General features: G+C 66.7%; 114 protein-coding genes, 2 tRNA genes and 3 pseudogenes (1 of these 119 only partly in view). 53 read left to right on the top strand and 66 right to left on the bottom strand.

All coding sequences use genetic code 11. The annotated features are described in order from the left end of the window. The 3 genes from RPIT_RS13885 to RPIT_RS13875 form a co-directional block, all read right to left on the bottom strand. Positions 1-366, bottom strand: partial view of a glycosyltransferase family 2 protein gene (locus tag RPIT_RS13885; protein WP_162274584.1) — the 5' end (the start) only. 792 nt of this gene lie to the left of the window's left edge; only the first 366 of its 1158 coding nucleotides appear in the window; it begins with the start codon at positions 364-366; the stop codon falls past the left edge of the window. 543 nt (positions 367-909) lie between these two features. Further along, a complete protein-coding gene (locus tag RPIT_RS13880) occupies positions 910-1839 on the bottom strand; it encodes an integrase core domain-containing protein (RefSeq protein ID WP_226996274.1) in 930 nt (309 codons plus the stop codon). A gap of 17 nt (positions 1840-1856) precedes the next feature. Then, positions 1857-2174: a helix-turn-helix domain-containing protein gene (locus RPIT_RS13875; protein ID WP_157633339.1), complete on the bottom strand. Its 318-nt coding sequence runs from the start codon at positions 2172-2174 to the stop codon at positions 1857-1859. Between the two features lie 230 nt (positions 2175-2404). On the opposite strand from RPIT_RS13875, the gene RPIT_RS15110 reads away from it, so the two are divergent. After that, positions 2405-2707: a hypothetical protein gene (locus RPIT_RS15110; RefSeq protein ID WP_143028282.1), complete on the top strand. Its 303-nt coding sequence runs from the start codon at positions 2405-2407 to the stop codon at positions 2705-2707. A gap of 62 nt (positions 2708-2769) precedes the next feature. Here the strand turns inward: RPIT_RS15110 and RPIT_RS13865 are convergent, their stop codons facing one another. From RPIT_RS13865 to RPIT_RS13845, 6 genes are read right to left on the bottom strand one after another with little or no spacing between them, the layout of a single operon-like run. Then, on the bottom strand, positions 2770-3324 hold the full coding sequence (locus RPIT_RS13865; RefSeq protein ID WP_162274583.1) for an arsenate reductase/protein-tyrosine-phosphatase family protein: 555 nt from the start codon (positions 3322-3324) through the stop codon (positions 2770-2772). Continuing rightward, positions 3321-4259: an endonuclease/exonuclease/phosphatase family protein gene (locus RPIT_RS15270; RefSeq protein WP_162274582.1), complete on the bottom strand. Its 939-nt coding sequence runs from the start codon at positions 4257-4259 to the stop codon at positions 3321-3323. Before RPIT_RS15270 ends, RPIT_RS13865 begins: the two co-directional genes overlap by 4 nt. After that, positions 4238-4609 (bottom strand): PqqD family protein, encoded by a 372-nt coding sequence (locus tag RPIT_RS13860; RefSeq protein ID WP_077343981.1) that lies wholly within the window; start codon positions 4607-4609, stop codon positions 4238-4240. The genes RPIT_RS15270 and RPIT_RS13860 overlap by 22 nt, the downstream gene beginning before the upstream one ends. A gap of 22 nt (positions 4610-4631) precedes the next feature. After that, positions 4632-5522 (bottom strand): nucleotidyltransferase family protein, encoded by an 891-nt coding sequence (locus RPIT_RS13855; RefSeq protein WP_162274581.1) that lies wholly within the window; start codon positions 5520-5522, stop codon positions 4632-4634. Next, positions 5515-5787 carry a PqqD family protein gene (locus RPIT_RS13850; RefSeq protein WP_077343979.1) on the bottom strand — a complete coding sequence of 91 codons (273 nt, stop codon included), beginning with the start codon at positions 5785-5787 and terminating at the stop codon, positions 5515-5517. The genes RPIT_RS13855 and RPIT_RS13850 overlap by 8 nt, the downstream gene beginning before the upstream one ends. Continuing rightward, positions 5784-6563 carry an ATP-binding protein gene (locus RPIT_RS13845; RefSeq protein ID WP_077343978.1) on the bottom strand — a complete coding sequence of 260 codons (780 nt, stop codon included), beginning with the start codon at positions 6561-6563 and terminating at the stop codon, positions 5784-5786. Before RPIT_RS13845 ends, RPIT_RS13850 begins: the two co-directional genes overlap by 4 nt. Before the next feature lie 153 nt (positions 6564-6716). On the opposite strand from RPIT_RS13845, the gene RPIT_RS13840 reads away from it, so the two are divergent. The 6 genes and pseudogenes from RPIT_RS13840 (at position 6717) to RPIT_RS15105 (ending at position 10809) form a co-directional block, all read left to right on the top strand. Continuing rightward, positions 6717-7433 carry a hypothetical protein gene (locus tag RPIT_RS13840; protein ID WP_077343977.1) on the top strand — a complete coding sequence of 239 codons (717 nt, stop codon included), beginning with the start codon at positions 6717-6719 and terminating at the stop codon, positions 7431-7433. A 171-nt stretch (positions 7434-7604) separates the two neighbouring features. Then, positions 7605-9080 (top strand): tyrosine-protein kinase domain-containing protein, encoded by a 1476-nt coding sequence (locus RPIT_RS13835; RefSeq protein WP_077343976.1) that lies wholly within the window; start codon positions 7605-7607, stop codon positions 9078-9080. Between the two features lie 280 nt (positions 9081-9360). Then, positions 9361-9924 (top strand): annotated as a pseudogene (locus tag RPIT_RS13830) (sugar transferase). Beyond that, complete coding sequence (locus RPIT_RS15860; RefSeq protein ID WP_218121635.1) at positions 9921-10376, top strand: aldolase/citrate lyase family protein; 456 nt, start codon at positions 9921-9923, stop codon at positions 10374-10376. Before RPIT_RS13830 ends, RPIT_RS15860 begins: the two are co-directional and overlap by 4 nt. Then, a complete protein-coding gene (locus RPIT_RS15855) occupies positions 10325-10675 on the top strand; it encodes a hypothetical protein (protein ID WP_218121636.1) in 351 nt (116 codons plus the stop codon). Before RPIT_RS15860 ends, RPIT_RS15855 begins: the two co-directional genes overlap by 52 nt. Then, positions 10672-10809 (top strand): hypothetical protein, encoded by a 138-nt coding sequence (locus tag RPIT_RS15105; RefSeq protein WP_157633356.1) that lies wholly within the window; start codon positions 10672-10674, stop codon positions 10807-10809. The genes RPIT_RS15855 and RPIT_RS15105 overlap by 4 nt, the downstream gene beginning before the upstream one ends. Positions 10810-10936: 127 nt before the next feature. On the opposite strand, the pseudogene RPIT_RS13820 reads toward RPIT_RS15105, so the two are convergent. Further along, positions 10937-12299, bottom strand: a pseudogene (locus RPIT_RS13820) (IS1380 family transposase). 279 nt (positions 12300-12578) lie between these two features. Between RPIT_RS13820 and RPIT_RS13815 the strand changes: the two are divergent. The 3 genes from RPIT_RS13815 (at position 12579) to RPIT_RS13805 (ending at position 14613) form a co-directional block, all read left to right on the top strand. Then, positions 12579-13256 carry an NAD(P)-dependent oxidoreductase gene (locus tag RPIT_RS13815; RefSeq protein ID WP_162274580.1) on the top strand — a complete coding sequence of 226 codons (678 nt, stop codon included), beginning with the start codon at positions 12579-12581 and terminating at the stop codon, positions 13254-13256. A 136-nt stretch (positions 13257-13392) separates the two neighbouring features. Continuing rightward, complete coding sequence (locus RPIT_RS13810; RefSeq protein WP_077343974.1) at positions 13393-13746, top strand: glycosyltransferase family 2 protein; 354 nt, start codon at positions 13393-13395, stop codon at positions 13744-13746. A gap of 105 nt (positions 13747-13851) precedes the next feature. Further along, the gene (locus RPIT_RS13805; protein ID WP_077343973.1) at positions 13852-14613 is read left to right on the top strand and encodes a VapC50 family PIN domain-containing toxin; all 762 of its coding nucleotides are present in this window, start codon (positions 13852-13854) and stop codon (positions 14611-14613) included. 12 nt (positions 14614-14625) lie between these two features. Here the strand turns inward: RPIT_RS13805 and RPIT_RS13800 are convergent, their stop codons facing one another. Next, positions 14626-15570 carry an MFS transporter gene (locus RPIT_RS13800; protein WP_077343972.1) on the bottom strand — a complete coding sequence of 315 codons (945 nt, stop codon included), beginning with the start codon at positions 15568-15570 and terminating at the stop codon, positions 14626-14628. 329 nt (positions 15571-15899) lie between these two features. Between RPIT_RS13800 and RPIT_RS13795 the strand changes: the two genes are divergently transcribed. Next, a complete protein-coding gene (locus RPIT_RS13795) occupies positions 15900-16505 on the top strand; it encodes a GyrI-like domain-containing protein (RefSeq protein ID WP_077344346.1) in 606 nt (201 codons plus the stop codon). 12 nt (positions 16506-16517) lie between these two features. Here RPIT_RS13795 and RPIT_RS15100 read toward each other — a convergent pair whose 3' ends face one another. Continuing rightward, positions 16518-16643, bottom strand: a complete 126-nt coding sequence (locus RPIT_RS15100) for a hypothetical protein (protein ID WP_162274579.1) — start codon at positions 16641-16643, stop codon at positions 16518-16520. A gap of 97 nt (positions 16644-16740) precedes the next feature. Continuing rightward, positions 16741-17115 carry a cytidine/deoxycytidylate deaminase family protein gene (locus RPIT_RS13790; RefSeq protein ID WP_077343971.1) on the bottom strand — a complete coding sequence of 125 codons (375 nt, stop codon included), beginning with the start codon at positions 17113-17115 and terminating at the stop codon, positions 16741-16743. Positions 17116-17355: 240 nt separating this feature from the next. Between RPIT_RS13790 and RPIT_RS13785 the strand changes: the two genes are divergently transcribed. From RPIT_RS13785 to RPIT_RS13730, 12 genes are all read left to right on the top strand, one after another. Then, positions 17356-18099: a sugar transferase gene (locus tag RPIT_RS13785; protein WP_077343970.1), complete on the top strand. Its 744-nt coding sequence runs from the start codon at positions 17356-17358 to the stop codon at positions 18097-18099. Then, a complete protein-coding gene (locus RPIT_RS13780; protein WP_077343969.1) occupies positions 18086-19039 on the top strand; it encodes an aldo/keto reductase in 954 nt (317 codons plus the stop codon). The genes RPIT_RS13785 and RPIT_RS13780 overlap by 14 nt, the downstream gene beginning before the upstream one ends. Further along, entirely contained in the window at positions 19036-19881 is an 846-nt protein-coding gene (locus RPIT_RS13775) for a transketolase (protein ID WP_077343968.1), read from the top strand. Before RPIT_RS13780 ends, RPIT_RS13775 begins: the two co-directional genes overlap by 4 nt. After that, positions 19878-20801 (top strand): transketolase family protein, encoded by a 924-nt coding sequence (locus tag RPIT_RS13770; RefSeq protein ID WP_077343967.1) that lies wholly within the window; start codon positions 19878-19880, stop codon positions 20799-20801. Before RPIT_RS13775 ends, RPIT_RS13770 begins: the two co-directional genes overlap by 4 nt. A 1-nt stretch (position 20802) precedes the next feature. Beyond that, positions 20803-21897: a glycosyltransferase family 4 protein gene (locus RPIT_RS13765; protein ID WP_162274578.1), complete on the top strand. Its 1095-nt coding sequence runs from the start codon at positions 20803-20805 to the stop codon at positions 21895-21897. A gap of 11 nt (positions 21898-21908) precedes the next feature. After that, positions 21909-23015, top strand: a complete 1107-nt coding sequence (locus RPIT_RS13760; protein ID WP_162274577.1) for a glycosyltransferase family 2 protein — start codon at positions 21909-21911, stop codon at positions 23013-23015. 79 nt (positions 23016-23094) lie between these two features. Beyond that, positions 23095-23922 (top strand): glycosyltransferase family 2 protein, encoded by an 828-nt coding sequence (locus RPIT_RS13755; RefSeq protein WP_162274576.1) that lies wholly within the window; start codon positions 23095-23097, stop codon positions 23920-23922. Next, the gene (locus RPIT_RS13750; protein WP_077343963.1) at positions 23919-25004 is read left to right on the top strand and encodes an EpsG family protein; all 1086 of its coding nucleotides are present in this window, start codon (positions 23919-23921) and stop codon (positions 25002-25004) included. Before RPIT_RS13755 ends, RPIT_RS13750 begins: the two co-directional genes overlap by 4 nt. A gap of 253 nt (positions 25005-25257) precedes the next feature. Further along, entirely contained in the window at positions 25258-26013 is a 756-nt protein-coding gene (locus RPIT_RS13745) for a nitroreductase family protein (RefSeq protein WP_162274575.1), read from the top strand. After that, the gene (locus RPIT_RS13740) at positions 25988-28099 is read left to right on the top strand and encodes a glycosyltransferase family 2 protein (RefSeq protein ID WP_077343961.1); all 2112 of its coding nucleotides are present in this window, start codon (positions 25988-25990) and stop codon (positions 28097-28099) included. Before RPIT_RS13745 ends, RPIT_RS13740 begins: the two co-directional genes overlap by 26 nt. Next, positions 28083-29084 carry a glycosyltransferase family 2 protein gene (locus tag RPIT_RS13735; protein WP_162274574.1) on the top strand — a complete coding sequence of 334 codons (1002 nt, stop codon included), beginning with the start codon at positions 28083-28085 and terminating at the stop codon, positions 29082-29084. Before RPIT_RS13740 ends, RPIT_RS13735 begins: the two co-directional genes overlap by 17 nt. After that, a complete protein-coding gene (locus tag RPIT_RS13730; protein ID WP_077343959.1) occupies positions 29081-30193 on the top strand; it encodes a polysaccharide pyruvyl transferase family protein in 1113 nt (370 codons plus the stop codon). Before RPIT_RS13735 ends, RPIT_RS13730 begins: the two co-directional genes overlap by 4 nt. A 143-nt stretch (positions 30194-30336) precedes the next feature. Here the strand turns inward: RPIT_RS13730 and RPIT_RS13725 are convergent, their stop codons facing one another. From RPIT_RS13725 to RPIT_RS13710, 3 genes are all read right to left on the bottom strand, one after another. Continuing rightward, complete coding sequence (locus tag RPIT_RS13725; RefSeq protein ID WP_077343958.1) at positions 30337-31854, bottom strand: lipopolysaccharide biosynthesis protein; 1518 nt, start codon at positions 31852-31854, stop codon at positions 30337-30339. A 643-nt stretch (positions 31855-32497) separates the two neighbouring features. Beyond that, complete coding sequence (locus RPIT_RS13715; RefSeq protein ID WP_162274573.1) at positions 32498-33628, bottom strand: glycosyltransferase family 4 protein; 1131 nt, start codon at positions 33626-33628, stop codon at positions 32498-32500. A 31-nt stretch (positions 33629-33659) separates the two neighbouring features. Further along, positions 33660-34775 (bottom strand): glycosyltransferase family 4 protein, encoded by a 1116-nt coding sequence (locus tag RPIT_RS13710; RefSeq protein WP_226996421.1) that lies wholly within the window; start codon positions 34773-34775, stop codon positions 33660-33662. A gap of 262 nt (positions 34776-35037) precedes the next feature. On the opposite strand from RPIT_RS13710, the pseudogene RPIT_RS16200 reads away from it, so the two are divergent. Both RPIT_RS16200 and RPIT_RS15845 read left to right on the top strand, forming a co-directional pair. Further along, positions 35038-35442, top strand: a pseudogene (locus tag RPIT_RS16200) (glycosyltransferase); the annotation flags it as partial. A gap of 99 nt (positions 35443-35541) precedes the next feature. Then, positions 35542-36198 carry a glycosyltransferase gene (locus RPIT_RS15845; RefSeq protein ID WP_226996420.1) on the top strand — a complete coding sequence of 219 codons (657 nt, stop codon included), beginning with the start codon at positions 35542-35544 and terminating at the stop codon, positions 36196-36198. A 401-nt stretch (positions 36199-36599) separates the two neighbouring features. On the opposite strand, the gene RPIT_RS13700 is transcribed toward RPIT_RS15845, so the two are convergent. The 12 genes from RPIT_RS13700 to RPIT_RS13645 form a co-directional block, all read right to left on the bottom strand. Further along, positions 36600-37259: a GNAT family N-acetyltransferase gene (locus tag RPIT_RS13700; protein ID WP_226996273.1), complete on the bottom strand. Its 660-nt coding sequence runs from the start codon at positions 37257-37259 to the stop codon at positions 36600-36602. A 131-nt stretch (positions 37260-37390) separates the two neighbouring features. Continuing rightward, the gene (locus RPIT_RS13695; RefSeq protein ID WP_077343953.1) at positions 37391-38245 is read right to left on the bottom strand and encodes a polysaccharide deacetylase family protein; all 855 of its coding nucleotides are present in this window, start codon (positions 38243-38245) and stop codon (positions 37391-37393) included. Continuing rightward, positions 38238-39581: a hypothetical protein gene (locus RPIT_RS13690; RefSeq protein WP_077343952.1), complete on the bottom strand. Its 1344-nt coding sequence runs from the start codon at positions 39579-39581 to the stop codon at positions 38238-38240. Before RPIT_RS13690 ends, RPIT_RS13695 begins: the two co-directional genes overlap by 8 nt. A 6-nt stretch (positions 39582-39587) precedes the next feature. After that, positions 39588-41081 carry a polysaccharide biosynthesis tyrosine autokinase gene (locus RPIT_RS13685; RefSeq protein WP_077343951.1) on the bottom strand — a complete coding sequence of 498 codons (1494 nt, stop codon included), beginning with the start codon at positions 41079-41081 and terminating at the stop codon, positions 39588-39590. 39 nt (positions 41082-41120) lie between these two features. Further along, entirely contained in the window at positions 41121-42074 is a 954-nt protein-coding gene (locus RPIT_RS13680; protein ID WP_077343950.1) for an NAD-dependent epimerase/dehydratase family protein, read from the bottom strand. After that, positions 42071-43249, bottom strand: a complete 1179-nt coding sequence (locus RPIT_RS13675; RefSeq protein WP_077343949.1) for a glycosyltransferase family 4 protein — start codon at positions 43247-43249, stop codon at positions 42071-42073. The genes RPIT_RS13680 and RPIT_RS13675 overlap by 4 nt, the downstream gene beginning before the upstream one ends. After that, positions 43240-43884 carry an acetyltransferase gene (locus RPIT_RS13670; protein WP_077343948.1) on the bottom strand — a complete coding sequence of 215 codons (645 nt, stop codon included), beginning with the start codon at positions 43882-43884 and terminating at the stop codon, positions 43240-43242. Before RPIT_RS13670 ends, RPIT_RS13675 begins: the two co-directional genes overlap by 10 nt. Next, positions 43877-44515 (bottom strand): sugar transferase, encoded by a 639-nt coding sequence (locus RPIT_RS13665; protein ID WP_269466364.1) that lies wholly within the window; start codon positions 44513-44515, stop codon positions 43877-43879. Before RPIT_RS13665 ends, RPIT_RS13670 begins: the two co-directional genes overlap by 8 nt. Beyond that, the gene (locus RPIT_RS13660) at positions 44505-45656 is read right to left on the bottom strand and encodes a DegT/DnrJ/EryC1/StrS family aminotransferase (RefSeq protein ID WP_077343946.1); all 1152 of its coding nucleotides are present in this window, start codon (positions 45654-45656) and stop codon (positions 44505-44507) included. The genes RPIT_RS13665 and RPIT_RS13660 overlap by 11 nt, the downstream gene beginning before the upstream one ends. Before the next feature lie 158 nt (positions 45657-45814). Further along, complete coding sequence (locus tag RPIT_RS13655; protein WP_162274572.1) at positions 45815-46933, bottom strand: M23 family metallopeptidase; 1119 nt, start codon at positions 46931-46933, stop codon at positions 45815-45817. A 160-nt stretch (positions 46934-47093) separates the two neighbouring features. Further along, positions 47094-47996, bottom strand: a complete 903-nt coding sequence (locus RPIT_RS13650; protein WP_143028287.1) for a rhomboid family intramembrane serine protease — start codon at positions 47994-47996, stop codon at positions 47094-47096. Positions 47997-48005: 9 nt separating this feature from the next. Next, positions 48006-48203: a DUF6767 domain-containing protein gene (locus RPIT_RS13645; RefSeq protein WP_077343944.1), complete on the bottom strand. Its 198-nt coding sequence runs from the start codon at positions 48201-48203 to the stop codon at positions 48006-48008. A gap of 96 nt (positions 48204-48299) precedes the next feature. On the opposite strand from RPIT_RS13645, the gene RPIT_RS13640 reads away from it, so the two are divergent. Next, positions 48300-49532 carry a YibE/F family protein gene (locus RPIT_RS13640; RefSeq protein ID WP_093665066.1) on the top strand — a complete coding sequence of 411 codons (1233 nt, stop codon included), beginning with the start codon at positions 48300-48302 and terminating at the stop codon, positions 49530-49532. Positions 49533-50209: 677 nt separating this feature from the next. Here the strand turns inward: RPIT_RS13640 and RPIT_RS13635 are convergent. From RPIT_RS13635 to RPIT_RS13625, 3 genes are read right to left on the bottom strand one after another with little or no spacing between them, the layout of a single operon-like run. Beyond that, a complete protein-coding gene (locus RPIT_RS13635) occupies positions 50210-50770 on the bottom strand; it encodes a NifU family protein (protein WP_077343942.1) in 561 nt (186 codons plus the stop codon). Continuing rightward, complete coding sequence (gene feoB, locus RPIT_RS13630; RefSeq protein WP_077343941.1) at positions 50767-52695, bottom strand: ferrous iron transporter B; 1929 nt, start codon at positions 52693-52695, stop codon at positions 50767-50769. The genes RPIT_RS13635 and feoB overlap by 4 nt, the downstream gene beginning before the upstream one ends. Beyond that, complete coding sequence (locus tag RPIT_RS13625) at positions 52692-52982, bottom strand: FeoA family protein (RefSeq protein WP_077343940.1); 291 nt, start codon at positions 52980-52982, stop codon at positions 52692-52694. The genes feoB and RPIT_RS13625 overlap by 4 nt, the downstream gene beginning before the upstream one ends. 104 nt (positions 52983-53086) lie before the next feature. Here RPIT_RS13625 and RPIT_RS13620 point away from each other — a divergent pair, with 104 nt between their 5' ends. Both RPIT_RS13620 and RPIT_RS13615 read left to right on the top strand, forming a co-directional pair. Further along, the gene (locus RPIT_RS13620; protein ID WP_077343939.1) at positions 53087-53830 is read left to right on the top strand and encodes an SIR2 family NAD-dependent protein deacylase; all 744 of its coding nucleotides are present in this window, start codon (positions 53087-53089) and stop codon (positions 53828-53830) included. Next, positions 53827-54204, top strand: a complete 378-nt coding sequence (locus RPIT_RS13615) for an MGMT family protein (protein WP_226996272.1) — start codon at positions 53827-53829, stop codon at positions 54202-54204. Before RPIT_RS13620 ends, RPIT_RS13615 begins: the two co-directional genes overlap by 4 nt. A gap of 631 nt (positions 54205-54835) precedes the next feature. On the opposite strand, the gene lgt is transcribed toward RPIT_RS13615, so the two are convergent. Further along, on the bottom strand, positions 54836-55831 hold the full coding sequence (gene lgt / locus RPIT_RS13610; protein WP_077343938.1) for a prolipoprotein diacylglyceryl transferase: 996 nt from the start codon (positions 55829-55831) through the stop codon (positions 54836-54838). 73 nt (positions 55832-55904) lie between these two features. On the opposite strand from lgt, the gene RPIT_RS13605 reads away from it, so the two are divergent. Continuing rightward, entirely contained in the window at positions 55905-56201 is a 297-nt protein-coding gene (locus RPIT_RS13605) for a hypothetical protein (protein WP_077343937.1), read from the top strand. Positions 56202-56208: 7 nt separating this feature from the next. Here RPIT_RS13605 and nhaA read toward each other — a convergent pair whose 3' ends face one another. Next, positions 56209-57492 (bottom strand): Na+/H+ antiporter NhaA, encoded by a 1284-nt coding sequence (nhaA, locus tag RPIT_RS13600; protein ID WP_077343936.1) that lies wholly within the window; start codon positions 57490-57492, stop codon positions 56209-56211. Positions 57493-57686: 194 nt separating this feature from the next. Here nhaA and RPIT_RS13595 point away from each other — a divergent pair, with 194 nt between their 5' ends. The 3 genes from RPIT_RS13595 to RPIT_RS13585 all read left to right on the top strand — a co-directional run bounded on the left by RPIT_RS13595 (position 57687) and on the right by RPIT_RS13585 (position 60530). Beyond that, the gene (locus RPIT_RS13595) at positions 57687-58310 is read left to right on the top strand and encodes a phosphatase PAP2 family protein (protein ID WP_143028288.1); all 624 of its coding nucleotides are present in this window, start codon (positions 57687-57689) and stop codon (positions 58308-58310) included. Positions 58311-58348: 38 nt separating this feature from the next. Continuing rightward, positions 58349-59215 carry a 2-oxo acid dehydrogenase subunit E2 gene (locus RPIT_RS13590; protein WP_077343934.1) on the top strand — a complete coding sequence of 289 codons (867 nt, stop codon included), beginning with the start codon at positions 58349-58351 and terminating at the stop codon, positions 59213-59215. Positions 59216-59444: 229 nt separating this feature from the next. Then, positions 59445-60530 (top strand): Fic family protein, encoded by a 1086-nt coding sequence (locus tag RPIT_RS13585; protein ID WP_218121637.1) that lies wholly within the window; start codon positions 59445-59447, stop codon positions 60528-60530. Between the two features lie 91 nt (positions 60531-60621). On the opposite strand, the gene RPIT_RS13580 is transcribed toward RPIT_RS13585, so the two are convergent. From RPIT_RS13580 to RPIT_RS13555, 6 genes are all read right to left on the bottom strand, one after another. Further along, positions 60622-60695, bottom strand: a tRNA-Ile gene (locus tag RPIT_RS13580). Positions 60696-60771: 76 nt separating this feature from the next. After that, on the bottom strand, positions 60772-61689 hold the full coding sequence (locus tag RPIT_RS13575; RefSeq protein WP_077343933.1) for a DUF3566 domain-containing protein: 918 nt from the start codon (positions 61687-61689) through the stop codon (positions 60772-60774). Continuing rightward, the gene (gene gyrA, locus RPIT_RS13570; protein ID WP_077343932.1) at positions 61682-64300 is read right to left on the bottom strand and encodes a DNA gyrase subunit A; all 2619 of its coding nucleotides are present in this window, start codon (positions 64298-64300) and stop codon (positions 61682-61684) included. The genes RPIT_RS13575 and gyrA overlap by 8 nt, the downstream gene beginning before the upstream one ends. Before the next feature lie 152 nt (positions 64301-64452). Then, complete coding sequence (gyrB, locus tag RPIT_RS13565) at positions 64453-66510, bottom strand: DNA topoisomerase (ATP-hydrolyzing) subunit B (RefSeq protein ID WP_077343931.1); 2058 nt, start codon at positions 66508-66510, stop codon at positions 64453-64455. Positions 66511-66856: 346 nt separating this feature from the next. Then, positions 66857-68281, bottom strand: coding sequence for a M23 family metallopeptidase (locus tag RPIT_RS15980; RefSeq protein WP_143028291.1), 1425 nt, complete (start codon positions 68279-68281; stop codon positions 66857-66859). A 470-nt stretch (positions 68282-68751) separates the two neighbouring features. After that, a complete protein-coding gene (locus tag RPIT_RS13555; RefSeq protein ID WP_226996271.1) occupies positions 68752-69279 on the bottom strand; it encodes a DciA family protein in 528 nt (175 codons plus the stop codon). A gap of 73 nt (positions 69280-69352) precedes the next feature. Here RPIT_RS13555 and RPIT_RS13550 point away from each other — a divergent pair, with 73 nt between their 5' ends. Further along, the gene (locus RPIT_RS13550) at positions 69353-69811 is read left to right on the top strand and encodes a deoxycytidylate deaminase (RefSeq protein WP_077343929.1); all 459 of its coding nucleotides are present in this window, start codon (positions 69353-69355) and stop codon (positions 69809-69811) included. A gap of 24 nt (positions 69812-69835) precedes the next feature. Here RPIT_RS13550 and recF read toward each other — a convergent pair whose 3' ends face one another. The 5 genes from recF to RPIT_RS13525 all read right to left on the bottom strand — a co-directional run bounded on the left by recF (position 69836) and on the right by RPIT_RS13525 (position 76807). Continuing rightward, the gene (recF, locus tag RPIT_RS13545; protein ID WP_077343928.1) at positions 69836-70981 is read right to left on the bottom strand and encodes a DNA replication/repair protein RecF; all 1146 of its coding nucleotides are present in this window, start codon (positions 70979-70981) and stop codon (positions 69836-69838) included. After that, entirely contained in the window at positions 70982-71941 is a 960-nt protein-coding gene (gnd, locus tag RPIT_RS13540; RefSeq protein WP_077343927.1) for a phosphogluconate dehydrogenase (NAD(+)-dependent, decarboxylating), read from the bottom strand. Positions 71942-72020: 79 nt separating this feature from the next. After that, positions 72021-73181: a DNA polymerase III subunit beta gene (gene dnaN / locus RPIT_RS13535; RefSeq protein WP_077343926.1), complete on the bottom strand. Its 1161-nt coding sequence runs from the start codon at positions 73179-73181 to the stop codon at positions 72021-72023. A 116-nt stretch (positions 73182-73297) separates the two neighbouring features. Continuing rightward, positions 73298-75862, bottom strand: coding sequence for an ABC transporter permease (locus RPIT_RS13530; RefSeq protein WP_077343925.1), 2565 nt, complete (start codon positions 75860-75862; stop codon positions 73298-73300). Between the two features lie 9 nt (positions 75863-75871). Beyond that, positions 75872-76807, bottom strand: coding sequence for an ABC transporter ATP-binding protein (locus RPIT_RS13525; protein WP_077343924.1), 936 nt, complete (start codon positions 76805-76807; stop codon positions 75872-75874). Between the two features lie 704 nt (positions 76808-77511). Here RPIT_RS13525 and RPIT_RS13520 point away from each other — a divergent pair. Further along, complete coding sequence (locus RPIT_RS13520) at positions 77512-79137, top strand: FAD-dependent oxidoreductase (protein WP_093665072.1); 1626 nt, start codon at positions 77512-77514, stop codon at positions 79135-79137. A 67-nt stretch (positions 79138-79204) separates the two neighbouring features. Here RPIT_RS13520 and RPIT_RS13515 read toward each other — a convergent pair whose 3' ends face one another. From RPIT_RS13515 to dnaA, 3 genes are all read right to left on the bottom strand, one after another. After that, positions 79205-80134 carry a beta-1,6-N-acetylglucosaminyltransferase gene (locus RPIT_RS13515; RefSeq protein WP_162274571.1) on the bottom strand — a complete coding sequence of 310 codons (930 nt, stop codon included), beginning with the start codon at positions 80132-80134 and terminating at the stop codon, positions 79205-79207. A 31-nt stretch (positions 80135-80165) separates the two neighbouring features. After that, a complete protein-coding gene (locus RPIT_RS13510) occupies positions 80166-80426 on the bottom strand; it encodes a metal-sensitive transcriptional regulator (protein WP_077344341.1) in 261 nt (86 codons plus the stop codon). A gap of 74 nt (positions 80427-80500) precedes the next feature. Further along, positions 80501-81841, bottom strand: a complete 1341-nt coding sequence (gene dnaA / locus RPIT_RS13505; RefSeq protein WP_077344340.1) for a chromosomal replication initiator protein DnaA — start codon at positions 81839-81841, stop codon at positions 80501-80503. A gap of 371 nt (positions 81842-82212) precedes the next feature. On the opposite strand from dnaA, the gene rpmH reads away from it, so the two are divergent. The 9 genes from rpmH (at position 82213) to RPIT_RS13460 (ending at position 87701) form a co-directional block, all read left to right on the top strand. Next, the gene (gene rpmH / locus RPIT_RS13500) at positions 82213-82350 is read left to right on the top strand and encodes a 50S ribosomal protein L34 (RefSeq protein ID WP_077343921.1); all 138 of its coding nucleotides are present in this window, start codon (positions 82213-82215) and stop codon (positions 82348-82350) included. Between the two features lie 13 nt (positions 82351-82363). Further along, entirely contained in the window at positions 82364-82705 is a 342-nt protein-coding gene (rnpA, locus tag RPIT_RS13495; protein ID WP_077343920.1) for a ribonuclease P protein component, read from the top strand. Next, entirely contained in the window at positions 82705-82989 is a 285-nt protein-coding gene (yidD, locus tag RPIT_RS13490) for a membrane protein insertion efficiency factor YidD (RefSeq protein WP_077343919.1), read from the top strand. The genes rnpA and yidD overlap by 1 nt, the downstream gene beginning before the upstream one ends. A gap of 12 nt (positions 82990-83001) precedes the next feature. Next, entirely contained in the window at positions 83002-84126 is a 1125-nt protein-coding gene (gene yidC, locus RPIT_RS13485) for a membrane protein insertase YidC (RefSeq protein WP_077343918.1), read from the top strand. Positions 84127-84164: 38 nt separating this feature from the next. Beyond that, entirely contained in the window at positions 84165-84635 is a 471-nt protein-coding gene (locus tag RPIT_RS13480; RefSeq protein WP_077343917.1) for a Jag family protein, read from the top strand. Then, positions 84632-85252, top strand: a complete 621-nt coding sequence (gene rsmG, locus RPIT_RS13475; RefSeq protein ID WP_077343916.1) for a 16S rRNA (guanine(527)-N(7))-methyltransferase RsmG — start codon at positions 84632-84634, stop codon at positions 85250-85252. The genes RPIT_RS13480 and rsmG overlap by 4 nt, the downstream gene beginning before the upstream one ends. A gap of 172 nt (positions 85253-85424) precedes the next feature. After that, positions 85425-86387: a ParA family protein gene (locus RPIT_RS13470; RefSeq protein WP_077343915.1), complete on the top strand. Its 963-nt coding sequence runs from the start codon at positions 85425-85427 to the stop codon at positions 86385-86387. A 2-nt stretch (positions 86388-86389) separates the two neighbouring features. Beyond that, entirely contained in the window at positions 86390-87274 is an 885-nt protein-coding gene (locus RPIT_RS13465) for a ParB/RepB/Spo0J family partition protein (protein ID WP_077343914.1), read from the top strand. Positions 87275-87332: 58 nt separating this feature from the next. Further along, a complete protein-coding gene (locus RPIT_RS13460; protein WP_077343913.1) occupies positions 87333-87701 on the top strand; it encodes a DUF3817 domain-containing protein in 369 nt (122 codons plus the stop codon). 139 nt (positions 87702-87840) lie between these two features. Here the strand turns inward: RPIT_RS13460 and RPIT_RS13455 are convergent, their stop codons facing one another. The 9 genes from RPIT_RS13455 to RPIT_RS13415 form a co-directional block, all read right to left on the bottom strand. Next, positions 87841-88554, bottom strand: coding sequence for an SURF1 family protein (locus tag RPIT_RS13455; protein WP_077343912.1), 714 nt, complete (start codon positions 88552-88554; stop codon positions 87841-87843). 1 nt (position 88555) lies between these two features. Next, the gene (locus tag RPIT_RS13450) at positions 88556-89488 is read right to left on the bottom strand and encodes a D-alanine--D-alanine ligase family protein (RefSeq protein WP_077343911.1); all 933 of its coding nucleotides are present in this window, start codon (positions 89486-89488) and stop codon (positions 88556-88558) included. 13 nt (positions 89489-89501) lie between these two features. Then, entirely contained in the window at positions 89502-90815 is a 1314-nt protein-coding gene (locus tag RPIT_RS13445; protein WP_077343910.1) for an aminotransferase-like domain-containing protein, read from the bottom strand. A 90-nt stretch (positions 90816-90905) separates the two neighbouring features. Next, positions 90906-91490 carry a hypothetical protein gene (locus RPIT_RS13440; RefSeq protein ID WP_077343909.1) on the bottom strand — a complete coding sequence of 195 codons (585 nt, stop codon included), beginning with the start codon at positions 91488-91490 and terminating at the stop codon, positions 90906-90908. After that, complete coding sequence (trxA, locus tag RPIT_RS13435) at positions 91490-91807, bottom strand: thioredoxin (protein ID WP_077343908.1); 318 nt, start codon at positions 91805-91807, stop codon at positions 91490-91492. Before trxA ends, RPIT_RS13440 begins: the two co-directional genes overlap by 1 nt. An 89-nt stretch (positions 91808-91896) precedes the next feature. Then, positions 91897-92838 (bottom strand): thioredoxin-disulfide reductase, encoded by a 942-nt coding sequence (gene trxB, locus RPIT_RS13430; RefSeq protein ID WP_077343907.1) that lies wholly within the window; start codon positions 92836-92838, stop codon positions 91897-91899. 188 nt (positions 92839-93026) lie between these two features. After that, positions 93027-93242 carry an enoyl-CoA hydratase/isomerase family protein gene (locus RPIT_RS15265; RefSeq protein ID WP_162274570.1) on the bottom strand — a complete coding sequence of 72 codons (216 nt, stop codon included), beginning with the start codon at positions 93240-93242 and terminating at the stop codon, positions 93027-93029. Further along, positions 93227-93949, bottom strand: a complete 723-nt coding sequence (locus RPIT_RS13420) for an enoyl-CoA hydratase/isomerase family protein (protein WP_077343906.1) — start codon at positions 93947-93949, stop codon at positions 93227-93229. Before RPIT_RS13420 ends, RPIT_RS15265 begins: the two co-directional genes overlap by 16 nt. 57 nt (positions 93950-94006) lie before the next feature. Further along, on the bottom strand, positions 94007-94978 hold the full coding sequence (locus RPIT_RS13415; RefSeq protein WP_077343905.1) for a sugar-binding transcriptional regulator: 972 nt from the start codon (positions 94976-94978) through the stop codon (positions 94007-94009). A 124-nt stretch (positions 94979-95102) separates the two neighbouring features. On the opposite strand from RPIT_RS13415, the gene RPIT_RS13410 reads away from it, so the two are divergent. From RPIT_RS13410 to RPIT_RS13395, 4 genes are all read left to right on the top strand, one after another. After that, entirely contained in the window at positions 95103-96821 is a 1719-nt protein-coding gene (locus RPIT_RS13410; protein ID WP_077343904.1) for a glycerol-3-phosphate dehydrogenase/oxidase, read from the top strand. Between the two features lie 175 nt (positions 96822-96996). Then, entirely contained in the window at positions 96997-98112 is a 1116-nt protein-coding gene (locus tag RPIT_RS13405; protein WP_226996418.1) for a baeRF3 domain-containing protein, read from the top strand. A gap of 93 nt (positions 98113-98205) precedes the next feature. Beyond that, a tRNA-Ala gene (locus RPIT_RS13400) sits at positions 98206-98278 on the top strand. Positions 98279-98484: 206 nt separating this feature from the next. Further along, complete coding sequence (locus RPIT_RS13395) at positions 98485-99645, top strand: site-specific integrase (RefSeq protein ID WP_077343902.1); 1161 nt, start codon at positions 98485-98487, stop codon at positions 99643-99645. Between the two features lie 88 nt (positions 99646-99733). Here RPIT_RS13395 and RPIT_RS13390 read toward each other — a convergent pair whose 3' ends face one another. Continuing rightward, complete coding sequence (locus tag RPIT_RS13390; RefSeq protein ID WP_077343901.1) at positions 99734-101221, bottom strand: multicopper oxidase family protein; 1488 nt, start codon at positions 101219-101221, stop codon at positions 99734-99736. 181 nt (positions 101222-101402) lie between these two features. Here RPIT_RS13390 and RPIT_RS13385 point away from each other — a divergent pair, with 181 nt between their 5' ends. Further along, positions 101403-102596, top strand: a complete 1194-nt coding sequence (locus tag RPIT_RS13385) for a YVTN family beta-propeller repeat protein (protein ID WP_218121638.1) — start codon at positions 101403-101405, stop codon at positions 102594-102596. 101 nt (positions 102597-102697) lie between these two features. On the opposite strand, the gene RPIT_RS13380 is transcribed toward RPIT_RS13385, so the two are convergent. The 6 genes from RPIT_RS13380 to RPIT_RS13355 form a co-directional block, all read right to left on the bottom strand. Continuing rightward, the gene (locus RPIT_RS13380) at positions 102698-103129 is read right to left on the bottom strand and encodes a hypothetical protein (protein WP_028705558.1); all 432 of its coding nucleotides are present in this window, start codon (positions 103127-103129) and stop codon (positions 102698-102700) included. 9 nt (positions 103130-103138) lie between these two features. After that, complete coding sequence (locus tag RPIT_RS13375) at positions 103139-103351, bottom strand: hypothetical protein (protein WP_076061689.1); 213 nt, start codon at positions 103349-103351, stop codon at positions 103139-103141. Positions 103352-103465: 114 nt separating this feature from the next. Next, positions 103466-104143 (bottom strand): prolipoprotein diacylglyceryl transferase, encoded by a 678-nt coding sequence (locus tag RPIT_RS13370; protein ID WP_218121639.1) that lies wholly within the window; start codon positions 104141-104143, stop codon positions 103466-103468. Between the two features lie 117 nt (positions 104144-104260). Next, the gene (locus RPIT_RS13365; protein WP_162274569.1) at positions 104261-105163 is read right to left on the bottom strand and encodes an ATP-dependent DNA helicase; all 903 of its coding nucleotides are present in this window, start codon (positions 105161-105163) and stop codon (positions 104261-104263) included. 84 nt (positions 105164-105247) lie between these two features. Beyond that, positions 105248-105517 (bottom strand): type II toxin-antitoxin system RelE/ParE family toxin, encoded by a 270-nt coding sequence (locus tag RPIT_RS13360; protein WP_077343899.1) that lies wholly within the window; start codon positions 105515-105517, stop codon positions 105248-105250. A gap of 45 nt (positions 105518-105562) precedes the next feature. Beyond that, positions 105563-105775, bottom strand: a complete 213-nt coding sequence (locus tag RPIT_RS13355; protein ID WP_218121640.1) for a ribbon-helix-helix domain-containing protein — start codon at positions 105773-105775, stop codon at positions 105563-105565. 14 nt (positions 105776-105789) lie between these two features. Between RPIT_RS13355 and RPIT_RS13350 the strand changes: the two genes are divergently transcribed. From RPIT_RS13350 to RPIT_RS13335, 4 genes are all read left to right on the top strand, one after another. Then, complete coding sequence (locus RPIT_RS13350) at positions 105790-106038, top strand: hypothetical protein (RefSeq protein WP_077343897.1); 249 nt, start codon at positions 105790-105792, stop codon at positions 106036-106038. Between the two features lie 223 nt (positions 106039-106261). Next, entirely contained in the window at positions 106262-106729 is a 468-nt protein-coding gene (locus tag RPIT_RS13345; protein ID WP_077343896.1) for an SRPBCC family protein, read from the top strand. Positions 106730-106817: 88 nt separating this feature from the next. Next, on the top strand, positions 106818-107375 hold the full coding sequence (locus RPIT_RS13340) for a hypothetical protein (RefSeq protein ID WP_157633355.1): 558 nt from the start codon (positions 106818-106820) through the stop codon (positions 107373-107375). 89 nt (positions 107376-107464) lie between these two features. Next, on the top strand, positions 107465-108148 hold the full coding sequence (locus RPIT_RS13335; RefSeq protein ID WP_197971685.1) for a uridine kinase family protein: 684 nt from the start codon (positions 107465-107467) through the stop codon (positions 108146-108148). 96 nt (positions 108149-108244) lie between these two features. On the opposite strand, the gene RPIT_RS13330 is transcribed toward RPIT_RS13335, so the two are convergent. The 3 genes from RPIT_RS13330 to RPIT_RS15260 all read right to left on the bottom strand — a co-directional run bounded on the left by RPIT_RS13330 (position 108245) and on the right by RPIT_RS15260 (position 109641). Beyond that, positions 108245-108661, bottom strand: a complete 417-nt coding sequence (locus RPIT_RS13330; RefSeq protein WP_040282701.1) for a VOC family protein — start codon at positions 108659-108661, stop codon at positions 108245-108247. An 85-nt stretch (positions 108662-108746) separates the two neighbouring features. Beyond that, positions 108747-109307, bottom strand: coding sequence for a GNAT family N-acetyltransferase (locus RPIT_RS13325; RefSeq protein WP_162274568.1), 561 nt, complete (start codon positions 109305-109307; stop codon positions 108747-108749). Further along, positions 109297-109641, bottom strand: a complete 345-nt coding sequence (locus tag RPIT_RS15260) for a VOC family protein (protein WP_040282698.1) — start codon at positions 109639-109641, stop codon at positions 109297-109299. The genes RPIT_RS13325 and RPIT_RS15260 overlap by 11 nt, the downstream gene beginning before the upstream one ends. 1116 nt (positions 109642-110757) lie before the next feature. Between RPIT_RS15260 and RPIT_RS16000 the strand changes: the two genes are divergently transcribed. Next, positions 110758-111942, top strand: coding sequence for a Fic family protein (locus tag RPIT_RS16000; protein WP_077343893.1), 1185 nt, complete (start codon positions 110758-110760; stop codon positions 111940-111942). Positions 111943-112085: the final 143 nt, after the last annotated feature.

The following is a 112085-nucleotide window of genomic DNA, read 5'->3' as shown; positions in this document are numbered from 1 at the left end:
CATCTCTTCGTGGACGATGTCATCGCTGTCAACGAAGGCGAAATATGCCCCCCGCGCATGACGCAAGCCCAGATTCCGAGATGCGGAGACGCCCATCTGGGTCGTATTCGTGAAGATTCGGATTCTCTTGTCCACATCTGCGAACTTCTTGCAGATGATTGGGCTGGAATCCGTCGAATTATCGTCGACCAGGATGATTTCGAGTGTGTCTAGTGTTTGGGCAGTGAGGCTCTTCAATGTGTCCGACAGATACTTCTCTGCGTTATAAATCGGAACAATCACAGAGACATCCGGTCGTTCAATTGGCACCACACTCAGCTCTCTTCCTGCAGGCGTGTTGAGGTAGACAATCCCCAATTGTTCCAAAGCGTCGGACTGTAAGCTAGCAGTTGCATGAGTCCGGGTCAAATGACAGGCGACACTCACGTTATGTCCACGCGTAGTCAGGGGCCGGCGTCGCTTACCTCGATCATCCATGGCGGAGTGGGCGACGCGTGCGGTGGATGGGCCGGAGTGCCTTCTGGCTACGGGATACTTGGACTTGCGACTGTTCAAGACCCTGTAGTGGAAGGCGCTCCCTAGGTGAAGCGTACTTTGTGGTCCCCTGTCCGTCACGGTTGGGTGAGGCCAGCGGGTCATAGCAAGTCCGCTCGACAGGGCTAGCGCGGCGTGCCGTTAGTTCCTGAACGGTCGGGGTTCGGGATGATGGGCATTGAACCACCCCGGGTTTGGTGGAGGGTCTTGACCTCTACAGGAGAGTGGAGTCATGCCTGCACCAAGGAAGTACAACGACGAGTTGCGTGAGCGTGCGGTCCGCACTGTGCACGAGACGATCAAGGAGAACCCGGGGATCCCAGTCAAGCGGGCCTGCAACCAGGTGGGCGAGCAGTTGGGCATCCCTGTCCCGCGTCAAGTAGTTGGCAGGATTTCTTCTTGTTCAAAGGTGGGTGTTGTCGTGCTGGCGCGGCCGAGGTGGACCTCGAGGGGCCGGTTCCAGGCGATCGCTTCGTGGGGGCGCTGGGTGTTGTATTCGATGCGGTAGTCCTCGGCTCGTTCGACCAGGGTGAGCGCGTCGGCGATCTCGTCGAGGAACAAGCGTTCGTACTTCAATGTCCCGAACCCGCGTTCGCGTGAGCCGTTCTGCCCGGGGCTCTTGACCCTGGTCCGGACGTGTTGGAGTTCGGGGTGCGAGGTGATGAACAACTCGAAGTCCAACGACCTGAACGGGCCACCGTTGTCGGTGACGATAGTGACCACGGGCAGCACTTCCCCAGTGACCTCATCGATAGGGCAGGCCTCGGCCAACGGGTGTCCGAACAGGGCCTCGTAGTCAGCCAACGCGAGCTCGACCGCGGCGATCGCGTCGTGCTTGTTCCCGGTGGGTGAGACATGCCACGGGTGCTCATACTTCGAGTACCAATCCCGGCATCCTGCGATCCGCCACGTCCCACCCGAGGTGGTCTCGAACTCGGAGAAGTCCAACTGCCACACCTGGTTCGGGCCATCAGGGGTCTTCGCGAACGCGGCCCTCCGGTCAGCGGCGAGGTCACGGCGCTGCTTCTGGTATTCCGAGGCCAGTAGCAGGCCCTCGTCACGCAGCAGCCGCAGCACGGTCGCCTGAGAGACCTCGTGTCCGGCGTGACGGGTCAACGCCCAAATCTTGCGATGCCCCCACGCCGGCTTAGCCAGCGCATGACCCACCACCAGATCCCGCGCAGCCGTACGAGCCGGCTGGGGCCACGGCCCCTTCGGACGGCGATCCTGACGGGCCTTGGCCTGCCACCGGCGCCACGTGCGTTCGGGCATGTCGATCAGCTTCACGAACCTCGCGGTCGACATGCCCGCCTCCCTGCGGATCACCTCGAGGTCCTCGAAGGGCCCAACCTGCCCTCCGCCGACTTCTTCCACACCCGAATCTCGACAGCGGCCTCACCCAACGCCTGAGTCAGCTCAGTGACCTCCGCCTCCAACTGCTGCTCCCGGGTCGAGGGCCCAGACCTACCCGCCGCCAGCCCAGCCTTGCCCGCTTCGAGGAAGTCAGCCTTCCACCGACCGATCGACTGCTCACTGACCTTCTCCCGCCGAGCGGCCTCAGCGATCGTCATCTCTCCAGCCAAGATGCTCAACACAATCCTGGTCTTCTTCTCCACCGGAATCACTGGTGGTCTTCCCATGTCGGACTCTCCTTCAGGACCTACATAACAGCCCTGCCACTAAGTCTGACGCGCGACAATCACTCTCCAATCGTGTTAGAGGTGTCCACTTTTCAAGCGCCGAAACTGTCTACTTTTCGAGCGCCGTCGACACTCGCGGCCATCATCGAGGACTCGTTCCCACGCTCGAACGCCCAGCTCGCCACCGCCCTCGAGGGATCACCGATCCCCTCCCACTGATCGACGCCTACGTGCGCGAAACGCTGCGGCAGGCAGCCGAGGGAGCGCACCGACCGGCGGCAGCTTTCGCGGCTGCGCAGCTGCCGGACGAGTGCCGGGCGCGCCTGGACGAACTGCATCGAGATCAGATGGCGCCGTTCCTGCGGGCATTGCAGCAACTGGACGTGCCGGAGCCCGCGATCACAGCTCGCCTGGTGGCTGGGGTGATCGAGTCGGCGATGCGCCTGATGGAGTCGGGAGGCGACCCTGATGCGGTCACCCGCACGACCCTGGCCCTCGTCCGGGCCGCGGTGCAGCCGGCAAGCCACCTGTAGGCCTGCGCATGACGTTCCGCGCCGCAGCCATGAGCGCGCGAGGACGCGGAAGGCACTGAGCGCTAGGGCCTGTGGCGGGAGGCCAGGCTCAGCCGCGACAGCGCCTCCACAATCACGGCCAAGTTCGCGTCGATCTGGCGCGCTGCCACTGACGCTGCTTCGGGCCCCCGGCGATACGGGTCGGCCACCTCGTCTCCCTTCTGGACAGTCCGGTTTCGCCACAGGTGGTCCGCCACCCCCTCCAGGGAAACCTCAGGGGGCAGTTCGGCCAGCACCCGCGCCGCGTGCCCGATGACGAACGTCTTGTGGGCCAGTGCCGGCCACTCGTCGAGGATGTATCGACGATGCTGCGCCCCCATGGTGAGGATCAGATCTGCCTCCTGCGCCAGCGGGAGCGCCAGTTGTTGGGCCCGGTGGGCGGCCGCGTCGCCGATCCCCCGAAGCTCGGCCGCCATGGGCGGGTCCATCCCCTCGCCGACGAGGGCATGGGTGCCCGCCGACATGAACGCTATCTCCTCCGTGGCGGATGCCCGGGCCGCGGCCTCCGCGTACGCCGACCGGCAAATGTTGGCCGTGCAGACGAACAGCACCGTGTAAGGCCCGTGCCGCGCCGTCACGTGGGGCCAACCGTCAAGAGCAACGCCCGATGCGCCTGCCCTGGCACCGACGCCGTCCACGCCGACGACGCCACCAAGTCCGGGGTTACCAGCGCGTGATCCAATGCGACCAGTGGAGGGTATGCCCTGTCGTCGGGGAACGTCGGCAACCATCCCAACCCCGACTCGAGGACGGCGTTCCGCAGCGCCGTCTCCTTCCGCAACCGCCGCATGGGTTCATGCTCGGGCACAGCGTTGAAGTCGCCAATGGCCACCACAGACCGACCCGTGTGTGAGGGCATGTCCTCGATCAACCCGTCGAAGGCGTCCAGCCAGGGCCCCAGGCCATGGGTGGGTGTGGGAAAGTCGACGGCGACCAGCGCGAACTCGAACCCCGGCGCCCGCAACAGCGCGGTCGGATGCCGCTGCCCAGCTACCCACCCATCGAACGGCAGATGGGTTAACAGGACTGTGCCGCAGACGGGGTACGTGGGAAGGGGGACGAACTCCGCCGTGGGATAGCGTTCAGCCAGCTCACCGATGATGTCATCGCGGGATCTGGGGTCCAACCCGTTGATCACGGCAACGTCGGGGGCGGACTCCCGCAGAAGCCTCGCGAGATCCTCCGCGCCCGGGGAGTTGCAGCGCATGTTCATGGTCATCACCGTGATCGGCTCCTCCGGCGGCGTGGGGGCCCGAGCGGGCCAGTAGGGCCGGGCGATGAGAATGTGCGCCAGCAGGACGGCACCCGCCAACACAAGGGCCAGAGGCCGCGAACCGGTCACTGCCAGCAGCAGGAGCCCGATGATGGCGAGTGGCAGGCCGTAAGGTATCAACGATGCCGCGACGACGACCGTCTTGCTGAGTAGCTGCGAGCGAGGCAACAGGTGCAGCACGGCGAGCGCCCCAGCCGCGAGAAGCAGCAGCCACGCGATCAGTTGCACACTCCCCCGCATGGCGCCCCTCCTCCCAGCGTGGGCTGCATCGGTATCTGCTCTCCACGGTTTCGTGAGGGGCGATGGTCGCGGGTCAACAACCCTCGTGAGACCAGATCATCGAGGAACTGCGCGACGTCGTCGGCTATCTCCGAGGGCGGCATACCGACGAGTTCTGCGACACCGGGCAGCACGTCTCCGCCCTCGGCCGCGACCAACCAGATCAGGCGGGCGCTGCCTGCGAGAAGGACCGAATGGCCGTCCGGCATCCTGGTCAGGTAGAGCTCCTCGCCCATGTCCAAGGCGGCGCCATCGATCCATGCCACGTTGTCGGGGGCCCTGTAGGCCGCGTGGCTGCGCTCGCTCGTCATGGCCTGATTATGACGGCAGACATCATGGACGGTCTCGTCTAACCGGACGCCTGCGCACGACGAGGTCCCTTCCACGCCTCACGAGCTGGCCGTAGGCCGCCGCGACCTCCCGTAGCGTCGGCCTGCGCGCCAAGTCGGCGGTGAGGCGCTGGGGCGTCCGGACCACGACTCCGGCCGCGTACCAACCCAGGCGTAGCCGCACGAAGCGCAAATCGGCCGGGGCAGCCTTCAATTCCGCCGCGATCCTCCTGAACCCGGTCGTCGTGGTGCGGTTCTCCGCATACAACTGCCAGAGGGCGTACTCGGGCCGATCGCGGTACTGGTCGAGGTCGCCCGTCGCCGACGCGAGGGCCACCTCTGCCTGGAGCTCGCGTGCCAGGGCCAGCGTCTGGCCGCGCTCGGCGTCGGAGGCTGTCCGCCAGGCGGCCCGGATGTCGGCGGCGTTGGCCTGAAGGCTGCGCGCAGCGTGCAGGAGAAGGATGAGCCGCTGTCCAGTGACGCTGGGCACGACGCACGGCCTGCCGGCGACGTTCTGCTGGCCGCGTTCCCGCCACAGCACGTCGAAGGCCCGCTCCGCTGGCGCCTGGATCCCGGGGAACCGGACGTGGACGTCGAGCTGACCCAACTGCGGGTGGTACCAGTTGGTCGAGTGCCGGATCAGATCGGTGCTGTGCAGCCCGGTCACCTGGTGCCAGCCGTGTCGCCGCAGCCCGGACAGGAGGCGATGCAGGTGGGCCGGGCGGATGAGGACGTCCGCGTCGGCGCTGGATCGCCCCTCGGGCCGGAGTGCCGGGGCCACCGCGGGCCCCTTGATGTGCAGGACGTCTGCACTGGCCTCGTCCGCGATCGCCTGCACTGTGGCGTGCGCGAGGTGAACCCTCAGCGGGATGGGGAGAGTCGGCAGTTCAGCCATCGACGACCCCCAGCACCCCTGCCTCGACCAAATCGGCACAGAACTGGCGGACCGCGGCCACCGTGTCGCCATCCTCAGGTGGCCCGAACTGCTCACCGACGAGCGCGGCGATCGTCTCAGCCGAGCAGGGGCTCGCCGCAGCCGCGAAGATGGCCGTGCCGATCGGCGACAGCCGGACCAGCCGGTCGGGCGGGAGCAGGACGAGAGACTCGCCGCCCACCTCCAGGGCGTCGATGGGTGTCGATTGGGCGTACAGCGTGGTCATGGGGTCCCCTCGATGAGCTGCGACGCCAGCGGCACGAGATCTCCCGACTCGCGGTACGTCAGCCGCAGCAACGGCCCGGCGCGGTCTAGTAGGCCGGCGACGGCGTGCAGGGGACGCGGCAGCCGGTTGAGCGCGGACGTCTCAGGCACGAGCGCGGCGATCGCGTCCAGGGTGCCCAACTCATCCGTGGCCACTGAAGGCGGAGCACCCTCATTCCGGTTCAGCAACACGATCCTGGAGACGACCGGCTCCGGGTGCGAGGGCAAGAGCCCGAGGTCTTCCGGCGAGGTCTCGACCTTCCGCCACCCACCGCCGTGCGACACGGACAAGGGCTTGGGATACGGGCGGACCCCGCCAGTGGCGGGATCGATTCCCACGGTCTCGTCGGTCAGGTACGAGTACGTGCGTCCTAGGAGCCGCGCCAGTGTGGTCTTGCCGGTGCCGCTGGGGGCAACGAAGACGAGAGTCGATCCGGTGGCGGGATCGCTCACGGCACCCGCATGGAACATGAGCAGGCGGCCGGTCTGGGCGGCGATGAGACGGTGGGTGACATCCTGGCTGAGCCGCTGCAGCGCGGCGCGGATCGCCTCGTCATCGTCGGCCGGACTCTTGATCGAGAGGGCTCCGACGGATGGGGCGGTTCGCCGCGCCTGCTCGTCGACGACACAACGCGACCAGGCGTGGGTGAGGGCCTCCACGAACGTCACGGGGGTGAGCGCTGGCCACTCCACGTCCAGCACCGTATCGAGAGCCGCTAGCCGCAGGTGACAGGACATGGACCAAGGCTAGTTGGTGGACGCGCGACGCGACCTAGCGAAACGGTTGAACCGGGAACGGCCTCAAGCGCGAAGCCGGTGGTCAGTTCATGTTAGGCTACAGCCGACGTCAGCGCCGTTAAGGTGCCGCGCCCAACGAGAGGACCGCTTCCCATGGACGAAACGATCGAGACCGCCAAGGACTTCGGACGAATTCCCGTGGACCGCCGGACCATCGCTCGTGGCATCGGCTGGGGCGTCCCGGCTGTCATGGTCTTGGGCGCAACCCCGGCGTTCGCCGCCTCGGGCGACACTGTCACCTTTGGATCCGTCGTCGTGAACGATTCTCCCGAGGGGGCCCCGAGCAACTACTACATCAACGAGAGCAATTTGGCTTCGACGGTGACTGTGAGTGGTACTGCGACGCCTGGTGCGACCGTCACCATCTCGGCAACGGGTGGCTTTTCTGTTGGTGTTGTCGCCGCCGGTGGCTCGTGGTCTTACGAAATTCCCGCGGCCTCGCTCCCCCAGGGCACCATCGCGTGCACGGCGGCTGTGGCTGGGCCCCCGAAGGTCTCGGTCGCTGGTCCCAACACCGTCGTGAAGGACACGGTGGCCCCGACCATTGCCAGCACCACATATCAAGGGACCGGCAGTCCGAAGAAGCTGACGTTTTCCGGCGCGCTTGTCGAGACGACTGCTGTGTCGGGAACGGTCAGTATCACAACTGATGATGGTAAAACGTACAGCGACCAGAATGTGTCGTACACTGCCGCGCCATGGACGGTGACGTTTGAAGGGATCTCGAATAACGTCAATTACACGGTGACGGCGGTGTTGAGAGACGCCGCTGGCAACTCCGTCACGGTGGAGGAAACAGGGACGACGTAAGTAGACAGCGGCCGCCCCACCTTCGAATGGGCGCTGAGATAACCAGGACAGCTGGCCCCGGCCAAAGTGGTCGCCGTCACATAAGTCCGTACGAATGAACCACGTGCACGAGATCAGGCGTGCACGTGCGCTGCTCGCTGTAGTGAGCGCCGATCCGCAGGGGAGTTGCAAGTGGGACTGGAACAGATGTGGGGCTTGCTGCGCCGTGGATGGTTGGTGATCGTCGCGTCGCTGGCCGTGGGCCTGGCACTCGCCTTTGCCCTCTCCCTCACGCAACCGGTCCTCTACTCGGCGACGTCTGCGGGCTACGTGGTCGCCGGCAACTCGGCAACGGTAGGTGACGCCTTCGCGGGCAGCACCCTGGCAGCCGAGAAGGCCGGCACGTACCTCCCCCTGGTGCAGAGCCGCTCAGTGGCCAACCGGATCGCGGAGGAGTTGGCGCTCCCGTCAACGGGCCCGGTGGTCGGGAACCTGGAGGGCTCCGTCGACGGAGTGATCTTCCGCATCAGGGCCACCGCCGACTCCCCCGAGCTTGCCGCGTCGCTCGCCGATGCCGCCATCCGCGCGACCTCGGTGGAGGCCAACGCGCTGGAGACCCTGACCATCACCGGCGAGAGCTCCGGCCAGACCGTCGTGAGGATCGTCCCCGTCGAGCTGGCCCAGACGCCCACCACCCCCGTCTCCCCCAACTACGTCCGCAACCTGGCCCTGGGCGCCGCGCTGGGCCTGCTGCTCGGTCTGGGCATCGTGGTCGGTCGCCAGAGCTTCGACCGGCGGATCCGGCGCGCCCACGAGGCGGAAGAGGTGGCCGAGACCAGCTCGCTGGGGATCGTGCCCGCGGCCGCCGAGCTCGCCGGGGAGAGCGCCCTGGTCACCGGCAGCAGTGCCGCCGCCGAGGCCATCCGTCAGATCCGCACGAACCTCCGCTTCGTCAGCGTCGACAACCCCGCGAAGAGCATCGTCATCACCTCGTCCAACGAGGGCGAGGGCAAGTCCACGCTCGCGGCCAACATCGCGGCCATGTTCGCGGACGCCGGCGAACCCACCGTCCTGATCGACGCCGACCTCCGAAGGCCGGTTCAGGCGGAGCGCCTCGGGCTCGATGGCGCCGTCGGCCTCAGCCAGGTCCTCGCCGGCACCATCAAGCTGAGCGACGCCATGCAGGCCACCGACCACAAGCACCTGCAGGTCCTGCCGGCAGGGCGGATTCCGCCGAACCCGGCGGAGATGGTTGGCTCCAGCCGCATGAGGAGCCTCATCGAGCACCTCAGCAAGGCTCACATGGTCATCATCGACGCCCCGCCGCTCCTGCCGGTCACCGACGCTACCCTCCTGAGCGCCTCAGCCGACGGCGCCGTGGTGGTTGTGCAGTCCGGGACCACGCGACGCGAACAGCTGGAGGTCGCGGCCCACAAGCTGCGCCAGGTGGACGGGAACCTGCTGGGTGTCGTGCTCAACAAGGTGGCCAAGAAGGACCTCGGCGAGGCGACCTTCGGCTACGGCTACGGCAGCTACACGTCGAAGTACTACCGCACCGACGAGGCTCAGAAACCGCATCGTCGGGAGCGGGCACGTCGGGTGACGAAGCTCGTGGAGACCGACGATCAAGCCGCGGAGTTGGCCGAGCCGAGGCGTCCGGTTGCGTGATGGCGCTGGTGAGCGGATCCCGTCACGATTTTGCCTCGCCACGGCGCGAAGGTATCGTCGAGGCGAGATTGGGTTCACGGTTTGGGGGGAACTGGATGGATGGCTTTCGTGACCTGCGGTCCTCCGCTGGGCTGACGTCCTTCGCGGCTGGGTCGGGAATCAATTGACCGCCTCCCTCGGAGGGGACGCACTTGCGCCGAACCGCCCCGTCTTCCTGCTGCTGAAGCGCACCGCTGACGTTGTGCTCGCCTCAACCGCGCTGGTCGTGCTCTCCCCCGTCATGGGCCTGACAGCGCTGGCCATCGAAGCCGGATCGGCGGGGCCGGCCATCTTTTCCCAGGAGCGCCTCGGGCTGGGAGCCAGAGCGTTCCGGATGTACAAGTTCCGCACCATGAACGTGGGTGCCGAATCCGGCGGCGTCTACGAGGCGGCCGGTGATCAGCGCGTCACTCGTGTGGGTCGATTCCTTCGTCGCACGAGCCTGGACGAACTCCCCCAGCTGGTCAACATCGTGCGGGGAGACATGTCGATCGTCGGACCCCGGCCCACCTTGACCTACCACCCCTGGCCGTAGGACGAGTACACGCCGGAACAGCGCCGACGGTTCAGCGTCCGCCCAGGGGTCACCGGCTGGGCGCAGGTGAACGGTCCCAAGAGCCTGGACTGGCCACGTCGCATCCAGTACGACGTCGAGTACATCGACCGCATGTCGATCATGTTCGAACTCCGGATCCTCGCCAGAACGGTCGTGAAGGTCCTGTCCATGGGCGACAACGTCAACACCACACAGACGGCTGCGCCGCGGGTGGGTTCCACCGACACCACAGAGGAGGCGACGTCATGACAATGACGCTCATGTACATCACCAAAGATCCGGTTGTGGCCAAGATCGCCGAAGACGGCGGGGTCGACTGGGTATTCGTCGACTTGGAGATCCACGGGAAGATGGCGCGCCAGGGGCACCTGGACACCGTCATCTCGGATCACACGTTCGAGGACGTCCGGGCAGTGGCCGAGGTGTTGACCACGTCTCAGCTCCTGGTGCGGGTGAACCCCGTCCACGAGGGATCTGCGGAGGAGATCGACACGGTCATCGCCGCCGGGGCGCAGATCCTGATGCTGCCGTACTTCACCCACCGCGGCGAGGTCGCCGAGTTCATCAGCCTCATCAGCGGACGCGCCCAGGTGTGCCTCCTCCTGGAGACGCCGGGGGCGGTCGAGGCCTCGGCTACGGGATGCAGTTCATGTTTGAGCTCCTCACCGACGGCACCGTCGAGAGCCTCTGCCGTCGCCTGAGCCAGGCCGGCGTCCGCTATGGCTTCGGCGGGGTCGCGCGTCTCGGCAGGGGCGACCTCCCGGCGGAACGCATCGTGGCAGAACACGTCCGGCTCGGTTCGAGCATGGCGATCCTGTCGCGGGCCTTCTGCGACCTCCGCGAGCACGAAGCCACGCTGTCGGCCATGGACGCGGGCTTCTTCGAGGCCAACCGTCAGCAGGTCGTAGACGTGGTCGCGGAGATCGCGGCCCGCAAGGGCCCCCACCTCTCAGCGAAGGTGCGTCCCGTTCAGGCCATCAGCGCAGGTGTCCCTGCATGAGGCTCCTCGTCACGTCGGCCCTGACCAGGGACGAGCGTCACCTGGACGAGCTGCGCCGGCTCGGCCACGACGTTGTGTTCATGGCCGACGAGGCCGCCCCGCTCCCAGCCTCCCTCTTTCTTGAGGCGGCTTGAGACCTGTCAGCTGGGCTGTCGGAGCCCGATCTGAGGGCTGGGGCGGGTGAGGGCGTGGTTGTTGGCCGGCTGACGCTGCCGGTGGGCGGTTCTTCAGGTTTCCTCGGGTAGTGGCGGACGGTTGGGGTCAGGTCGGTGGTGGGATCGCGGCGATTCGGTCGAACGCGGCCACGAGGTCCTCGGCCCAGGGCCAGGTCTTGGGTAGTCGCAGCCGTCGCTGTCGGGCGCCGTGTACGAGTCGGGCCGGGACGTGCAGCAGTCTGTATCTGAATGCTTTCGGTTCGGCCTTGGCGAGGTCGCCGTCGAGGGCCAGGAGCTTGAGCCAGGCGACCAGATCGGCGGCGATCATGGCCAGGGTCAGCCAGGTCTGGTTGATGCTGAACTCGCGTGAGGGGAACCGTCCCAGGCCCGAGTCTTTGGCGTGACGGATCCGGTCCTCGACTCGGGCATGGGCCCGATGCCGGGCCTCGAGGAACTGGAGAGTCCCGCTGGCGGTGTTGGTGACGAACGTGGTAGCGCCACCCGTCGTGGGCTTCGAACAGCGACAGTTGGGCCCCCGGGTGGGGACGTTCACGGCGAAGGAACACCCTCATCCCCGCTGGCCAGCCATCGAGATTGAGCAGTCCGGTGATCTCGGCGACTTCCCCACCCTCTCGGACCTGACCATCGGCCTTCAGCGCCGGGGACCAGGACCCGTCGGGCACCTGCGTGATCGCATCGCGCACGTTCTCCCCGATCGTGAACCCCACGGTGTAGTCCAGGATTCGGCCTCTGACCTGGCCTTGCGCATGAAGCCAGTCCAGCAACAGATGCGAGGCTCCGGCCCCGTCGCAGCGGATCAACAGGTTCCGGCGAGACGGCATCGGGATCTGAGTGATCGCCTCCCCGAGGACCTGAATGTGGTCGGAGGCGGTGTTCGAGCCTGCCCGACCCGTCCGTAGCGAGGCGGCGAGGAACTCGCCCGTGTTGTCACACCACACACCGATCGGGTGATACCCGAACGTCCTCTTGAACGTCGGGGCGGCCAACTCCTTCTCCGAGTGGGTCACCACGATCGTGGCATCAACATCCAACACGATCGTCTCTCCGAGGTCGGTCCCGGCGACCTTCGAGGCCGGGACACCGCCGGCGGCTGTCAGCTGGGCCCAGACGTGGCGCCGGACACGGGCCCGGGCCGTGGCGATCTTCCTCCGCCTGGCGTCGATGACCTCATCCAACGCCCGCCACACCGTCGGAGCAGACGCGACCGGCCCCAAGATCTGCCGCTGGTGGCGCAAGACGTCGATGTCCGAGATCGCCTCCCCGCCATCAGCGAGCAGCACCGCGACATCGGTCAGTACCTGACCACGGTCATGCACCGAGGGAACGAACGAACGCCGTGCCATCGACACGGACAACGCCCCAGTCAGGCCGGTGTTCTCGGCCAGCATCCTCAGCCCGATGCTGCCGACGTGGGCGATCACCGCGCCACCATCGCCAGTCACTGACATACCGGCAGACCACGAAGTACGCTTCACCTACGGAGTGCCTTCCACTTCAGGGGTTTTGAACAGTCGCATGTCCAAGTATCTCGTAGTCAGAAGGCACTCCGGCCTATCTACAGCAGGCGTCGCTCACTCCACCATGAACGATCGAGGCCAGCGGGGGCCGCCGACGTCGAGGGCATCGTGTGCAATGGCCTGTTCCTCCATCACCACCACTCGGATTTTCCGCAGCTGCGCTTCGTTCACCTGACCAGCGCCGGCCTCGACCGCGCCCCGGTGCGGGAGTTGGAGGAGCGCGGGGTAGACCTGCGTAGCGCCACCGGCGTGTACAGCATTCCGGTGGCAGAATGGGTGGTCACCCAAGTGCTCCAGCTCTACAAGCGCAGCCGCGACTTCTGGCGCCACCAACAGGAGCACCGCTGGGTGAAGAATCGCGACTTGCCGGAACTCGCCGGGTCAACCGTGACGATCGTCGGCTTCGGCGACATCGGGCGCGAGGTGGCCAAGCGCCTCCGGGGATTCGATGTCCGCATCGTGGCGGTGAACTCCGAGGACAGGCCGTCATCGCTGGCCGACATGACGTTCGGCGCCGCCGACCTGGGCGCGGCCTTGAGAATTGCGGACGTGGTGATCCTGGCGCTGCCGTTGACACCGGGGACGAGGCACCTCATCGATGCCGCCGCCCTGCAGCTGATGAAGCCCGACGCCGTCCTGGTCGACGTGTCGCGCGGCGGCATCGTCGATCAAGAGGCGCTCCTCGCAGCGCTCGACGAAGGCCGGTTCCGCGGCGTCGCGCTCGACGTGTTCGAGATGTTCGCCTTGAGTCCATTGCCTTGGCAGGCTTCCGTCGCTGCAGGACCGGCCAACCTCGCCGCGACGTGCTACTGGCCCTGTTGTTGCTCACCATCGTCGTCAGCTACTTCATCTTCTCGCTGGGAGTGGGCACGTACGGGACGGCTATGAGGCACCGCGCCAAGTTCTTCCCGATCGAGATCATCCTCGTCTACCTCTCGGCCACGGCGGCACGGATTGGCAATCATTCACCCCGCAGACGTTCATACATCAGAGATACCAGCCGTGTCCTGGCGAAAGGTGCGCAATGAACACGCCCGCGATCAGCGTCATCGTGCCCGTCTACAACGTGGCTCCCTACCTAACTCAGTGCTTGGACAGCGTCTTGGCGCAAACCTTCGGGGACTTCGAACTGCTCCTTGTCGACGACGGATCGACCGATGGCTCCTCAGCCCTGTGTGATGCGTACGCGGCCCGCGACGACCGGGTGCGCGTGGTCCATCAACCCAATGCCGGCCTGTCAGCGGCCCGGAACGCAGGGTTGAAACTGGCGCTCGGGGAGTTCATCACGTTCCTCGACGGCGATGACTGGTTTGACGCGGCGACCCTGGCGGTCGCCCGCCAGACGGCCTTGGCTTCTGGAGCCGACGTTGTGCTGTGACCCTACGTTCGGGAGTACGAGCGCGTCTCTTTGCCCAAGAGGTTGTTTGAGTTCGATCACCGTCGCTTCGACGCTGAAGAGACTCGGCACTTGCTGTGTCGTCGCATGGTCGGTCTCCTGGGGGAGGAACTGGGCACCCCGGAGAACGCCGACGCCCTTGTGACGGCATGGGCCAAGCTGTTTCGCAGACAGGTGGTAGTGGGCAGTGGCGCTCGCTTCGTCGACTTGGCGTTGATCGGGACCTCGGAGGACGCGCTGTTCAACCTCCAGTTCCTTACACATGCTTTTAAGGCATGCTACGTTAACCGCTTCCTATATCATTACCGACGCGATAACGCAACGTCGGTGACCACGCGATACAAGCCAGAACTCCCACACCAATGGAGTCGCCTACCTGAAGTGATGAAGCAGCACATTGCGCACCACTCTCTCGGTCCCGACTTCGAACAAGCACTGCGGAACCGCGTATCCCTCAGCGTCCTTGGCCTGGGCTTGAACGCGCTCCAATCCGGCTTAGCGCCACAGCATGTCATTCGGGACATCCGTCTGGCGTCCATGATGACGAACGACCCGAAGGATAGGCACGTCTTGGCTGCCGCCGTCCGCGGTGGTGCCGAGGTGCTCGTCACCTTCAACACAAGGCACTCTTCGCTTGAGTCCGTTGAGCGGTTCGACCTCGAAGTCGTACACCTCGACGACTTCCTCCTCGATCAACTCGACCTCTACCACGCACCGACGCTCAGGGCGTTGGTCGAACTCGTCGAAGGGTACGAGTCGCCAGCGATGACGATCGACGACCTCCTGGTGGCACTGGCCCGTGCCGGTGTGCCGAAGTTCGTGGATGCCGCCCGGGCGAAGCTCTACTGACCACCGGGTGGCTCACCCGGAGGTGCGCCGTCGGCGACCGAGGCCCTTGGGCAGGTCGAGGAAGCGCGCCCAACCCGCGGTCCACGCGGCCCCGGCGACGGCGCACAGGCCGACCGCGGTCATCGCCACCGGGAGCGACGCGACCAGCAGCAGCCCGGAGATCACCAGCGGCCCGCCGAGCGCGCCGCCCTGGCTGTACATCGCCCAGATGCTGAGGAACCGCGCCCTGCCGGTGGCCGGTGAGAGGTCGGCGCCGATCGTCATGTTGATCCCGGCCCCGAGGCCGTTGCCGACGCTCATCACCACCACTGCGACCACGAAGCCCGCCGTCGTCGGCCAGAGCGGCGCCAGCAGGAAGCCCGCGCCGTAGATGAGGAGGCAGGCGATCAGGACAGGCGAGCGACCCAGCACATCCTTGAAGTAGCCGCCGGGGAACATCAGCACCAGCTCGACCGCCGCGCCCACATCGACCATCAGGGAGATCTGCGACTCCGTCCACCCCAGGTGCACCCCCGACAGCGCGATCAGGATGGGTTGGCCGACGCGCAGGACGGCGAGGGTCGTGATCGCGATCCCGGCGACGGTGACCGCGCCCCACCGCACTCGCGCCGTCAGCTCCTCCGGGGAACGGGCGGCCTTGTTGCGTTGGGTTTGGGCGTCGAAGCGGCTGTTCAGCGCGGGGATGAACAGCAGCACGGTCGCGAGCAGCGCCGTCACCACCGCGAACGCGAACACCGACCACAGCGGAAACCGCCAGAGCAGCAGCGCGCCGCAGAGGGGGCCCACCAGGTTGCCCGCCCGCATGGTGCCGCCGAGCGCCGTCATCGCCTTGCCCCGCATCGCTGCGGGCACGGCCTCCGCAACGACCGCCTGCCGCGCCAGGTTCCAGCCCACCGACGCCGGGGTCCGCAGCACGATCGACACCACGAACAGCGCGAGCGACCACCGCGACGGCACCGCCAGCGCGACGATCGTCAGCCAGCGCCGTCATCGCCGCGGCGGTGCCCGTGGCGACGGCCATGGCGCGTTTGTCGCCGATCCGGTCGATAAGCATCCCGACCGGCACCGTGACGGCGAGCGACACCGCACCCGTGATCGCGACGATGGCGCTCGCGAACGCGGAACTGGCCCCGAGTTGGAGGGCCGCCAGCACCATGACCGGCATGACGGCGCCCAGCCCCACCCCGTACAGGAACGACGGCACCAGCACCGGCCACAGAATGAGTCGCAGCAACCCGCCTCCAATCGACCCGCGCCACACTACCCCGCAGGCTAGCCTGCGAGGCATGACCGACTTCAAGCGCGAAATCGCCACCTACAAGGCACGCGAGGGTCGCTTCGACGTCGTCACCGTCGCGCCACTGCGGTTCCTGATGCTCGACGGCGAGGGCGACCCGAACACCGCCGTCGGCTACCGGGAGTCGCTGGAGACGCTGTACCCGGTGGCTTACAAGCTCAAGTTCTTCAGCAAGAAGGAGTTGGGCCGCGACTTCACCGTCATGCCGCTCGAGGGCCTCTGGTGGGCCGACGACCCGGCCGCGTTCACGTCGCGCCGCGACAAGTCGCTGTGGCGGTGGACGCTGCTGCTGATGATGCCCGACTGGATCTCAGCCGAGCACTTCGACGGCGCCCGCGCGGCCGTCGCGGCCAAGGCCCCGCGCGTCGACGCGTTGCGGCTCGAGACGTTCGACGAGGGTCGCTGCGTGCAGACCCTGCACGTCGGGCCGTACGACGACGAGGGCCCGGTGCTGGCGGAGATGCACGAGCGCGTCATCCCCGACGCCGGACTCGCGATGACGGGGAAGCACCACGAGATCTACCTCAGCGACGCCCGCCGCACCGCCCCGGCGAAGCTGCGCACCATCCTGCGGCAGCCGGTGCGCGAGGCCTGAGACGGCGTCGGCTCAGAGCCCGGCCGCGGTGGCCCCGTGCTCCGCCTGCTCGGGCGTGAGGCCCTCGAAGTCGAGCTGCTCGATCAGGCCCGACTTCGAGTAGGGCCCGAAGGTGAGGTGGGCGATCGCCTGCTCCACCGCCTGGGCCTTAGGCCGCAACTCAGTCGGGCTGACGTCGCCGGCCAGGGTGCACGTGACCGCAAGCTAGCACAGGGTGATACCGAGTGGGGTGGCGCTAACCAGCGGCGAGCCCGAGCTCGACCGTGAGCCCAGCGTCGCGGAGGATCTGAGCCCCCGACGGGAGGCCAGCGTCGGCGCGCGCCGTCTCGGTGTAGCTCCGCTCGTGGGTGACGAACAGCGTGTGCCCCTCGCCGTTCCAGTTGGCCGCGAGCAGCGCGTTGACCTCCGCGTGGATGAAGCCGCTGTGTCCCTGGTCGAGGCTTTCGCGCTCGTTGGGCTCCCCGGCGGCGCGGCCGTTGTAGCCGACGCCCACCACCCGGTTCCACCGGTCCAAGAGACACGCGCCCACCTGGACCTTTGGGTCGGCGCTGCGGGAGGCCCAGAGTCGCGCGGTGTCGAGGGCGAGGTCGTCGAAGCTGGGTAGGCTCATCTGCCGATCGTAAGTCCGGCCCGCTCCGCCCATGCGGCTCGCCCAGCGGGGGTGCATCCGCATCTGCAAAGATGCCCACCCAGTGGACCCAACACCGGGGCGCTTTGGTTGGTCCATAGGCCAACCGATATAATTCCGTATCGTGACCGTCCGGGGGGAAAACTCAATCCGTACGCCTCTGGGCATAGTAGCTCAGAGGCGTTTTTGGCTGGCCCATAGAGCGACGCGGCAGGTGGCGTGATGAGCGCCAGTGCCACGCCACAAGACGGCAACTCAGCGCCCGGCACGGCCAACTCCGCCGTGACAGCACGCCGCCTCCAGCGGCGGGTCTCGGGCGTGTACAACCGGTTCGGCAAGCGGTTCATCGACCTAGTCCTCGTGGTGCCGATGATCATCATCCTCGCTCCGGTGCTGCTGGCTATTGCCGCAGCGGTGTTCCTCACCTCCGGCTCCCCAGTGCTCTACCAGGGCGAGCGAGGCGGGCTGCACGGCAAGCCCTTTCGCATTCTCAAGTTCCGCACCATGGTCAGGAACGCTGATCAGGTTGGTGGCGGCACCACCGCCTTGGGGGATGCCCGCATCACCCGAGTCGGTGCTGTGTTGCGCAAGACGAAGCTTGACGAGTTCCCGCAGTTGTTCAACATCCTCCGTGGCGAGATGAGCTTCATCGGCCCACGGCCGGAACTCCTCCAGTACACGAGCCAGTACTCAGGCCTGGAGGAATACATCCTCGAGGTTCGTCCGGGCATCACGGACTTCAGTTCCCTCGAGTTCATGAATCTCGCTTCGGTAGTCGGCTCCGGGGACGCCGATGCCGTCTATGAGCGTGAGGTGCTCCCCCGAAAGAACCAGTTGCGGATCAAGTACGTCGCCCGCTTGTCCCCCGTCACCGATCTCCGACTGTTCGTGCACACCGTGCTCCGGGCTGTCCAGGGCGTTATGCGTCACGTCTTCCCAGGAGGAGGGTCTCATGGAGATCACTGAACTCGGCCGGAGCGGCCTGCAGGTGTCCCGCCTTGCATTCGGCGGCTGCCCCATGGGCGGGCACGGCTGGGGAGCGGTGTCGCGAGACGATGTCGGCAACGCCATCCAGGCAGCGCTCGCCCACGGGCTCAACTTCTTCGACACGGCAGACACCTACGGGCTTGGCGAGGGAGAACGAACCCTGGGCAAGGCGCTGAAGGGGCGACGCGACAGGGCGGTTATCGCCACCAAGTTCGGCGTCCGGGTTGAGGGTGGGCGCACGTTCTACGACAACAGCCCAGCGTGGATCACGAAGGCGCTAGAAGCAAGCCTGCGCCGGCTCCAAACCGACTACGTCGACCTGTACCAGATTCACTACCGCGACGGCGTGACACCGCTCGATGACGTCGTCGCCGCGCTGGTGGACCTGCAGCAGCAAGGCAAGGTCCGCCACATCGGCCTGTCCAACGTCGGCAGTTCCCATGCGTCTGAGCTGGCTCCCCACCGGGGCAGGTTCGTCAGCTTCCAGGACGAGTTCAGCCTCGCCAGCCGTTCGAACGAGCCCGACATCCAGTTGCTCGCGAGCGATTTCGGCCTCTCGCCACTCACTTGGGGAAGCCTCGGTCAGGGAATCCTCAGCGGCAAGTACGGCGCCAACAGCACCTTCGGCCCAGATGACCGACGCAGCAGGCCCATCTACGTCAACTTCCACGGTGAGAGGCTGCAGCGCAACCTGCGGATCGTGGAGGTTCTCCGGCAGCTCTCCCGCGACTTCGGCAAGAGCGTGCCCTCCGTTGCCATCCGGTGGATCCTCGATTCGCTCCCCGGGAGCGTCGCGATTGTGGGCATCAAGAACGTGCAGCAACTCAAGGCCAACCTCGAGGCCCTGAGTTGGAGCCTTCCCCTTGGCGCCCGTGCAGACCTTGATGCGGTCTCCGACTACGAAGGAGCCCTGGTGTGAACAGTCTGGAACTGGCCTGGCGCATCCGACGTCACGGCGTTGAAATGACCCATCTGTCCGGCGGCTCGCACATCGGTTCGATCCTGTCCGTAGCCGACATCGTGGCCGTGCTCTACGCCGGGATCGCCAACGTTCGGCCAGAAGACCCTGAATGGGAAGATCGCGACCGCGTCATCCTCAGCAAGGGCCATGCCGGGGCATCCATCTACGCGGCGCTCGCGGAGCGGGGCTTCTTCGACGTGGAGGAACTGCGCACCCACTACTCCGACGGCAGCCGACTCTCCGGCCACGTCTCCCATAAGGGGGTGCCCGGGGTGGACCTCTCAACCGGTTCGCTCGGTCACGGCCTTTCCGTGGGGGCCGGCATGGCATACGCCGCCAAGAAGGACGGGAAGGCGCACCGAGTATTCGTGATCCTCGGCGACGGGGAGTGCGACGAGGGCTCCGTATGGGAGGCGGCCATGGTGGCTAATCACTATGGGCTGGGCAATCTCGTTGCGATCATCGACCACAACCGCATGCAGAGCCTGGACTTCTGCGAGGACACCATCGCGCTGCACCCGTTCGGCGACAAGTGGCGCGCCTTCGGCTGGAACACCATCGAACTGGACGGGCACAACCATGAGGCGCTGACTGCGGCGCTCGAGGGCTGCCGCGGCTCCGACAAACCTACCGTCATCATCGCCGAGACCATCAAGGGCAAGGGGATCTCCTTCATGGAGCAGAACATCCTCTGGCACTACCGCTTCCCGCATGAGGGCGAGGAGTACGACGGCGCGGTGGCGGAGTTGAATGCCCAGCGGCCGCTGAACGGCGAGAGCGTCAAGGCGTCCGCGCGATGAGGGATCGCTTCGTCTCAACGCTGATGGGCTTGGCGGAGAAGGATCCCAACGTCCATCTCGTGACGGGCGACCTCGGGTTCGGGGTGCTCAAGCCGTTCTGGGAGCGCTTCCCGGATCAGTTCACCAACGCCGGGATCGCCGAGCAGAACATGACCAGTTTCGCCGCAGGCATGGCGCTGGAGGGCAGGACGGTGTTCACCTACTCGATCGGCAACTTTCCGACGCTGCGTGCGATCGAGCAGATCCGCAACGATTGCGCCTACCACGAGGCCAACGTGAAGATCGTCTGCGTGGGGGGCGGATTCACCTACGGCTCGCTGGGCATGAGCCACCACGCCACTGAGGATCTGGCGATCATGCGGGCACTCCCGAACGTCACCGTCATGGCCCCGTCGGACGCGGCCCAGGCCCAGCTCGCGACGGAGGCCATCTACGCCCAGCCGGGCACCTGCTACCTGCGGCTCGGGCGGGGCGGTGAGCCCAATCTGGGCACCCCAGCCGAGGAGTTCGAGATCGGAAAGGCCCTGCCCGTCTCCGACGGCGAAGGCGTCGCCTTGCTGTTCACGGGTGCCATCGGCGACGAGGTGATCGAGGCCAGGGACACGCTCGCCGCCGATGGCCATCAGGTGGCGGTGGTGTCGTTCCCGACGGTGAAGCCAATCGATGTTGAGGCCATCGTCAACCTCGCCCAACGGTTCGACACCCTCGTGACCGTCGAGGAACACAACGTGGTCGGTGGCCTAGGCGGATCGGTCGCGGAGGTGCTCGCCGAGTTGCCCAGCCCCCGCGCGCGCCTGGCACGCGTCGGCCTGGACGACCGCTACTCCAGCATCGTTGGCACCCAGAAGTATCTGCGAGATGCCTACGGGATGAGCGCGAGGGCAATCACCGAGCGGGTGCGTCAGGTACTGAATGGCTAGGGTGCTCGTCTTCGCGAACGACTACACCAGTGTCTTTCACTTCAGGCGCGAATTGCTGCGGCGCCTGGTCTCAGACGGGCATGCGGTGGAACTGGTTCTGCCCGTTGACGACAGGAACCAAGCATTCGCGGAGATCGGGTGCTCTGTCACCCAGCTACCACTCAGCCGCTTCGGCACGAACCCAATCGAAGAGTTGGGCACGCTGGTGCGCTTCATGAAGATTGTTCGGTCAGCCAGGCCTGACGTGCTGGTGACCTTCACTGCGAAGCCCAACATCTACGGCGGGATCGCGAGTCAGATCTGTCGCGTGCCACTCGTGAGCGCTGTAACGGGACTCGGAGCGACATTCCAGCAGCCGGGCTTCTTGCGCACCGGCATGACCCTTCTCTACCGCTTGGCGCTCCGCGGAGCCTCAAGAGTCATGTTCGAGAACTCGAGCAATAGGCAGCTCTTCCTCGACAGGCACGTCGTTGCGGAAGGGAACTCGACGGTTGTTTCAGGGGCAGGCGTCAATCTTGCGGAGAACCCGCTGGTGCCCTACCCCGAGAAGCAGGACGTGACGAGATTCATCGCCGTCGCGCGCGTCCGGCGCGACAAGGGTTATGACCAACTGTTTGAGGCAATCAAGCAAGTCTGCGCGCACCGCGATGACGTGGAGTTCCACATCGTGGGCTGGTATGAGGATGAGTCCTATCGACAGCGGCTCCTGGAAGTTGCCGCAGACTACCCCGTCATCGTTCATGGTGGGGTTTCGCAGGAGCAGGTGCGAGGACTGCTTGCACAAGCAGACTGCCTTATCCATCCTTCACATCACGAAGGCATGGCCAACGTAATCCTCGAGGCAAGCGCAGCTGGCCGTCCCTGTCTGGTGTCCGACATCCCAGGATGCCGCGAGGCAGTCGACAGTGAGGTTAGCGGCTTCCTGTTCCCGGCCAAGGACGCTCCGGCTCTGGCGGAGTGCGTGGAGCGATTCACGGGTCTACCCACGGAACAGCGGCGCCAGATGGGACTGGCCGCCCGCCAGAAGATGGAACTCGAGTTCGGTAGAGACGCCGTCGTGGACAGCTATGTCGCTGCCATCATGGAGGCGGCGTGACAAGTCCTGCGGTGAGTGTGATCGTGCCCGTGTACAACACGGCCAAGTATCTTGAACAGTCTGTTGGCAGCGTTCTACGCCAGTCGTTCCCTGACTTCGAGTTGCTCCTCATCGACGACGGGTCAACGGACGAGTCGCCGGTCATGTGCGATGCGTTCGCCCTACGCGACTCACGGGTGAAGGTGTTCCATCAGTCAAACTCGGGGGTCTCAGCTGCCCGGAACACGGGATTGGACCATGCGCGGGGTGAGTTCGTTGCTTTTCTCGATTCGGACGACTGGTTTGGCGAGGAGACCCTGGCATCCGCCGTATCAGCCGCTGAACTCCATCGCGTTGATGTGGTTCTTTGGCCCTACGTCCGAGAGTATGCCGGGCTCTCGCTTGAGCGGGACTTCTTCAATTTCACTCCGGGTCGCTTCAGCAAAGAAGACACCAGGGAGTTGGTGTGTCGACGAATAGCTGGCCTGCTTGACGAGGAGTTAGCGCACCCCGACAGCGCAGACGCCCTCGTCACTGTGTGGGGAAAACTGTATCGTCGGCAACTGATCACTAGCGTTGACGCACGGTTCACCGACCTTAGTGTGATCGGGACAGCCGAAGACGCCCTGTTCAACCTGCAGGTTCTTTCGCGGGCCTCAAGCGCCTACTACCTAGACAGCCACCTCTATCACTATCGTCGCGACAACGTGACGTCGCTGACCCAAAGCTATAAGCCCGGCCTGCCTGGACAATGGCGTGAGTTGCACCGGCGGATGCGGGATTTCATCTCCGACCACCAGCTTGGCCCATCCTTCACCCAGGCATTGGCAAACCGGATTTCGCTGAGCATCATCGGACTTGGCCTTAACGCACTGCGCTCTCGCAAGGGCCCGGTGCGCACAGTTCAAGCGGTTCGAAACCTGCTACTCGACGATGAGTATCGTGCCGCCGTTGCGGAACTGGACTTGCGTTGGTTCCCGATTTCGTGGCGCGTGTTCTTTGGAGCAGCCAAGGCGGGCAATGCGCTGGTTGTCTCAACCATGCTGGCTGGTGCGCAGGCCATCATCGACCACCGGAGCCGCACCCCCGGTTCGCGGCGCCTAGGCGACCTCTTCGGAAGACAACGGAGGACGGCCTGATGTGCACCGTTGAGGGGGCAACCTCCGCCCCTGCGCTGGAGGGAACTTGCGCATGACGACTCCCCGAGTATCCATCATCATGGCTGTTCTCAACGCTCAAACGACCCTTGAGGCAGCGCTAGCATCGATCGCGGCACAGACCTTCACCGACTGGGAGTTCGTGATCTGTGACGATGGGTCCAGCGACGAGACAGCAGAGATCCTGGCAAGCTTCCGCAGCACGCTGGGGGCGGAGCGGGTGACTGTCCTTACCAATCCGGTGAACCGGAAGTTGGCCTATTCACTGAACAGATGCCTCGACGCCGCCCGGGGCGAGTTCATAGCCCGCATGGATGGGGACGACCTCTCTGAGCCCGACCGCCTTGAGAAGCAGCTGGCTTACCTGGATGACCACGCTGATGTCGACCTTGTTGGCACCGCAATGCGTCGGTTCAACGGCGGGGGGTTGGGAGAGGTTGTCCAACCAGCTGCGGAGGCCCCCGACAGGTGGGTTCTCGCCAGGGCCTCAGGCGCTCCCTTCTTCCACGCAACGGTCCTGGCGCGGCGCGCCGTGTTCGATGCAGTAGGCAACTACACCGTGTCTTGGCGCACCGAGCGCTGCGAAGACCTGGACCTTTGGTACAAGTTCTTCGCCGCAGGGCTCAGGGGGAGGAATCTGAGTGAGCCCTTGTATCGAGTCCGGGAGGATGCGGCCGCGATTCGCCGACGACGTCCCTGGGGACGGCTTGGCAGCTTCGCGACGTCGTTCAAGGGCGCTTGGATGCTTGGATATCCACCCAGCGCCTACATCCGCGAACTCGCGAACCTCATGAAGATATTTGTCCCTTACCGGGTATTCGATCTCCACCGAGCGTGGACACAGTCCCGTGCGTCGCGGCACGATCGGCCGAATAGGGAGTCGCGATGACTCCGTACTGGGTGACTCTTGCGCTTCTTGCCTACCTCTTGGTCCTCACCTACCAGCTCGACCCAGCCGTAGATACGAAGCTGGCCAACGGGCTTTCGTTCTCGACGAGCACGCGCATCTGCCTGACTGCTGCTGCAGCTGTCTTGGTCTGTGTGGCTGGTCTGAGGTGGGGAATCGGCACGGACTACTTCGGTTACTACAAGGGCTACTCCCAAAGCGGCGCCGAGTTCATCACCGCCCTACAGGCGTTCGATGAGCCTGGAATCAAGGGCCTAGCTTGGGCAACATCCCAGATCAGCGACGATGCCGCTGTCTTCATGTTCGCCGCGAGTTCACTCACCCTGATCCCTATCCTCTGGACCACGGTGAAGCACACAAACGCGGTTGGGATGAGCCTGCTGCTGATCGTCTTCGTCGGCACCTGGCATGGCTCGTTCAACGGCGTTCGCCAGTTCCTTGCCTGTGCCGTGATTTTCGCAGGGCATCGGTTCATCGTCGATCGACGGTTGATACCGTACGCGCTGGTTGTCGTGGTCGCATCATCAATTCACATCAGCGCTCTAGCTATGGCGGTCCTGTACCTCGTACCCACAAAGCAACTCAGCAGACGCATGGTGGTTCTGTTGGCCGCTCTAGCGTTGGGTGCCCTGTACTCATCCGACTTCATGATCAGCCTCTTCGAGAGGGCTGATGAAGGCTTCGAAGTGACGGAGTACGTCACCCACTCGATCAACCCGCTGCGTGTCGCTGTGGCCGTAGCACCAGTCCTCCTCTATTGGTCACCCGGCGTCAGAACTCGCGCCGACGGACAGTGGTTCTATCGGAACATGGCGGTCGTTCACGCGGCTGTGGTACTCGCGGCGTCTTGGAGCGCCTACCTAACTCGGTTCAGCATCTACACCACCGCGTTCCTGCCATTGGTGCTGCCTAGACTGATCGATTTTCCGAATCGAAGGCTCACTGCACTCACGCGCGCCGCTGTCACATTGCTCTTCGCCGTCTACTGGTATACCGAGGTTTCTGGTTCCAGCGCACTCAATGACTTTCGTTTCATCTGGGAGCGTCAAGGAGCGGTGCAGTGACTCCGGAAGGTAGGCGTCGACCATTGATACATCTAGCATGCGGAGGAAAGCTCGGATGAGACTCCTTAGTCTGTTGCGGCAAGCTGTCGCGGGGCTGATCCCAATGCCCATACGCCACGAGGCGGTGGCGCTCCGGGAGACCTTGATTGACGGCTGGCGATACCAACGTGCTGCCGGCTCGAGCGACGCGTGGTCGCGTGCTGTCCACACTCCGGCAAGGCACGAGGCCCGTGTCACTATGGATTATCACCGAGTGGAGAAGGGACTCGCGCTTCCGGCTCCCAAGCGCCCATTCGGCAAGGAGCTGCGGGAGCGGATGTCCGCACTCCTTTCTCAGACACCCTCTGAAACCCGCGAGCGGCCTTACATCGGCTACGGTGAGCGCGCATTGGAGAGCTTGGACGAGTGGAACGAGCAGGGATCCATCAACGTCGAGGCCACGCCATTCCTCACGTCCGCGCCCGTGGCTCTGGACGAGGACGGCGCGCGCGTCTTCTTCGGCTCCCGCCACAGCGTCCGGAACTTCGACCCCGACAACGTGCCGACGGAGGGGGAACTCCGTTCGATCGTCGAGCTGGCCCGCAACACGCCCTCCGTTTGCAACAGGCAGGGGTTCCGAGTGCACATGTACCGCTCTCGTGAGGACATCGACGCGATCCTGAAGATCCAGAACGGCGCCACCGGCTTTGCCCACGTAGTGCCAGCCGTGGGCGTCGTCACCGCCCGGCGGGCACTCTTCGTCGGCCCCGATGAGCGCAATCAGCGCTGGGTGGACGGGGGACTTTTTGCGATGACGTTAGTGTGGGCGGCCCACGCCAGGGGCTTTGCCACGTGCATGCTCAACTGGTCGCTGCCAAGCGTAAGCAGCGCTCGCCTGCGGAAGGTGGCCGACATTCCCGAAGGGGAGGATATCGTCGTGGTCATCGCGTTCGGCCACGCGAAGGAAGGTGCGCGAGTCGCACGAAGCCAGAAGAGGAGCATCGATGACCTCGCTTGGTTCCACCCCTGAGCCCGACAATGAGGCGCAGGCAAGCAGCACCGCGCCGCTGGTCAGTATCATCACGCCCTGCTTCAACGGGGAACAGCACGTCTCCAAGCTGATCGAGTCGGTGTTGGCGCAGACCCACCCAAACATCGAGTTCATCCTCGTCAACGATGGCTCAACCGACGGGACGGATGACATCGTTCGCGCCTACGAGCCGCGACTCCGTCATCGCCTCTCCCGATTCGTCTACGTCCAGCAGGAGAACGCCGGGCTTGGTGGCGCCATCTACGCGGGGCTCCGACACGTGACCGGTGATTACGTCTGCTGGCCTGATGCGGACGACTATCTGGAGCCGACCTCGGTTGAGGAGAGGGTGGCCATCCTGGAGGCCCGTCCTGAGGTCGGTGTGGTCACATCTGACGCATGGATCCGGGACGCCCGCGACCCATCGAATGTCACTGGGAGGGTCTCAACCTCCTTCCCCACCAGCCATGAACCGTGGCAGTTCGAGCATTTGTTGCGTGCCGGGTCCATCTTCGCGCCCGGCTGCCACATGGCCCGGATGTCGATGTTTGACGAAACCCATCCTGGACGTGAGATCTACCCTGCCCGTCGTGGACAGAACTGGCAGATGCTGCTCCCGCTCTACCACAAGTACGAGCGCCACTATCTTGATCGCCCCCTCTACAACTACATGATCCTCCCCAACAGCATGTCCCGTGGGGACACATCACCTGAGGCCCAGATTCATCGGGCAGACGAGCACCGTGAGTTCAAGCTCCGCACGCTGGAAACGATCCCGATGAGTGACGCGGAGAAGATCAAGTGGGAACGGCTCATCGATGAGCTCAGAGAGCGGAAGGTGCTCGACATCGCCGCGAAGGCCGGCGATGGAACCTTGGCACGTGTTTCTCATCGGCGTCTAGGGGAGCTGGCCCATCCAAGAGGGAAGGACCGTTTGCGTCTCCGCGCCAAGCTTGTGCAGGCAATGGTGACGCGCCCCGTCTCGCCCGCGGGAACGCCTCAACACGTTGCGCCGCAGGGCAGCGTAGGTGTGCAGCCAATCGCGACGGTCTCGGCGCTCATCACCACGTACAACGGCGCGAGGTTCATTGAAGCGCAGCTAGAATCAATCGCGCAGCAGACGATGCCGGTCGCGCAAGTGCTCATCGCCGACGACGGCTCCACGGACGACACCGTTGACATCGTCGAGCGGTTCATCCGAGACAGGGGCCTCAGTGGTTGGTCGATTGTGCAGAACGAGCGCAACCTTGGCCCGGCCTCGAACGTCCTCACCCACCTCAAGGGCTTAAACGGCGACCTCGTGCTGCTCGCTGACCAGGATGACGTTTGGGAGCCGAACAAGGCGGCGACCCTGGCCGACTATCTTCAGCAAGACCCAGGGCTGAGTCTGGTGGTGTCCAGAACCAGTCTGATCGACTCCCGAGGGCTTCTTGTCGATGACGAGGGTCTGAGCCGTCGCGTAGGGGAGGTTGCTCTGCCTGGCAACTACGTTGGAGCCAGACGGCTCGACTTGATCGACTTCCTTGGATCGTCTCGGATCCCCCTCCATGCGATGGGCGTTCGGGGAGAACTCGTACGGACTATCGCCAGCATCACTCACTACCCGGCGCTGAGCAAGAGCCTAGGCGCTGACTGGTATATCGGGATCCTGAGTGCAATCTTCGGCCGGGCCGTATTGGTGCCGGAGCGGTTGGTGCGGCGGCGGGTCCACGATTCCAACATCTCCTTGGGTCGTCTCCGGAAGAAGAGCGCCTTGGCAAGCCCCAACAGCAAGCGAATCCTCATGCTGCGCGAGGCCCAGAAAGCTCACCTGTCCCTGCTACAGGAGCCCCAGGTGCAAGACTCCCTCGACCCAATCCAGGCCGAGCTCATCACCGACATGGCAGAGCACCTTCAACGAAGGATCAACTTCACCGAGAACCCGAGCCTTCTGCAGGGCGGGGCGCTCTTGCTCAGGATTGAGCAGTACAGGCGGGGTGCCGGGTCGCTTCTAGCCGGTGCACGCATGTGGGTAGCTGACGTCATGTATGCATACGACATCAACTGGCGGCTGCGGGGGAAGGGCACCGATGCCGGGGACGGTTAGTGTCATTGTCCCCGTATACAACGCGGAGGCCCACCTTCCCAAGTGCCTCGCGAGCCTGGCCGGGCAGACGTATCGTGATCTGGAGATCATCCTCGTCGATGACGGGTCCACGGATCGCAGTCTCCAGATGCTGGAGGCGTTCGCCGCTGAGGACACTCGGGCTCGGGTGGTGACCCAGAAGAACGCTGGCGTCTCGCGGGCCAGAAACGTCGGTTTGGCCTCGGCCCAGGGTGACTACGTCAGCTTCGTCGATTCGGACGACTGGCTGGAGCCCGAGACGTATGCGAGCGTTGTCGGGGCGTTCGACGGCAACGACATCGACTTCGTCTCTTTCCAGTACTTCGTAGATCAGGCCGCGGAGTCCGTGGCTTACGGAATCTCCGGGCGCTTCCATGGGCTGCACGGCACGGTGACTGGGCTGGAAGCCGTCCTTGAGACGACGAACCGTTTCGTCTGGACCAGAGTGTTCCGCCGGGAGTTGATCGGGCCGACCCGATTCAGAGAAGACCTGCACTGGGGTGAGGACACGGTCTTCGTCATAGAGGTGGCCCGGCGGGCGAGATGGTCGTTCCTCATCCCCGATCCGTACTACCACTACGTGCAATCGAAGGACAGCGCAACGCGCAGCAAGGTCAACCCAAAGCGGCTAACGGGCATCGAAATGACGCATGTCTTGCAGAGGATGGTCGAGGAAGCGGCACCTCACTTGGCTCCCTTCGTCGTGGCGACGCGGGCCAACATCTTCGCGACATTGGCGCAAGACGCTTACGCTCAACCGAGGCGAGACTGGACGCCAGAGATTCCTACGTTGATCAAGACAATCAGGACTGAGTCTTCGAAGATTGTCTTGGCGCGCGGGCTGGGTATGTCCACCCGGCTGAAGGCCGGGACCTTGGCCGTGAGTCCTATGCTTTTCGTTCGGCTGAACCAACTTCGGTTGGAACGTCTGAGCGGGCGCGCTAGGCAGGGAGTGAGGCAACCGTGAGCGCGGTAGGCATCGTGACCCTTGGGGGGTACACCAACTTCGGCAACCGACTGCAGAACTATGCGTTGCAGGAGGTACTTAAGTCTCTGGGTGTCGAACGTGTCGAGGCCATCGACGGGCTGCCGCGTGCGGAATCCCGTCTCGTCAGGGCCAAGCGCCTTGCGCTTACGCCGCCACAGGAACTGTTCGAGCGGGTTCGTCAGCGAGGCGCTGGCATCCGACCGGACACGTACTCGTCCCCGCCGGAGCGCCAAGCCGCCATCCGTGCATTCAGCGAAGAGTTCATCCAAGTGGCACCCGCGGGGTTTCAGGACATGAGCACTGAGGAGCTTGCTCTATACAGCCACTTCGTCGTGGGATCTGATCAGGTCTGGAATCCCGCCTACACGCATGCGAATCCGGAGTGGTTTCTCAGCTTCGCTCCGGAGGGCAGGCGCATCGCCTACGCCGCGAGTTTCGGGGTGCCTTCCATCCCGAAGTACGCAGCGGGCCGCTATCGGAATGGTCTGCGGGGTTTGACAACCGTGTCGGTCCGGGAGGAGCGCGCCTCCGAGCTCGTCCGTGAGCTGGCAGGGCTGGATGCACAGGTCGTACTGGATCCCACCATGGTGTTGGAGCCCAGCCGCTGGCACGAACTGGCACGGAGGCCGCATCGGTTGTCAGGTGGCGGATACGTGGCGAAGTTCATGCTTGCCGCTGGTGATGGAACGCCCGCATCCGGTGCTGATCTGAGTGGCGTCGAGGGATTCGCCCGCAGGAAGGACCTGGAGATCGTGGATCTGCACGATCCCATCGACCCCGAGTTGCTGGCGATGGGGCCGCTGGAGTTCATCGGCGCCATTCAGGGTTCGGAACTGGTCGTGACCGACTCATTCCACACCGCAGTTTTCGCTGTGCTTTTCCACCGCCCGTTTCTGTTGGTCGGCAGGGGCGGGATGAACTCTCGATTCGAGACGCTGCTAAGCCACACCGGGCTAACGGACCGATTCCTAGCCCAAGCTGACAACTTGGATGGAGCAACGGAGATCGATTGGTCCGCCGTGGATGACAGATTGGCGACGGCTCGCTCGAAGTCGCTGGGCTTCCTGAGAACCTCACTACAACTCTGATCTGGCGGGCGAGACACTGACGGTCAGCGAGCCGGTTGAGGGGCTCAACCGCAATAAGCGTCGCTAAGCCTCCTGTGCCCCGCTCTCTGGTCTGAGATTTCCTTCTGGGCCAGCGAATGGACGAGTTGGCACTGAACGCAGCCCTACCGCTTGCGCGGTGAGAGTCGACGAACAAGTTCGGTGAACTCCGGTCGCCGCCCGAAGACAAGCGCAAAGATCAGATTGATCCAGAGCCCGACGCAGAGGATCGCCAGCAGCATGGACCCCAAGGTAATGGGCCCAAGCCACGCGTCCACGGCAAGGGCAGAACTCACAGCGGCAACGACGAGCACCAGAAGGTACTTGGCCCCATCGATGAAGTACTCCCGCGCAGGACTACCAAAGACACGGGGGTAGACGATGAGCGGTCGCACGATGGTGGCCAAGAGGCCCTGCGCGAGGGTACCGATGAAGACCCCCACCAGGCCAACGGCTTGGACCAAGATGATCGAGAGTCCGAGGTTGACGATCGCCTGGATGAGCGGCAAGTACTTGTCCGCATCCCAGATACCAGCCGCTGACTTCACCGTGTTGACAGTGGCACGCTGGCCCAAGAGGTAGAAGTTAAGCAGAATCAGCAGAGCCACTTCCTGCGGAATTACCATGTCGGGCCCAAGCCACAAGGTGATGAGAGGCGTGATGAGGGCGTACATCCCAGCGGTCGCCATCCCGTAGATCCAGAAGGCCGCAAACCTATAGGTCTTGTAGTTGCGGTACACATCCTTTGGAGCTGCCGTCGCAATCGCATTCCCGAAACTCCCGATCGCAGCGTTCATGATCACGAGCAGGAGCATAGAAGCCGTGTTGATGATCAGGTTATAGTTCGCGATGAAGCCGAGCACCGTCACGTTCACGAAGGCAGCGATGATGATGCTATCGGTCTGGTTGACTGCCACGTCTCCGAGCTTGTGCCAGATGAGCGCCTTGACGTTCCGCTTGATCGGCTCGAGCTGCTCCTGACGCAAGGGTGCATCCGGTGGCTGCAGGTAATTTCGGTACCTGCGGCTCAGATACACGTTCAGGAAGAGTTGTTCCGCTGCTCGTGCGAGCACCATGACCACGAGATAGATCAGGAAGTCACCCCAGATGAGGAGGCTAACGATCTGTGCAACTTGCAGGACGACCGAAGCTACCGTGCGGATGTTCGTGACCAGATAGGTCCGTTGTTCGGCGGTAGCGAGGCCCGTCTTGTAGACCGCGAAGTAGCTCATCACGTTGGCGAGCAGGTACAAGGTGTAGTAGACGCGCAGATCACCCAAATCCCCAGCCTCGTTCGCGAGGTTCGGAATGAACGGAAGGAGCGCCAAGCCCACGATCGTCACTATCAGGGCGATGACCCGGTAGGCCTTCTTGTAGAAGTCGCTGAGGGCACGAACCAGAGGGGCGTCCCCTTCCGCCACGGGCTTGTAGAGGCTGTAACTCATCGCTGAACCAATCCCGAGCTCCGCGAAAGAGAGCACCCCAACGACGTTCAGCATCAGCGTGTTGACGCCTAGGTAAGCGGCGCCCAGTTCGGCAATGAAGATACTTCGGGAGACGAACCCGAGGACGACCGTGACAAGCGTTGAGATCAGCCCGAAGCCCGCGTTTCTCCGGGCGAAATCAAACCGCGTGAGGCTCAACGCGCCCCCCGAGCGAGAGCCGGCTCTGAGAGCAACTCCAGCAATCGGGCGGCGATTATGTTGGGAAGTTGGTCGGAGGTCATCTGAATGGGTGCCGGGTCAATCGCGGAGCTCAGTTCAGCTAGAGCACTTTGATAACCCGAGATGAGCCTCCGCAAGCTACCGGCGTCCCTATCCGCCAGGATTCCTTGGCGGAGTCGGATCCGCTCCACTGCTGTGTCTACGTCGATATCGATAACGACAACCGTGTCGCCGTGTGCGAGGTGCGGCAGTACGGAGAGCATCTCCCAGGGTCGGGACCGTGCCGCCTGTGCGAGGCACAGGGCGCTCAACGTACCCTCCTCAAGGATGAGACCGCCACCCTCGAGGTCTTCCATCATGCGATTCCGACGCGCGAGGTTGATCATCCAACTGAGCGCCAGGCCCCTACCCTCTCGACGCGCGCAATCCAGTGCAGCCCGCGCTAGCGCGGGCTGTGAAGCCGCTGACCACCATCTTTGAAGGGTGACCTCGCGGGGAGACAAGAGGCGCCCCTGGGGCGTCCGGTAGCCGTCAAGAGTGACGCTCGACTGTCCCGTGAGACGGGCCAACTCCCGGGCAATCGTGGACTTTCCTGCGCCGGGGGGGCCGACGAACTCGACGATCACGACGCCGATCCTCCACGTCCGGCCGAGCGCCTCCCGTGCGTTCCCACGAGGAATGGCCCGTAGCTTTGCCACATCGCATCCAGGCTGTAGCCGGACATCACGAACTCGCGCGCAGCTTTGCCGAGCGACTCGCGTCCCTTCGGATCGGCACACAGCGAAGCAACGACGTCGGCCAGGGGCTCTGGCGACTGGGGGGGCACGAGGATAGCCGCGTCGGATCCAGCGACGAGATCGGCGATGCCTGGCACATCCGACGCCACCACGGGCAGCCCGCAACTCATAGCCTGCAGCAACGCCGTGCTCATAGCCTCTCCGAGAGAAGCGTGGACGTAAATGTCGAGCCCCTGCAGAAACTCCACGAGCTCTGACTCGTTCAGCATCCCGCGGAACGTGACTCTATCTCGTAAGTCGAGGTCGCTCACCAGCGCCTCGAGATCGCCTCGGCTGGAACCGTCACCAGCTAGTTCTAGGTGAACGTCGAGACCCCTCTCCCGCAAGAGATGAATGGCGCGTATCAACGTTGCATGGTCCTTGATGGGGATGATGCGTGACTGCATTCCAATAAGTAGTGTTTCGGCCGGCCACGAAGGCATAGGCCGGGGGACGTAGTGGTCCGTATCGATACCGTTGCGGACGACGTCGATGGACACCCGACGAGAGACCCGGGGGAAGTGCCCTCTCAGTTTGCGTACGTAGTCCTCGTTCAGGACGAGCACGTTGTCGGCGGCCAACAGGGAGAGCGTGGTGGCGATGTTGTACCGGCGTCCTCGGAGATCCCAGGACTGGTGCTCCACGACGACGATTCGGGTGTGCCAGCGCAGCAGCTTCACGGCCAATGCGGCCCCGACAGATCCCGTGGAGTGCACGACGACCGTGTCTGGGCGCCGCGCCAGTATCCAGCGGAACAGGCGCCACTGGAATCCAAAGTCCGCTCCGCCGGACGTCCGCTCGTGCACGTACGTGATTCCGTCACGCTCGCACTTGGCGCGGTAGTCCGTTAACAACTCGCCCGTGCTGACAAAGGCAAGCTCGTGAAGGGCGGCTCCCCGACTGGCTTTGATGAGCGAGAACACCACCGACCCATGGCCCCCGAGGCCACCAAAGAGGATGTGGACGATCCTCGGCACGCGAGAGGGCTGCTGGCTATCAGGGGGGTTGCTAGGCACTGACCCACCCACGGCTGGTCAGCGCGTCTTCAACCGTTCGCAGCTGGTGCGCCCAAGTGCCCGTCTCCCGTACCAAAGCGTTCCCTGCGGCGCCCAGCGAGGATCGGAGCCCGGGGTCGTCCACCAGACGAAGGAGTGCCCGTGTGAGGGCCGGAGCGTCACCAGCCGGGACCAGCAAGGCATGGGTGCCGTCCGCGACGTACCGCGCCACTTGACCCGAGGCAGGGGCCACGACGGCGCGGCCGCATGCCAAGTACTCCTTGAGTTTGAGGGGTGAGTAGTGGAAGCTCCCCGTGCCTGGGTCAACGACACTGGCTACGTCCATAGCCGCGAGGTGGCTGGGTACCTGATCCTGAGGGACTGCGCCAGCGAACACGACCTGTCGGAGGCCGAAGCTGTCCACCAGTGCTTCAATGCGTGGGCGGTCTTGGCCGTCACCTACCAGCAGGAGTGATGTGTCCCTTCGCTCACGCTCCACAGCGGCGTAAGCCTCGACGAGCAGGTCGAGACCGTGAAACTTGTGAAACGTCCCGACCCAGCCGACTACGGTCCGACCCTCTAGACCGTACCGAGCCCGGACCTCCGCGCCGCTGACGTCCTCATTGAAGCGATCGAGGGCCACGGCCGTGGGGGTCACGATTACGCGCTCACGAGGCCCGCCGAGGCGAATGACCTCATTGGCCACTTCCTCGGTGACGCAGGCAATGAGATCGGCATCACGGAGCTGTGCGACTTCGCCGAATCGCTCCAGCAGTCTGCCCCAGCCTGGGCGCTTCACGCCCCATTGGCCTGACTCCCACACCGTGGGCGCGTCGACGAAGACGACCACTGGGCAACCGAACCGACGCTTCGCTACGAATCCGCTGTCGTGGAACGGTTCGTGATGGTGCCAGATCCATAGCGGACCCTCCGGCTCCCACGGACCTTCAAGGCCGGCTTCTCTGAACGAACGAGCGTGACGCCAGGACAGCACATCCTTGCGCAACGTCTTCAACGTCGTAGGGATGAGCCGCTTCCACCCCGCCGCGGGAGGAAGCGTCGCCCTTGGAGCGGAAGTCGCCAAAAGCCGAGCCTCACCGCCGTCAAGAATGCCGGACGGGGTGACCATCCAGGCTGCCCCATGTGCCTCTTGGGCCGCCTCTGCCCACCCGGCGGCCGTCAACCACACCGACACTGGGCCAGTCGCCGTGCGAGCATCCTTCGGCATGAGAACCAAGACCCCTCGACGCGGGCCGCGCTCAGCCTCTCTCTCGTGGATCTCAGCTTCCATCGACAACTCCCCCTCAGAAGGCTCCCTCAGCAATCTCCACAGCCTATCGCGGCACACGTTTGCAGATGCTTGTTGGGCGACCGTGGTCCATGATTAGTGCATGACTGATCAAGACGCGCCCCAAGTTCCTCCCCTCCGCGTCCTTTGGCTCATCAAAGGACTGGGCCCCGGCGGTGCCGAGCGTCTTCTCGTGTCGTTCGCGCGCCTGGTTGGCCGTGACTCTCTCTCCGTCGAAGTTGGTTACGTGCGTCCAGACAAGACGCAACTTGTAGCGGAACTTGCGTCTCTCGGCGTCACTTCGCGCCCCTTGAGTGGCGATGGGCACCACTGGATAGCAACCTTGCGGAAGCTGTTGGCGACTGGCGGGTTCGATGTAGTGCACGCTCACTCTCCCCTTCTCGCAGGTGTGGTGAGACTCCTCGTGCGAACTCTTCCGCAAAAGACTCGCCCGAAAGTAGCGACCACGGAGCATAACGAGTGGGAAAGCTACGCCCGACGGACCAGACTCTTGAACGCAGTCACTGCTCCTCTAGACAGTCATCGCTGGGCCGTGTCGCGCCGTGTACGTGCGTCGATGTGGCCATGGGTAGGTAAGGGCACGGAGGTGCTGATCCAGGGGATCGAATTCGATCGATTCGACGCGGCTGCAGATGCTCGACAGAGAATCCGACGCGAGCTGGGCATTCCTCATGATGCAGTCGTCGCGGTGTCTGTGGCCAACTTGCGTCGCCCCAAGGATTATCCAAATCTGCTTCGAGCCACGGGAGTAGCACGGCTGGAGATCCCGAACTTCACGGTGCTCGTTCTGGGCCAAGGGCCATTGAAGGAAGAGATCGAGGGACTGCACGCTGAACTGGGGCTCGGCGATAGCGTGCGATTCCTCGGCTTCAGGTCGGACGTCGCTGACATCCTCGCGGCGTCCGACATTTTCGTGATTGCCTCCGCCTACGAGGGGGGACCACTGTCTCTCATTGAAGCAATGCGCAGTGGTCTCCCGTCAGTTGCCACCGACGTCGGGTTTGTCTCTGACGTGATTGAACCGGGAGTCCACGGCTTGATCGTACCTACGCGAAACCACAGAGAGTTGGCGAAGGCTTTCGTGACCCTGTGCCGTGATGGAGATGCACGTGCTGCGATGGGGCGAGCAGCACGCTCGGTTAGTGGCCGCTTCGATATTCGCGAGACTGTCGAACGCCAGATGGAGGTTTACCGACAACTGGCCGGGAAGGCGAGCTCGCTGAACACCAGCCGGAATGATTGATCGCCAGCGGAGAAGGGACCCGGCGGCTGCCAGAAACGCCGACTTCACTCGAGCGCATTCTGGCCCTTCGGATCGCCCCTCAAAACAACTCCACGTCGGCCAGTGTCAGCGTCCACAAGCTCGGAGGGGCGGGGATGCTGCCAGTGGGCGCGTGGTGAGCAGAGGGCCCATTCCCGGAACGGGCACGGGGATCAGGCCAGCCGAGGGGCCGGTCCGCAGTCCGATGGCGTAGTCGGCCTTCGTGCGGTTCACCACGTCCCACACGAGCTTCGCACCTACGCGGGCATTTGGGACGAGTTGCTCTACTATCGCGGCCTCAACCGTGGAGCCTCGCCGCTTGAGACGGAAGATCACGCCCCCCTTTTCGGGGGCACGTTCGTCGGCCAGCAGAATCCGGTACTTCAGAGGCCCGAGGGCCGTGCGCCAGGCCAGGTACTCCGGCGTCCGGTCGGTGCGGAATCCACGCTTCGGAGCGTGAGCGAGCAGGGCGTTGGCCAGGTTGGGGTCAGCCAACTCGCTGCCGGCAATGCCCACGGTGGTGTCCTCGGACCACAGAGCGGCGGGAACGCGGGAGGACACCATCCTGACCATCGCCTTCGTCCCAGAGGGCAACACCCGATGGGAAGCCGCTTCACCTCGCTCCAGCCCATCTTCAGATAGCCGGGCCGGCTCTGGTCGTTGGGGGTGTTGAAGACAATGCCGTCACCCTCCATCGTCAGCTCGGCGACACCTCGGACGGTGAGGAGCCGGAAGATGCCGAGTCCCTGAAAGTCGGGGTGGGTGGCGGTGTCCACCGCACGCACGGCGGTGACCTTCTTGCCCTCGTCGTTGATAAAGCGCCACCTCAGCAGGGTGCGGTAGCCCACGATGCGCCCCTCGTGGAGTGCCACCCACGCAGGTGAGACACCGAACGGGTTCTGGCGGTGCTTCCACTCGAGGAAAGCGCGGTAGTGGGGATCTTCGTCCTTTTTCAACGCGGCCTGGAGCAGCGGGATGACCTCACCGTCGTCATCCGGCGTCGCCCGCCTGACCTCGAGGTCTGCGGCCTTGATGTGCGCCATCTGGCTCCCCCTTGCACTCGGTACACTTCGGCCATCCTAGGCGAGCTGACCTACGAGAAGTAACGCGTTACGCGCAACAGGGGCGGCAATTTCCTCGTGAGTCCGCCATGTCTGGACCGATGGGATCAGAATCAGTTGCCCACGCCTACAACGCGCCCCCATCGGCGGGACGCTCCCTTGGCGAGATCCACCGCGACGGCATACAGATATTCAGCGAGCAGCCCGCCGCGCAACTTGGCGGCAAAGAACGATTTGGGGTCCGTGCGTCGAACTGGGACCCGGCGTAGATCCATCCGGTTCGTTCCCGAGGTGTTTCGGCCAAGTTTGCCGGTTGATGCGCTGCGGAACCGCGCTCGCATGGACGCTTCCATTTCAGGCACGACGATTCCCCACGGATAGGTGAAGTGCCTCGGAGTGACCCCCAACTCCTGTTCGATCCGACGAGTGCAGAGGTCGAGCTCGTCCACTGTCAGCCCCTCGGGTCGGACGTGGTTATGAGTATGGTTCCCAACGGTGCACAGCCCCGAGGCCACCATCTCTCGAAGCTGGTCCCAGCTGAGGCCGCGGCCAGGCTCTCCCGTGGCGGTGGCGCCCTCCCACACCATGACCTCTCCCATGTAGGCGGTCGCCAGATAGATAGTGAAGGGTATCCTGCGGTCACGCAGCAGGGGCCAGGCGTTGTCGTAGACGTCGGCGAATCCGTCGTCAAAGGTGAGCACGAACGACGGGGTACGGTCGCCTACTTCCAGCCGATCCAGGGCCTCATCAAGCGACAGCACATCGTGATCTGCGAGTAGGTCCAGCTGCCGTGAGAAGTCGACGGGATCCAGGTCCAGTTCGTTGGTGGTGCCGCCGCCGACACGGTGGTAGATGAGCAGCGTGGCACCTTCGGCCGGGCGGTTTCCTCCCAGCAGCGCAAGGGCTCGCTTCAGCAGCCCGCGCACCCCCTGGCTGGCGCCGGCCGGTGACAAGATCTGGTCAGGCATTAGCCAGTTGCCTCTCTTCGCTATCGGTGAGCGCGTTGTGTGGCCGGCGTGGATCGGGCAGTGCGAGCAGGGCCAGGAAGAACGGGATCATGAGTGAGCGCTGCCGGGCGACGATGCCGAAGTTGGCGAAGCCGGCGAACGCCAGGATGAAGGCCAGCACGTACACGGCGGCGAACACCACCCACGCATTGCGCCGCAGTAGTCGAGGCACCTGGGCAAGGCGTCGCCAGCCGACGATGGCGAGGAGCAGCAATGCGATCCCCTCGAGGCTCTGGAGGGCGACGAGCCCGCTACTGGCCTCCCAGGGAAAGGGCCGGAACAACAGAGTGATGATGGCGGCCGGCAACCCCAGGGGCGAACTCAACGGCACGGGTACGAATGCCGACCCGCCCGTATCCGTCTGTCCGCTCGCCCAGTCGATCTCCCCCGTAACCTCCTCGGCCGTCAGATCCTCGATGCCCAGGACGTCGGCAGCCTGGGTGATCGCTAGCACGGATGCTGCGGCGACCAGCGCGAGACCGACGGTCTTGCCCAGGAATGATGTCGGTGTCCCACTCCCCCTCCGAAGCAGTAGTGCGACGAAAAGGGACGACAGCAGCAGCACCGTCAGGTGCGGACGGATGAGGGACGTGGCCACCAGACCGGCCGTCAGATAACCGAGGCCCGCGACGATCCGACGGTTGAAGAACTTCGCTGCTCCGAGTCCCGTCAGGCCAACCCCAAACAGGAGGAAGGCCTCTTTACCAATACTGGAGGGCCAGAACAGAAGGGATGGGAGTAGCAGCACCAGTATGGCGTACCGGCGGAAGTTCCCCTCCGGAACGGCGGCCTGGAAGGCCTTGAACAGCAGGACACAGCCCCAGAACGCCAGGGTGCCGAACACCAGGAAGCCGACGATGGGGCTGGGTCCGACGACGGTGTAGACGGCGGTGGTGATCAGCTCGGTGTTGTGGGTGCCGAACTTGCCGTCGCCGCTGACCTCGAATACGCCACGGCGCCACTCGAAGTACCAGCGGGCTGCATACAGGTTGTAGCGCGACGCGTCACCGACGCCGTCGTACAGGACGAAGATGGTGAAGTAGCGGGCGGCGATGCCGACGAGCTTGGCGGCGTAGCCGATGTAGACGAGCCGGACCACCCACCTGTCCGGCTCGTTGCGCATCGCGATGCTGATCAGCCACAGGTTCACGCCGATGATGAGCGGGGCCCAGATCAGCGCCCCCCATGTGTTGTAGGACGTGGTGTCCATGGCCCGGGTCAGCAGCACGGAGAAGACGACCAGGAGGATCAGCCCCGTGATCAGCCCTCCCAGCCCTCGGACCGTACGGATGTTCATGCGCGCCTACTTCGAGCGCTGCGCTTGCACGTCCTCGGCAGGCTCCACGAGGGATGCCTCGGGCTTCTCGTCAGCAACCGCGCGGGCGCCGCCGCGCTTCCCCTTTGCCTTGCCCTTGGTCTCGCCGTAGCCGTAGCCATAGCCCGATCCGTAGCCGATGTCGCCCTTCCGCAGTGGCGCGCCGACAATTACCGCGCCGACGACGGGGATGTTGAAGCGGGCGAGCATCTCCTTGGTCCGCTGCGCGGAGGCGGCGGAGAGTCGGCCGCTGCGCGCCACCAGCACCACGTCGTCGACGTGCGGGAGGATGTCGAACACCTCGGCTGCTTCAAGGAGCGGCGCGGAGTCGATGATCACCACGTCGGCACGCTTGCGCGCCGAGGCCACCAGCGGCCCCATCCGACTAGCCAGTGCCGTGGGGTGCGCCAGCCTGGTGCCGGCGGTGACCACCCGGACGCCGGGGATGTTGGTGGGACGAATGACAGAGTTCAGCGAGCCTTGGCCGTCCACCAGTAGATCCGAGACGCCCGCGCCCTGGGGCACGTCCAGCTTCTCGTGCACGTCCGGGCTGCGGAGGTCGGCGTCGATCACCAGCACCTGCTTTCCGGTCTCCGCGAAGCTGGCGGCGAGGTTGGCCGTGCTGGTGCTCTTGCCCTCTGCCACGTGGGCGGAGCTGACCAGCACCACGAGCGACTGGTGACCGCGCGCCGGAGCAGCCTCGGCCTGGCCGTGGGCCAGGGCCGCACGGACCGAGCGGTACCCGTCGGCGTACGGGCTGAGAGGCTGCGTGACCGTGAGGATCTCCTTGTTGCGACGCTGCGCCGCGGTGATCTTGGGCACGACGCCGACGATGGGCATGTCGAGTGCCTCGGCGATCTCCTCGCGCGTCCGGAGGCGCGAGTCCAAGCGCTCCAGCACCAGCGCGAGCGCGATGCCGAACAGCAGACCCAGGACGGCGGCGAGCAGGGTGCGGAACCAGCGATCCGGCGGGATGACGAAGTTGGCCGTGCTCTCGTTCGGGATGGGCGTGGCCTCCTGGAGGACGCTCAGCCGGGTGGTCTCGGCGCCGGGCGGGCTCGTCTCGAAGAAGGCGATCGTTTCGTTGGCGAAGGTGTTGACGACGTTGGCGGCGCGCTCGCCGTCGGAGGCGGTAGTGGTGATGGTGACCGAGGCCGATTCGCCCTGGGTCTCCACCGTGATCTGCTTCGCCAGCAGTGCGGGATCGCCCTCGTAGCCGAGGGCCGCGGCCGCGTTCCTGGGCACCTCGCCCGTCGTGATGAACAGCGCCACGCGGCCGAGCGACGCGTAGCCGGCACCTGCGTCAGGCGCGCCGACGGAGCCGACGAGAAGGGTGGACGTGGCCGTGTATGAGCCGATGCGGGGCGAGACGTCCCGCTCGGCGGGGGTGATGGCGAACACCACGCCGGCAGCAATCAGGACGCACAGCACGATGACCAGCCACCGGTGTCGGAGGATGCTCAGGAAATCTTTAAGGCTCATGCGACTCTCTTGCTCATTGCTGCGGCTGCCCGAGGCATTCTAACTTGCACCTGTATCAAGACCTATCCGCCCGCGGTACCACGCCAGAGTTGCGCTCAGCCCGTCGGCGAGCGGCAGCGGCGTCACGTCGGGGAACAGCTCGCGAAGGAGCAGCGAATCGGCCTGCGACGCCCTGACGTCGCCGACGCGGGGATCCGTGAACTCCTTCGCCACGGTCTCCCCCAGCTGCGCCTCGAGCTCCGAGATCAACTCGAGCAGCGTCGTGTTGGTGTTGAAGGCGAGGTTCACCGGGCCGGGGTGCGAGAGCCGGCGGCTCACGGCGGACATGATCACGCGGCAGACGTCCGCCACGAACGTGAAGTCCCGCGACTGCCGGCCGTCGCCGTGGATCTCGAGCGCCTGGCCGGACAGGGCGGCGTCGATGAACTTCGGCACGACGGCGGCGTACGCGTGCCCGGCGGCCTGGCCTGGGCCGTAGACGTTGAAGAAGCGGAACGGCAGCGTCTTCAGGCCATACGAGGCCTGGTAGGCGATCGCGTAGCCCTCCGTGGCCAGCTTGGAGACGGCGTAGGGGCTGAGCGGCCGGGTCCAGTCGTCCTCGTTCTTCGGCAGCGTCGGGTTGGAGCCGTAGACGGAGCTCGACGACGCCACGATCACCTGCTCCACCCCCGTGGCGCGGGCCGCCTCCAGCACGTTGAGCGTGCCGGTGGCGTTGGCGTCGTGCGAGGCGCGGGGGTTGGCCACGGAGCGCGGCACGCTCGGGATGGCCGCGAGGTGGACGATGGAGTCCACCCCGTCCGCCACCCGCTCGAGCGCGGCCATGTCCAGGATGCTGCCCTCGGTGAAGGCGACGTCCAGTCCCGTGAGGTTCTCCGCGTAGCCGGTGGACAGGTCGTCGAGGACCCGCACCTCCTCGAAGCTGCCCGCGGCCAGCATGGCGCGGGCCAGGTTGGAGCCGATGAATCCGGCGCCTCCGGTGACGAGAACCTTCACGTGATAACACCCTTCGTGTCGTGAGTCGTGTGGCCGGTGAGGATGTGCTCGATGCCCCGCCAGATCTGTTCCTGGCCGAAGTGCTCCAGCACCCTCTGGCGCCCGGCGGCGCCCATCGAGGCGGCGAGGTCCGGCTGGTCCGCCAGCGTGTTCAGCCTAGCCACGAGCGCGGCGTCGTCGCCAACGGGGATCAGGAACCCCGTCTCCCCGTCGACGACGGAGTCCACCGCGCCGGTGGCCGTCGTGGTCACCACCGGCAAACCGGCGGCGGCGGCCTCCAGCACCACGTTGGGGAATCCCTCACGCAGCGTGGGCAGGCACAGCGCGTCCATCGCGGCGAGGTGGCCCCAGACGTCGTCGGTCCACTCCACGTGCCGGAGCCGGCTGTCGGGCGACGCCAGGCCAGCACGAAGTTCCGGCGACTCCAGGGAGCCGATCATCAGGAACTTCACCCGCGGATCCAGCTCGGCGCTGCGGGAGGCCCGCGCGATGACGTCGGTGCCCTTGTCCGGGTTGATGCGGCCCACGAAGCCGACGACGAAATCCTCGTCGCTGAGCCCCAGCTCGGCGCGCAGGGCGTCGCGGTCCACCTGGCTGACCCGCGTCTGGACGGCCGCGGCGTCGACACCGTTGCTGCTGCCCTGCCCGATCAGACGCTTCTTGCCCGCGATGGGGAGCCGACGGCGCACCGCCTCCTCGGCGAGCGAGGCGCTGACGAACAGCACATCGGTGGCCGCGCGCATGGTGACCCACTCCATCAGCCACAGCACCCGGCTGAGCGGCCCGCTGGAGCCCTCGAGCCGCAGACCGCGGACGGTGTAGAGCCGCCTCGGGACCCGCGTGAGCCACGCCGCGATGCTGCCGAGCAGTGCCGCCTTGGGGGTGCCGACGTTGACCGCATCCGGCCGGAGCCGGCGAAGCGCCCTGACCCAGGCCACGAGCCCCGTCAGGTCGCTGAGGGGGGAGATGCCGCGGGCCATGGGGATGCCCAGCAGCTCGACCCCCTCGCGGGTCGCGGCGCGCTGGGCCTGGTCGTCGGGGGTGGAGATGAGGGTGACGTCCCAGCCCCGCTCCCGGAACCACGCGAGCTGGCCGCGCAGCAGCAGGTCGGCGCTCATGCCGACGGTGACCCCCACGACCAGCCGTTTGCGTCCGGGGACGGGCCTCACGCCCATGTGCCGGGCACCCCTTTGACGACGACGCCGCTCGGCACGTTCTTGGTCACCAGCGCGCCGGCGCCCACCGTCGTGTCGGCGCCCACGGTGAGCTGCTGGAGCACGGTGGCTGTCGCGCCGATCAGCACGCCGGGTTCGATGCCCACCTCGCCCGAGACGACGCCGCCCGGGTTGAGGGAGGAGAACTCCCCCAGCGTGCTGTCGTGGCCGATCGTGGCGTTGGGGTTGACGTGGACGTGGCGCTCGAGGCGCACGTTGGTGGAGACGACGGCGCCGGCGCAGATGACGACGCCCTCGGCGATGTCCGCCCGGCTGCCGACCGAGGCGTTGGGGTGGATCGCGGTGAAGGCGCGCCGGGAGCGGGCGTCGAGCTTCTCCACCAGCATCCGCCGCACGGGCGGCGACCCGATCCCCAGGAGGTACGCCTCGTCGGCATCCCGAGCCAGCCAGTCGTCGATGGTGCCGAGGTACTCGATCTGCCGCTGGCTCAGCCGGTGGAGGTTGAGCGGCGAGGGCTGGTCGTCGACGACGCCGACGATCTCGAGCGCCGCGCCGGCCGCCTGCATCGCCTCCAGCACGTCCAGGGCCTCCCGCCCGAAGCCGGAGGCACCAACGACGACGACGCGCTCAGTCATCGCGGCCCTCCCCCGCAGCGGTGCCCTGGAAGACGCTGACTGTGGCGTGGCCGTCGGCGGAGATGCCCTCCCTCTTCACGACCGCCGTGAGCGTCCTGAGCAGGATGCTGAGGTCGAGCGCGAGGCTGCGGTTGTCGACGTACTGGACGTCGAGCGCGAACTTGTCCTCCCACGCGACGCCGTTTCGGCCGCTCACCTGGGCCAGGCCGGTGATGCCGGGGCGCACCTCGTGGCGCCGGGCCTGCTCGGGGGTGTAGCGGGGCAGGTACTCGACGAGGAGGGGGCGGGGGCCCACCAGGCTCATGTCGCCCTTCAGCACGTTCCACAGGCTCGGCAGCTCGTCGAGGCTGGTGGCCCGCAGGAAACGGCCGAGGCCGGTCAGGCGCTCCTCGTCCGTCTGGTGCTCAGCGTCGGGGTGCCGCATGGAGCGGAACTTCGCCAGCTCGAAGATGACGCCGTCCTTGCCGGGCCGCTGCTGGCGGAACAGGACGGGGCGGCCGTGGACCTTCAGCACCACTGCGGCCAGGGCGAGTTGGAGGGGCGCGGTCACCACGAGGCCGGCCGCCGCGGCGGCGACGTCGATGGCGCGCTTGAGCGCGTCGTACCTGCGTCGTCCCGGCTCAGGCGACACGCCGCTGCTCCAGGAACGAGACCACCGCACCGGTGACGCGGTCGAGGTCATCGTCGGTCAGCACCGAGCCGCTGGGCAGCGTCAGGCCGGTGCGGAAGAGCTCGTCGGACGTGCCGTCGGTGAAGCTGCGGGCGTCGGCGAACACCGGCTGGGCGTGCATCGGCTTCCACAGGGGGCGCGACTCGATGTTGCCCTGCGCCAGTGCCTCCCAGAGATCGTTGGCGGTGAAGCCGCTGATCTCCGGGTCGACGGTGATCGCGGTCAGCCAGCAGTTGTCGCGGGTGCCCTCGGACGGCGCGTCCGGCTCGCCGAAGAGCGTGACCCCGGGGACGTCGGCGAAGAGGTCGCGGTAGCGGCCGCGGATCTCGCGGCGCCGCTCGATCATGGCGTCGAGGCGCGACAGCTGCGCGCGGCCCAGCGCCGCCAGGACGTTGGAGAGGCGGTAGTTGTAGCCGATGTCGGTGTGCTCGTAGTGCACCACCGGCTGGCGGGCTTGGGTGGCGAGGTAGCGCACGTGCTTGGCGATGGCCTCGTCGTCGGTCAGGAGCGCGCCGCCGCCGGAGGTGGTCATGATCTTGTTGCCGTTGAACGACAGGGCGGAGGCGACGCCGAACGCCGCCGCCGAGCGGCCGTCCCGCGTGGCCCCCATGGATTCGGCCGCGTCCGACAGGACGATGGCCCCGTGGCGCGCGGCGATCTCGCCGATCCGGGCGTGGTCGGCCACCTTGCCGATCATGTCCACCGGCACGACGGCCTTGACGCTTCGGCCCTCGGCGGCGAGGGTCGTCATCGCCTCCTCGAGCAGGTCCGGGTTCATGTTGCCGGTGTGGTCGCAGTCGACGAACACCGGCTCGGCGCCGGTGTAGACGACGGCGTTGGCGGTGGCGGCGAAGGTGAGCGAGGACGTGACGACGACGTCGCCGGTGCCGACGCCGAGCGTCAGGAGCCCGAGGTGCAGGGCGGCGGTGCCGGAGGACAGGGCGACGGCGAACCTACGGCCGGTGTACTCGGCCAGCTCGGCCTCGAACGCGTCGACCTCGGGGCCGAGCGGCGCGATCCAGCCGGACCGCACGGCGCGGACGACGGCGTCTTCTTCGAGTTGGGTGACATCCGGTGAGGAGAGGAACAGCTTGCCGGTCACGGGGCCACCTCTCCTGCCCGCTCGGTGGGTTCAGTGGTCACGTGCACGCAGACGGTGCAGCGCACTCGCCCGATTCCCCCCGAGTCGGCTCTCATAGCTCCGCATCATACAGCGCTGAGGAGGCTCTCCCCGCTCGGCCTGGGCCCGCCGGGGCCCCATCAGGAGAAGCGGACGATGTTGTTGAACGTCCAGTCGGTGACGCGCTCGAACGTCGTGCCCCTCGACGTCGTCGTCGCCGAGACGATGGTGGCGTAGGTGTAGGAGCGGCAGCCGTTGCGTCCCGTGGCGGGGGTGTCGCACTCCGTCCTCCACTTGCGGCCGTCGTCGGAGGTCCACTCGTCGTTGTTCCCTAGCGGGTTGTCCGCCCACAGCGAGCGGGGCGACTCCACGTACGTGAGGTTGTTGAACGCCCACCCCTCCTGGAGCACGTTGGTGCCGTACCGCTGGACGACGGTGTTGGCCCAGATCTCGGTGCGGCAGCGCTCGGTCTGCGAGTAGGGCTCGCACGCTGTGCGCCAGGCGCGGCCGCCCACCGAGTGCACGCCTTCGGTGGTGTAGACCAGCGCCGGGTCGATGGTGTCGGTGGCGGAGATCGCGGGGCGCTCGTCGCCGCGGGAGATGCTCGCATCGCGATCGAGGTCGGCGGGGTGGAGCAGGGTGTTGCTCACCGACGGCACGGCGTAGCAGGAGCGCCGCGCGTCGGCGACGATCGCGCCGTCGGAGTTGCGCGTCCAGTAGCCGCAGTACGAGCTACCCGAGCTGCGGACCGTGTAGCCGCCGAGGGAGAGGCCGTCGATGGGCATCTCCACACCGTTGCGTTGCAGGGTGAAGTGGACGTGGCGGAAATTGCCCCGCCCGCAGGTCTCCGAGCCGGGCATCGCGGTCATCCCGAGCTTCGTGCCGGCCTTGACCAGCTGGCCGCTCTGGAGTCCCGACGGGATGGATTTCAGGTGGTAGTAGCGGGTCTGCCAGCCGTCGTCGTGCTGGATGACCACCTGGCAACGGCTCCAGCTGCCCGCGCCGCTCACCGTGACGATGCCGTCGGCCGCGGCCACGACGTCGATGGACCGTCCCCCCGAGGCGCCGAGGTCGACCGAGCTCCGCACACTCGTGGCGTGCGGGTGAGTGCCGCCCGCCTGGACCACCTCGCCCCACCCGATCGGGAGCGCCATGGGAAACCCCGGGAGTTCAGCGGCCCTGGCGGGAGGGGCGACGACGACCCCCAACGCGGTCAACAGAAGGGTCACCATCCCGATTCCCCAGAGCCTTCTCAGCACACGATCTCCTCAATTGATCTCTGACTAGCTGAAAGGAGCTTAAACGAATACTGAGAGAAACGTGAAAAATCTTCAGAAATTAGCAGAGAGATTTGACGGCTTCGCTGCGACACGCCGGATCGGGTGCCAGTGACAACCTGTGATCGCGTGTCGGAAGTGCTCAGACGAGCTGCAGGGCCCGCCACGCGATGAGCGCCAGGAACGCGACCGCCACCAGCGCGATGAGTGGCCACTGGAGGGTCGCACGGCGCTCCCGGGGCAGGTACAGCAGGATGGCCGCGACGGCGAGCCCACCCAGGAGACCGCCGAGGTGACCCTGCCACGAGATGCCCGACCAGGTGAAGGACAGCACGACGTTCAGCCCCAGCCACGTCAGGATGCCGCGCACGTCACCCTTGTGCTTCATGGCCAGCAGCAGCATGGCGCCCATGAGTCCGTAGACGGCTCCGGAGGCGCCCATCGTCGAGGTGTACCACTCCGAGAACAGCATGACGCCCGCCGCCCCGCCGAGGGCCGCGACGAAGTACAGCGCCAGGTAGCGCGCGCGGCCGAGGATCTGCTCGATCTGAGGGCCGAGCAGATAGATGATCAGCATGTTGAAGCCGATGTGCAGGAACTGCGAGTGCGTGAACGCCGACGTGATGAGCTGCCACGGGGCGCCCGAGGCCACTCCCGGCACCCAGGTGCCTCCATTCGCAGCGCAGGATGCCGCCGCCGGCAGATCCAGCCAGGCGTCGCCCGCTTCGCAGCGGCCCAGCGGCGTCAGCGAGAACCAGTTGAACACCGTCCCCCACGTGCCGCCCGTGGCGAGCACCGCGAGGAACACGGCGACGCTCATGCCGATGAGGACAACCGAGGTGGCCTTCGGGTTGTCGACCCGGGTGCCGCCGTACGGGAGGCTGCGCTGCCGGGTCTGCTTGAGGCCCTCGCTCACGCAGTCGGGGCACTGGAACCCGACGGATCCGGGCACCATGCACTGGGGGCAGATCGGACGATCGCAGCGCTGACAGGTGATGCGGGTCGGCTGATTGGGGTGCCGGTAACAGGCGCGGGCGTCGTCCATGCGCCGAGCCTACCGATCGGCTGCAACCCGCTTCGACTGGGCGAAGGCCTCGCGCGCCTCCGGGTCGTCCATGATGAGGTAGACCAGCCCGCAGTCCTGCGGACCGGTGACGCACGCCTGGCACAGCGTGCAAGGCTCACCCGGCCGGAGCGGACACTTGGCGTCCGGTCGTCGTCGGCGGGTAGTTGTCACTTTCGCGGTACTCATGGTTGGTTCCAGGGTACCCCTGGGGGGATGGGCTCCTGCGGGCGCCCCCTGGGCCGCGTCGCTCCGCATCGGGCAGCGGCCGGTATGTTTGCGCCCATGGGTCACGGGCATTCCCACGGCAGTACGAGCGTCGTCGAGGTCGGGCAGCGCGCCCGGAACCTCCTGGTCGGCTTCCTCGCCGTCGTCGGGGTACTCGCCGTCGCGGGCCTCATCTGGCTCTGGCCGACGGGCGCGGAGGTCGACGGCGCGCTCAACCGGATCGGCGATCCGCCGGGCGTCACCTACGAGGACGCGACGATCACCGCGATCGCGGCCGGCTGCACGTCGGTCGAGGCGCCCGGTGGCGATCTCACCTGCGAGACGGCGACGGTTGAACTCGACAGCGGATCCGAGGCGGGGCAGGCGGCTGACATTGAGCTGATCGGTCCGCAGGTCCATCACGGGCTGCGGGCGGGCGACTCGATCGAGGTGATGCGGCTCCCCACCCCCGACGGCGTCCACTACTCCTTCAGCGGCATCAACCGCCTGCCCGTGCTGCTCACCATGCTCGCGCTGTTCGTCGTGGCGGTGGTGGCGGTGGCGCGCTGGCGCGGGCTGATGGCGCTGGTGGGCCTCGCCGTCGCCGGCTATGTGCTGCTGGGCTTCATGCTGCCGGCCATCATCGTCGGCAAGCCCGGAATGGCCGTCGCGCTGGCCGGCTCGACGGCGATCATGTTCATCGTCTTGTACGTGGCCCACGGCATCTCGCTGCGGACGTCGGCCGCACTGGCCGGGACCCTGCTGGGACTGGCGGTGACGACTGCGCTCGGCGCGATCGCCGTCGGGGCGGCCCGGCTCTCGGGGTTCGCGGAGGAGAACGAGTACGACCTTGCCCAGCTCGCCCCCGGCATCGACTTCCAGGAGCTGCTGATGGTGGGCATCATCATCGGCGGCCTGGGCGTGCTCAACGACGTGACGATCACGCAGGCCTCCGCCGTCTGGGAACTGCGGGCCGCCGCGCCTGAGTGGACTCGGCGTCGCGTCTTCATGTCGGGGATGCGGATCGGGCGCGACCACATCGCGTCGACGATCTACACGATCGTCTTCGCCTACGCCGGGTCGGCGCTGGCCGTGCTGCTGCTCCTCTACTTCACCAACCGCGAGGCGATCGACCTCTTCGGGCTGGAACTCTTCGCCGGTGAGAGCGTGCGGACGCTGGCGTCGGCGATCGGGCTGATCCTGTCGGTGCCGATCACCACCGGGATCGCGGCCATCACTGTCGGTCCCGGCAGGCCGGTCCCGGAGACCCCCCGCCACGCCGACCCCGTCGCCCCCGACCCTGCCCCCTGATCCCTGAGCTTGCTCCTCGTTCCCTGAGCTTGTCGACCGTGGTCCCTGAGCTTGTCGAAGGGTTACGGCCGTGCGTGTGGTCACCGCCCTGCGGTCGGGTGGTGCCCCGCAGTCCCGACACAACAGGTGGTGGATGGTTTCACCCTGAGAAAACGTCCCGCTAGTTCGATATAGGCCTTGGCACATCGAATCTTCAGGACGAACGCCGTCGCTCAGCTCGTTGCGCTCTGCCAGCCGAGGCGCCAGGCGCGAAACGCCAACGGTCAGCGGGAAACGCCAACGGCCAGTCCGAAACGCCAACCGAGCGACGCACTCGCCAACTGACAAGGCGAAACGCCAACCCCCCTCAGCGATGCCCGCGATATCTCGGGGGCGTCGCTGGTTCTCGGGGGCGAGCAGCCATCTTCGTTGGCGTTGCGACGACCCGGTTGGCGTTCCGCGGAAACGGTTGGCGTTTCGGTCGGGTCAGTTCGCTGCACTTGTCGAAGGGTTACGGCCCTCACTGTGGTCGCCGCCCTGGTGGTCAGGGACCGACTCGACTCCCGGTCCCTGAGCTTGTCGAAGGGTAACGGCCTCAACTGTGGTCACCGCCCTGTGGTCAGGGGCGGCGGTAGCCAAGGGGTCGTTACCCTTCGACGGACGGGCTGCTCGCTGCGCTCGCCGGCCCTGCTCAGGGATCAGCGACCGCGGCCGGGGATGGGGAGACCGAGCCATCCCCGCGAATGGTGCTCACCGCCGACCCGCTTGACCTCGACGAGCGACGGATAGCGCTCGCGCACCGTCTTCTCGATGCGGTCGTGCAGCGTCGAACCCGCCGCCGGGCAGTCCTCGCAGGCGCCGCCGAAGTCGAGCACCAGCGTCGTCGCCGTCGCCGTACTCACCGTGATGTGACCGCCGTGGCTAGAGACGTAGCCTGCCAGCTCGCCTTCCAGCACTTCGCGCGCGATGAGCCCCAGCAGCTCCGGCGACTCCTCGATCTCCCACCCCTCCAGGTCGAGGGACGCGGCGACGGCGTCGCGGATCCGAGGCCCGTGCTCCGTCCACGAGTGGTCCGCGGCGAGCCAGGTCCACACTCCCCCGCGCTCGACCAGCATCTTGGTGAGCACCCCGTACTCGAGCATCGGCCCGACCGTCCCGGGCGCGTGCGTCACCCGACCGACGGGGAGGTTGGTCTCGGTCACCCAGCGCACCGCCTGATGCTCACCGGGGATGGTCTGCGGATGGACGGCGCGTTTCATGCGAGGGCTCCTACGAGGGCTTGAGCGATCCAGGCCATCACCCACGCGGTGACGCCCAGATAGGCAAAGGCGATGAGCGGCCAGCGCCAGGTGCCGGTCTCCCGGCGCATGACGGCGAGCGTGGACATGCACTGCAGCGCATAGACGAAGAAGACGAGCAACGCCGCGATCGTCGGTGGGGTGAAGACCCGTTCACCGGCCCGGGGCCCGTCCTGATGGGTCATCGACGCCAGCACGTCACCAGGGTTATCGGGATCCGACGCGGAGGCCACCTGACCCAGCGTGGACACGAACACCTCGCGGGCGGCGAGCGAGGAGATGACGCCGACGTTGACCCGCCAGTCGAACCCCAGCGGTTCGAACACCGGCCCGACGGCTCGGCCCACGTCAGCCGCGACAGAGTTGTCGAGCACGTACGCAGCCACCGCCACCTCGTCGGCCGGATTCACGCCGGCGGCCTGCAGCTCCGCCTCCCCGCGTAGCGGAAGGTTGAGCAGTGCCCACAGCACGATTGTCGCGAGCAGGATGATCGAGGTCACCTTGCGCAGAAACGCGCGGCAGGCGTCCCACACTGAGATCAGAACGGTGCGGAGCCTGGGCCAGCGGTAGGACGGCATCTCCATGTAGAACGGCAGCCCGGCGGCCGAGCGACCGATCACCCGCTTGAAGAACCACGCCGACGTCATCGCCGACGCAGCCCCGAGCACGTAGAGGCCGAAGAGGATCGCGCCCTGCGCGCTGACCGGGCCCCACCCCATCGACGGCGGCACCAGCATGCCAATGAGCAGCACGTACACCGGCAGCCGGGCCGAGCACGTCATGAGCGGCGCGGCCATCATCGTCGCTATGCGGTCGCGCGCCGACGGCAGCGTGCGGGTGGCCATGATCCCCGGGATCGCACAGGCCATCGAGCTCAGCAGCGCGACGAAGGCGCGCCCCTCCAGCCCCGCCGTCGCCATGATGCGGTCCATCAGATACGCGGCGCGTGAGAGGTAGCCCGACCCTTCAAGCAGCGAAATGAGGACGAAGAGCAGGGCGATCTGCGGGAGGAAGACGAGCACTCCCCCGACGCCGGCGAGCAGCGCGTCCGCCACCAGACTCGCCAGCCACCGCACGGGGATCGACTCGCGGGCGAGGTCACCCAGCCAGGCGAAGCCCGCCTCGATCCACCCCTGCAGCGGGGCCGCGACGACGAAGATCGTCTGGAAGAACAGGAACATGGTGAGGAAGAAGATCAGCGTTCCCCACACCGGGTGCAGGAGCACGCCGTCGAGGCGCCCGGTGCGCGAATCGGGGTCGGGCGCGGTGAAGTGGGCCGAGCGGAGGACGGACTTCGCCCACCCCGTGACCTCCTCGGGGTCGGTCGGGGGCACCAGCGGAGGGGCCGGCCACGAGCCGGGATCGACGATCAACTCGCGTAACGCCTCGACGCCACGGCGTTCGCCCGCCACGACCGGGAGCACCGTCAGGCCGAGCGCGCGGGACAGGGCCGACGCGTCGACTCGCCCCCCGCGCCGCACCAGCTCGTCGACGAACGTGAGGACCACGGCCGTCGGGAGCCCGGCCTGCTGCACCTGGGCGAGGAAGCCGAGGCCGCGGCGGAGGTTCGTGGCGTCGACGACGACGAGCAGCCCGGCGAGCTGGTCGGCCTCCTGCAGGACGGCCGCCACCACCTCCTCGTCGGGGCTGATCGGGTCCAGCGAATAGGTACCCGGGAGGTCCTCGACGACGACGGGCCCCGCGTCGGTCTCGACGACCCCCTCGTACCGCGCGACCGTGACGCCCGGATAGTTGCCCGTCTTGGCCCGCAGCCCCGTCAGGCCGTTGAAAAGCGTTGTCTTGCCCGCGTTGGGGCTGCCGACGAGGGCGATTCGAGGCGCACCGACCGGCGTCGGGGCGGGCGCGGGCGCGTGGTGGTGGGTCATCCCTGCACCAGAATCCGCTTCGCCTCCGCCCGCCTCAGGACGAGTTCGATGCCGCCCACGCGGAACATCAGCGGATCCCCCAGCGGGGCCTGGCGCAAGCGGACCACGTCCTCACCGGGGGTGAAGCCGAGGTCGAAGAGCCGTCGGCATACCGCGTCGTCAGCGTCGAAGCACACGATGCTGGCCGATTCGCCGATCGGCAGCGCGTCGAGCGTGCGGGTGGACTGCTCCACCAGCGCCTTCGCCGTCGAGCAACGACGGCTCGCGAACCTCTCGACCAGATTCATGCATTTAGGTTACTGCCAGCTTTCGTTAACTCCGGCACCGGGTCCGGCAAGCGCTTTCGGCCGGAATGCGAGCGTGATTTTCGGGTCCAAGGCAGGATGGAGGTATGGCCGATGTCACCTCCCTCGCCGACGCCGCCCGCATCGTCGTCCTGAGCGGCGCCGGCCTGTCGACCGCTGCGGGGATCCCCGACTTCCGCGGTCCCGAGGGGCTGTGGACCCGCGACCCGTACGCGGAGCTGGTCTCCACCCTGTCCTGGTACCTCCGCGACGACGACGTGCGCAAGGCAGCCTGGCGCCGTCGCGCCGACCCCGCGATGTGGGCGGCGGAGCCCACGCGTGCGCACCGGGCCATCGTCGAGCTCGAGCGGCAGGGCAGGCTGCGCGCCATCGTCACGCAGAACACCGACGGCCTCCACCAGTTGGCCGGCAACGACCCCGCACTCGTCCACGAGGTCCACGGGTCGGCGCGCACCTGGCGCTGCGAGATGTGCGGGAAGACAGGCCCGATGCGCGAGATGGTCGACCGCGTGCAAGGCGGCGACGAGGACCCCCGCTGCCCGGACTGCGGAGGTATCACCCGAGCCACCGTCATCCTGTTCGAGGAGGTGTTGGACACCGACGTGCTGCAGGCGGCGCTGGACGCTGTGGAGGACTGCGACGCGATCGTCGCGGTCGGGACGACCCTGGGGGTCTACCCGGTTGCGGCCCTGTTCCCCCTCGCGCTGGAGCGCGGCGCCTTCGGGGTGATCGTCAACGCCTCCGAAACGCCCTTCGACGCGGACGCAGATCAGGTCGTTCGCGGCCAGCTCGACGACGTGCTCCCCGGGTTGTTGGGGGTGGCGGAGTGAGTATTTTCGACGACGACTGGGTCCTCCAGCCGAGCGGGCCGACGGAGGCCGAGCTCACTGTCGAGCGGGTCCTGCGCGCCGTCGAACAGGTGCCGAGAGGACGGGTGGTCGCGTACTCCGACATCGCGACGGTGGTTGGCACGTCGCCGCGACGGGTTGGCTCGATCATGGCCGGACACGGCGGTGAGGTGGCTTGGTGGCGGGTGACCAACCGCGACGGTGCCCTCCCCGCCCATCTCCTCGAGTTGGCGAAGAAGCACTGGCAGCGCGAAGGCATCGAGGCCGACGAGACCCGGTGCCGGATCAACCGCCACCGCGCGGATCTCGATGATCTTGCCTTGGGATACCAGAAGGCGGTTCGGGACCTCGGTTGACCCCTGAGCAGTGACGAGCGCTCACGTCGAATCGGTCCCTGAGCAGGGCCGGCGAGCGCAGCGAGCAGCCCGTCCGTCGAAGGGTGGTCCCTGAGCAGCTCGCGAGGAACGAGCGAGCGTCCGTCGAATCGCTCCCTGAGCAGGGCCAGCGAGCGCAGCGAGCAGCCCGTCCGTCGAAGGGTAACGACCTCGACGTCCACCACCGCCCCCGACCACAAGGACGGCCACCACAGCCACGGGCGCAACCCTTCGACAAGCTCAGGGACCACGGACGACAAGCTCAGGGATCACGGACGACTCGCTCAGGGACCCGGTTCTCCACACTTGTCCACACCTGGGGTGTGGACAACCCTCCTTGGCCGACTCTGGGATCGCTCAACACCGCAGGTCACTTGGGAGGCGCCCCGCGCGCACACCACCTCAGCGATGTGATGCACGATGCCGTCCGCTGAGCGACGATCAAGACCACGGCGGACGCCTCACGGACAGCCGCCTCAGAACTTTCCACCGGCTTGTCCACAGGCTTGGAGAATTCGAACACAGGTCTTCTCCTGCTTGTCAGACGCTTTTGCGACGGCGTGGCGAAAAGTTGTCCCCCGTCGCTTTTCACAGCTGTGGACAACTCTGCGAGTCAGTTCTTCGCCGGCCCGTCCCTGTCATCAGCTAGATCCGCCCGGTCTCCGACCGCGCTGGCACCTCCCGACGTCGGGAGCGCATCGGCACCGGGGGCGGGCTCGGGTTCGAAGGAGTCGTCGCCAACCAGGTCGGATGAGTTATCCACCCTATTGTCCACAGCCTCGACGTCGCTCACCGCCCGCGCCCGCGCCCAGGACCACAGAGCGATGCCCGCGACGATCATCGGGAGCGACAACCACTGGCCCATGCTGAACCCCAGACCGAGGAGGCCCAGGTGCGCGTCGGGCTCGCGCCAGAACTCCGCGATGAACCGGAACAGCCCGTAGCCGATGAGGAACGCGCCCGAGACCTGTCCGCGGAATCGGGGCTTGCTGGCGTACCACCACAGCAGCACGAACAGCAGGAGTCCTTCGAGCAGCATCTGGTACAGCTGCGAGGGGTGACGTGGGACGTCGCCGCCGGTCGGGAAGATGAACGCCCACGGAAGGTCCGCCGAGGCCTCTCGGCCCCAGAGTTCGCCGTTGATGAAGTTGCCGAACCGGCCGAGCGCGAGCCCGATCGGTACGGCCGGCACGAGGAAGTCGGTGACCTGGAGGAAAGGCCGCTTCCTGACGGCTGCATAGACGGCCAGCCCCAGGATGACGCCGATGGCCCCGCCGTGGAAGCTCATGCCCCCGTCACGGATGCCGGTGATGATCTCCAAGGGGTTCGACAGGTAGTAGCCCGGCTTGTAAAACAGCGTGTAGCCGACACGCCCGCCGATCAGCACGCCCGCGATGGCGTAGAGGAGGATGTCCTCGATGTCGTCCTTGTGCCACGCCTTCGGCTCCGAGATCGACCGGTAGGGCTCGTGCTTCAGCCGACGGCGCATCAGCAGGTAGGCCAGAGCGAAAGCCAGCAGGTACATCAGCGCGTACCAGTGGATACCCAGGCCGAAAATGCTGAACGCGACCGGGTCGATGTCAGGAAACGTAATGGCGAGCGGCGTCACACGCAAAGCTTCCCACACCACTCAACCGCTGAGGTGTTCGAAAAATGTCAGAGGTCCCCGAGAGCCTTGCTGCATGAAGACACTCAGCTCAGACACCGGCGTCGCGGACCTCATCGCCGTCTACTCCATGCGGGAACTTCTGCTGCGCCGACGACGCCATCTAACGGTACGGATCGCGAGCACGCATCCGGAGCTCACCATCGCCACGCCCAGGGGCGACATCGCGCTCGAACTGACAGGCGGACAGTGGCTGATCACTGGACCGTCGGGACGGGGGGTGCTCGTGGAGCAGGACCCCGGCGAGTGCGCGAGCGCAGTGGTGGCTCTCGTGGATGCCACCACCGCGCCACGCCTCGACGCCACCGGCTAGCTGTGGATCAGTCGTCGGCCCAGTTCTCGTCGCCGGTGATCGGCGCGGTGTCGACGTCGGGCAGACCGTCCTCGTTCATGTCCCGGCTTCGCGCACGGCTGGCCGACCAGCGAAGCGACAGGGCGGCGAGGGTGGCCGCGATGATCGTGCCCAGGAGTACAGCGATCCGTGCGCCGTCGGACTGGTCGGAGCCCGCGGGGTACGACAGCTCGGCGATGAGGAGCGAAACGGTGAAGCCGATGCCTGTGAGGAACCCGATGGGCATGAGGTCGCGCAGACCGATCGCGTCCGGCAGGCGCAGCGGCGTCAGGCGGGTGACGAGCGCGGTGGTGCCCATCACGCCGACGAGCTTGCCGACCACCAGCCCACCGGTGATGGCGAGCACGACGGGCTGGCCGAGCACGGCGAGTGGGCCGTCTCCGCCGACGAGGGTGACGCCGGCGGAGAAGAACGCGAACACCGGCAGCGCGATGCCGTTGGAGAACGGGGCGACTTTCTCGACGTAGTCGTGCGTACGAGCGTGATGCTCGCCGTGGATCGCCACGGCAGGCACGACGAAGCCGAGCAGGACGCCGGCGATGGTCGCGTGAACGCCGGAGGCGTGCATGGCGGCCCAAGCGACCAGGGCGATGGGGATGAGGATCCACCAGCGGGCGCGACGCGTGCGCACCACGAACGCGAAGGCGGCGACGGCCGCGAGCGACACGCCTAGCCAGAGCCCGTGAATTGCGGCGGTGTAGAAGACGGCGATGATGATGATGGCCAATAGATCGTCGACGACGGCGAGCGTGAGCAGGAACAGACGCAGCGCCTTGGGTAGGCCCTTACCGAAGATAGCCAGCACAGCCACGGCGAACGCGATGTCCGTGGCGGTCGGGATCGCCCATCCGTGGAGCGCCTCGGTGGCGCCGAACGCGACCACCACCCCGACGAAAATGATGGCGGGCATGATCATGCCGCCGACCGCGGCCAGGATCGGGACAGCCGCGAGGCGCAGCGACCGCAGCGAGCCGGCGACGAACTCGTGCTTGAGTTCGAGGCCGACGGTGAAGAAGAAGATCGCCAGAAGCCCATCCGCGGCCCACTTGGCCAGCGAGAGATCCAGGTGCAGGGATTCAGGCCCGACAACGGTCTCGGACAGGGCGGTGTAGGCCTCCCGCCAGGGGGTGTTGGCCCAGATGAGGCCGATCGCGGCCGCGACGATCAGCAGGATGCCGGCGGTGGTGTCGCGCAGCACCCACTCGCGCAGGCGCGTCCCGAATCCGGGCTCGCGGGTATCAAAGGTGGTCATGGGTCTCCCAACGGTAGTAGCGGGACGTCGGGGAGCAGACTCCCCAGGCCGGTTGTCGACGAACGCCGTCGACCAGACTTCCCGACACACCGGGCCGTCATTTTACTCGGGGCGCAGAGGTGTTCCGAATGGCGTGACCACGACGGACGTTCGGGTGCCGCACAGTGGCGAACCTGGTGGTGCACACTGTGGCCATGGAGCAACCACTGGTTCCCAACGCTCCCTCTCCCGTAGGGGCCTGGGCAACCGCTGCCGGCCTCGGCGCTCTCGCCGTCGTCGCCACGTGGCTCGCCAACCGGGTGATCGTGGGATCTTTCGCCGACGCGCCCAGACCCGAGGATCTTCTGTTCGAGGCGCTCCCCTACGTTCGTGGCGCCCGCTGGCTCACCGTCGTAGCGCTGGTGGGAGGCCTCGGAGCGTTCCTCTGGGTGACCCTGCGCTCCTCGCCGTCGCGGATCCCGGCGGTGGGTGCGCGGATCGCGGTGATGTACCTGATCCGGGCCCTCCTCATCGTCCTGACGCCGCTGGCGCCGGCGCACGGCGAGGGGATCTTCGTCTTCCCGCAGCCGCAGTTCGGCATGTTCCCCTCCGGGCACACGGCCCTGGCAGCCATGCTGGCGCTGCTGGCCCCCGCCGATAGGCCCTGGCTGCGGTGGTTCGAGTGGGCGATGGTCGGGGTCATGATCGCTGGCCTTCTCCTGGCGCGGGGGCATTATTCAATCGACATCGCGGGCGGCCTGCTCCTGGCCTACTTCGTGGCGACCGTGCGGACTCGCGGCGGATCTTCCCGCCGGGGGGCCTCGCCGACCTTAGGTTAGACACGGCGATCGAGGACGATCGTCAGGAAGGGGAGGTCATGGTCTCCATCGGGGCGCGCGCATTCAGGGGCCGGCGCGACGGCCGCCTGATCGACGACCTACCCTCCACCCGCCGCGTGGTCCCGCACCTCATGCCCACCCGGCTCGACGCCATCGTCTACTACCCACAGCACCTCGAGGTCGACGTCGTGATGGACTGGCTGGATGAGGTGAACCGGGACCGCCCGGCAGAGGAGCGCATCCGTTTCTTCCACGTGATGCTCGCAGCCCTGGCCCGTCTGTTCCACCAGCGCCCGGAGCTCAACCGGTTCATTTCGGGGCGCCGTACCTACGAGCACCGCGACATCTCCTTCGCGTTCACCGTCAAGAAGGCACTGACCGACGAGGCCGACGAGGTGCAGGCGCGGATCACATTCAGCGGCGTCGACACGGTCGACGAGGTGCGCCTGATGGTGGACGCGGCGCTGGAGCGGGCCCGCAACCACACCCGCAACGAGAGTGACATCCTGGTGTCGCGCCTCGTCAAACTCCCCGGACCGCTGCTCGCCGCGGTGGCGCAGACAGTCTGGGCGCTCGATTCCGTCAACCGGCTACCGAAGATGCTGCAGGACGCCATCCCCACCTACGCCAGCGCGTACCTGGTGAACATGGGCTCCCTCAACGCCGAGGCCCCGTTCCACCACCTCTACCGACGAGGGACCGCCGGCGTGTTCGTCTCCATCGGCACCATCCGTCCCGAGCCGGTGGTCGACGCCGACGGCGAGATCGTCGCACGGCGTCGGGTCGATGTGGTCTACACGGTCGACGAGCGCGTGACCGACGGCTTCTACCTGGTGCGCTCATCGCACATCCTGCAACAGATGCTCAACGAGCCGGCGCTTCTCAATCAGCCCACCCGGCGGTAAGCGAGTCGGCAAACGTTACGCAGGAACACCTTTAGATAAGGATGTAACATTATGCTTATCTAATAAATCCGTTGGCATAAGGATTGATGTGACACAGACGGAAGGGCTGAGGCTCTCCTGGGACAACGTGGTACGGGCGCCGACAGTCCCCGCCTCGCCGACCGACCGCTCGCGTCTATCCGTCGTCGGAAAGCCTTACCGGGCGGCGGTGCCCGCGGCCATAAAGCGTATGCAGTTCAACATCATGCCGGACGTGGCCGCCCTGGCGGACGATGCACGGGCGGCGATCACTCGGTTCGATGCTGAGCTTTCCGCCATGTTCGACGGGGAGTTCGCGCCGTTGTCAGCGGTACTACTGCGCACTGAGTCTGCCTCCTCCTCACAGATCGAGAACATCACAGTCAGCGCGAGGGCTCTGTCATTGGCCAACGTCGGTCTGGCCAAGTTCGGGTCTAATGCCAAGCTCGTCCAAGCCAATGTCGAAGCGATGAACCGCGCCCTCGAACTAACAGGGCCCCTCACGCCGGGCCTGATCTTGGCCGTCCACGAAGCTCTCATGCACGGTCAGGACCAAGCAGAACCGGGTCGATTCCGCAACCAGCAGGTCTGGATCGGCGGAACCGACTACTCGCCACACAGTGCGGACTTCGTCCCGCCACTTAACTCGAGGGTCCATGACTCAATCGGGGACCTCTGCGCGTTCTCCGAGCGAACCGACCTACCGCTCCTGGCGCAGGCGGCGATCGCACACGCCCAGTTCGAAACGATTCACCCGTTCAATGATGGGAACGGTCGCGCAGGCCGCGCCCTGATCCACGTCATGCTCCGCAACGGGGGAGCAAGCACCCGCACCACTGTTCCGGTATCTGCCGGCCTTCTGTCGAACATCGATGCCTACTACGAGGCGCTGACCGTCTACCGCGACGGCGACCCGAACCCGATCATCGATCAGATCAGCCGGGCTGCATTCCTCGCCGTTGACAACGGCCAGCAACTTGCCACAGACCTGAGGACGATCCACGACGGCTGGGCGACCAACCTTCGAGCCCGCAGGGACGCGGTGGCCTGGCGAGTGCTGCCGTTCCTCCTACGTCAGCCGTCGGTGACCTCCAAGTTGGTCCAAGAAACCTTCAACGTCACCCAGCCGGCAGCAGACAACGCGCTGCGCCAACTTCAGGAGGCGGGGGCCGTCTCCAAACCCAAGACCATCCACGGCGAAGGACAGAAACGCAACGTCGTCTGGCAGGCCACCGAGGTCCTCGACGCTCTCGACCGGTTCGGGGAACGAGCGCGCCGCAGTTCCAGAACCGCCTGAGCCCCATCCTCGTTCCGAGCGGACGGTAGCAGTGCTACCCCACACAGTCTCAGACACAAGAAAACCCCCAGTCACCTGGGGGTTTCTTCGGTGGGCCTAGCTGGACTTGAACCAGCGACCTCATCCTTATCAGGGATGCGCTCTAACCGCCTGAGCTATAGGCCCGTTCACCGACGCCAAACTCTAGCGCACCATGCGGTGCACCTCAAAACCGACCCGGTGTGCCCCGCCGACGCGCCGCTCAGTCCTCCGCGAGGGTTACCTCGAGGCCGCCCATGACGGTGGCTGCGAGGTTGTAGAGGAACGCCGCGAGGGTGGCCAGGGCGGTGAGAATCACCACGTCGATCGCGGCCACCACAGCAGCGAAACCGAGGATGCGGTTGAGGCTCAGGATGCCGCCGATGTCGAAGGTCGTGTCCTGGTCGCCAAGCAGGGTGTTGAGGAACTCGTTGGCCGCCTGGATGGCACCCGACCCGGCGAGGACGGACCAGACGACGAACGTCGCCACCACCAGCATGATGCCGAACGCGATCGCGAAGAGGAACGTCGTCTTCATAACCGACCAGGGGTCGAGCCGCGCGAGGCGGAGACGCGCCTTGCGGGTGCGCCGGGTCGACCGAACGGGCCTGGCCCGCTGGTCGGCCGTCGTCGCGCTGCGCGCCACTGACGCCTCAGCGACGTCGCCCGCGGCGCGCGCAGGGGTGGTCGTCGGCGGCACCGCGGTGGGGACAGCCGCCGGGACGACCGGGGGCACCGGGCGCGTCGCCCACGCCTTGGCGGCCGAGACAGCCCGCTCGGACAGCGACGGGGTGATCCGGGTCGCGTCGTCGGGGGTGCCAGGACTCGACGCCGGGGCGTCTCCCGCCCGGTAGACCGATTCGCCCGCGGTGGGCTCCGCGGCCGGACGATCACTGTCGTCGGCGCCCTCCGACACGCGTGTCTCCTCGGCGGGCTCCGCCGGGGACACTGCCGCGTGAGTTCTCGTCTCTTGGTCGTCGACGGCGGCGTGGACGGCGGTGTCGTCGTCATCGGGACGGACGGCCGTGTCGTCGTCATCAGGACGCACGGCCGTGTCGCCGTCGGCGGGCTTCCGCCATGGCGAGAAGTCCAGCCCCGGGGATCCGTTCGCCCCTGGCCAGCGCGGCGAGTTCTCACTCATCGGCGTCCTCCTCGGTTGTGCCGTCCGCCGTCACCTGATCGGTGCTGGGGTCTACGGTACCGTCTTCGGCCTCAGTGGCGTCGTCGTCCGCGCCTGCGACAACCTCTTCGAGCGCCGCCTCGGACTCCGGGTACAGCGCGATCGCGCCCACCGAATCGCCGCCCTTGATGCCGACGAACTTCACGCCCATCGTGTCTCGGCCCTTGACCGGCACCCCGGAGACAGCGGAACGCGTCACCTGACCCGACACCTTGATGGCCAGCACCTCGTCGGCCTCGCCGACGATGAGACCGCCGACCAGAGACCCGCGGTCCTCGTTGAGCCGCATCGCCTTGATGCCGAGGCCGCCGCGGCCCTGGACGCGGTACTCGTCCACCGCGGTGCGCTTGGCGTAGCCGCCGTCGGTGACGGTGAACACGAACCGGCCGGACTGGTCGTCGTCGGCGCGGAGCACCGCCATCGACAGCAATTCGTCGTCGGCGCGGAACTTCATGCCGGTCACGCCCGACGTCGCTCGGCCCATGGGCCGCAGCTGCGTGTCGTCGGCGCGGAACCGGATGGCCTGGCCCTTGCGCGAGATGAGCAGCACGTCGTCGTCCGAGCTGACGAGCCCCGCGCCGATGAGCTGATCGTCCTCGTGGCGGAAGTTGATGGCGATGACGCCGGCCTGCCGCGGCGAGTCGTAGGCGCTGAGGTCGGTCTTCTTGACCAGGCCCTTCTTCGTGGCCAGCAGCAGGTACTCGGCGTCCTCGTAGCTGTTGAGGGTCAGCACCTGGGCGATGCGCTCGTCGGGGAGGAAGTTCATCAGCCCCGCGACGTGGCCGCCCTTCGCGTCGCGACCCGACTCCGGCAGCTGCCAGACCTTCGAGCGGTAGACGCGGCCGAAGTTGGTGAAGAACAGGATCCACTGGTGGTTCGTGGTGGTGAAGAGGTGCTGCACCTCGTCGTCGGCCCGAAGCGACGCCCCGCGCACGCCCTTGCCGCCGCGCTTCTGCACGCGGTACTGGTCGGCGCGGGTGCGCTTGGCGTAGCCGCCGTGCGTGATGGTGACGACGACGTCCTCGTTGGGGATGAAGTCCTCCTCCGAGAAGTCGCCGTCGGCCGGAATGATCCGGGTGCGGCGCTCGTCGCCGAACTTGTCGACGATCTCCTGCAGCTCGGTCGAGATGATCGAGCGGACGCGCTCGTCGCTGCCGAGGATGTCCTTGAGGTCGGCGATCTTGGCCTCGAGCGCGGCCAGGCGATCGACGATCTTCTGGATCTCCATCGACGCGAGGCGGCGCAGCTGCTGGTCGAGGATGTTGCGGGCCTGCAGCTCGTCGATCCCGAGGAGCTCCTGCAGGCCGGTGTTCGCCTCCTCGGCGGTGCGGCTGGCGCGGATCAGCGCGATCACTTCGTCGAGCATGTTGAGGGCCTTGACCAGACCGCGGTCGAGGTGCGCGGCGCGCTCGGCCTCGTCCAGCTGGTACTGCGTGCGGCGTCGGATGACCTCGAGCTGGTGCTTGACCCACAGCGAGATGAACTGGTCGAGACGCAGGGTGCGGGGCACCTCGTCGACGATGGCCAGCATGTTGCAGCCGAAGGTGTCCTGCAGCGCGGTGTGCTTGTACAGGTTGTTCATGACGACGCGGGGCTGCGCGTCGCGCTTGAGCACGATGACGAGCCGCTGCCCGGTACGGGCGGACGTGTCGTCGCGGATGTCGGCGATGCCCGTCAGCTTGCCGGAGTTGACCAGGTCGGCGATGCGCAGCGCGAGCGCGTCCGGGTTGGTCATGTACGGCAGCTCCGTCACGACGAGGAGCTGGCGACCCTTGGAGTCCTCCTCCATGTCGATGACCGCGCGCATGACGACCGACCCGCGACCCGTGCGGTACGCCTCCTCCAGGCCCTGGCGCCCGACGATGAGGCCGCCGCCCGGGAAGTCGGGGCCCTGGATGCGCGCCATGGCGGCCTCGAGGAGCTCCTCCTTGGTCGCCTCGGGGTGGGCCAGCGCCCACTGCACGGCGTCGTTGACCTCGCGCAGGTTGTGCGTCGGGATGTTGGTGGCCATGCCCACCGCGATGCCGGTGGAGCCGTTGACGAGCAGGTTCGGGAACCGCGCCGGCAGGACCGTCGGCTCCTCCTCGCGGTTGTCGTAGTTCGGCTTGAAGTCGACCGTGTTCTGGTCGATCTCCCGGACCATCTCGACGGCGAGCGGGGCCATCTTGCACTCGGTGTACCGCATGGCCGCGGCCTTGTCGTTGCCTTGGCTGCCGAAGTTGCCCTGGCCGGACACCAGCGGCAACCGCATCGCCCACGGCTGCGCCAGGCGCACGAGGGTGTCGTAGATGGCCGAGTCGCCGTGCGGGTGATAAAGGCCCATGACCTCGCCGACCACGCGCGAGCACTTGTTCCAGCCGCGGTCGGGCCGGTAGCCGCCGTCCCACATCGCGTAGAGCACGCGACGGTGCACCGGCTTGAGGCCGTCGCGCACGTCAGGCAGCGCGCGCCCGACGATGACGCTCATCGCGTAGTCGAGGTACGAGTTCTGGATCTCGACCTGCAGGTCGATCGGGTCGACGCGCCCCAGCGCGGGTGCCTGGATCTCGTCCTTGTCGACGTCGTCAGCCATGCGTCAGTAACCTTCCGGGTGTGTGAGCGGGGAGGTCCCGCTCGCGATGCGAGCCCAAACAACGCGAGCGAAGCGAGCCTGTTGTTTGGATGATGAAGTTGTGTGAGCGGAGCGAACTCCGCGGGGGTTCACGGGGCGGAGCCCCCGAGCGTCTAGATGTCGAGGAACCGCACGTCGCGGGCGTTGCGCTGGATGAAGGTGCGCCGCTGCTCGACGTCTTCGCCCATCAGGATCGAGAACATCTGGTCGGCCATCGCCGCGTCCTCGAGCGTCACCTGCAGCAGGATCCGGTTCTCCGGGTCCATCGTGGTCTCCCACAGGTCGTCGGCGTCCATCTCACCCAGACCCTTGTAACGCTGGATGGGGTTGACCTGCGGCAGCTTCTTGCCCTCCGCCAGGCCCTTCGTCCGAAGTGCGTCGCGCTCGGTGTCGGTGTAGGCCAGCTCATGCGGAGAATTGCTCCACCGCAGGCGGAACAGCGGCGGCTGCGCGAGGTACACGTGCCCCGCGTCGATGAGCGGGCGCATGAACCGGAACAGCAGCGTCAACAGAAGCGTGCGGATGTGCGCGCCGTCGACGTCGGCGTCGGCCATGAGGACGAGCTTGTGGTAGCGCAGCTTGTCGAGGTTGAAGTCCTCCTGCATCCCGGCGCCGAGCGCGTTGATGATCGCCTCGACCTCCTTGTTGGCGAGGATGCGGTCGATGCGCGCCTTCTCGACGTTGAGGATCTTGCCGCGGATGGGCAGGATCGCCTGCGTCCTCGGGTCGCGGCCGCCGCGGGCCGAGCCGCCGGCGGAGTCGCCCTCGACGATGAAGAGCTCGCACTCCTCCGGGTTGGTCGACTGGCAGTCGACGAGCTTGCCGGGCAGGCCGGAGCCGCCGAGCAGTCCCTTCCTCGACCGGGCCATGTCGCGCGCCTTCCGGGCCGCGATCCGCGCGGCGGCGGCGGACTGCGACTTGCGGACAATCTCCTTGCCCTCGGCCGGGTTGCGCTCGAACCAGTCGCCCAGCCGGTCGTTCAGCACGCGCTGGACGAAGCTCTTGGCCTCGGTGTTGCCGAGCTTCGTCTTCGTCTGACCCTCGAACTGCGGCTCTGAGACCTTGATCGACACGATGGCGGTGAGGCCCTCGCGGATGTCGTCACCGGAGACGCGGTCCTCGCGCTTCTTGATCAGGCCCCAGGTCTCGCCCCAGCGGTTGACGGTGTTGGTCAGCGCCGCGCGGAAGCCCTCCTCGTGGGTGCCACCCTCGTGCGTGTTGATGGTGTTGGCGAAGGTGTAGACGCTGTTGGTGTACGAGGAGTTCCACTGCATCGCGATCTCCACGCCCATGCCCTGATCGGGCGCGTGCGCCTCGACGGCGATGACCGTCGGGTGGATCGTGTCCTTGCCGCTGGAGAGGTACTTGACGTAGTCGATCAGACCGTCCTCGTAGAGGAACTCGTCGTGCGCGGTGTCCACCTCGCCCTCGTCGCCCGTGGCGATCTGGCGCTCGGCGCGCAGATCGGTGACCGACAGCTTCAGACCCTTGTTGAGGAACGCCATCTCGCGGAACCGCGTGGCGAGCGTGTCGTAGTTGAAGGTGGTGGTCTCGAAGATGTCCTTCGAGGCGTAGAACTCGATCGTCGTGCCGGTCTCGTCGGTCTCCTCGAGGCGCTCGAGTTCGGTGACGGGCACGCCGAGGTGGAACGTCTGCTTCCAGCGGTAGCCGTCGCGCTTGACCTCGACGACCAGCTTCTCCGACAGCGCGTTGACGACGGACGAGCCGACGCCGTGCAGACCGCCCGACACCTTGTAGCCGCCCTCGCCGAACTTGCCGCCGGCGTGCAGCACCGTCAGCACGAGCGTGACGGTCGGGATCTTCTCGACCGGGTGTTCCTTGACCGGGATGCCGCGGCCGTTGTCCTGGACGCGCACGCCGCCGTCGTCGAGCAGTTGGATCTCGATGGAATCGCAGTATCCCGCGAGCGCCTCGTCGACGGAGTTGTCGACGATCTCGTAGACGAGGTGGTGCAGGCCGCGCTCGCCGGTGGATCCGATGTACATGCCAGGACGCTTGCGCACGGCCTCGAGGCCCTCGAGCACCGAAATCTGGTCGGCGTCGTAGCTGCCGGAGACCGTGATGTCCGCCGAATCCTCCAAGCCCTGCATCCGCTCCAGCAGGTTGAGGCTGTCGTCCTCGTTCACGTGGTCTGCCACAATGCTCCTCATAAAACAGACGCCGGATGGCCGGCGTCGTCGATCGTTCCAATTCTACCGTGGTCTGCCCAGAAATAGGGCATCGACAAGCGCCCTGATGGCATTCAAACGGCAGAAACGCCCATTTCGCGCCCCGCGCAGGGCCGCAGACGAGGTACCCCACCACGAAGCGGCTGCGGATGCGGCAGATCGCCACCCGCGGGCGCCGTGACGCCAACCGGGATGTGCACTCGCCAACGGATGGCCGGACTCGCCGCCGAGACTCAGCGACGCCCCCGACATATCGCCGGCGTCTCTGATTCTCGCGGGCGCGGGCGCATGATCGTTGGCGTTGGGGTGCTCCCGGTTGGCGTTGAGGTCAGCCTTCGGTCGACGACGGCGTCGGCGCCGGTTCCGCCGGAGCGGACGGCTCTGGCTCCGGCTCGGGGGCGGGGGGTGCGGGCGGGGTCGGCTCGTCTGCCGGGGGCGGCGGAGTGGTGGCCGTTGCGGTGCGGCTGGTCGTGGGCTGCGTCGACGGCGGGGCGGGCGGCTCTGCGGGCTCGCTCGGCGTCGGCGACGGCACAGCGGTCTCAGTCGGGCTGGGAGTGACGCTCGCCGGAGGTTCCGGGGACGAAGGCGCCGACGGCTCCGGCTCGGGCGATGCCGACGGGTTCGGGCTGGCCGACGGCGAGGCGCTGGGCGCGACTGACGGGCTGGGCTCGGGCGACGCCGACGGCTGCGGGCTCGGCACAGCGCTGGCGCTCGGGCTGGGACTGGGGCTCGGGCTGGGACTCACGCTGGGGCTCGGGCTAGGACTGGGGCTCGGGCTGGGGCGCACGCTAGGACCGATGGAGGCCGACGGCGACGCCGAAGGGGTGGCGCTGGCCGTCGTCGAGGGGCGCTGGGAGACCGGGAGCGACGACGCCGGCTCGAACTCACTCGCCGCGTCGAGATCAATGACGGCCGCCGACCCGCTCAGCCACAGCTTGGGATCGGTGAAGCGACCGTTCGCGATCACCTCGAAGTGGAGGTGGCAGCCGGTGGAGTTGCCGTTGTTGCCCACCTCCGCGATGGCCGAGAGCGCCTTGACCTGCTGGCCGACCCGCACGGCGCTGGACTGGAGGTGGTTGTACGTCGTGGTGAGCCGGTAGCCCGCGATGGTGCCGTGGTCGATCTTCACCTGGAACCCGTTGCCGCCGGCCCAGCCGACGCGGACGACCTTGCCGTCGGCAGCCGCGCCGACGGGGGTGCCGCAGGGCGCTGCCCAGTCGAGGCCGGTGTGCAGCTTCCAGACACGCAGGGTCGGGTGGAACCTCATGCCGAACCGGGAGCTCTCGCGCCCGTTGACCGGTGTGGAGAGCAGGGTGCCCGGCGCGGGCTTACCTAGGGTGTCGACGCCCGGGGCCACCTGGTCGCCTCCGCCCAGCGGCAGCTGCACGGGGAGCGCGCCCAGGATGGGCTCGATCAGCGGGGCGGGCATGGCGAAGAGGTCGAGCGGCGGCAGGTCGGCCACGGGCAGCCCGGGGAGGGGGTCGGGCGTCGGGCTTTCCACAGGTTCGAGTTCGAACCGGGACGACCCTTCCTCGCTCAGGCCGGGGGCTGATCCGTCGAGTTCTGGAGCAGTCTGACCCAATCGGACGTCAAAGGCGGCCGCCCTCTGGTCGACAGGGCGCTCAATCGGGGCGGGGGCGACGGGGATGGCCTCGAGAGCGAAGTCCGGATCGTGGCCGGTGGCGACCACGGCTCCGACGAGTGCGGTGGCGATGGCAGCGGCAGCGACGGACTTGGCTCCGCGCAGCTTCATGACGCCTCCCCCGCTGTCAGTGCTCCCTCGCACCCCCCCATACAAGCACTCTGGGAGGTCAAAAGAAAGGGGTCGAAGGCTCTTGTTCAGCCGATCCGAGCGCTCGAGGGAAACTACATCGACGTCATTCATCCCGGAGGCCCCCGGTCCATGCGCGACTCCACTGAGTCTATGACGTCGCCAATCGACGGGCCCGAACGCCAACGGGGATCGGGCAACGCCAACCGAAACGCGCGAACGCCAACAGATCGGTGGATACGCCAACGCGTTCCCCGAAACGCCAGTTGACAAGCCACAACGCCGTCGAGACACAGCGACGCCCCCGATATATCTCAGGCATCGCCGAGTCTCGGGGGCGTTTCCCGCTGTCGGTTGGCGTTCTGCGCTGCCCGTTGGCGTTTCCCCCTGCCCGTTGGCTTTTCGCGCTGTCGGTTGGCGTCAGGCCGACGGAGCTGAGCGGGTCGGGCGCGTCAGCCGTAGGTATCGCGCGGGCCGCGACCGCCCACGGAGCGGGGGCCCCGCTTCCAGCTCGGGGGCTTGGGGCCACGGAAGTCCACCCGCAGCACCGTGCGGTCGCCCAGCGATCGGTTCAACCGCGCCACCAGTTGGGAGGCCGAATACCGCATGGCGCTTGCCCAGGCCGTCGAGTCGCAGTCGACGATCAGCACGCCGTCGGTGTAGTCGACCGGTGTCGAATGCTCCGCGTTGGCCTCCCCCACGAGTTCGGGCCAGCGACGCAGCAGCGTGGAGAGGCTGATCCGCCGCTGCCAGCCGCGTTGTTTGATCACGGAATCGAGCACGTCACCCACCAACTGCGGGTCACGGTCGTCGGGGTGGGCCCCGGAGCGCTGCTGCTCCATCGGCCGACGAGGACGCCGCGGCTGGCGCTGCGGGGCGGGATCGGGCAGCACGACACCATAGGCCGCCGACTCCACGGCGGCGCGGGCAATCTCCGACGCCAGGTCGAGCCCCGTCGGATCGTGCGGCTCGTCACTCACACGCCCGAGCGTACCCGCGACGAGCGCGCGCCCCCTCGCCGCTGTCACAATATGCCCAAGCAATAGGAGGACCATGGACAGCTCCCCGGTTACCCACACGGTCCCTGGCTGGGACGAGTACTTCCTGCAGATCGCCGACGCGGTCTCGGCCCGGGCCAAGTGCACCCGACGGAGGGTGGGGGCGGTGCTCGTCGTCGAACGCCGCATCATCGCCACCGGCTACAACGGCGCGGCCAGCGGGGAACCCGACTGCCTGGAGGGGGCCTGCCCGCGCGGGGCCCTCGACTACGGCACCGTCCCCGGACTCGGCGACTACGACCGCCCCGGCACCCCGGGCTTCTGCATCGCCATCCACGCCGAGGTCAACGCGCTCCTTTTCGCCACCCGCGACACCGCCGGCGCGACCGCCTACATCACCGATCCCCCCTGCCCCGGCTGCCGCAAGGCGCTCGCCGCCGCCGGCATCGCGCGCGTCGTGTGGCCCGACGGCGTCTACGACGGCCGCGGCGAGATCATGGACTGGTCGCGCTGACGAAAGCCCGAGCCAAACCGGGGGTCACGGAGCGCTCACTGTCCCGGCGTCGACGGTGAAGCGCCGCTCGGCCGGGAAGTCGGGGACGTCGGCGCCAACAGCTGCGGTGATGAGGACCTGCTCCGCGTCGGCGATCGCGGCGGCCAACCGCTCGCGGCGGGAGACGTCGAGCTCGGCGAAGACGTCGTCAAGGACCAGCACGGGCTCGACGCCGTCGGCTCGGACCAGCGTGTAGCCCCCCAGCCGCAGCGCCAGCGCCAACGACCAGGATTCGCCGTGGGAGGCGTAGCCCTTGGCCGGGAGCGGTCCGATGAACAGCTCGACGTCGTCGCGCTGGGGTCCGACGAGCGTCACGCCCCGCGCGATCTCGTCGCGCCGGAGCCGCTCCATGGCGTCGAGCAGCCGACGCTGCAACTCCCCGCGCACATCGGCCGCGCCGGCGAGGCCGTCGAGGTCCAGCACGGTCTTGTAGCTCGTGGAGATCTGGTTGTTGACCGGGGCGATCGTCTCGTAGGCGCGCTGCGCGTGGGGGGTGACGTCGGCGAGCGTGTCCAGCCGGGCGTGCAGCAGCTCGGCTCCGATGGCCGCGAGCTGGTCGTTCCAGACGGCCAGCGTGGTCTCCTCGTCGCCGCCGGACGGCTTAAACGACCGGCCCGCCATCGCCTTGAGCAGCGCGTTTCGCTGCTTGAGGACGCGGTCGAGATCCTGCCTGACCCCCACCATCCGCGGCCACCGCGTGGTGACCAGCGAATCCAGCCACGCCCGCCGGTCGGAGGGGTCGCCGCGCACGATCGCCAGATCCATCGGGGAGAAGACGACGGTGCGCAGCGCCCCGATGAGGTCACGGGGCCGGCTGAGCGGGGCCCGGTTCAGCCGGGCGACGTTGGAGCGCCCGTTGGCGATCTCCAACTCCAGCGTGATCAGCCTCGGATCCTCGCGCCCGGCCTGCACCTTCGCGCGCACGACGGCCGTCTCGGCGCCGGCCCTGATGAGCGGCGCCGTCGCCGACACCCGGTGCGACGACATGGTCGAAAGGTACTCGACCGCCTCCACCAGGTTGGTCTTGCCCTGACCGTTGGCGCCGACGAACACCGTCACGCCCGCTGTCAGGTCCAGGGACGCCTCGCGGTAGTTGCGGAAGTCGACGAGCGACAGCTCCGTGACAAACACTCAGTCCTGCTGCTCGGCGATCACCGGCGGTGCCTCGTGCGTGCCCGGGGTGACCGAGACGGCGTCCGGCGCCACCACAGTGTCGTCGGCCGGGGCCACCGCGTGGCCGCCGAACTGGTTGCGCATGGCGGCCACCATCTTCATGGCGGGCTCGTCCGACTGACGGGAGACGAAGCGGGCGAACAGGCTGGCGGCGATCGTCGGAACCGGCACCGCCAGGTCCACGGCCGCGTTGACGGTCCACCGTCCCTCGCCGGAATCCTCCGCGTAGCCCTCGATCTTGTCGAGGTTCGGGTCGGCGTGGAGGGCGCGGACCACCAAATCGAGCAGCCACGAGCGGATGACGGTGCCCTCGCGCCACGACTCGAAGACGGCCGGCACGTCGGTGACGACGTCGGCGGCCTGAAGCAGCTCCCACCCCTCGGCGTAGGCCTGCATCAGCCCGTACTCGATGCCGTTGTGCACCATCTTCGCGAAGTGCCCGGCGCCGTGGTCGCCGGCGTGGACGAACCCGAACTCGCCGTCGGGCTTCAACGCCTCGAACACCGGCATCAGGTGCTCGATGGCGTCCTTCGGCCCGCCCGCCATGAGCGCGTACCCGTTCTCGAGCCCCCAGACGCCGCCGGAGACGCCGACGTCGACGAAGCGGATGCCCTTGTCGGCGAGGAACTTCGCGTGCTTCTTGTCGTGGGTCCACTTCGAGTTACCGCCGTCGATGACGATGTCGCCCTCGTTCAGCAGCGGCTTGAGGACCTCGATCAGCTCGTCGACGGCGTGGATCGGCACCATGAGCCACACGGCTCGCGGTCCCTCGCCCAGCTGCGCAATGAGATCGGCCTCGTCCTTGGCGTCCGAGATCTCGGGGTTGTGGTCGAGACCGACCACCTCGACCCCACCGCGGCGCAACCGCTCGCGCATGTTGCCGCCCATCTTGCCCAGTCCGATCAGACCGATTCGCATGAGTTACCTCCTCGTTGCCGACGGCGATGTCACCGCCAGGTGGTTGACCAGCCTACTCAGGGCTCCAGGGGGGGACGCCTCAGTTGGGCAGACGCATCAGCATGATGACGTGCCGGTAGTCGGTCAGCGGGTCGCCGTCGATGCTGGCCAGCCCCATGATGAGGCAGGGCTTGCCGGGCTGCGTGAAGGAGAAGTGCGCGAACGGGGCGTCGAGTGCGGTGAGCGCGTCCAGCAGGTAGTGCGGGTTGAAGCCGGCGTCGGTGATCGACTGCTCGTCGCCGGAGATCTCAACCTCGGCCTCGATGGCTTCCGACGCCTGGGCCTGGTCGCCGGTGGCGGCCTCGAGCGCGATGTGGTCGTCGTTGATGCGCATGCGCAGCGGGGTGTTCCGCTCAGCGACGAGGGAGACGCGCTTGACGGCGGCGAGCAGGTCGCCGGTGTTGACGCGCACGCTGACGGTGGCGTCGACGTCCATGAGGTGGCGCACCTTGGGGAAAGCCTGGCTGAGCAGGCGGGTGGTGGCCTCCCGGCTGCCGCGGGCGCTCTCCCCCACGAAGCCGGCGAGACCCTCACCCTCGGCCTCGGTGGTCGACAGCGACACGGTGACCGTCTCGCCCGACGTCATGGACTTGGCGGTGTCCGACAGGACCTTGCCCGGGACGAGCACCGCGCCCTCGACCGACGGCGACGACGGCCGCCAGGTCAGCTCCTTGAGCGCCATGCGGTAGCGGTCGGTGGCCAGCAACGACAGGTTCTCGCCGTCGATCTCCATCTTGATGCCGGTGAAGACGTTCAGCAGCTCGTCACGGCCGGCCGCGACGAAGACCTGGCCGACGGCCTTCTCGAACATCGCCGCATCGACGGTGCCCGTCTGCGTCGGCATGTCCGGCAGGGTCGGGTACTCGTCGACGGGGAGCGTCTGCAGGGTGAACCGCGCCTGCCCACAGGTGAGCTCCACCTTGGAGTGGTCGGCCGCGAGATCGACGGGCTTGTTGGGCAGGGAGCGCGCAATCTCCGCCAGGAGTCGGCCGGAGACCAGGACCGTGCCCTCGTCCGTGACGGTGGCGGGGAGCTTGACCTTCGCCGACGTCGTCGAGTCGAAGCTGCTGAGCGTGACGCCGTTCGCGTCGGCCTCCAGCAGCATGCCCGCAAGGATCGGCGCGGTGGGGCGGTTGGGAAGGCTCCGGGCCACCCAAGCCACGGCGTCGGCCAGAGCGTCCTTCTCAACTCGAATCTTCACGAAGTTCCCCTTTGAATCTCTACTGAAAGGCGTGTCGCCTGCATCATACCCACCGGCGGCATAGCCCCGCGCCCACCGTGGCGCTTCTAGGCGAGCATCCGCCCGGGTGCTACCGGCTACTCGGTGGCGATCGCCTCGAGGACGTTGAGGCGTGCCGCCCGCCGGGCCGGCCCGACCGCCGCCAGGACGCCGAAACCGGCCGCCAGCAGCACGAATGCGCCCAGTTGGGGCCACGGGAAGACGAGGATGTCGATGCCCTCGTCGCGCAGGAGCGTGACCAGCATCCAGCCGAACAGGATGCCCATCGCCACGCCCAGGCAGGCGCCGAGGGTGGCGACCATGACCGACTCGAGCGTCACCATCCTGCGCAACTGCCCCCGGGTCAACCCGACGGCGCGCAGCAACCCCAGCTCCCTCGTCCGCTCCAGCACCGACAGGCCGAGCGTGTTGACGATGCCGAGGACCGAGATGACGATGGCGAGCGCCAGCAGCGCGTACAGCACGGTGAAGAGCTGGCCGAACTGGTCCACCCTGGCCTGGACGAACTCGTCGACATTGGCGACGACGGCGGTGGGCACGTCCTCGGTCGCGGCGGCGAGACCGGACCGGACGGCGTCCGGGTCGGCGTCGTCGGTGGTGAACACGACGATCTGCTGCACCAGCGACGTGTCGCTCAGTTGGGCGAAGGTTTCCTCGGTGACGAAGACGTCGCCGACCAGCCGCTCACGCTCCTCGTCGTGGATGCCGGTCACCAGCACCGTGACGCGCTGGCCGCCGGGAGCGACGAGGTCGGTCAGCTGCCCAAGGGCCAGACCTTCCCGTTCGAGCACGTCGCTGGCGATCACCGCGGGCAGGGCGTCACCCTCGGCGCGCAGGGACCCCGCGACAAGATCGATGGCTGCCGCGCGTTCGAAGGCGTCGCTCGACAGACCGACGAGCGTGACCGGATCCTCCCCCAGGACGGTCGCGCCACGGTAGAACTCGTAGACGGCCTCGACGCCGTCGACCGAGCGCGCCTCGTCGGCAACCTTCGCGTCGAACGGCTGGTAGGCCACCGGAGAGATCGTGAAGTCGCCGCGCTGGTCCGTTGAGAGGCGATCGCGCACCGACGTCGTCGTGCTGGCCGCGAGGATGGCCACCGCGGTGACGAGGGCGAGCCCGATCATGAGGGTCGCGGCCGTCGCCGCAGTGCGCCGGGGTTGCCGCACCGAGTTCAGCTGGGCCAGGCGACCGATCTGGCCGAAGAGCGCCCGGTAGGCGCGGCCGAAGAGCCAGATGAGCGGTCCGCCCACGAGGACGGCGGCCAGCACCATCCCGATGAGCAGCAGCGCGGCCCCCACGCCGGCCCAGACCAGCGGGCGGGCGACGTCGAGCCAGATCGCGCACGCGATCGCCGCCAGGCCGAGCTCGATGAGCGCGACCCCCGTGACGATCGGCAGGCTGGTCAGGCGCTCCGGCCCCGACTGGGCGGCGGCCGCCATCGCCTCCACCGGCCTTGTCCGCCCGGCCCTTCGCGCGGGCAGGTAGGCGGCGATCGTCGTGATGACGACCCCGATGGCGTAGGAGGCAGCCACGGCCTGCCAGGTGATCGTCGGCACCGCGGCACCCAGGTCGAGGCTGAGGACATCCAGGACCGCCAGGATCCCCCACACCAGCCCGTAGCCGACGACGAGGCCGAGGGTCGCGCCGACCAGTCCGGTCAGCAGGGCCTCCACCAGGACCGAGTTGCGCACCTGGGAGCGCTTCGCCCCCAGTGCTCGGAGCAGGGCAAGTTCGCGGGCGCGCTGGGCGACGAGGATCGAGAACGTGTTGAGGATGAGCAGCGTTGCCACGAGCAGTGCTATCGCGGCGAAGACGAGCAGGAAGGTGTTGACGAAGCCGAGGCCGACGTTGAGCTGCTCCTCGATCCCGGCGGCAAGCTCGTCGCTCGTCTCGGCGACGAACCCGGCGGGCAGCACCTCGGCGACGGCGTCGGCGACGTCCTCGGGGTCGGCCCCGTCAGCCGTGTCGATCCAGAGCCCGTAGTAGCCGTCGCGACCCTCCTGAGCGATCTCGCGGGCCTCCTCCAGGGTGAAGAACAGGTAGCTGGCGCCGGCCGTCGACCCGGCCCCGTACGTGCCGCTGCCGACCACCTCGTAAGTCTTGACGCCGGACGTCGGCGTGGAGATCTCCATCGCATCGCCGATCGTGTACCCGGCGCGTTCCAGGGTCGCCGGATCCACAACGACCTCGTCGCTTGCGGCGGGGGCCCGGCCCTCGATGATGCGGGCCCCGGTCATGCCGTCGGCAGCCGGGGTGTCGTGCCAGTTCATGCCGAGCCCCGGAGCGCCGGGGAACGCGACCAGGCGACCATCCCGATCCAGCGGGAAGGCGAGCGGCGTTGACACGATCCCGGTGGCGCGCTCGACCCCGGCCAGGTCCGCCACTGCGGCGACGTCGTCGTCGGACAACAGCAGCGGGCCGGGGCCAGATGATTGTTCAAAACCCTGGATGCCGGTGGACTCCGGCGTCACGTTGACGTCGCCGAGGCCGCCCTTGACGATCTCGTCGAAGCTCGACGAGAGCAGGTTCGTGAAGATCAGCGAGCCGCTGACGAACGCGACGCCCAGCACGATCGACAGCGCACTGAACAGCAGGCGTGCCTTGCGCGCCCACAGGGAGGTGAGGGTGGCGTGCAGCATGATCGCGGCTCAGTCCAGGAGCGCGCGGCGGGCCAACGACCGCTCAGCGGTGGACTCGACGTCGGTCTCATCGATGCCGTCCCTCGGTGGCGGCGGGGGGCTGCCATCGCGGTAGAGGGCGTCGGCGTGAGCGTCGATGGCCTCGGATTCCTCAGGGGTCTCGCCCAACTCCACGAGGTGGTGACTGTGGGTGACGTGCTCAGTTGCCGCGTCGTCGGTGCGCGGGTAGAGCACCGACATGGCGTTGAGCAGCTCCTCCTGCGTCGCGCCCCTGAGCTCATGCACGATGTGTCCGTCGGAGAGAAAGACCACGCGGTCGGCGTAGCTCGCGGCGTGCGCGTCGTGGGTCACCATGACCACCGTCTGCTGGAAGTCGTCCACGCTGCGGCGGAGGAATCCGAGCACCTCCCCGGCCGCGGTCGAGTCGAGGTTGCCGGTGGGTTCGTCTCCGAAGACGATGTCGGGTCGGTTCATGAGTGCCCGCGCGCAGGCGACGCGTTGCTGCTGGCCGCCGGACAGTTCCGCGGGCTTGTGGTTGAGGCGGTCCCGGAGACCGAGGACGTCGACGATCCTGTCGAACCACTGCTCGTCGACCTTCTTGCCGGCGATGGAGATCGGTAGCACGATGTTTTCCCGTGCGCTGAGCGTCGGCACGAGGTTGAACGCCTGGAAGATGAATCCGATGCGGTCGCGGCGAAGTTCGGTCAGCGGCGTGTCCGCCATCCGGCCGACGGCGGTGTCGCCGATGAAGATCTCGCCGCTGGTGGGGGTGTCGAGAGCCGCGAGCAGGTGCATGAGTGTTGACTTGCCGGAGCCGGAGGGACCCATGATCGCGGTGAACTCCCCAGAGACCACCTCGAAGTCGACGTTGTCCAGCGCGGTGACCACGGTCGACCCGGATCCGTAGGTCTTCGTGAGGCCCTGGGCCCGCGCTGCGATGCTCACTGCTCAACGGTAGCAGCGTCACCAACGCTGTTCGGGTCGGAGCTTGAGGATCCTGGGCGGTTCCCACAGGTTCCCCACACGCTGACTTTGAATGACATTGGATAGATGTAATTCAGTATTAGTCATAGGCACTGTGGAAACTGTGGACAACTGGTGCGACTCCTAGTCACCGTCGGATCGCGGATGTGCAGAGCGTGTGGAGGAATCAAAAACTACATCAATGGGATCTGTGGACGGCCGACGCCCAGCCACTTATCCACAGCCCCGTACCGGGCCCAGCCACAGGTCCCTGAGCAGCTCGCGAGGAACGAGCGAGCGTCCGTCGAAGGGTCACGGCCCCTCTCCTGCCTGCCGCCCCTGACCACGAGGGCGGCGACCACAGCCGGAGGCCGTAACCCTTCGACAAGCTCAGGGGGCAGAAAAAAGTCCTCGCCGGCCACCCGAGAGGGCGACCGGCGAGGACGAAGGTCTGGTTGTCTGGGGGCTCAGCGGCCCAGGAAGCGATCGATCAGGCTCGGCTTCTGCTCGCCGGCATGGCCATCGCACCACTGGGATGCGGGGACGCTTCGCTTGACCGAAGCGATGTGCTGGCCGCAGCCAGCCCAGGTGGTCTTTCCGCAGGTGCGGCAGGTGACAGGACTACACATAGGGGATCCCTTTCTTCGATTTATACCCCGGGGGGTATGACCACTATAGTAGATCACATGAGAATTGTCATAGTTGGTGGAGTCGCTGGCGGGATGAGTGCCGCGACGAGGTTGCGACGGTTGGACGAGTCCGCAGAGATCACGGTCGTCGAGCGGAGCGGATACGTGTCGTTCGCGAACTGTGGTCTCCCGTATCACGTGGGCGGTGTGATCGAGAAGCGGTCGGCGCTGCTGCTGCAGACCCCGGAGTCGCTCTACGAGCGGTTCCGCATCGATGTGCGGGTGGGCACGGAGGCCGTGTCGATCGATCGCGAAGCCAAGCAGGTCACCGTGCGCGACGTCGAGACCCGCGAGGAGAGCGTCCTTCCCTACGACAAGTTGATCCTCTCCCCCGGTGCTAAGCCGGTGCTTCCCCCTATCCCGGGCATCGAGCGTGCGCTCCCGTTGCGCAACATCGAGGACACCGACGCAATGGTGGCCGCCATTGAGAACTCGAAGACGGCCGTCGTGATCGGCGGCGGGTTCATCGGGCTCGAGGTCGCCGAGAACCTCCTCCACCTGGGGATGAAGGTCACGCTCGTCGAAGCGATGGACCAGGTGATGGCACCGCTCGATCCCGAAATGGTCGCCCCCGTCCACCGCCGGCTGCGCAGCGGCGGTATCGACCTACGCCTCGGATCCGGCGTCACCGCCATCGGCGAGCGGGACGTCACCCTGGCCGACGGCTCGTCCGTTCCGGCCGACGTCGTCGTCGCGTCCATCGGGGTGCGCCCCGAGGTCGGGCTGGCACGGGAGGCCGGCCTCAAGATCGGCGAGCGCGGAGGCATCACGGTCGACGAGCGCCAACTGACGTCCGACCCGTCGATCTACGCGGTCGGCGACGCCGTCGAGAAGTCGGATGCCCTCGGCGAGAGCCCGATCCTCGTCCCCCTCGCCAACACGGCGAACCTGCAGGGGCGACGCGTGGCCGACGACATCGCAGGACGCGGCCGCCCAGCTCGCGGCGTGATGGGCACCGCCATCGTCGGGGTCCTGGGACTCCAGGTGGCAGTGGTCGGCATGAACGAGAAGCGGCTGCGCTCGGCCGGCCGCCCGTACCGCGCCATCCACACCCACCCGGGCTCGCATGCCGGCTACTACCCCGGTGCGACGACGATGGCGCTGAAGCTCCTCGTCGACCCCGAGACCGATGAGATCCTCGGAGCGCAGGGTGTGGGCGAAGACGGCGTGGACAAGCGCATCGACGTCATCGCAACGGCGATGGCCGGAGGCCTGAAGGCCAGCGACCTGGCCGAGCTTGAGCTGGCCTACGCTCCCCCGTTTGGGTCGGCCAAGGATGCGGTCAACATGCTGGGCTTCGTCGCGGAGAACCGCGCCACCGGCTGGGAGAAGTGCAAGCAGTGGCACGAGGTGGCCGAGGCTCAGAACGACGGCTGGACCGTCGTCGATGTCCGCACCCCGCGTGAGTTCGAAGCCGGTGCGATCCCCGGTGCGATCAACATTCCAGTCGACGAGCTCCGCGAGCGTCTTGGCGAGCTGCCCGACGGCCCACTGCTGCTCCACTGTGGCGTCGGCATTCGCAGCCACGTGGCCTACTCCGCGCTCAAGGAGAGCGGTCGCCAGATCGCGAACCTCGACGGCGGCTACACCACCTGGTGGGCGGGCACCCACTTCGCCTCGTAGGAGCTGGCACTAGCAGAGTGACGCCTTTCGCCCCCGTGTCGCACGACACGGGGGCGAATTCGTACCTTCAGCGACGGGCCCTGCCGGCGTCGAAGCGCCAAAGCGCGAACCTGCGCTCTACCGGAGGCGACCACGGTGAGGCACCGATCCGGTCTGCAAGGGCGGCCACCAGCTCGGCCGAGTCAGTGGAGTCGACCTTGCGGACGAAGACCTTGTCGGAGGCGAGGATCTGGTCGAGATCCCCGATGTTGAGCACGGCCGGACCGCTGTTGACGGCCCGACCAGGTGTCCACAGCATGAACGTGGTCGCGTTCGGCGACACACGGGGCGCCAGGGGGGAATTCATGAGCACCGTCTGGAAGAAGAACTCTTCGGGGATGCGGGAGTGGACAAGGTCGTCCATGAAGGCGCGGTCCGTGCGCGCCACTTTGACGCAGTAGCGCGCCATGTCTGCCGGTAGCGACCCCCACACCATGCCCTTGTAGAGACGCTGCATCGAGCCCAGGGTGGTTCGGACGTTCCCCGACCGCTCCTGGCGCTCGATGGAGAGGGCATCGCCAGCGCGGACCGCCGGGTCGCGAAGATCCTGGTCTGGAAACTCGAAGCGGGTCCTGAAGCGGCGGAGCAGTACCGGCTGATCCGTCACTGCCGTCAGGCTGAGATAAGCCCGCTGAGGGTCGCGGATGTCGGAGTAGGTGGAGAGGGGGCGGCAGGGGTAGTCCTGGCCGGAGAGGATGTGGATGGTCTCGATCGCGGGCTCTTGAGTCAGTGATTCGACGCCGTCGATGATCGCCCGCAGATGCGAGATCCCTCCCCAGGACACCCGGTAGGTCGAGGCGACGACGACATGCGCCAAGCTTTCGAGGAACCGACGCTGAGCCTGCGTGAAGGCCGCGTTCCGGTCGAGGTGAACGTGGACACGGGCGTCGGGGAGCGCGCGGAGGAGAGAGGCGAGCTGGGGGAAATCCCGGTAGGCGGTGATGACTACGCCGTGCACAGCGATGTACCGTTCCTCAGTCGGCAGAAGATCAGGCGAGGCTCAGGAAGAGCTTCTCCATCTTGGCCGTGTCCAGGTTGCCATCCTCGGGGCGCTCCACGCACTGGCGCAGCCCGATCGAGATCGTCGTGAAGCCGGCCCGGTCCACGGCCTTGGAAACGGCGGCGAGCTGCGTGACGATTTCCTCGCACCCCCGGCCCTCCTCGATCATCCGGATGACTCCACCCAGCTGTCCCTGGGCGCGCTTGAGGCGCTTGACCACCGCGGTCATTTCGTCTTGATCGAGTTGCATGATGAGACCTCTCACTACTTCAACCCGATCTTACCCGATACCCCTCACGGTATCGAGGCCGATGTACGCAGGTATCAGGACTGCTTGATCTGGTTGGTCAGTTCGGTGACCTGGTTGAAGAGATCGCGGTCGACGCCGATCTTCTCGTTGATCTTGCGGACGGCGTGCAGCACCGTCGAATGGTCGCGGCCACCGAACTTGTGCCCGATCTTGGGCAGCGACAGGTCCGTCAACTCCCGGCACAGGTACATCGCGATCTGCCGGGCCGACGCGATGGTGGCGACGCGGCTCGCGCCGGTCAGATCGTCCATCGTGATGGAGAAGTACTTCGCCGAGGTCTCCATGATCGTCTGGGCATCGACGGGGGTGGCGTCGTCGGGCATCAGATCGTTGAGCACCTGCTCGGCCAGCGGGACGGTGATCTCCTGCTGGTTGAGGCTGGCGAGGGCCGCGACGCGGGTCAGCGCTCCCTCGAGCTCGCGGATGTTGGTCGGGATGCGCGACGCGATGAGCTCGAGCACCTGGGTGCCGGCGGTCAGGCGCTGTGAGGCGACCTTCTTGCGCAAGATCGCGATGCGCGTCTCGAGGTCCGGCGGCTGGATGTCGGTCATCAGCCCCCACTCGAACCGCGACCGGAGCCGAGGTTCGAGGGCTTCGAGCAACTTCGGCGGCCGATCGGACGTCATCACGATCTGCTTCTGGGCGTTGTGCAGCGTGTTGAACGTGTGGAAGAACTCTTCCTGCGTCTGGATCTTCGACTCGAGGAACTGGATGTCGTCGACGAGGAGGACGTCCACGTCCCGGTAGGAGCTCCGGAACTCCGCCGTCCGGTTCGACGAGATCGCGTTGATGAAGTCGTTCGTCAGCTCCTCGGTCGAGACGTACTTGACGCGCAGCTGCTCGTAGTAGCTGGTCACGTAGTGCCCGATGGCGTGGAGCAGATGGGTCTTGCCCAGCCCCGATGGGCCGTAGATCATCAGGGGGTTGTAGGACTTGCCCGGCGTCTCGGCGACGGCGGCCGCGGCCGCGTGCGCGAACCGGTTGGACGAGCCCGCCACGAAGGATTCGAAGGTGTACCGCGGGTTGAGGCGCACGTCCTGCGGGCGCGAGCGCGGGCTGACCGTCGCGGGGGCGTCGTCGCTCACGGGTGCGGGGCTCACGATCGCCGGCTCCGGCACGAGTTCCGGGTTGATCATGACCGCCAGATGCGTCGGCTGGCCCCGCAGAACGCTCAGGCGATCCTCGATCTGTGCTCGGAGCTTGGTTTCGATGCGTTCCCGGGTCGTTTCATCGCCGACGGCGAGCATCACGGTGCTGCCGTGCATATCGAAGGGGTGGGTGCGACGGAGCCAGGCCCGGCTCGGGACGTCAGCAGCGGCGATGACGTCGTCCCAGAGAACCGTCAGGTCCGGCATCGGTGACTCGCTCACCCCACCCACTTCCCGACGGGCAACGCCGCCTCTGTGCTCAATCGTCCACAAGGTTGTCCACAAAGGGTATAACTCTCCCCCGTCGACCCGACCTCGCCGGTCTTCCTGTGGATAACCTGGGAGGCAGGACACCGAAACTAGTACCCCGTGGCCAGCTTCGCAAGGCGAAACGAGGAATCGGCGGTGTGTCGGCTGGACTACATCAGTGTTATTTGTTTAGTTGACCCGCTACGCTCAGCCGGTTTGGCCAACGGGCCTCGGGGCGCGTATCGTTGACCAGTCGCCTCCACCGGCGACCACTTCCCCCTGCCCGACCAGGGCAGTTGTACGCCTACGAAATTGAGGGAGTCAATCCCATGAGCAAGCGCACCTTCCAGCCGAGCAACCGTCGCCGCAGCCGCACCCACGGTTTCCGTACCCGCATGCGCACCCGCGCCGGCCGCGCCATCCTGGCCGCCCGTCGCCGCAAGGGCCGCGTCGAGCTGTCCGCCTGAGGCCTGAGCGTCAGTGCTGCCCGGGCCCCGTCGCCTGAAACGACCCGCCGACTTCGGCGCCACCGTCCGTCAGGGGGCTCGGGCTGCCACACCCTCGGTCGTGGTGCACGTGTTGCGCAGCACAATCACTGATCCACCCGGGACCACCCGGGTGGGTTTTGTTGTGTCCAAGAAGGTCGGTGGTGCGGTCACGCGCAACCGGGTCAAGCGACGCCTGCGTCACCTGACGCTCGAGCTGCCGACGCCGTTCACCGCGGACGCCGTCGTCCGGGCACTGCCCGAGGCCGCCTCCTCCCCCGAGCTTCCGTCACACCTGGCCGACGCCTGGCGCCGCGCCCACGCAAGGGCCGCCTGATGCTGAAACAGCCACTGATCTGGTTCATCAAGGCGTGGCGGGCCGTCATCTCGCCGGCATACGGCGACGTGTGCAAATTCCACCCGACGTGCTCCGCCTACGGGCTGCGTGCCGTCGAAACGCATGGCGCACTACGGGGAAGCTGGCTGACCGGCCGGCGACTCGTACGCTGCCACCCGTGGTCGGCCGGCGGTGTCGACTACGTCCCCGGGACGCCCGAAGCGGACGCCTGGGCCCACGAGAATTCCAACGAACACGGGGCGCACCAGCCCCAAACCTACTGAGGTGGCTGCCACATGGTCGATCTACTCGTCTCACTGAACATCTTCGACAGCTTCTACGGGCTGCTGTCGGCGATGATGCAGCCCCTGTACTGGGCGGTCTCCGGCCTGGTGGTGTTCTTCCACTCGGTCTTCACGCCCCTCCTGGGTGCTGACAACGGGTGGAACTGGGCGCTGGCCATCGTCAGCCTCACCGTGGTCATCCGCACCCTGCTGATCCCGCTCTTCGTGAAGCAGATCAACTCGGCACGCAACATGCAGTTGCTGCAGCCGAAGCTTGCGGAGCTGCAGAAGAAGTACGGCGCCGACCGGGAACGCCTCGGCCAGGAGACCATGAAGCTCTACCAGAGCGAAGGCGTCAACCCGATGGCGTCGTGTCTGCCGCTGCTGCTGCAGATGCCGATCTTCCTGGCGCTGTTCCGCGTGCTTGAGGGGGCGTCGTCGGGCAACGTCCGCGGCCACTTCTTCAAGGAGAACCCCCAGCTGGTGGAGTCGCTCCAGCGGGCAGAGATCTTCGGCGCCGGCCTCGCTGACCGCCTCTTGCCGTTCACACCGTTCGGATCCACCCAGGTCGTCGCCATCGTCCTGGTCATCCTCATGGTGGGTATCTTCTGGCTCACGCAGGTGCAGCTCATGCGCAAGAACATGCCGCCGGAGTCGCAGGTCGGGCAGGCCGCGCAGATGCAGAAGATGATGCTGTACTTCTTCCCCTTCATCTACGCGATGTCGGCCATCGTCATCCCGATCGGCGTGCTCGTGTACTGGCTGACGTCGAACGTCTGGACCTACGCGCAGCAGGCCATCCTCATCCGGAACAACCCCGCGCCCAACACGCCGGCCTACATCGACTGGGAGGAGCGGATGCTGGCCAAGGGCAAGGACCCCCAGCAGATCGTCCTGGCCCGTGCCGAGAAGCGTCGTCGGACCAAAAAGGCGCCTGCCGCGCCGAGGACCGTCCAGGGCGCGACTGCCACCGCGAGCCCCGCAGAGGGCGACGAGCAGGCCACTGTGACCGACGACGCGCCGAAGGTGACGCGCCAGCAGGTGACGCGCCAGACTGTGCGCACCACCGACGACGGGCGCCGCATCGTCCAGCGTGGGCCGCAGAACAAGTCCCGCGCGTCGCGCAAGAAGAAGTAATAGACCACTCCCCTCGGGGAACTACAGACAGGACACCAATGTCGAACAATGAGACTGAAGCCGAGCTTCTAGCCGAGGGCGACCTGGTCGCCGACTACTTCGAGGAGCTTCTCGACATCGCCGATCTCGACGGAGACATCGAGAACTCCGTGCAGGACGGCCGCGCTTTCGTGGCCATCGACACCGAGTCGGAGCGCCTCGTGGGCAAGGACGGAGAGGTCCTCGAAGCCCTCCAGGAGCTCGCCCGCCTTGTCGTGATGACCGAGACCGGTAACCGTTCGCGGCTGATGGTGGACGTCGCCGGATACCGGGCCCGCCGTCGGGCGGAGCTGGTCGCCATGGCGAAGGACGCCATCGCCGACGTCTCGGATAGCGGCGAGCCCGTGCGCATGGTGCCGCTGAACGCCTACGAGCGGAAGATCGTCCACGACGAAGTGGCCGCCGCGGGACTGCTCAGTGAGTCCGAGGGCGAGCCTCCGAATCGCCGTGTCGTGGTGAAGAAGGCGTGAGCGACGACCGCACCTCTCGCGACGCGATAGAACAGGCATACCCGCAAAGCTTCAAAGAGCTTTGCGGGTATGTCGATATATTGGCGTCGCGTGGGATTGAGTGGGGCCTTCTGGGTCCGCGCGAAGGCGACCGCTTGTGGTCAAGGCATATAGCGAACTCGCTTGCACTGGTGGATCCGATCCCGCTGGGAGTGACCGTGGTTGACGTGGGCTCTGGGGCCGGGCTGCCCGGCCTCCCCCTGGCCTTGGCCAGGACGGACCTCGGCGTGACGCTGGTGGAGCCGCTGCTGCGCCGGTCGAACTTCCTTGAGCTGGCCGTCGACGAACTGGGCATCGGCGAGCGTGTGCGCGTGCTGCGGGCGCGCGCCGAGGAGACGAAGGAGCGGTTCGACGTCGTCGTCTGCCGGGCCGTCGCTCCCTTGGACAAGCTGCTTCGCTGGACCACTCCCCTGCTCGAGCCGGGCGGCCAATTGATTGCTCTCAAGGGCGAGTCGGCTGAGGACGAGATCAGAGGGGCCTCTCCCCTGCTCAAGAAGCTGGGGCTCAGGGCCGAGGTCCTGGAGCTCAGAGCTGCCCAGGGGGTCGACGGGACCCGCGCCATACGGGTCTCGCGGTAGCTGATCGCGGCAGTTGGTCCCATTGGCCTCGTGCCCCGATTGCGCGCGTGGCGAGTGCCTAGGAGGTCGCCGTTTCACGTGAAACGGTCACCGGAAGCGTCCTCGGGGGCGCGGGGATTGCTGCTCCAGGACCAACCTTCGATAGAGTCGCCTCGACCCAGAGGAGGCCTCAATGGCGCTGTTCTTCCGAAAGCGGAAGCCGACGATCGACAACGAACCATGGAAGGACCACGCGTCCGTTTCACGTGAAACGACCCCACGTCGGGCCGCAGTCGATCCCAGCGCCAGCGTGGAGGACGAGTACGGCGACGAGATCGTCGACTATGCGACAGCCTCGAGTGCGCTCCCCCGGCCGTCTTCTCCCCGGATCTTCGTCGTCGCCAATCAAAAGGGCGGCGTGGGCAAGACCACGACAACCGTGAATATTGCGACTGCCCTCGCTCTCGGCGGCTTGAACGTCCTCGTCGTCGACACCGACCCGCAGGGCAACGCGTCCACCGCGCTCGGCGTCGAGCACTCGCCCGGTACGAAGGGCACGTACGAGGTGCTCCTAGAAGGCGTCGGCATCATCGAGCATGCCCAGCCCTCACCCCACTCCCCCAACCTGCACGTGCTGCCGGCGGCCATCGACCTGGCTGCAGCCGAGTTGGAACTGGTCAACCTCCGGGGCCGCGAACATCGCATGCGCGATGCAATCGAGCAGTACGTCGAAGAGTCCGGCGTGGACTACATCTTCTTCGACTGCCCACCATCGCTTGGCCTGCTCACGTTGAACGCGCTAGTGGCGTCCACCGAGATCCTCGTCCCGATCCAGTGCGAGTACTACGCTCTGGAAGGTGTCACGCAGCTCATGCGCACCATTGCGCGCGTGAAAGGAAACCTGAACGACGATCTGGAGCTCAGCACCATCCTCCTCACGATGTTCGACCAGCGCACGAACCTGTCGCGTGAGGTGGCGGATGAGGTGCGCAAGCACTTCCCGACGCAGACGCTGACGCCGGAAATCCCGCGCTCAGTGCGCATTGCGGAGGCGCCGAGCTTCGGCCAGACCGTCATCACGTATCAGCCGAAGTCGGTAGGCGCTGTGGCCTACCAAGCGGCAGCAGAGGAAATCGCGCGACGAGGGGAGGTCTGACCATGGCCGCAAGACACAGCGGACTGGGCAAGGGTCTGGGGGACCTGTTCGCCAAGACCGACGACGAGGGCGATGTCGCCCTCAGTGACGGTTCCGTATTTCTGGAGATCCCGGTTGACCAGGTGCAACCGAACCCCCAGCAGCCTCGGACGGTCTTCGACGAGGATGAACTGGGCGAACTGGCCGAGTCGATCGCGGAGTTCGGCGTGCTGCAGCCTGTTGTCGTCCGCAGGGCGGGCCGCGACGCCTTCGAGCTCATCATGGGGGAGCGGCGGCTGCGGGCGAGCAAGATCGCCGGCCGCGCGACTATTCCGGCGATTGTGCGCGGTACCGACGACACGGCACTGCTGCGCGACGCCCTGCTGGAGAACCTGCACCGGGCCAACCTGAACCCCCTCGAGGAGGCGCACGCCTACCAGCAGCTGTTGGAGGACTTCGCCTGCACGAAGGAGGAGCTCAGCCAACGCATCCACCGTTCGCGACCCCAGATCTCCAACACACTGCGGCTCCTGAATCTGCCCGCACGGGTCCAATCCAAGGTGGCGGCAGGGGTGCTCTCAGCCGGACATGCACGCGCTCTGCTCGGTCTCGACGACCCCGAGCTCCAGGAACACCTGGCGGAGCGAATCGTGGCGGAGGGCTTGTCAGTGCGTTCGACGGAGGAGATCGTCGCGATGGGCCGGGGGACAGGCGTGCGTCGATCTGCGAGCCGAGCTCCACGTACCCCGAGCGATCGCGAGCGGGAGATCGCGGGACACCTGAGTGATCACTTCGATACGCGGGTGAAGGTGAACATCGGGCGAAACAAGGGGAAGATCACGATCGAGTTCGCGTCTGGGGACGATCTGGAGCGCATCATGGCCATCCTCGACGGCAAAACGCTGTAGCGGCTAAACGCTAGAGCGCCAAACCGGCATAACCATATATCGATAAAAGGCTAGAATTATGAATGAGTATGAGTCGCGGAGCGACATCGTAGATCCTGAGGATATCCCCGGGATCCGTGGAGCCCTGCTGCGCTATCGGGTGATGGCCTGGGTGGTGGGCATCCTGCTGGTCATCCTCATGTGCGTCGGACTCCCGCTCAAGTACATCTGGGGCGACGGTCGTGTGGTCACGTGGACGGGCGTGCCGCACGGCTGGCTCTACGCCGTACTCCTGATCACCGCCTACGACCTCGGGCGCAGGGTCGGGTGGCCGATCAAGTGGTTCCTGGGCATCATGGCCGCCGGCACCGTGCCGTTCCTCTCCTTCGTCGCGGAGCACTTCGCCACCAAGCACGTCCGCAGCGTCATCGAGCGCTCGTCGTCGTGAAGGGTTGCGTTGAGCAAATGAGACAGGTGAACGAATCAAAACATCGTTTCACCGGCGTGTCGCGGCGTTGACCCATCTCATTTGCTCAACTCACCACCCGACGCACGGTAGTGCTCGGGAGCCGAGGATCGGGCTCAGCTCAGGGGGTCGGGTGGGTCTCGGCGGCTCTGCGCTGACGCTTCTTCTCGTCCTGTTCCAGGCCACGGGCTGCGTAGACGCCGAACGCGATGGCGCCTGCCGCGAATACCCACCACTGGAGGGCGTAGCCGCGGTGCGTGGCTGAGCCTTCCGCCTCCGGGAGGAGCAGGGGGGCCGGCTCAAGGCCTTGGGCCGCGGCGTCGTCAGCCGACAGCGTGACGTACCCGGCGATCAGCGGAGAGGGCCAGTCCTGGGCGAGTGCCTGGATCCGAAGGCTGCCGAGGTCGGCGCCGTCGGCAACCCGATCGGTGGCCAGATCCGGAGCCAGGAAGATCCCCGTGATGTCCTGCTGGCCCGACGGCGGGGGAGGGGCGTCAGGCAGGTCGCTGGCTCCGCGGACCACGGCCAGCACTCGGTCGTCGGTGGTCCTCAGGGCGCCAACCACACGCAGCGGCGGCTCGCTTCCGACGAACAGCGTCGGCAGTTCCTCGTAGACACCGGAGACCTGGACCCTGCGACCGTAGATATCCTCGATGCTCCCGTCCTCGGCGATGTTGTCCAGCAACGAGACGGGCTCCATCGCAGCCCGCTCCGCGGAGACGTCGCGCGTGGACTCCTCGTAGGAGGCCTGCTGCCAGAGCCCCAGCAGCACCATGACGATGGCGAGGACCACCCCGGCGGCGAGCGCCACGGCCTGCTTGGCGCGCAGCCCCATATCAACCCCTCGCCAGGTCGACCAGACGGGCGAAGACGTCACTCAACTCCAGACCGGCGGCCTCGAAGGCCAGCGGGGCGAGCGACGTCTCCGTCATGCCGGGTGCCACGTTGCCCTCGAAGAACACGGGGCGTCCGTCGGGCTCGACGATCATGTCGACCCGGGACAAGTGGCGCAGCCCCAGAGCGCGGTGCGCCGCGACCGCCAGTTCGCCGGCCGCGGCGAGTACGTCGTCGGGGAGCTCCGCGGGCGTGACGAACCGGGTGGCGCCGGCGGTGTAGCGGGATTCGTAGTTGTAGACGCCCGACTCCGGGCGGATCTCCACGGGCGGCAACGCGGTGGCGCCGTCACCCAGGTCGAGCACCGTGACGGCGATCTCCACGCCCGACAGGTACTGCTCCACCACCGCGACGGTGCCGTACGCGTAGGCGGCGACCAGCGCGGAGGGCAGAGCGGCGGGGGAGTCCACCTTGGTGACGCCGAGTGCCGAGCCGCTGCGGGTCGGCTTCACGACGAGCGGGTAACCGAGCTGCGCGCCGATGCCCTCCATGAGGGCGGGCGCGCCGAGTTCGCGGAAGATGTCGTGGGGCAGAGCGATCTGGCGCGGCGTCGCGAGTCCCGCCCCGCGGACGACGGAGGTGGCGATCGCCTTGTCGAACGTCAGCCGGGACGAGGCCCCGGTCGGTCCGACGAAGGGGACCCCCAGGATCTCCAGCACCTCGCGGAGCGCCCCGTCCTCACCGAGGCCGCCGTGGAGCATCGGGACGACGACGGCGTCGTCGGTGCTGCGGATGAGGCCGACGAGGTCGGCGTTGACGTCGGTCTCCAAGACGTCGAGGCCTGCGTCGCGCAGGGCCTGGGCCACGCGACGACCGGAGCGCAGCGAGACGTCGCGCTCGTGGCTGAGGCCTCCGGCGATGACGATGACGGTCATGCGTGACTCCTTGTCAGCTCAGGTCCGGGCCAGGGCCGGCGGGACGATGGGGTTCGATGGGGGCGGGGGAGTGGACGCCGAAGATGTCCATCATGTCGAGTTCACGGCGGACCACTTCGGCGAAGCGCTGTACGCCCACTTCGATGCGTTCGGCCGGCGGGAAGCAGAAGGAGAGCCTGACATTGCGGGCACCCTGGCCGTCGGCGTAGAACGCGCTGCCGGGCACGAAGGCGACGCGGGCGTCGACGCCGCGTGGAAGCATGGCCTGTGAGTCGAGCCCCTCGGGGAGGGTGACCCACACGAAGAAGCCGCCCGCCGGTCGGGTCCACGAGGTGCCCGGCGGCATCTCCTCCTCCAGCGCGGAGAGCATCGCGTCGCGGCGGCCGCGGTACATGTCGCGGAAGACGACGACCTGGCCCTTCCAGTCGTGGTTGGCCAGGTAGTTGCTGATCGCGAACTGGCTGAACACGGGCGGACACAGCGTGGCCGACTCCTGCGCGAGCACGAGCTTCTCCCGCACCGCGTGGGGGGCCAGCACCCAGCCGACGCGGAACCCGGGGGCGAAGGTCTTGGAAAAGGACCCGAGGTAGATGACGTCGTCGGCGGCCGAGCGCATGGCGGGGATGGGTTCGGCGTCGAGGGCGAGCAGGCCGTAGGGGTTGTCCTCGACCACGAGCACGCCCGCGGCGCGGCAGGCCGCGACGATGTCGAGGCGGCGCCTCGCGGACTGGGTGACGCCGGATGGATTGTTGTAGTTCGGGATGGTGTAGAGGAACTTGATGCGCTTGCCCGCCGCCTTCACCCGCGCGATGGTCTCCACGAGTGCGACGGGGTCGAGGCCCTGATCGTCCGAGGGGACGTGCACCACCTCGACCTGGTAGCTGAGGAAGGTGCCGAGCGCCCCCACGTACGAGGGGGATTCCGCGAGCACGACGTCGCCGGGATCGCAGAAGATGCGGGTGACCAGATCCAGACCCTGCTGCGAACCGGCCGTGATGACGAGGTCGTCGGGGTGGGCGACGATGCCCTCGAGGGCCATGACGTCAAGGATCTGTTCGCGGAGCTCCGGCTCGCCCTGGCCCGAGCCGTACTGCATCACCTGCGTGCCCCGGGTGCGGATCATCTCGGCCATGGAGTCGGCGATGTCGCCCAGCGGGAGGTCCTTGATGTTCGGCATGCCACCAGCAAGAGACACGATCTCCGGGCGGTTCGCAACGGCGAACAGCGCGCGGACGGCGGAGACCCGCATCCCGTTGGTGCGCTGTGCGTAGCTGTCGACGTACCGGTCGAGACGGGTGTCGTATCTGGGGTGGTCGGTCACGGTCATGCCTCGGGGTTGGACGGGCTCGGCCCGCTGGTGTGCCCGTCCAGAGTATCGGGTGGGCTGCCGAGCATCACGGGCTGCCCGGCGCGTGCCTCAATCCACCAGCGCGCGCTCGAACTCCGACAGGAGCGCCGCCACGACGGTCGGGCGCTGCTCCGTCACCGCCAGCAGGAGCAGGCCGGTGTCTCCGGAGAGCCGCGCGCAGGCCGGGAGGTCAGTGTCGAGGGACGTACCGCAGATGGTGCCTGCCGTCAGCTCCTGGGCGTCCTCGATGCCGGCCCCGGTCACGAAGGTGTCGATGTCCTCCTCGGGCCAGGTGAGGACGAGAAGCAGTCTGTCCGACCCGTCGCTGTAGCTGGCCCTGACGATGCGTTGGTTGAGCGGTGCGGGGCCCGCGCTCTCGGTGATGTCACCGGCGACGAACTCGCCGACCTGGACGGGAGGCGTGAGCTCGAACGAGGGCGACGGCGACGGCGACGGGGTCGCCGATGGTGCCGGGGTCGGGGACCACCGCCCGAGAGCGGTGCCGAGCAGCCCTGCGAGCACAACCAACAGCGCCAACGCCGTCACACCCAGCACCTTCGCCCACGTGGGGATGGGAGGTGGGGCGGCGTCGTGGTCGGGACCGACCGCCGTCCACGTGGGCGGGGCCGGGTTCGGCTCGAAAGGCTCGCTCATCAGCGCAGCTCGTCGATGGCCTTTTTGAGCGCTCCCTTGGTCTTGCCACCGGAGAGCGACTTCGCCACCCGACCGCCCGTGAAGAACTGCAACGTCGGGAGGCTCAGCACACCCTGTTCCGCGGCGAGGTTGGGGTTGGCGTTGGTGTCCACCTTGACGAACTTCACGTCGGGGTATTCCTTGGCCAGCTCGTCGATGATGGGTGACATCTGCTTGCAGGGCGCGCACCAGTCGGCCCAGTAGTCGACGATGACGAGGCCTTCGCCCATCAGGACTTCGTCGACGAAGGTCTTCTCGGTCACAGCGGTGACTGGCATGGTGCCTCTTCTTTCTCCGGGGGAGCTGGTGAGTCTAGTGTGCGACGGCTGAGGCGTTCCGGTGGGATTGTCGCCGGAACGCCGCGCGATCAGTCGTCGAGGGAGGCGAGGAAGCGCTCCGCGTCGAGGGCCGCCGAGCAGCCGCTGCCGGCGGCGGTGATGGCCTGGCGGTAGTTGTGGTCGACGAGGTCGCCGCAGGCGAAGACGCCGGGCAGGTTGGTGGCGGTGGTTCGTCCCTCGACGAGGACGTAGCCGTTGGCGTCGAGGTGCACCTCATCCTTGACCAGGTCGGAGCGGGGGTCATGCCCGATGGCGACGAAGAGGCCGTTGATCTCGACGTCGCGCGTCTCGCCGGTGACAGTGTCGGTCAGGGTGATCGACTCCACGCTGTTCGCGCCGTTGATCCCGCTGACGGCGGAGTTCCAGGCGAACTCGATCTTCGGGTCGTTCATGGCGCGCTCGGCCATGATCTTGGAGGCGCGCAGCTCGTCGCGGCGGTGCACGACGACGACCTTCGAGCCGAAGCGGGAGAGGAAGGTGGCCTCTTCCATGGCGGAGTCACCGCCGCCGACGACGGCGATGGGCTTGTCGCGGAAGAACGCGCCGTCGCAGGTGGCGCAGTAGGACACGCCGCGGCCGGAGAGCCGGTCCTCGTCCGGGAGGCCGAGCTTGCGGTAGGCCGAGCCCATGGCGAGGATGACCGAGCGGCCGCGGTATTCGACGTCCTCGGAGTCCTTGACGACCTTGATCTCGCCGGTCAGGTCGAGCGCGGTCACGTCGTCGGTGATGAGGCTGGCGCCGAACCGCTCGGCCTGGGAGCGCATGGCAGTCATGAGGTCGGGGCCCTGGATGCCCTCGGGGAAGCCGGGGTAGTTCTCCACCTCGGTGGTGTTCATCAGTGCGCCGCCCGAATCGAAGGCGCCCTCGAAGACGAGGGGCTTGAGGTTGGCGCGCGCCGCGTAGATGGCGGCGGTGTAGCCGGCGGGGCCGGACCCGACGATGATGACGTCGTGGATGGTGTCAGCAGACATGCGGCTTCCTAGAGAGGCAGTTGTTCGCGCTCAATCCTAGGCGCTGCGTCCCAGCCGCCCAATCCGAACCCGTCTCCCCGTACGGAAGGGGGCGCAGGATGTTGATTCGCCCTGAGAAAACGTCCCTCGAGCGCCGTATGAGGCACGGCACGTCGTTTCTTCAGGGCGAACGGAAGCACAACAGTCGGTCAGTAGGCGAAGGCGGCATTGACGAGGTCGAGGGGGACGGCCTCGAGGTTCTCGTGGGTCCACTTCGGGGAGTTGTCCTTGTCGACGAGCAGGGCGCGGACCCCCTCGACGAAGTCGACGGGGATGACCGACTCCGCGAGCCGCAGGTCCTGGTAGAGCACCTCGCTCAGGGTCAGGGATTGGGCACGGATGAGCGCCCTCAGCGTGACGTGCACCGCGAAGGGGAGCGGGCGCGGAGGGCCCTGCCGGCCTCGCGGGCCGCCTCGTCGGGGTGACTCTCCAGGGCCCGGGCGATCTCGACGGGGTCGTCGGAGGCGTAACACTCCTCGATCCAGGCCGCCGAGTCGTCGAACAGGGGGGCGGGAAGGTCGCCGTCGGCGGATTCGTCGGCGAGCCCGAGCCGGATGGCGTCGCCGCCGGTGAAGGTGGCCGATGTGAGCGCGATGTGGCGCCCGACGGCGCCGGCGCGGGAGAGTTGGTGCATGATGCCGACGTCGGGGAAGAAGCCGATCTTGGTCTCGGGCATCGCCATCACCGTGTCGGCGTACACGATGCGCCGGGCCGCGTGACAGCCCAGCCCCATGCCGCCGCCCATCGTCACTCCGCGCAGGTGCGTGGTGATCGGCTTGGGGTAGTCCGCGATCAGGATGTTGAGGGCGTACTCGGTCTCCAGGAACCGCAGCCACGAGGGGTCGGACCCGACGGACGCGGCCAACGCCCGGACGTCGGCGCCGGCGCAGAAGCCGCGATGGCCAGCCCCCAGGAACTCGACGGCAGTGATGGCGTCGTCGTCGCCCCAGCGGACGAGAGCCTCATGCATCTCGGTCAGCATGGGTTCGGTGAGGGCGTTGATGACCTCGGGTCGGTTCAGGGTGACGCGGGCGGTAGAGCCGGCAACCTCGGTAACGATCTGGTCGGACATGGAGTGAAGCCTAAGCCAGCCCACCCGATCCAGCGCAAGGGCCGCGGGGCGCACCCCTCAATTCAGCCTGATGCCTGGCTTCATGAGGTTGAGCACTGCGCGCGCGGTCTCCTCGTCGATGACGAGATCAGTCGCCACCCGCGCCCGGAGGGCCCCCAGGACGGGCGAAGCCTTCGACAGCCCGCTGACGACGCAGATGCGCCTCGGGATGCGCTGCAGTTCGGCCGGCGTCATCCCCGTGGCGCGCTTGTTGATCGCCAGATCCCGGTAGCTGCCGTCCTCGCGGAGCATCACCGTGCACACATCCCCGACGACGTTCTGCTCGCGCAAGTGCTTCAGGTCGTCGGCGCCCAGGTAGTTCGACGCGTAGACGTGGCTCTGGAGCTCGGAGTTGAGCCCGCCGACGCCGAAAATGGCGACGTTGCAGTTGGCCCGGACGGTGAGGATGTGGCGGGTGCTCTGTTCGCGCCACATGGCCTCGCGGGTGGCGGGGTCGTCGAAGAAGGCGGGGAGCGCCAGCAACTGCTCCTGCCCGCGGAAGGCTGTCGCGAAGCGGTGGAGGATGCTGCCGACGTAGGGGAGCCCCGTCGTCTGGTGGTTGGCGCCGCCATTGAGGCCTATCACCGTGACACCGGTGAGATCCCTCGGGCGCAGGTGGGTTGCGACGGCCGACGTCGTCGTCCCCCAGGCCACCCCGACGGTGTCGCCGTCCTCGACGGTGTCGCTGAGGATGCCGGCGGCCATCCGGGCCACCTGATCGAGGCGGAAGATCGAACTGGCCCCGGGGCGAACGTGGACGAGGTGCGCAGTGACGTTGAAGTGCTTGGAGAACAGCTCGGCCATCCGGTTCATGGGGCGGTCGGGATCGACGATGCTGACGCGAACCAGGCCACGTTCGCGGGCTTCCTTGAGGAGCCGCGACACCGTCGAGCGGGACACCCCGAGGTGGTGCGCGATCGCGTCCATGGTTTCGGACTGGACGTAATACATCCGCGCCACCGTGAGCAGGTCGTCGCTGGCTCGATCCATGGGCAGCCCCTTCACTTGCACTCTCGCCAGTCATCCTAGGCTGTCCCTGCACGAACGTGCAGGGCGATTGCGTAAAGCGTGCAGGCGGGCGACGCTAGGGGCAGGACAGCGAAGGAGCATCCCCATGACCCATACGGCCTTGACGCCTGAACAACGCAGCAACTCTCTCTCCGCGATGTCGACCGAGACGTTCGACGTACTGGTGATCGGTGGCGGTGTCACCGGTGCGGGGATCGCCTTGGACGCCGCCTCGCGCGGCCTCCGGACCGCGGTCATCGAGGCCCAGGACTGGGCCGCCGGCACGTCGTCGCGCTCGTCGCGCCTCATCCACGGAGGGCTCCGGTACCTCTACAACCTCGACTTCAAGCTGGTGGCCGAAGCTCTCACCGAGCGCGGACGTCTGCTCACGAAGATCGCCCCCCACCTCGTCGAGGCCCAGCCGTTCCTGTGGCCGCTCAAGCAGCGCGTCATCGAGCGCGCCTACTCCGCGGTCGGCGTCGGTCTCTACGACGTGCTCGCGGTGGCCGGCGCGGGCGGCAAGAAGACCGTCCCGATCCAGCGGCACCTCTCGAAGAAGGGCGCCATGCGCCGCTTCCCCGACGTCAAGCCCGACGCCCTCATCGGCGCGATCGAGTTCTACGACGCCCGCGTCGACGACGCCCGCATGGTCATCGCGCTCGTCCGGACCGCGCTGCAGTACGGGGCGGAAGCCGCGAGCCGTGTGCGGGTGACCGAGGTCACCAAGGGCAGCAACGGCCGCGTCGACGGCGTTCGCGCCACCGACCTCGAGACCGGCGAGGAGCTGCGCATCAACGCCAAGCGCATCATCAACGCCACCGGCGTGTGGACCGAGGAGACACAGGACATGGCCGGCGGCACCGGCGGCCTGAAGGTGCTGGCCAGCAAGGGCATCCACATCGTCATTCCGCGTGACCGGATCAAGGCGAAGTCGGGCATGTTCCTGCGCACCGAGAAGTCGGTGCTCTTCATCATCCCGTGGCAGCACTACTGGGTGATCGGTACCACCGACACCGCCTGGCACGAGCAGCTCAAGCACCCGGTGCCCACCAGCGCCGACATCGACTACGTGCTCGCCCACGCCAACGAGGTGCTGGCCAAGCCCCTGACCCGCGACGACATCATCGGCACCTACGCGGGTCTGCGGCCCCTGCTGCAGCCGAAGGTGCTCGACGAGTCGAAGTCGACGAAGGTCTCCCGCGAGCACACCGTCACCGAAGTGGCGCCCGGCATGGTCGCCATCGCCGGTGGCAAGTACACCACCTACCGCGTGATGGCCGAGGACGCCGTCGACTTCGCCCTGGGCGAGCAGCTGGCCAAGGCCAAGCCGTCCATCACGGCCGACCTGCCGCTGCTGGGCGCACCCGGCCTCGAAGCGATGCGCAACCAGGCCGAGCGGCTGGGCGCCCAGTACGGCTTCGACGCCGACCGGATGAAGCACCTGCTGTCCCGCTACGGGTCGGAGCTCGGTGAACTGCTCGAGTCGATCGACGAGGACGAGAGCCTCGGCAAGCCGCTGGCCGCCGCGCCGCAGTTCCTGCGCGCTGAGGTGCACCGTGCGTGCACCGTCGAGGGTGCCCTCCACCTGGAGGACATCTTCATCGCCCGCGTCCGGCTGAACTCCGAGTCCCGCGACCGCGGTGGCGCGGCCGTCGACGAGGTGGCCGAGATCGCGGCCAAGGCGCTCGGCTGGGACGAGGCCCGCGTCGCCAAGGAGAAGGAGAACTACCGCGCCCGGATCGCGGCGGAACTCGCGGCCGAGGAGCAGACCACCGACGAGGCGGCCTCCGCGGAGCGCATGAAGGCCGAGGACATCGTCGGCTGATTCCCCCCAGACGCTGAGGCCGCCCACGTTCCCGGGCGGCCTCAGCTTTTGTACCTGGGCTTTTCGACCTCACGATTCCTCCGCGGCTCTTCGTCGGTGTGGTTACTGTGGTGGGCACGACGCTGACAGCCACATCGTTCCCCGCGACGGGGAACAGAGGAGGGATACCGTGACCATGAAAACCATCCCCAACACCGACGTCCTCGACTCGTCTTTCGTCGAGGAAGCGCTCAACCACGAGGGGCCGTGGGTGTCGATCTTCCTTCCGACCCACCGCACGGGTCGAGAGACAATGGCGGCACTGCCGCAGTACCAGAACCTCCTGAAGCTCGCGGAGCGAGCGTTGGGCGAGGCCGGCCACGGGGACCGGGCGGACGAACTGCTCGAACCAGCCCGTGCACTGCTGGTCGATAACCGTGACTTCTGGCGCAACCAGTCCGACGGGCTGGCCGTCTACGCGGCCCCCGGGCTGCTTCGCGTCTTCCGGCTCCCCATCGAACTGCCCGACGAGGTGGCGGTGGGGGACGCTCCGCGGCTGCGGCCCCTGGCCATGCTGCTGGCCCAGACCAACTCCTTCTACGTGTTGGCGCTCAGCCCCAACGCTGTGCGCCTGTTCGAGGCGACCCAGTCGACGATCGGTGAGCTGGACCTCGGTGAGGACACCCCCGCCTCGGCCGAGGAGGTCTTCACGGACCGCGACCACCAGACCCATCTGCAGCACTCGCCGCAGTCGAGGGGCGGCGACCAGGCGAACTTCCATGGCCACGGCGGCGACGACAACGCCGAGGAGATCAACGTCGAGCGGTTCTTCAGGCGTGTCGCCGACGCGGTGGGCAAAGTGATCGACCGCACCGTCGTGCATCCGATCGTGCTGGCCACGGCCGAGGGAAATCAGTCGCTGTATCGATCGGTGAGCAAGCACAAGCACCTCCTGGAGGATTTCGTGCAGGGCAACCCGGAGCGGTTGAGCCCCGAGGAGTTGCACGCGCAGGCCTGGCCGCTGGCCGAGAAGGTTCTCACCGCGGACGAGACGGAGCTGATCGAACGCTTCGGCGCGCTCAAGGGCACCGGCAAGGCGTCCGACGACCTCACGCTCGTCGGACGCGCCGCAGCGGAGGGTCGCGTCGAGTCGCTGCTGCTGCGGGCGCGGGTGTCGCGACCGGATGGCCAGGCCGACGTGGTGCAGGACGAGACCGACCCTGTCATTGCCGATACTCTCCGCAACGGCGGAACGGTGCGCGTCGTGGAGGACGATCAGGCGCCAGAGGTGCGCGCGATCTTCCGCTACTGAGGCTCGCGACGGCGGGTCCCGGCTCAGCCGGAGCCGGGACCCCTGGAGCAGTGTGACGTCTCGTCGACTCTCCCCTATACTTCTTCGAGTCTCGGGGCATTAACTCAATTGGTAGAGTGCCACCTTTGCAAGGTGGAAGTTAGGGGTTCGAGTCCCCTATGCTCCACAACCCGAGAACCGCCTGGCACAAGCCAAAACGGATGCAAAACACGTAGTGAGACGGGATTCCGACTCCGCCACGCTGCGCCACCCTCCGCCACCGTGCACCACTCTGTGGCCCCAAATTGGTCACGAAATAGGCCATAATGGGTACCCATTGGCCCCAAATTGGACACGGATTGGACCCGGAAAACCGGGGGAGGGAGCCCGAACATGGCGCGTGCACCCCGCAGACTTCCGCTCGGAATCCTGCTCCTTCCGAGCGGGAACTACCGGGTTCGCTACCTCGGCCCCGACGGGAAGCGGTATTCCAAGACCTTCACCCACCTGCAGGACGCGAGGTATTGGCAGGCGTCCGAGCAGCGCCTCATCGATCAAGACGGCTGGACCCCGCCGGAGGTACGTCAGCGCCGACAGGACTCTGCAGCGCTCACCGTGGCCGAGTGGGCCGAGCAGCGCATCCTGGCATGGTCCACCCGATCGAGGTCGCCCATCGTCGGCAGCACCGTCGAGGACTACCGACGGTGCCTGCGTCTCCGGATCGACGGCTGGCTCGGGGACACACCCCTCACACTCGTCACTGCCGCGATCGTGCGCAAGTGGCACGAGGCTCTCCCGGACACACCGACCATGAACGGGAAGGCCTACGATCTCCTCAAGCACCTCATGAACGACGCCGTCAACGACGAGCTGATCGCGGCCAACCCGTGCCGCATCGTCGGAGCCGGCAAACCACGAGCCAAGGGGGCAGCTGAGGCGCTCAGCGCAAGCGATATTGGGCCGTACCTCGAAGCGGTGGAGGAATATTACCGCCCAGCCCTGGCAGTGGGTGGCCTCCGATCTGGGGAGGTACGTGGCCTGCGTCGGCGCGATCTCGACGTGGAACAGGGCTTCATCCGAGTCGCCGGGGCCATCCGACGGGAACAGGTGGCCGAGGGCGAGTACAAGCGCGACTACACAGACACCAAGACTCCGGCCGGGAAGCGCGTCATCTACCTACCCGCCGCAGTGCTGGACTACCTCCGGCCTTGGGTCCAGAACCACACTTTCGCACCCGACGAACTGCTCTTCCCGGCCCGCCGTACAGGCAAGATCATGAACGAGACGGTGCTGGCAGCAGCGCACCGGCGCGCTGCCAGGCAGATCGGCCGTCCGACGCTCACTCTGCACAATCTCCGGGCAACCGCTGCCACTCTCACAAAGCAAGCAGGCATGACTGACCGTGAGGTGCAACGCCGCTTTGGTCACACAACGGCGGCAATGGCTAACCTGTACCAAGTGCCCGAACTTGAGCCGGACAAGTCGGGTGCTGCCATGATCGATTCTCTGCTCCAGTCACGTGGGCATCAAGCCCGGCTCCCCAGTGACGACTGATCCCTCTGCGCGAGCTCTTACGCTCACGGGCTTCTGATTCACCATTCCTGCCTACTACGGGCCGCGGAGATGCGCGGTTGATCGATCGTCAGGCGTAGCGCATCGTCGTCATCATCCCGACTTCCGCGTGGTAGATGTTGTGGCAGTGCAGCATCCACTCGCCGGGGTTGTCGGTGATGAGGTCGAGTTCGATGGTCTGCATGGGGGTCAGGAGCACGGTGTCCTTGCGGAGGCCTCCGCTGCCCGGGAGTCCCCAGGTGTGGCCGTGGATGTGCATGGGGTGGGCCATCATGGTCATGTTGGTCATTCGCATCCGGACGCGCCGGTCGGGACTCACGTCGAGTGGCTCGTGGTCGCCGAACTTGCGGCCGTTGATGCCCCAGCCGTAGGGGTCCATCTGACCGTTGAGTTCCACGTCGAAGGTGTCGTCGGGCTCGCCGTCGGGCAGGCGCGCCTGCGCTGCGGCGCGTAGTTGCGTACCGAGCAGGGCGTCGCCGTCGAGTTCCGGGACTGGGGCATCCGTCGAGGGCGCGTCGCCCGAGGCCGTCCGAACGACTGCGCGGGCGGTCCCGGTCTTGCCCTCGGGCCGTGCCGCGAGCGGGAAGGTCCCGTCGCGCAGGGTGACCGTCACGTCGTAGCGCTCTCCCATTGCGATGTACAGGGCTGCGGTATCGACGGGTTCGACGGGGAATCCGTCGGAATGTGTGACGGTCATGGTGTGGCCCCCCAACGCCAGCTTGAAGATGGTGTCCGAGGCGGCGTTGATGATCCTGATGCGGATGCGCTGTCCCGGCTTGGCTTCGAAGGTTGCGGGGGCTTCAGGTACGCGTCCGTTGATGAGGTAGTGCGGGTATTCCACGTCCCCGGCATCCCCCAGGGGCGAGGATGCCCCGTGCCCCATGTCGCGCATGTTCCCGTGGCCCATGCCCATCGAGACCGCGCCGTTCTCCGCGGCGAACTCCTCGAAGATCTCGTCCGGGCCCCGGCCCACGCCGTCGGTCCAATCGTCGAGGACCACGATCCACTCGTCGTCATAGGCCCCCGGTTCGTCGGGGTCGTCGATGATCAGGGGTGCATACAGGGCACGGTCGAGTTGAACGCCGGAGTGCGGATGGAAGAAGAATGTCCCGGGGTCCGGTGCCACGAACTCGTAGGTGAAGCTCGTGCCGGGCTCGATGGGGTCCTGCGTCACCCCCGGCACACCGTCGGCGGCGTGGTGCAGCCGGACGCCGTGCCAGTGCACGCTGGTCGATGCGGGCAACTGGTTGTCGACCGTGATCCTGAACAGGTCTCCAGCCGTACCGCGCAGCACACCCATGCTCGAATCGTCGTACGCCCAAGTCTTCGCCGTCAGGCCGCCGAGGTCGAGCGTGACCGGCCGCGGCGCCAACGTCTGCTGTACGACGGAACGCCCCGGCGCCGGAGCGAGCGAAGGGGCCGGGTACGAGCGAGAGGCACCGGAGCCGGGCGCTGGAGTGCCGGGCTTGTTCAAGGGGCTCGTGCAGGCGGACAGGAGTCCCGCCCCGGCGATACCCGTGGCGCCGAGGAGCAGGTGGCGGCGGTTCAAAGCGGTCATGAGTCAATACTCCCCTGGGTATCGTCCTGATCCAAGCCTGGAAAGTTCAGGAACGGTCAAGGTTCCGTGGGTAGGGACATGCCAGGATCTTGACGAGATCTTCACCGAATCCGCACCCGGGCCAGATCCGGTGCGTGCACAGTGATCGCGGGACTTTTCACGAAGAACAAGGAGAAAGTCAGTGATTCGCACCACCAAACGGAGCTGGCGCAGACCAGCGACCCTCACCGTCCTCGCCACTGTGGCCCTGGCGTTGAGCGCCTGCGGCCAAGGCGAGGGCACCGACCCGAACCCCGGCACGACAACACCGGGGCGAGTGGCGACCGACGATGGCGCAACCGTGGCGACTGAGGATGCAACCGCCTCGGGGTCGACGCCGGAGATCGCGTCCGTCGACGGCACCGTATGGGTTGCCAACGAGGACGGGGACTCGCTCAGCGCGCTGGACGCCGCCACCGGCGAGGTCGTCACGACCGTGACAGGAATCGAGAGCCCGCACAACGTGCAGGTGAGCCCCGATGGCAGCACCGTTTGGGCCGTCAGCGGACACAACAACGCACTCGTGGCCCTGGATGCGGAGACCTACGAACTGCGGGGGACGGCACCCACCGGCACGAGTCCCGCACACGTGATCGTCACACCGGACGGCGAGACTGTGTATGTCACCAACGCCGGCGACGACACAATGAGCATCTACGAGGCGGACTCGCTCGAGTTGCGTGCCACCATCGACCTGAGCGCCGGCCCGCACGGGCTGCGGGCCAGTCCCGACGGGTCAACCGTGGTCGTCGCCAACACCACGGCCGGCGCGATCGACGTCGTCGATACTGCTACGAACGCGGTGGCCGCCAGTATCCCCGTGGGCGACTCGCCACCTCAGGTGGCGGTCAGCGCCGACGGAAGATATGTCTACGTGACCCTCATCGGGTCCAGCTCGGTGGTGAAGGTCGACCTCGCGGAACAACAGGTCATCGGATCGGTTGCGGTCCCGGCCCCCCCGGTGCAGCTTTACCTCACCGCCGACGGGGCGCGGCTGCTCTCGGCGGACCAAGGTACCGACGGCACTCCCGGCACCACCGTGACCATGATCGACCCCGAGTCCATGACCGTCGAGTCCACCGTGCAAGCCGGGTCCGGGCCGCACGGTGTCGTCATCGAGCCCACCGGGCAGCGAGCCTGGGTCACCAACCTCTACGACGACACGGTCTCGGTCATCGACCTCACCGCGAAGGCCACCATGGCGACGGTGACCGTGGGCGACAAGCCCAACGGGATCAGCTACAGCCCGCTGCCGCCGGCCCCCGGGCCGGGCACCGTCGAGATCACCGTGCCGGAATACGCTACCGCGACCGGAGCCGGCCACGACGAGCACTGACGGATCCCCGATCGCTCGGTAGCTCGGGCAACGTGGAACCGCACCCCCAGCCATTCGCCGGGGGTGCGGTTCGCTTGTGTTGGAGTGCCCGAAACGGCTGATCACTCGTGGTGACCGTCGTGTTCCTCCGCTGCTGGCGTCGCTGAAGGCGCCGGGGCGTCAGGCTCCTCCCCGCTCCCGGGGTCAGGGTTGAACAGGGGGCCGAGGACGAACGTCGAGAAGGCGAACAACACCGAGAAGATCACGACACCGATCGCGGGCGCCTTCCAGGTCCCGAAGCGTCGGCGGAGGCGACGGAGGAGGGGAATGCTCAACAGCAACCCCGCCACGTACAACACCGCGTTGCCCAGGAACCCTGTGAGGATCGCGGCACCGGCCAGGAAGCCGATGTGGTGCATCACGTGGGGGGCGAGCCCCATGAGCGCGCCGACGGCGGCGCGGGCCCCAGCCCAGATCGTGCCGAGGAGACTGCGCGCGCCACCACCTGCGGGCTCAGCCGGAGCCATCACTTCCCCGGAGGTTTCGACCATCATGGGTGTGTCCTAGCTGTTGTGGTGGGCGTCCCAGCCCGCGAACCCCTGATGCATGACGCCAGGGTTGTGGGTGCCGCTGAAGCCCGTCTCGGAGGCGTGCATCCGGACGTGCTCGGCGAAGTGGCGCCCGCTGGGCTCCCCGGCGCCCGCCGGCACAGCGGTCACTGCGAGCAGTGCGGCAGCCGCTGCGACGAGGGCGGCGATCCTCTTCGTGGGGGTCATGTGGGGTCTCCTTTTGGTCATCGGCGGCACGAGAGCCACCACGACCACTTTCCCGCCGGCAGGTATAGATTCGGTGAAGCCTTGACCCGGCTTCCGTCAAGGATCGGCGGCGCGTCAAGCCCGGGGTGTCGTGGACGCGGCGACGACAGGCTCGTCGGGCGCGGCCTGCGCCGGCTCCTCGTGCGGTGGGGTGTGCCCGTGCCTGGCCTCCCGAACGATCAAAGCGGTGCCGACGAGGATGCTGACGATGCCGAACACTTGCGCCTCGGTGAAGCCAAGCAGGATGGGGTTGTTGATCCGGACGATCTCGACAATAAGCCTCGCCGCTCCACTCAGGACGAGGTAGGCGCCGAACACGGTGAGCGGGCCGACGCGGCGTCCCAACGCCCACAAGATGCCCGCGATCAAGAACGCCCCGACCGCCTCATACAGCTGGGCGGGGTGGACCGGGACGTCGACCGGGACCGCGCCGTTGGGGAAGGCCATCCCCCACGGGAGGTCCGTAGGTTTGCCGTAGGTGCCGTCGCCGGCAAGGAAACAGCCGATCCGGCCGATGCCGTAGGCCGCCGACAACGGTGCCGCCATCGCCCCGGCGACCTTCGGCAGCGACAGCTGGTGTCGCCGGGTCATGACGACCACCGCGATCGTCCCGCCGATCAGGCCGCCGTACCAGACGAAGCCGGAACCGCCGAGCATGTGCCAGGACAGGTGCTGGAAACTGGCGATGAGGAAGTACACCTTGGCGCCGACGAAGCCCCAGAGAGTGGCCCACAGCGCGATCGACTGACCCACCTCTTTGTCGTAGCCGACCGCTGGAAAGAACGGCCCAGAAGGTACGCGCCCACCAGGAGCGCGAGCGCCTTGCTGAGTCCATAGGACTGGACCCCCACACCGAACACCGAAAACAGCTCAGGCCACACAGTCGACTCCCGTCGTCGAATCACGAGGGCGCAACGTCTCGGGCGTGAAGGCGGAGTGTGGGTCACCGTGCCCGACGGTGGTGACGTAGCTGTGGTTCGCCTGCCGCCCTCGGGTCATGGCGACGTAGAGAAGTTGGCGGGTCTCCGTGCCGCTGAGGACGGTGTGGGCGGTGTCGACCGTCGAGCCCTGGGCGGTATGGATGGTGGTGGCGTAGCCCAGTTCCGTGTGGTCGACGACGTAGGCCGCGGGTAGCCACGCACGGTGGCCGGTGGTGCGGTGCCGAACCAGGAGCCCGCCGTTGCGGTTCACCGCCTGGACGATCCAGCGGTCGCCGTTCATGACGAAGCCAGTGGTGGAGGTCCGGAGGCGTCGATCGTTGCGCCTGGTGACGATCACATCGCCGACGCCTGCCAGGTTCCCGTCGGACAACCGCACGCCGAGGCCGTCCTTGCCCGCGAGCACCTGGCGGGCACGGCGGTTGAGTTCCGCGACGTCCAGACGGGTGCTGGCCAGCATCAGCGAGTTAGGGCCGTGGTCGGTGTCGGCTTTCCAGGCTTGAAGCGCGCCGTCCAGCGCCGTGTCGGAGCTGCCCGCGTGGATGCGGTCATGGTCGAGGTACCAGCCCAGCGCGGTGGGGTCCCCCTGCCGGAGGGCGAGGGAGGCGGCTTTCTCGCCGTTGTTGACGAAGCGCAGCACCTCGTCGAGTTCGACGGCGCCGTGCACGCGGCGCAGGTCGCGCAGCACGCCGCCGGCGCCGATGGCGGACAGCTGCCGGTCGTCGCCGATCAGGCGGACGGAGGCGCCTCGGGGGAGGCCATTCCTGCCTCGTCGACGAGCCGTCGCCTCTGCGAGGACCGCGGCCAGCTCTGGGTGTGGTCCAACCTCTGGCACAGGTTCCTCGGTTGGCATGACGGTGTCTGGGCCTGGTACCAGTTCCCCGGCTAAGCGTTCCACCGGGGTCCTCTGGGCAGAGACTCACGCGTGGTCGAATCCGCTCAGGATCGTGTCGTAGTCATGGCCCCCGTGGAAGACGTCGAGGATGGTGGTCTGCTCGGCCTCGTCATCGACGAAGGTAGCGATCACCGCACGCTTCTTGTAGCTGGAGGTCCGAAGCCCAGGACGGATGTCGTTCCGCATTGTTCCTCGGTGCGGGAAGACCTCGAGGCCCTCGCATTGGGCCACGATGGCCTCCACGTACTCGGCACCGACTGGCGGTGACGCTGACGAAGCAAGGTACCGGTACAGCGCCTCGAGTTGATCGGCCGCCTCCGGCGTACCGGACCGCGTAGGTCACTGGCCGCGCAGGGACACGAGCCGCGCACGGACCTCTCCCACGGACAGCGCACCGTCCGGGTCTGCCAGCATCCTGTCGTAGGCTGGGGCAACCTGCTCCAGAAGCCAGGCATCGACCGCTCGGTCGCGTGCCGCCAAGGCCCGTAGGCCGTCGCGGATGACCTCGCTCTCGGAGGCGCACTCGCCGGAGACCACCTTGGCGCGGACCATGTCGGCCATCCCTCATGGAGCCCGGCGACGTGCTCGTCGCGAAGCAGATGAACAACGACTTCGCCACGATGCTCGTCAAAGCCATCGGAGTCGTGACAGAGCCTGCAACCGACGGACACCGGGTCGGTGTGGATTGGGTGCGCGACTTTCGATCAGCACCCGTCACGCTTCCGTCGTCGTACCGCCAAACCTTGACCAGGGTTTCCGACACACCTGCATCGAGAACGCTTATCAAGGACCACATTCTCCCGCTGATGTGTTGAGTGGCGGGCTTCTGCCTGCTACCCCCGGCGTCACGGTGTGCCTCTAGCGCCGGGCCCGTCAGCCACGCATGACAGTGCGGCGGACGCTCGTGCGTGATCCGAGTCGCCCAGGCCTGCTTCTCGGCACGTTCGACCGCGAAGCCTGCGGCAGATCCGGACGGCCGCGCGCGTCATGGCGTGTGGCAAGGTGAAGCAACGGCCCGGGAAAGCAAGGGAGTGTGGGGTGACGACGAGGACTGTCGAGAATCACGTCAACGTCCCGGCTGCCGCGTCCGATGTGTGGGATCGAGCCGTGAATCCGGACGGCATCAACTTCGAGATGCGGCCCTGGATGACGATGAGCATGCCACCCGGAGCGGCCGGGCTGTCAGTCGAGGACATCCCCCTTGGACAACCCGTCGGCCGCGCCTGGCTCCGGCTGTTCGGCCTCATCCCTTTCGACTTCGACCGCCTGACTATTGTCGAGCTCGAGTCGGGCCGGCGGTTCCTGGAGCGGTCCACGATGTTGAGCATGCGGTGTTGGGAGCACGAGCGGACGTTAACGCCGGTCGCAGGAGGTACGCGGGTGCACGACCGCGTGACCTTTCGACCGCGCCTGCCGATCCCGGGCCTCGCCGCCCTCTTGGAGCGCGTGGTAGATGCCTTCTTCAGGCATCGACACCGCCGGTTGCAGGAGTACTTCGGCAAGTGACCATCGAGGGGGTCGCGACGCACGCGAAGCGGCATGAGCGGATACAAGGAAGACCTCCCCACGGCTGAGCCGGGGGTAGCGTGACGCTGTGACCGAAAACCCGTGGTACTCGCAGCTTCGTGAAGTCTGGAAACCGAGCCATGTGAGGCTTCTACTCATCGCCGAGTCCGCCCCTGACGATGGTGGCGATCCAAGCAAGCGGCGATTCTTCTACTCGGAACGACTCGGCCCCGACAATCTCTTTCGCGGAGTAGTGGCGGCGATGTACGGGGTCACCAGCCACGACCTGGCCCAGCGAGGGAAGCGCCCGTGGCTCGAACGCCTTCACCAGGACGGCTTCTACCTGATCGATCTTGTGCCCCATCCTGTGAACGCCAGTCAGGCGCACCTCCGCAGGAGGCGTGCAGAGTATGTCAACGACTGCGTGCAGCGCGCCTCTGAGCTGAACCCTGACGGGGTCATCGTGGTCAAGAAGGACCTGTACCCCCTTCTGCAAGGCCCGATTCGGGCCGCCGGGCTCACCCTGCTCCACGACAGCGGCATCGCCTTCCCTCTAGGGAACACAAGGGGCGAGTTCATCACCGAATTCAACACCGCCCGCGAGCGGCTTCGGCCGTCAAGCGACGCTCCAGACGGCGCAGCTTAGCCTGCTTCCCGGACCCACGGACTCGCTGGCAGCACTGTCTCCAGCGCGGCATGAGCGAGCATGGCTGCTGTCGGCAGCAGAATGGGGTCATGACCATGACCTTGCTCGAGGGTGAACCCGCTGCGGGGCCTTGGCGGGCCCTCGACACTGCCGAGCTGGTCAATCACGTTTTACAGGTGGCCGGGCAGCCGCTGGGTCGGCCGCAGATCGTTGCCGTGGACGGCAGGGGAGCCTCAGGTAAGTCGACGCTGGCTGCTGAGCTGAAGCGGGCCGTCGCCCGTTCTGCGGTCGTCCACACGGATGACCTGGCCTGGCATGAGCCGTTCTTCGCCTGGGGGCATCTGCTGCGCGACGAGATCCTGGTGACACTGCACCGTGGGGAGGGTGTGCGGTTTCAGCCGCCGGCGTGGGGGCTGCATGGACGCGAAGGCGTGATCGAGGTTGCCGCGGAGGCGGACTTGGTCGTCATCGAGGGCGTCGGCGCAAGCCAACGCGAGTTCGAGCACTTCGTTGATGCCTCGATCTGGGTGCAGTCGGACTTTCAGGAGGCCGAGCGGCGGGGGATCGCTCGCGACATGGCCGAGGGTGTGAACGGTGATCGCGAGCAGACGATCGCGTTCTGGCACGAGTGGATGGCACATGAAGTGCGGTTTCTTGCCGAGCAACGTCCGTGGGAGCGGGCCTGCCTGGTGGTTGCCGGTTCCCCAACCATCGACCTCGATGAGGGGCAGTTCGCCGTAGCGCCTGCACCTTCGAACAACCCGTGGCTCTGATGGTAGGTGCCCCCGCATCTGCCAACGCGACAGTAGCGTGCGGCCACGCTCAGTGCGGCAAGAGCGTGCGTTTGGAACCCCGAACGGAAGACCCGATCACGTCCTCGGTGATTTCGGGTCGGTCAGTTCCACTGTTCGCCCGTCCGGGTCCAGGATGACGAAGGACCAGTAGCCCACCCAAAAGGGCTCAGTTCGCAGCGTCTCGACTCCGGCTTTCTTGAGCCGGTCCACGGCCTTCTGGAAGTCGATGGGCGACAGCGCGACGGAGATGGATCTCACCTGTTCTGTCTCGGGTGCGCCCGGGAGTTGGCCCTGACTCCAGCCGGGTTGGAAAGCCCAACCGTTCGGGCGCTCGAGCGAGATGGCCCTCTGGAAGGAAATTTGCACGCAGCCATGGACGAACGCGATGTCATCGGGCTCATCCCAAATCAGCTCCAGTCCCACGAGGTCGTGGTAGAAGTCGCGGGTAGCAGCAATGTCGGTGCAGTACTCGTAGGCGAACCACGTGATCATGACCGTGACAGTATCGCGCGTCAGGTGTTCAACTGGCGCTTTGTCGATCCGCCACGGACATCACGACGGCGGCAAGAGCGGACGCTCAGGTCGGGTCCTGACGCACCAGCGTGAGCAGGGGTGTCTCTGCATGCCGACCCATCACCTGGGTGCCGGACTTGAGCACTCCAAGCCGCTGCCAACCGGCCCTCCGATAGAGGCGGACAGCAGGGTCGTTCGGGTCGTCGACCGTGCTTAGCAGGCACCGCCGCCCCACGTCGGTCAACAGGTGATCGTGCAGGAACGCGCCCAGCCCGCGCCGGCGGAATGATGGGCTCACAGCCATCTCGGCGAACTCGAAGTGTCCACCCACCCACTCCTCGACGACGTCGTGGGGCAAAGCCTCGCTCACAAGCTCTGTCCAGAACTGCCCCCGATGACCGATGTAGCCCCAACTGAAGCCCACCACTTCCCCTGCCACGCTCGCGGTCACCAAGCGGAACCCTTCCCGGGCGGCGTGCCTGCCCAACAGTTCTGATTGAAAGGATTGCATGTTGGGGAAGCCGCCGAAGGCCTCTCTGTACGTGGGCCATACGAGTTCGGCCAAGGCCGACACCTCAGGTTGCGTGTGGACCGTGATCTCCGGCTTCAGGCTGTCAGATGTCACGGAAAACGCTGACGATGACGTTGCCGGGGCCTCGTAGGTACGCCGTTTCGGTTCCCCAGTCCGTGCGCAGAGGACCGTCGAGAAGTTGGGCTCCAGCCTTCTCCGCGACACGTGCCGCCTCGACAACATCCTCGACTGAGTGGTGCAGGATTATTCCGTCGGTAACCCCCCAGGGCACCATGGCTTCGCGGGACAACATGATTCTCACCCCTCCAGCGTCAACCTCCCCGAAGTTCGCGTCGTCCGTCAGGACGCGCCATCCGTACGCTTCGGAGAGCAATCGCGTAGCTCCTTCAACGTCTTCGACCCGGATGTCGATGGCCGTGACCGCCATGATTCGTCCTCCTTTGATAGAGCCAAGTAGATTTCGCGTCGCCCAAAAGGCGACACTCGGCAATTTATAAGCCGCCAACCGTCCGGTTGTGCAAGAACTCTGGGACACGGGCACCGCCGAGTAGCGTCTTGTGGACCGCTCATCGAGGCTCCGCCCAACGACCGCCCATCGGCATGAGCGCGAGCCGCATGATGGCCTGACACCGCCGTGCGCGGTCTGCTGGCTCCTCGAGGGTCGCGATGCGCGGGGTCGCCGATGAGGTTCAGGCTGGAGGGCAGGCGATCGGCGCCGACGTCGAGCGGATCTGGAGGCTGCGCGAGGAGTACGAGCGAGAAGTGAGAGCGCTGGCTGCACGACGACCACGCCGACGCGTAGGCCCGGCAACGCCGACCCGCCAGGGTTCTGGATAAGGTCTGTGTCGTTGCAGACCAGCCAACGGAGGAGTCCATCGAGTGGACGCGCGGCCTGCTCGGGGCCACCGACCCGCGCCGAGACGTCCGGGCTCTGGGCCGCGGTGGACCCGCGGACCATGGGGCCGGGTCAGGACCGACGGTGAAGGACGCGCGACGGTTTGAACAGGTGGGCAGCCGAGACCGGTCACGAGCGCAACTGGCCCCGCATCTTCGAGCCGGCCCGGGCCGCCGAGACCAGCCGCCTTCTGTGGGACGATGTCGTCGAATCGGTTGGCTGGCGGCACGTTCGTAGCACGGCGATGCCCAACGTACGATGAACTCCTAGTCAAACGCGTTTAGACAGGGGTTCGAGTCCCCTATGCCCCACAGCTGAACTCCCTAGTCAAACGACTTTGACTAGGGAGTTTGCATGTTTGACCCTGGACTCTAGTGCCGCTGGCTCTGTCCACGGCGACGGCCTACGAACAGGATTGGCGGCTGCGCATCATGCCCCCACTGGGGTGCCGAGCGTGACGTGAGGAGCATCACCGACGACGAGGTGTGGCATGGCCGCAAGGTCCGCTGGGCGCCGAGCGCCGCCGTGACCGGTCGACGTTGGTCCTGTTCAGCGAGTTGCTAATGAGAGTGGACGCCGCTATTTTCTCAACAGGGGAGCTAATGAGAATCCTGACTATGATTCTCTCATTAGGAGGACGCGGAGCAGATGAAGAACCGGGAAGCCTGGCCGGGCGTTGGATACATCGAGGCGACGTGGCACGCCGACGATCCGGCTGCCAGCAGGCGCCAGCGTGCCTTGAACCGGGGCGCCTTCCGGTTTTCGCTCCCCGCGGTTATCGGCGACCTTGAACCGCGGGTGGATCCGGCGCTGGCGGGCGATGCGGACCAGGTCTGTGCAGACATCCGGGCGTTCGACGCCGAATCGGCGTCCTGGGGCGTCCCGTTCGCGTCGGTCCTGCTGCGCACCGAGTCCGCCTCGAGTTCGCAGATCGAGAACCTGACCGCCGGAGCGCGGGCGGTCGCCCTGGCGTCCCTGGGTGGCAGGACCGGAGCCAACGCCGTGATGATTGCGGCGAACACCGACGCGATGCGGGCAGCCGTCGAGCTGGCCGACAGGATCAGCCCGAACACGATTCGGGCCATGCATGAGCGACTCAACGGCGGGGACGACCCAGCCAATGCCGGCAGGTTCCGCGACCAGACCGTGTGGGTCGGCGGCCGGTCTCCAGTGACCGCCACATTCGTGGCGCCCCCGCATGGCCAGGTAGAGCCGGCGATCGACGACCTGTGTTCGTTCGCGCGCCGTACCGATCTGCAGCCCATGGTGCAGGCCGCGATCGCGCACGCCCAGTTCGAGACCATTCATCCGTTCACAGATGGCAACGGGCGAACCGGCCGGGCTCTCGTGTCGTCGATTCTTCGGCATCGTGGGGTGTCTCCTCGGATGACGGTGCCGATCTCGTCGGGTCTCCTGGCGGACACGGGGGAGTACTTCGCGGCGCTGACCGCGTACCGGGGCGGACACCTTGCGCCGATCGTCGAGGCCTTCGTCGAGGCCAGTCGTCGGGCCATCGAGAATGCGAACATCCTGCGGTCTGACATCAACGATCTTCGCGGCCGGATTCTGGCTACGGCTGACCGGCGTACTGCGAACCTGATGAAGGTTGCGGATCTGTGTTCGGCCGAGCCGGCGCTCACCGCCGAGATGGTGGCCGACCTCGGAGTACCGGTGCCCAGCGTTTACCGGATCCTTGACCGCCTGGCCGAGAACGGGGTGATACGTGTCGAGAAGCCGATCGGTGGCGTCAGGGTCTGGACCGTCCCAGACCTGCTCTCGGCGCTTGATCGTTTCGCCGAACGGGCAGGACGACGAACGTTCAGCAGCGGCTGACCTGCGTGGCCCTGCCGGGATCGCAGACCTCAAAGCAGCGCTCCAGTTGGTCACGGCCCGACCGTTCGCCCAGCTCCGAACCGCGGGCTGGGGCGTTTAGACAGGGGTTCGAGTCCCCAAGGCTCCACAGCCGAACTCCCTAG

The organism is Tessaracoccus flavus (assembly GCF_001997295.1).
GTDB lineage: Bacteria > Actinomycetota > Actinomycetes > Propionibacteriales > Propionibacteriaceae > Arachnia > Arachnia flava.
This window is presented reverse-complemented; position numbering and strand designations above follow the sequence as displayed.

What these genes read in the sequence shown, in the direction of transcription:
- RPIT_RS13350 (WP_077343897.1), top strand. Translation starts at nt 105,790, where the DNA reads ATGGAGCCCGGCGACGTGCTCGTCGCGAAGCAGATGAACAACGACTTC.
- RPIT_RS13480 (WP_077343917.1), top strand. Translation starts at nt 84,165, where the DNA reads ATGTCGAACAATGAGACTGAAGCCGAGCTTCTAGCCGAGGGCGACCTG.
- RPIT_RS13735 (WP_162274574.1), top strand. Translation starts at nt 28,083, where the DNA reads ATGCCGGGGACGGTTAGTGTCATTGTCCCCGTATACAACGCGGAGGCC.
- RPIT_RS13860 (WP_077343981.1), bottom strand. Translation starts at nt 4,609, where the DNA reads ATGACGAGCGAGCGCAGCCACGCGGCCTACAGGGCCCCCGACAACGTG.
- yidC (WP_077343918.1), top strand. Translation starts at nt 83,002, where the DNA reads ATGGTCGATCTACTCGTCTCACTGAACATCTTCGACAGCTTCTACGGG.
- RPIT_RS13755 (WP_162274576.1), top strand. Translation starts at nt 23,095, where the DNA reads ATGGCTGTTCTCAACGCTCAAACGACCCTTGAGGCAGCGCTAGCATCG.
- RPIT_RS13670 (WP_077343948.1), bottom strand. Translation starts at nt 43,884, where the DNA reads ATGACTGAGCGCGTCGTCGTCGTTGGTGCCTCCGGCTTCGGGCGGGAG.
- RPIT_RS13880 (WP_226996274.1), bottom strand. Translation starts at nt 1,839, where the DNA reads ATGTCGACCGCGAGGTTCGTGAAGCTGATCGACATGCCCGAACGCACG.
- RPIT_RS13460 (WP_077343913.1), top strand. Translation starts at nt 87,333, where the DNA reads ATGAATGAGTATGAGTCGCGGAGCGACATCGTAGATCCTGAGGATATC.
- RPIT_RS13530 (WP_077343925.1), bottom strand. Translation starts at nt 75,862, where the DNA reads ATGCTGCACGCCACCCTCACCTCCCTGTGGGCGCGCAAGGCACGCCTG.
- RPIT_RS13465 (WP_077343914.1), top strand. Translation starts at nt 86,390, where the DNA reads ATGGCCGCAAGACACAGCGGACTGGGCAAGGGTCTGGGGGACCTGTTC.
- RPIT_RS13620 (WP_077343939.1), top strand. Translation starts at nt 53,087, where the DNA reads ATGGCCGATGTCACCTCCCTCGCCGACGCCGCCCGCATCGTCGTCCTG.
- RPIT_RS13805 (WP_077343973.1), top strand. Translation starts at nt 13,852, where the DNA reads ATGGTCGGTCTCCTGGGGGAGGAACTGGGCACCCCGGAGAACGCCGAC.
- RPIT_RS13390 (WP_077343901.1), bottom strand. Translation starts at nt 101,221, where the DNA reads ATGACCGCTTTGAACCGCCGCCACCTGCTCCTCGGCGCCACGGGTATC.
- RPIT_RS13335 (WP_197971685.1), top strand. Translation starts at nt 107,465, where the DNA reads ATGACCATGACCTTGCTCGAGGGTGAACCCGCTGCGGGGCCTTGGCGG.
- RPIT_RS13695 (WP_077343953.1), bottom strand. Translation starts at nt 38,245, where the DNA reads ATGCCTGACCAGATCTTGTCACCGGCCGGCGCCAGCCAGGGGGTGCGC.
- RPIT_RS15855 (WP_218121636.1), top strand. Translation starts at nt 10,325, where the DNA reads ATGTTTGAGCTCCTCACCGACGGCACCGTCGAGAGCCTCTGCCGTCGC.
- RPIT_RS13330 (WP_040282701.1), bottom strand. Translation starts at nt 108,661, where the DNA reads ATGATCACGTGGTTCGCCTACGAGTACTGCACCGACATTGCTGCTACC.
- RPIT_RS15105 (WP_157633356.1), top strand. Translation starts at nt 10,672, where the DNA reads ATGAGGCTCCTCGTCACGTCGGCCCTGACCAGGGACGAGCGTCACCTG.
- RPIT_RS15270 (WP_162274582.1), bottom strand. Translation starts at nt 4,259, where the DNA reads ATGCGGGGGAGTGTGCAACTGATCGCGTGGCTGCTGCTTCTCGCGGCT.
- RPIT_RS13640 (WP_093665066.1), top strand. Translation starts at nt 48,300, where the DNA reads ATGGGTCACGGGCATTCCCACGGCAGTACGAGCGTCGTCGAGGTCGGG.
- trxA (WP_077343908.1), bottom strand. Translation starts at nt 91,807, where the DNA reads ATGCCAGTCACCGCTGTGACCGAGAAGACCTTCGTCGACGAAGTCCTG.
- RPIT_RS13700 (WP_226996273.1), bottom strand. Translation starts at nt 37,259, where the DNA reads ATGGCGCACATCAAGGCCGCAGACCTCGAGGTCAGGCGGGCGACGCCG.
- RPIT_RS13710 (WP_226996421.1), bottom strand. Translation starts at nt 34,775, where the DNA reads ATGGTCACCCCGTCCGGCATTCTTGACGGCGGTGAGGCTCGGCTTTTG.
- RPIT_RS13585 (WP_218121637.1), top strand. Translation starts at nt 59,445, where the DNA reads ATGCAGTTCAACATCATGCCGGACGTGGCCGCCCTGGCGGACGATGCA.
- gyrA (WP_077343932.1), bottom strand. Translation starts at nt 64,300, where the DNA reads ATGGCTGACGACGTCGACAAGGACGAGATCCAGGCACCCGCGCTGGGG.
- RPIT_RS13450 (WP_077343911.1), bottom strand. Translation starts at nt 89,488, where the DNA reads ATGACCGTCATCGTCATCGCCGGAGGCCTCAGCCACGAGCGCGACGTC.
- yidD (WP_077343919.1), top strand. Translation starts at nt 82,705, where the DNA reads ATGCTGAAACAGCCACTGATCTGGTTCATCAAGGCGTGGCGGGCCGTC.
- RPIT_RS13750 (WP_077343963.1), top strand. Translation starts at nt 23,919, where the DNA reads ATGACTCCGTACTGGGTGACTCTTGCGCTTCTTGCCTACCTCTTGGTC.
- RPIT_RS13410 (WP_077343904.1), top strand. Translation starts at nt 95,103, where the DNA reads ATGACCCATACGGCCTTGACGCCTGAACAACGCAGCAACTCTCTCTCC.
- RPIT_RS13445 (WP_077343910.1), bottom strand. Translation starts at nt 90,815, where the DNA reads ATGACCGTGACCGACCACCCCAGATACGACACCCGTCTCGACCGGTAC.
- RPIT_RS13855 (WP_162274581.1), bottom strand. Translation starts at nt 5,522, where the DNA reads ATGGCTGAACTGCCGACTCTCCCCATCCCGCTGAGGGTTCACCTCGCG.
- RPIT_RS13520 (WP_093665072.1), top strand. Translation starts at nt 77,512, where the DNA reads ATGAGAATTGTCATAGTTGGTGGAGTCGCTGGCGGGATGAGTGCCGCG.
- RPIT_RS13650 (WP_143028287.1), bottom strand. Translation starts at nt 47,996, where the DNA reads ATGGACGACGCCCGCGCCTGTTACCGGCACCCCAATCAGCCGACCCGC.
- RPIT_RS15260 (WP_040282698.1), bottom strand. Translation starts at nt 109,641, where the DNA reads ATGGCGGTCACGGCCATCGACATCCGGGTCGAAGACGTTGAAGGAGCT.
- RPIT_RS13785 (WP_077343970.1), top strand. Translation starts at nt 17,356, where the DNA reads ATGAGCGCCAGTGCCACGCCACAAGACGGCAACTCAGCGCCCGGCACG.
- RPIT_RS13510 (WP_077344341.1), bottom strand. Translation starts at nt 80,426, where the DNA reads ATGCAACTCGATCAAGACGAAATGACCGCGGTGGTCAAGCGCCTCAAG.
- RPIT_RS13740 (WP_077343961.1), top strand. Translation starts at nt 25,988, where the DNA reads ATGACCTCGCTTGGTTCCACCCCTGAGCCCGACAATGAGGCGCAGGCA.
- rpmH (WP_077343921.1), top strand. Translation starts at nt 82,213, where the DNA reads ATGAGCAAGCGCACCTTCCAGCCGAGCAACCGTCGCCGCAGCCGCACC.
- RPIT_RS13790 (WP_077343971.1), bottom strand. Translation starts at nt 17,115, where the DNA reads ATGAGCCTACCCAGCTTCGACGACCTCGCCCTCGACACCGCGCGACTC.
- gyrB (WP_077343931.1), bottom strand. Translation starts at nt 66,510, where the DNA reads ATGAGGAGCATTGTGGCAGACCACGTGAACGAGGACGACAGCCTCAAC.
- RPIT_RS13770 (WP_077343967.1), top strand. Translation starts at nt 19,878, where the DNA reads ATGAGGGATCGCTTCGTCTCAACGCTGATGGGCTTGGCGGAGAAGGAT.
- RPIT_RS13840 (WP_077343977.1), top strand. Translation starts at nt 6,717, where the DNA reads ATGGACGAAACGATCGAGACCGCCAAGGACTTCGGACGAATTCCCGTG.
- RPIT_RS13380 (WP_028705558.1), bottom strand. Translation starts at nt 103,129, where the DNA reads ATGATGGTCGAAACCTCCGGGGAAGTGATGGCTCCGGCTGAGCCCGCA.
- RPIT_RS13550 (WP_077343929.1), top strand. Translation starts at nt 69,353, where the DNA reads ATGGACAGCTCCCCGGTTACCCACACGGTCCCTGGCTGGGACGAGTAC.
- gnd (WP_077343927.1), bottom strand. Translation starts at nt 71,941, where the DNA reads ATGCGAATCGGTCTGATCGGACTGGGCAAGATGGGCGGCAACATGCGC.
- dnaA (WP_077344340.1), bottom strand. Translation starts at nt 81,841, where the DNA reads ATGCCGGACCTGACGGTTCTCTGGGACGACGTCATCGCCGCTGCTGAC.
- RPIT_RS13375 (WP_076061689.1), bottom strand. Translation starts at nt 103,351, where the DNA reads ATGACCCCCACGAAGAGGATCGCCGCCCTCGTCGCAGCGGCTGCCGCA.
- RPIT_RS13605 (WP_077343937.1), top strand. Translation starts at nt 55,905, where the DNA reads ATGAAGACACTCAGCTCAGACACCGGCGTCGCGGACCTCATCGCCGTC.
- RPIT_RS13675 (WP_077343949.1), bottom strand. Translation starts at nt 43,249, where the DNA reads ATGGGCGTGAGGCCCGTCCCCGGACGCAAACGGCTGGTCGTGGGGGTC.
- RPIT_RS13685 (WP_077343951.1), bottom strand. Translation starts at nt 41,081, where the DNA reads ATGAGCCTTAAAGATTTCCTGAGCATCCTCCGACACCGGTGGCTGGTC.
- RPIT_RS13455 (WP_077343912.1), bottom strand. Translation starts at nt 88,554, where the DNA reads ATGGGGCTGCGCGCCAAGCAGGCCGTGGCGCTCGCCGCCGGGGTGGTC.
- RPIT_RS13470 (WP_077343915.1), top strand. Translation starts at nt 85,425, where the DNA reads ATGGCGCTGTTCTTCCGAAAGCGGAAGCCGACGATCGACAACGAACCA.
- RPIT_RS13405 (WP_226996418.1), top strand. Translation starts at nt 96,997, where the DNA reads ATGAAAACCATCCCCAACACCGACGTCCTCGACTCGTCTTTCGTCGAG.
- RPIT_RS16000 (WP_077343893.1), top strand. Translation starts at nt 110,758, where the DNA reads ATGAAGAACCGGGAAGCCTGGCCGGGCGTTGGATACATCGAGGCGACG.
- RPIT_RS13395 (WP_077343902.1), top strand. Translation starts at nt 98,485, where the DNA reads ATGGCGCGTGCACCCCGCAGACTTCCGCTCGGAATCCTGCTCCTTCCG.
- trxB (WP_077343907.1), bottom strand. Translation starts at nt 92,838, where the DNA reads ATGTCTGCTGACACCATCCACGACGTCATCATCGTCGGGTCCGGCCCC.
- RPIT_RS13850 (WP_077343979.1), bottom strand. Translation starts at nt 5,787, where the DNA reads ATGACCACGCTGTACGCCCAATCGACACCCATCGACGCCCTGGAGGTG.
- RPIT_RS15980 (WP_143028291.1), bottom strand. Translation starts at nt 68,281, where the DNA reads ATGAAGCTGCGCGGAGCCAAGTCCGTCGCTGCCGCTGCCATCGCCACC.
- RPIT_RS13690 (WP_077343952.1), bottom strand. Translation starts at nt 39,581, where the DNA reads ATGAACATCCGTACGGTCCGAGGGCTGGGAGGGCTGATCACGGGGCTG.
- RPIT_RS13810 (WP_077343974.1), top strand. Translation starts at nt 13,393, where the DNA reads ATGAACACGCCCGCGATCAGCGTCATCGTGCCCGTCTACAACGTGGCT.
- RPIT_RS13635 (WP_077343942.1), bottom strand. Translation starts at nt 50,770, where the DNA reads ATGAAACGCGCCGTCCATCCGCAGACCATCCCCGGTGAGCATCAGGCG.
- nhaA (WP_077343936.1), bottom strand. Translation starts at nt 57,492, where the DNA reads ATGACCACCTTTGATACCCGCGAGCCCGGATTCGGGACGCGCCTGCGC.
- RPIT_RS13415 (WP_077343905.1), bottom strand. Translation starts at nt 94,978, where the DNA reads ATGGATCGAGCCAGCGACGACCTGCTCACGGTGGCGCGGATGTATTAC.
- RPIT_RS15860 (WP_218121635.1), top strand. Translation starts at nt 9,921, where the DNA reads ATGACAATGACGCTCATGTACATCACCAAAGATCCGGTTGTGGCCAAG.
- RPIT_RS13595 (WP_143028288.1), top strand. Translation starts at nt 57,687, where the DNA reads ATGGAGCAACCACTGGTTCCCAACGCTCCCTCTCCCGTAGGGGCCTGG.
- RPIT_RS13845 (WP_077343978.1), bottom strand. Translation starts at nt 6,563, where the DNA reads ATGTCCTGTCACCTGCGGCTAGCGGCTCTCGATACGGTGCTGGACGTG.
- RPIT_RS13590 (WP_077343934.1), top strand. Translation starts at nt 58,349, where the DNA reads ATGGTCTCCATCGGGGCGCGCGCATTCAGGGGCCGGCGCGACGGCCGC.
- RPIT_RS13575 (WP_077343933.1), bottom strand. Translation starts at nt 61,689, where the DNA reads ATGAGTGAGAACTCGCCGCGCTGGCCAGGGGCGAACGGATCCCCGGGG.
- RPIT_RS13875 (WP_157633339.1), bottom strand. Translation starts at nt 2,174, where the DNA reads ATGGGAAGACCACCAGTGATTCCGGTGGAGAAGAAGACCAGGATTGTG.
- RPIT_RS13420 (WP_077343906.1), bottom strand. Translation starts at nt 93,949, where the DNA reads ATGTCCGACCAGATCGTTACCGAGGTTGCCGGCTCTACCGCCCGCGTC.
- RPIT_RS13440 (WP_077343909.1), bottom strand. Translation starts at nt 91,490, where the DNA reads ATGAGCGAGCCTTTCGAGCCGAACCCGGCCCCGCCCACGTGGACGGCG.
- RPIT_RS13780 (WP_077343969.1), top strand. Translation starts at nt 18,086, where the DNA reads ATGGAGATCACTGAACTCGGCCGGAGCGGCCTGCAGGTGTCCCGCCTT.
- RPIT_RS13625 (WP_077343940.1), bottom strand. Translation starts at nt 52,982, where the DNA reads ATGAATCTGGTCGAGAGGTTCGCGAGCCGTCGTTGCTCGACGGCGAAG.
- RPIT_RS13795 (WP_077344346.1), top strand. Translation starts at nt 15,900, where the DNA reads ATGACCGACTTCAAGCGCGAAATCGCCACCTACAAGGCACGCGAGGGT.
- RPIT_RS13355 (WP_218121640.1), bottom strand. Translation starts at nt 105,775, where the DNA reads ATGGTCCGCGCCAAGGTGGTCTCCGGCGAGTGCGCCTCCGAGAGCGAG.
- RPIT_RS13645 (WP_077343944.1), bottom strand. Translation starts at nt 48,203, where the DNA reads ATGAGTACCGCGAAAGTGACAACTACCCGCCGACGACGACCGGACGCC.
- feoB (WP_077343941.1), bottom strand. Translation starts at nt 52,695, where the DNA reads ATGACCCACCACCACGCGCCCGCGCCCGCCCCGACGCCGGTCGGTGCG.